This is a genomic window from Agromyces sp. GXS1127, from assembly GCF_050565425.1.
Classification (GTDB): Bacteria; Actinomycetota; Actinomycetes; order Actinomycetales; family Microbacteriaceae; genus Agromyces.
Genome location: NZ_JBOCIG010000005.1, coordinates 167,761 through 281,259, shown reverse-complemented (window position 1 = coordinate 281,259; position 113,499 = coordinate 167,761). Strand labels below are relative to the sequence as shown.

The 113,499-nt window shown below is 72.7% G+C and carries 103 protein-coding genes and 1 pseudogene (2 of these 104 cut by a window edge); 40 read left to right on the top strand and 64 right to left on the bottom strand.

What is annotated here, in order from left to right:
- The 5 genes and pseudogenes from ACQ393_RS11575 to ACQ393_RS11555 form a co-directional block, all read right to left on the bottom strand.
- Positions 1 to 1,048, bottom strand: partial view of an LssY C-terminal domain-containing protein gene (locus ACQ393_RS11575; protein ID WP_430647028.1) — the 5' portion only. 53 nt of this gene lie to the left of the window's left edge; the window shows 1,048 of its 1,101 coding nt (coding positions 1-1,048); its start codon is at positions 1,046 to 1,048; its stop codon lies beyond the left edge, outside the window.
- 115 nt (positions 1,049 to 1,163) lie between these two features.
- Positions 1,164 to 1,454 (bottom strand): annotated as a pseudogene (locus ACQ393_RS11570) (LssY C-terminal domain-containing protein); the annotation flags it as partial.
- Between the two features lie 96 nt (positions 1,455 to 1,550).
- Positions 1,551 to 3,008 carry an aminobutyraldehyde dehydrogenase gene (locus ACQ393_RS11565; protein WP_430646975.1) on the bottom strand — a complete coding sequence of 486 codons (1,458 nt, stop codon included), beginning with the start codon at positions 3,006 to 3,008 and terminating at the stop codon, positions 1,551 to 1,553.
- Positions 3,009 to 3,069: 61 nt separating this feature from the next.
- Positions 3,070 to 4,482, bottom strand: coding sequence for an NAD(P)/FAD-dependent oxidoreductase (locus ACQ393_RS11560; protein WP_430646974.1), 1,413 nt, complete (start codon positions 4,480 to 4,482; stop codon positions 3,070 to 3,072).
- The gene (locus ACQ393_RS11555; RefSeq protein WP_430646973.1) at positions 4,479 to 5,831 is read right to left on the bottom strand and encodes a glycosyltransferase; all 1,353 of its coding nucleotides are present in this window, start codon (positions 5,829 to 5,831) and stop codon (positions 4,479 to 4,481) included. The genes ACQ393_RS11560 and ACQ393_RS11555 overlap by 4 nt, the downstream gene beginning before the upstream one ends.
- A gap of 133 nt (positions 5,832 to 5,964) precedes the next feature.
- Here ACQ393_RS11555 and ACQ393_RS11550 point away from each other — a divergent pair, with 133 nt between their 5' ends.
- Entirely contained in the window at positions 5,965 to 6,573 is a 609-nt protein-coding gene (locus tag ACQ393_RS11550) for a TetR/AcrR family transcriptional regulator (RefSeq protein WP_430646972.1), read from the top strand.
- On the opposite strand, the gene ACQ393_RS11545 is transcribed toward ACQ393_RS11550, so the two are convergent.
- Genes ACQ393_RS11545 through ACQ393_RS11530 form a run of 4 tightly spaced genes read right to left on the bottom strand, consistent with a single transcriptional unit; the run spans position 6,555 to position 10,663 of the window.
- Entirely contained in the window at positions 6,555 to 7,787 is a 1,233-nt protein-coding gene (locus ACQ393_RS11545; RefSeq protein WP_430646971.1) for an ABC transporter ATP-binding protein, read from the bottom strand. The two genes, ACQ393_RS11550 and ACQ393_RS11545, sit on opposite strands and share 19 nt — an antisense overlap.
- Entirely contained in the window at positions 7,784 to 8,653 is an 870-nt protein-coding gene (locus tag ACQ393_RS11540; RefSeq protein ID WP_430646970.1) for an ABC transporter permease, read from the bottom strand. The genes ACQ393_RS11545 and ACQ393_RS11540 overlap by 4 nt, the downstream gene beginning before the upstream one ends.
- Entirely contained in the window at positions 8,646 to 9,548 is a 903-nt protein-coding gene (locus ACQ393_RS11535; protein ID WP_430646969.1) for an ABC transporter permease, read from the bottom strand. The genes ACQ393_RS11540 and ACQ393_RS11535 overlap by 8 nt, the downstream gene beginning before the upstream one ends.
- Before the next feature lie 11 nt (positions 9,549 to 9,559).
- Positions 9,560 to 10,663 carry a polyamine ABC transporter substrate-binding protein gene (locus tag ACQ393_RS11530; protein WP_430646968.1) on the bottom strand — a complete coding sequence of 368 codons (1,104 nt, stop codon included), beginning with the start codon at positions 10,661 to 10,663 and terminating at the stop codon, positions 9,560 to 9,562.
- A 120-nt stretch (positions 10,664 to 10,783) separates the two neighbouring features.
- On the opposite strand from ACQ393_RS11530, the gene ACQ393_RS11525 reads away from it, so the two are divergent.
- Positions 10,784 to 11,962, top strand: coding sequence for a hypothetical protein (locus ACQ393_RS11525; RefSeq protein ID WP_430646967.1), 1,179 nt, complete (start codon positions 10,784 to 10,786; stop codon positions 11,960 to 11,962).
- Positions 11,926 to 12,921, top strand: coding sequence for an SIS domain-containing protein (locus ACQ393_RS11520; RefSeq protein WP_430646966.1), 996 nt, complete (start codon positions 11,926 to 11,928; stop codon positions 12,919 to 12,921). The genes ACQ393_RS11525 and ACQ393_RS11520 overlap by 37 nt, the downstream gene beginning before the upstream one ends.
- A 71-nt stretch (positions 12,922 to 12,992) precedes the next feature.
- Here ACQ393_RS11520 and ACQ393_RS11515 read toward each other — a convergent pair whose 3' ends face one another.
- Positions 12,993 to 14,075 carry a serine hydrolase domain-containing protein gene (locus tag ACQ393_RS11515; protein ID WP_430646965.1) on the bottom strand — a complete coding sequence of 361 codons (1,083 nt, stop codon included), beginning with the start codon at positions 14,073 to 14,075 and terminating at the stop codon, positions 12,993 to 12,995.
- 178 nt (positions 14,076 to 14,253) lie between these two features.
- Here ACQ393_RS11515 and ACQ393_RS11510 point away from each other — a divergent pair, with 178 nt between their 5' ends.
- The 5 genes from ACQ393_RS11510 (at position 14,254) to ACQ393_RS11490 (ending at position 18,531) form a co-directional block, all read left to right on the top strand.
- On the top strand, positions 14,254 to 15,471 hold the full coding sequence (locus ACQ393_RS11510; RefSeq protein ID WP_430646964.1) for a cysteine desulfurase-like protein: 1,218 nt from the start codon (positions 14,254 to 14,256) through the stop codon (positions 15,469 to 15,471).
- Between the two features lie 78 nt (positions 15,472 to 15,549).
- Positions 15,550 to 16,323, top strand: coding sequence for an isocitrate lyase/PEP mutase family protein (locus ACQ393_RS11505; RefSeq protein WP_430646963.1), 774 nt, complete (start codon positions 15,550 to 15,552; stop codon positions 16,321 to 16,323).
- A gap of 51 nt (positions 16,324 to 16,374) precedes the next feature.
- The gene (locus ACQ393_RS11500; protein ID WP_430646962.1) at positions 16,375 to 17,283 is read left to right on the top strand and encodes an ATP-binding cassette domain-containing protein; all 909 of its coding nucleotides are present in this window, start codon (positions 16,375 to 16,377) and stop codon (positions 17,281 to 17,283) included.
- Entirely contained in the window at positions 17,283 to 18,113 is an 831-nt protein-coding gene (locus ACQ393_RS11495) for an ABC transporter permease (protein WP_430646961.1), read from the top strand. The genes ACQ393_RS11500 and ACQ393_RS11495 overlap by 1 nt, the downstream gene beginning before the upstream one ends.
- Positions 18,114 to 18,141: 28 nt before the next feature.
- Positions 18,142 to 18,531 carry a DUF1304 domain-containing protein gene (locus ACQ393_RS11490; RefSeq protein ID WP_430646960.1) on the top strand — a complete coding sequence of 130 codons (390 nt, stop codon included), beginning with the start codon at positions 18,142 to 18,144 and terminating at the stop codon, positions 18,529 to 18,531.
- Between the two features lie 42 nt (positions 18,532 to 18,573).
- On the opposite strand, the gene ACQ393_RS11485 is transcribed toward ACQ393_RS11490, so the two are convergent.
- The 14 genes from ACQ393_RS11485 to hemE form a co-directional block, all read right to left on the bottom strand.
- On the bottom strand, positions 18,574 to 19,029 hold the full coding sequence (locus tag ACQ393_RS11485) for a hypothetical protein (RefSeq protein ID WP_430646959.1): 456 nt from the start codon (positions 19,027 to 19,029) through the stop codon (positions 18,574 to 18,576).
- Between the two features lie 237 nt (positions 19,030 to 19,266).
- Entirely contained in the window at positions 19,267 to 20,598 is a 1,332-nt protein-coding gene (hemL, locus tag ACQ393_RS11480; RefSeq protein WP_430646958.1) for a glutamate-1-semialdehyde 2,1-aminomutase, read from the bottom strand.
- Positions 20,595 to 21,590, bottom strand: a complete 996-nt coding sequence (gene hemB, locus ACQ393_RS11475; protein WP_430646957.1) for a porphobilinogen synthase — start codon at positions 21,588 to 21,590, stop codon at positions 20,595 to 20,597. Before hemB ends, hemL begins: the two co-directional genes overlap by 4 nt.
- A gap of 49 nt (positions 21,591 to 21,639) precedes the next feature.
- On the bottom strand, positions 21,640 to 22,437 hold the full coding sequence (locus tag ACQ393_RS11470; protein ID WP_430647027.1) for a uroporphyrinogen-III synthase: 798 nt from the start codon (positions 22,435 to 22,437) through the stop codon (positions 21,640 to 21,642).
- Positions 22,438 to 22,451: 14 nt separating this feature from the next.
- The gene (hemC, locus tag ACQ393_RS11465; RefSeq protein ID WP_430646956.1) at positions 22,452 to 23,423 is read right to left on the bottom strand and encodes a hydroxymethylbilane synthase; all 972 of its coding nucleotides are present in this window, start codon (positions 23,421 to 23,423) and stop codon (positions 22,452 to 22,454) included.
- Positions 23,420 to 24,706 carry a ferrochelatase gene (locus ACQ393_RS11460; RefSeq protein ID WP_430646955.1) on the bottom strand — a complete coding sequence of 429 codons (1,287 nt, stop codon included), beginning with the start codon at positions 24,704 to 24,706 and terminating at the stop codon, positions 23,420 to 23,422. Before ACQ393_RS11460 ends, hemC begins: the two co-directional genes overlap by 4 nt.
- Positions 24,706 to 25,440, bottom strand: a complete 735-nt coding sequence (gene hemQ, locus ACQ393_RS11455) for a hydrogen peroxide-dependent heme synthase (protein WP_430646954.1) — start codon at positions 25,438 to 25,440, stop codon at positions 24,706 to 24,708. The genes ACQ393_RS11460 and hemQ overlap by 1 nt, the downstream gene beginning before the upstream one ends.
- Before the next feature lie 59 nt (positions 25,441 to 25,499).
- Positions 25,500 to 26,009, bottom strand: a complete 510-nt coding sequence (locus ACQ393_RS11450) for an OsmC family protein (protein WP_430646953.1) — start codon at positions 26,007 to 26,009, stop codon at positions 25,500 to 25,502.
- 164 nt (positions 26,010 to 26,173) lie between these two features.
- Positions 26,174 to 26,860, bottom strand: a complete 687-nt coding sequence (locus ACQ393_RS11445) for a GntR family transcriptional regulator (RefSeq protein ID WP_430646952.1) — start codon at positions 26,858 to 26,860, stop codon at positions 26,174 to 26,176.
- Positions 26,841 to 27,134, bottom strand: coding sequence for a DUF3618 domain-containing protein (locus ACQ393_RS11440; RefSeq protein WP_430646951.1), 294 nt, complete (start codon positions 27,132 to 27,134; stop codon positions 26,841 to 26,843). Before ACQ393_RS11440 ends, ACQ393_RS11445 begins: the two co-directional genes overlap by 20 nt.
- Positions 27,121 to 27,525, bottom strand: a complete 405-nt coding sequence (locus ACQ393_RS11435) for a phage holin family protein (RefSeq protein ID WP_430646950.1) — start codon at positions 27,523 to 27,525, stop codon at positions 27,121 to 27,123. Before ACQ393_RS11435 ends, ACQ393_RS11440 begins: the two co-directional genes overlap by 14 nt.
- Before the next feature lie 22 nt (positions 27,526 to 27,547).
- Positions 27,548 to 27,985, bottom strand: a complete 438-nt coding sequence (locus ACQ393_RS11430; protein ID WP_430646949.1) for a YtxH domain-containing protein — start codon at positions 27,983 to 27,985, stop codon at positions 27,548 to 27,550.
- A 113-nt stretch (positions 27,986 to 28,098) separates the two neighbouring features.
- On the bottom strand, positions 28,099 to 29,649 hold the full coding sequence (locus tag ACQ393_RS11425; RefSeq protein WP_430646948.1) for a protoporphyrinogen/coproporphyrinogen oxidase: 1,551 nt from the start codon (positions 29,647 to 29,649) through the stop codon (positions 28,099 to 28,101).
- Entirely contained in the window at positions 29,646 to 30,806 is a 1,161-nt protein-coding gene (gene hemE, locus ACQ393_RS11420; RefSeq protein ID WP_430646947.1) for a uroporphyrinogen decarboxylase, read from the bottom strand. The genes ACQ393_RS11425 and hemE overlap by 4 nt, the downstream gene beginning before the upstream one ends.
- Positions 30,807 to 31,003: 197 nt before the next feature.
- Here hemE and ACQ393_RS11415 point away from each other — a divergent pair, with 197 nt between their 5' ends.
- Both ACQ393_RS11415 and ACQ393_RS11410 read left to right on the top strand, forming a co-directional pair.
- Entirely contained in the window at positions 31,004 to 31,720 is a 717-nt protein-coding gene (locus ACQ393_RS11415; RefSeq protein ID WP_430646946.1) for a hypothetical protein, read from the top strand.
- A gap of 93 nt (positions 31,721 to 31,813) precedes the next feature.
- Positions 31,814 to 33,232, top strand: coding sequence for a glutamyl-tRNA reductase (locus ACQ393_RS11410; RefSeq protein ID WP_430646945.1), 1,419 nt, complete (start codon positions 31,814 to 31,816; stop codon positions 33,230 to 33,232).
- Positions 33,233 to 33,306: 74 nt separating this feature from the next.
- Here ACQ393_RS11410 and ACQ393_RS11405 read toward each other — a convergent pair whose 3' ends face one another.
- Together ACQ393_RS11405 and ACQ393_RS11400 are read right to left on the bottom strand one after the other, a co-directional pair.
- Positions 33,307 to 33,669 (bottom strand): hypothetical protein, encoded by a 363-nt coding sequence (locus ACQ393_RS11405; protein ID WP_430646944.1) that lies wholly within the window; start codon positions 33,667 to 33,669, stop codon positions 33,307 to 33,309.
- Positions 33,670 to 33,747: 78 nt separating this feature from the next.
- Positions 33,748 to 34,329: a TetR/AcrR family transcriptional regulator gene (locus tag ACQ393_RS11400; protein ID WP_430646942.1), complete on the bottom strand. Its 582-nt coding sequence runs from the start codon at positions 34,327 to 34,329 to the stop codon at positions 33,748 to 33,750.
- Between the two features lie 43 nt (positions 34,330 to 34,372).
- Between ACQ393_RS11400 and ACQ393_RS11395 the strand changes: the two genes are divergently transcribed.
- A complete protein-coding gene (locus tag ACQ393_RS11395) occupies positions 34,373 to 35,032 on the top strand; it encodes a GNAT family N-acetyltransferase (RefSeq protein WP_430646941.1) in 660 nt (219 codons plus the stop codon).
- On the opposite strand, the gene ACQ393_RS11390 is transcribed toward ACQ393_RS11395, so the two are convergent.
- The 7 genes from ACQ393_RS11390 to ACQ393_RS11360 all read right to left on the bottom strand — a co-directional run bounded on the left by ACQ393_RS11390 (position 35,029) and on the right by ACQ393_RS11360 (position 41,618).
- Positions 35,029 to 36,051, bottom strand: a complete 1,023-nt coding sequence (locus tag ACQ393_RS11390; RefSeq protein WP_430646940.1) for a DUF4190 domain-containing protein — start codon at positions 36,049 to 36,051, stop codon at positions 35,029 to 35,031. The two genes, ACQ393_RS11395 and ACQ393_RS11390, sit on opposite strands and share 4 nt — an antisense overlap.
- Before the next feature lie 83 nt (positions 36,052 to 36,134).
- Positions 36,135 to 37,271, bottom strand: a complete 1,137-nt coding sequence (locus ACQ393_RS11385; protein ID WP_430646939.1) for a sensor histidine kinase — start codon at positions 37,269 to 37,271, stop codon at positions 36,135 to 36,137.
- The gene (locus ACQ393_RS11380) at positions 37,268 to 38,053 is read right to left on the bottom strand and encodes a response regulator transcription factor (protein WP_430646938.1); all 786 of its coding nucleotides are present in this window, start codon (positions 38,051 to 38,053) and stop codon (positions 37,268 to 37,270) included. Before ACQ393_RS11380 ends, ACQ393_RS11385 begins: the two co-directional genes overlap by 4 nt.
- Complete coding sequence (locus tag ACQ393_RS11375; RefSeq protein ID WP_430646937.1) at positions 38,043 to 38,783, bottom strand: cytochrome c biogenesis CcdA family protein; 741 nt, start codon at positions 38,781 to 38,783, stop codon at positions 38,043 to 38,045. The genes ACQ393_RS11380 and ACQ393_RS11375 overlap by 11 nt, the downstream gene beginning before the upstream one ends.
- A 16-nt stretch (positions 38,784 to 38,799) precedes the next feature.
- Positions 38,800 to 39,330 (bottom strand): thioredoxin family protein, encoded by a 531-nt coding sequence (locus ACQ393_RS11370; RefSeq protein ID WP_430646936.1) that lies wholly within the window; start codon positions 39,328 to 39,330, stop codon positions 38,800 to 38,802.
- A gap of 87 nt (positions 39,331 to 39,417) precedes the next feature.
- On the bottom strand, positions 39,418 to 40,065 hold the full coding sequence (locus ACQ393_RS11365; protein WP_430646935.1) for a hypothetical protein: 648 nt from the start codon (positions 40,063 to 40,065) through the stop codon (positions 39,418 to 39,420).
- A gap of 167 nt (positions 40,066 to 40,232) precedes the next feature.
- Positions 40,233 to 41,618 (bottom strand): glycine--tRNA ligase, encoded by a 1,386-nt coding sequence (locus tag ACQ393_RS11360; RefSeq protein ID WP_430646934.1) that lies wholly within the window; start codon positions 41,616 to 41,618, stop codon positions 40,233 to 40,235.
- A gap of 166 nt (positions 41,619 to 41,784) precedes the next feature.
- Here ACQ393_RS11360 and ACQ393_RS11355 point away from each other — a divergent pair, with 166 nt between their 5' ends.
- The 3 genes from ACQ393_RS11355 (at position 41,785) to ACQ393_RS11345 (ending at position 44,645) form a co-directional block, all read left to right on the top strand.
- On the top strand, positions 41,785 to 42,561 hold the full coding sequence (locus ACQ393_RS11355; protein WP_430646933.1) for a polysaccharide deacetylase family protein: 777 nt from the start codon (positions 41,785 to 41,787) through the stop codon (positions 42,559 to 42,561).
- 22 nt (positions 42,562 to 42,583) lie between these two features.
- The gene (locus ACQ393_RS11350) at positions 42,584 to 42,988 is read left to right on the top strand and encodes an NUDIX hydrolase (protein WP_430646932.1); all 405 of its coding nucleotides are present in this window, start codon (positions 42,584 to 42,586) and stop codon (positions 42,986 to 42,988) included.
- Between the two features lie 109 nt (positions 42,989 to 43,097).
- A complete protein-coding gene (locus ACQ393_RS11345) occupies positions 43,098 to 44,645 on the top strand; it encodes an alpha/beta fold hydrolase (RefSeq protein ID WP_430646931.1) in 1,548 nt (515 codons plus the stop codon).
- Between the two features lie 56 nt (positions 44,646 to 44,701).
- Here ACQ393_RS11345 and ACQ393_RS11340 read toward each other — a convergent pair whose 3' ends face one another.
- From ACQ393_RS11340 to ACQ393_RS11310, 7 genes are all read right to left on the bottom strand, one after another.
- Positions 44,702 to 46,831 (bottom strand): multicopper oxidase family protein, encoded by a 2,130-nt coding sequence (locus tag ACQ393_RS11340; protein ID WP_430646930.1) that lies wholly within the window; start codon positions 46,829 to 46,831, stop codon positions 44,702 to 44,704.
- A gap of 77 nt (positions 46,832 to 46,908) precedes the next feature.
- Positions 46,909 to 47,967, bottom strand: a complete 1,059-nt coding sequence (locus ACQ393_RS11335; protein WP_430646929.1) for a TerC family protein — start codon at positions 47,965 to 47,967, stop codon at positions 46,909 to 46,911.
- Positions 47,968 to 48,274: 307 nt separating this feature from the next.
- Entirely contained in the window at positions 48,275 to 49,147 is an 873-nt protein-coding gene (locus ACQ393_RS11330) for a MurR/RpiR family transcriptional regulator (RefSeq protein WP_430646928.1), read from the bottom strand.
- A gap of 20 nt (positions 49,148 to 49,167) precedes the next feature.
- Complete coding sequence (locus ACQ393_RS11325; RefSeq protein ID WP_430646927.1) at positions 49,168 to 50,394, bottom strand: M20 family metallopeptidase; 1,227 nt, start codon at positions 50,392 to 50,394, stop codon at positions 49,168 to 49,170.
- Positions 50,394 to 51,200, bottom strand: a complete 807-nt coding sequence (locus ACQ393_RS11320; RefSeq protein WP_430646926.1) for an amino acid ABC transporter ATP-binding protein — start codon at positions 51,198 to 51,200, stop codon at positions 50,394 to 50,396. The genes ACQ393_RS11325 and ACQ393_RS11320 overlap by 1 nt, the downstream gene beginning before the upstream one ends.
- The gene (locus ACQ393_RS11315) at positions 51,197 to 52,198 is read right to left on the bottom strand and encodes an amino acid ABC transporter permease (protein WP_430646925.1); all 1,002 of its coding nucleotides are present in this window, start codon (positions 52,196 to 52,198) and stop codon (positions 51,197 to 51,199) included. Before ACQ393_RS11315 ends, ACQ393_RS11320 begins: the two co-directional genes overlap by 4 nt.
- 36 nt (positions 52,199 to 52,234) lie before the next feature.
- The gene (locus tag ACQ393_RS11310) at positions 52,235 to 53,203 is read right to left on the bottom strand and encodes an ABC transporter substrate-binding protein (protein WP_430646924.1); all 969 of its coding nucleotides are present in this window, start codon (positions 53,201 to 53,203) and stop codon (positions 52,235 to 52,237) included.
- 230 nt (positions 53,204 to 53,433) lie between these two features.
- Here ACQ393_RS11310 and ACQ393_RS11305 point away from each other — a divergent pair, with 230 nt between their 5' ends.
- The 4 genes from ACQ393_RS11305 to ACQ393_RS11290 all read left to right on the top strand — a co-directional run bounded on the left by ACQ393_RS11305 (position 53,434) and on the right by ACQ393_RS11290 (position 57,547).
- Positions 53,434 to 54,747, top strand: a complete 1,314-nt coding sequence (locus ACQ393_RS11305; RefSeq protein ID WP_430646923.1) for a cyanophycinase — start codon at positions 53,434 to 53,436, stop codon at positions 54,745 to 54,747.
- Positions 54,748 to 54,884: 137 nt separating this feature from the next.
- Positions 54,885 to 55,595 carry an ABC transporter ATP-binding protein gene (locus tag ACQ393_RS11300; RefSeq protein WP_430646922.1) on the top strand — a complete coding sequence of 237 codons (711 nt, stop codon included), beginning with the start codon at positions 54,885 to 54,887 and terminating at the stop codon, positions 55,593 to 55,595.
- Positions 55,592 to 56,893: an ABC transporter permease gene (locus ACQ393_RS11295; protein ID WP_430646921.1), complete on the top strand. Its 1,302-nt coding sequence runs from the start codon at positions 55,592 to 55,594 to the stop codon at positions 56,891 to 56,893. The genes ACQ393_RS11300 and ACQ393_RS11295 overlap by 4 nt, the downstream gene beginning before the upstream one ends.
- A gap of 18 nt (positions 56,894 to 56,911) precedes the next feature.
- Entirely contained in the window at positions 56,912 to 57,547 is a 636-nt protein-coding gene (locus tag ACQ393_RS11290) for a TetR/AcrR family transcriptional regulator (RefSeq protein ID WP_430646920.1), read from the top strand.
- A gap of 109 nt (positions 57,548 to 57,656) precedes the next feature.
- Here the strand turns inward: ACQ393_RS11290 and ACQ393_RS11285 are convergent, their stop codons facing one another.
- Positions 57,657 to 59,669 (bottom strand): MGH1-like glycoside hydrolase domain-containing protein, encoded by a 2,013-nt coding sequence (locus tag ACQ393_RS11285; protein WP_430646919.1) that lies wholly within the window; start codon positions 59,667 to 59,669, stop codon positions 57,657 to 57,659.
- Positions 59,670 to 59,836: 167 nt separating this feature from the next.
- On the opposite strand from ACQ393_RS11285, the gene ACQ393_RS11280 reads away from it, so the two are divergent.
- The 4 genes from ACQ393_RS11280 to ACQ393_RS11265 are packed head-to-tail and all read left to right on the top strand — an operon-like array spanning position 59,837 to position 64,287.
- Positions 59,837 to 60,883 carry a LacI family DNA-binding transcriptional regulator gene (locus ACQ393_RS11280; protein ID WP_430647026.1) on the top strand — a complete coding sequence of 349 codons (1,047 nt, stop codon included), beginning with the start codon at positions 59,837 to 59,839 and terminating at the stop codon, positions 60,881 to 60,883.
- Between the two features lie 28 nt (positions 60,884 to 60,911).
- The gene (locus ACQ393_RS11275; RefSeq protein ID WP_430646918.1) at positions 60,912 to 62,141 is read left to right on the top strand and encodes a sugar ABC transporter substrate-binding protein; all 1,230 of its coding nucleotides are present in this window, start codon (positions 60,912 to 60,914) and stop codon (positions 62,139 to 62,141) included.
- A 2-nt stretch (positions 62,142 to 62,143) separates the two neighbouring features.
- Positions 62,144 to 63,364: a carbohydrate ABC transporter permease gene (locus tag ACQ393_RS11270; RefSeq protein ID WP_430646917.1), complete on the top strand. Its 1,221-nt coding sequence runs from the start codon at positions 62,144 to 62,146 to the stop codon at positions 63,362 to 63,364.
- A gap of 2 nt (positions 63,365 to 63,366) precedes the next feature.
- A complete protein-coding gene (locus tag ACQ393_RS11265; protein WP_430646916.1) occupies positions 63,367 to 64,287 on the top strand; it encodes a carbohydrate ABC transporter permease in 921 nt (306 codons plus the stop codon).
- A gap of 32 nt (positions 64,288 to 64,319) precedes the next feature.
- On the opposite strand, the gene ACQ393_RS11260 is transcribed toward ACQ393_RS11265, so the two are convergent.
- The 4 genes from ACQ393_RS11260 to ACQ393_RS11245 form a co-directional block, all read right to left on the bottom strand.
- Positions 64,320 to 65,228, bottom strand: a complete 909-nt coding sequence (locus ACQ393_RS11260) for a serine hydrolase (RefSeq protein ID WP_430646915.1) — start codon at positions 65,226 to 65,228, stop codon at positions 64,320 to 64,322.
- Positions 65,229 to 65,322: 94 nt separating this feature from the next.
- A complete protein-coding gene (locus tag ACQ393_RS11255) occupies positions 65,323 to 67,356 on the bottom strand; it encodes a M13 family metallopeptidase (RefSeq protein WP_430646914.1) in 2,034 nt (677 codons plus the stop codon).
- A 67-nt stretch (positions 67,357 to 67,423) separates the two neighbouring features.
- Positions 67,424 to 68,128, bottom strand: a complete 705-nt coding sequence (locus ACQ393_RS11250) for a potassium channel family protein (RefSeq protein WP_430646913.1) — start codon at positions 68,126 to 68,128, stop codon at positions 67,424 to 67,426.
- The gene (locus tag ACQ393_RS11245; RefSeq protein WP_430646912.1) at positions 68,121 to 69,497 is read right to left on the bottom strand and encodes a TrkH family potassium uptake protein; all 1,377 of its coding nucleotides are present in this window, start codon (positions 69,495 to 69,497) and stop codon (positions 68,121 to 68,123) included. Before ACQ393_RS11245 ends, ACQ393_RS11250 begins: the two co-directional genes overlap by 8 nt.
- Positions 69,498 to 69,599: 102 nt before the next feature.
- Between ACQ393_RS11245 and ACQ393_RS11240 the strand changes: the two genes are divergently transcribed.
- From ACQ393_RS11240 to ACQ393_RS11230, 3 genes are all read left to right on the top strand, one after another.
- Entirely contained in the window at positions 69,600 to 69,971 is a 372-nt protein-coding gene (locus ACQ393_RS11240) for a YccF domain-containing protein (RefSeq protein WP_430647025.1), read from the top strand.
- On the top strand, positions 69,971 to 71,332 hold the full coding sequence (locus ACQ393_RS11235) for an MATE family efflux transporter (RefSeq protein WP_430646911.1): 1,362 nt from the start codon (positions 69,971 to 69,973) through the stop codon (positions 71,330 to 71,332). Before ACQ393_RS11240 ends, ACQ393_RS11235 begins: the two co-directional genes overlap by 1 nt.
- Positions 71,333 to 71,437: 105 nt before the next feature.
- The gene (locus tag ACQ393_RS11230) at positions 71,438 to 72,199 is read left to right on the top strand and encodes a head GIN domain-containing protein (protein WP_430646910.1); all 762 of its coding nucleotides are present in this window, start codon (positions 71,438 to 71,440) and stop codon (positions 72,197 to 72,199) included.
- 94 nt (positions 72,200 to 72,293) lie between these two features.
- On the opposite strand, the gene ACQ393_RS11225 is transcribed toward ACQ393_RS11230, so the two are convergent.
- The 4 genes from ACQ393_RS11225 to tdh all read right to left on the bottom strand — a co-directional run bounded on the left by ACQ393_RS11225 (position 72,294) and on the right by tdh (position 76,189).
- A complete protein-coding gene (locus ACQ393_RS11225; RefSeq protein ID WP_430646909.1) occupies positions 72,294 to 73,370 on the bottom strand; it encodes a LacI family DNA-binding transcriptional regulator in 1,077 nt (358 codons plus the stop codon).
- A gap of 55 nt (positions 73,371 to 73,425) precedes the next feature.
- Positions 73,426 to 73,860 (bottom strand): SRPBCC domain-containing protein, encoded by a 435-nt coding sequence (locus ACQ393_RS11220; protein WP_430646908.1) that lies wholly within the window; start codon positions 73,858 to 73,860, stop codon positions 73,426 to 73,428.
- Between the two features lie 83 nt (positions 73,861 to 73,943).
- On the bottom strand, positions 73,944 to 75,143 hold the full coding sequence (locus ACQ393_RS11215) for a glycine C-acetyltransferase (RefSeq protein ID WP_430646907.1): 1,200 nt from the start codon (positions 75,141 to 75,143) through the stop codon (positions 73,944 to 73,946).
- A 2-nt stretch (positions 75,144 to 75,145) separates the two neighbouring features.
- Positions 75,146 to 76,189, bottom strand: a complete 1,044-nt coding sequence (gene tdh, locus ACQ393_RS11210) for an L-threonine 3-dehydrogenase (protein WP_430646906.1) — start codon at positions 76,187 to 76,189, stop codon at positions 75,146 to 75,148.
- A gap of 460 nt (positions 76,190 to 76,649) precedes the next feature.
- Here tdh and ACQ393_RS11205 point away from each other — a divergent pair, with 460 nt between their 5' ends.
- The 5 genes from ACQ393_RS11205 (at position 76,650) to ACQ393_RS11185 (ending at position 83,149) form a co-directional block, all read left to right on the top strand.
- Positions 76,650 to 77,960 (top strand): MFS transporter, encoded by a 1,311-nt coding sequence (locus ACQ393_RS11205; RefSeq protein WP_430646905.1) that lies wholly within the window; start codon positions 76,650 to 76,652, stop codon positions 77,958 to 77,960.
- Between the two features lie 85 nt (positions 77,961 to 78,045).
- Positions 78,046 to 78,555, top strand: coding sequence for a hypothetical protein (locus tag ACQ393_RS11200; protein ID WP_430646904.1), 510 nt, complete (start codon positions 78,046 to 78,048; stop codon positions 78,553 to 78,555).
- A 42-nt stretch (positions 78,556 to 78,597) separates the two neighbouring features.
- On the top strand, positions 78,598 to 79,293 hold the full coding sequence (gene nucS / locus ACQ393_RS11195) for an endonuclease NucS (protein WP_430646903.1): 696 nt from the start codon (positions 78,598 to 78,600) through the stop codon (positions 79,291 to 79,293).
- A 112-nt stretch (positions 79,294 to 79,405) separates the two neighbouring features.
- Positions 79,406 to 80,092 carry an HAD hydrolase-like protein gene (locus tag ACQ393_RS11190; RefSeq protein ID WP_430646902.1) on the top strand — a complete coding sequence of 229 codons (687 nt, stop codon included), beginning with the start codon at positions 79,406 to 79,408 and terminating at the stop codon, positions 80,090 to 80,092.
- Positions 80,093 to 80,320: 228 nt separating this feature from the next.
- Entirely contained in the window at positions 80,321 to 83,149 is a 2,829-nt protein-coding gene (locus ACQ393_RS11185) for an immune inhibitor A domain-containing protein (RefSeq protein WP_430646901.1), read from the top strand.
- Between the two features lie 139 nt (positions 83,150 to 83,288).
- Here the strand turns inward: ACQ393_RS11185 and ACQ393_RS11180 are convergent, their stop codons facing one another.
- Positions 83,289 to 83,987 carry a TetR/AcrR family transcriptional regulator gene (locus ACQ393_RS11180; protein WP_430646900.1) on the bottom strand — a complete coding sequence of 233 codons (699 nt, stop codon included), beginning with the start codon at positions 83,985 to 83,987 and terminating at the stop codon, positions 83,289 to 83,291.
- Positions 83,988 to 84,138: 151 nt separating this feature from the next.
- Here ACQ393_RS11180 and ACQ393_RS11175 point away from each other — a divergent pair, with 151 nt between their 5' ends.
- From ACQ393_RS11175 to ACQ393_RS11160, 4 genes are all read left to right on the top strand, one after another.
- Positions 84,139 to 85,062 carry a carbohydrate kinase family protein gene (locus ACQ393_RS11175; protein WP_430646899.1) on the top strand — a complete coding sequence of 308 codons (924 nt, stop codon included), beginning with the start codon at positions 84,139 to 84,141 and terminating at the stop codon, positions 85,060 to 85,062.
- 233 nt (positions 85,063 to 85,295) lie between these two features.
- Positions 85,296 to 87,077, top strand: coding sequence for a hypothetical protein (locus tag ACQ393_RS11170; RefSeq protein ID WP_430646898.1), 1,782 nt, complete (start codon positions 85,296 to 85,298; stop codon positions 87,075 to 87,077).
- Between the two features lie 169 nt (positions 87,078 to 87,246).
- Positions 87,247 to 87,765 carry a hypothetical protein gene (locus ACQ393_RS11165; RefSeq protein WP_430646897.1) on the top strand — a complete coding sequence of 173 codons (519 nt, stop codon included), beginning with the start codon at positions 87,247 to 87,249 and terminating at the stop codon, positions 87,763 to 87,765.
- Positions 87,766 to 87,898: 133 nt separating this feature from the next.
- The gene (locus ACQ393_RS11160) at positions 87,899 to 89,038 is read left to right on the top strand and encodes a DUF998 domain-containing protein (RefSeq protein ID WP_430646896.1); all 1,140 of its coding nucleotides are present in this window, start codon (positions 87,899 to 87,901) and stop codon (positions 89,036 to 89,038) included.
- Here ACQ393_RS11160 and ACQ393_RS11155 read toward each other — a convergent pair.
- Positions 89,026 to 89,634: a DedA family protein gene (locus ACQ393_RS11155; protein WP_430647024.1), complete on the bottom strand. Its 609-nt coding sequence runs from the start codon at positions 89,632 to 89,634 to the stop codon at positions 89,026 to 89,028. The two genes, ACQ393_RS11160 and ACQ393_RS11155, sit on opposite strands and share 13 nt — an antisense overlap.
- Positions 89,635 to 89,702: 68 nt before the next feature.
- Here ACQ393_RS11155 and ACQ393_RS11150 point away from each other — a divergent pair, with 68 nt between their 5' ends.
- The gene (locus ACQ393_RS11150; RefSeq protein ID WP_430646895.1) at positions 89,703 to 91,238 is read left to right on the top strand and encodes a leucyl aminopeptidase; all 1,536 of its coding nucleotides are present in this window, start codon (positions 89,703 to 89,705) and stop codon (positions 91,236 to 91,238) included.
- Between the two features lie 81 nt (positions 91,239 to 91,319).
- On the opposite strand, the gene ACQ393_RS11145 is transcribed toward ACQ393_RS11150, so the two are convergent.
- From ACQ393_RS11145 to ACQ393_RS11130, 4 genes are all read right to left on the bottom strand, one after another.
- Positions 91,320 to 91,871, bottom strand: coding sequence for a glutathione peroxidase (locus ACQ393_RS11145; RefSeq protein WP_430646894.1), 552 nt, complete (start codon positions 91,869 to 91,871; stop codon positions 91,320 to 91,322).
- A gap of 136 nt (positions 91,872 to 92,007) precedes the next feature.
- Positions 92,008 to 94,974: a helix-turn-helix transcriptional regulator gene (locus tag ACQ393_RS11140; protein ID WP_430646893.1), complete on the bottom strand. Its 2,967-nt coding sequence runs from the start codon at positions 94,972 to 94,974 to the stop codon at positions 92,008 to 92,010.
- 122 nt (positions 94,975 to 95,096) lie between these two features.
- A complete protein-coding gene (locus ACQ393_RS11135) occupies positions 95,097 to 95,282 on the bottom strand; it encodes a hypothetical protein (protein WP_430646892.1) in 186 nt (61 codons plus the stop codon).
- A gap of 411 nt (positions 95,283 to 95,693) precedes the next feature.
- Positions 95,694 to 96,419, bottom strand: coding sequence for a pyridoxamine 5'-phosphate oxidase family protein (locus ACQ393_RS11130; protein WP_430646891.1), 726 nt, complete (start codon positions 96,417 to 96,419; stop codon positions 95,694 to 95,696).
- Between the two features lie 76 nt (positions 96,420 to 96,495).
- Here ACQ393_RS11130 and ACQ393_RS11125 point away from each other — a divergent pair, with 76 nt between their 5' ends.
- The 4 genes from ACQ393_RS11125 to ACQ393_RS11110 all read left to right on the top strand — a co-directional run bounded on the left by ACQ393_RS11125 (position 96,496) and on the right by ACQ393_RS11110 (position 102,196).
- A complete protein-coding gene (locus ACQ393_RS11125; RefSeq protein ID WP_430646890.1) occupies positions 96,496 to 98,010 on the top strand; it encodes a PLP-dependent aminotransferase family protein in 1,515 nt (504 codons plus the stop codon).
- Positions 98,011 to 98,057: 47 nt separating this feature from the next.
- Entirely contained in the window at positions 98,058 to 98,552 is a 495-nt protein-coding gene (locus tag ACQ393_RS11120) for a LysM peptidoglycan-binding domain-containing protein (protein ID WP_430646889.1), read from the top strand.
- A 54-nt stretch (positions 98,553 to 98,606) separates the two neighbouring features.
- The gene (locus ACQ393_RS11115; RefSeq protein WP_430646888.1) at positions 98,607 to 100,781 is read left to right on the top strand and encodes a S9 family peptidase; all 2,175 of its coding nucleotides are present in this window, start codon (positions 98,607 to 98,609) and stop codon (positions 100,779 to 100,781) included.
- Positions 100,782 to 100,882: 101 nt separating this feature from the next.
- Entirely contained in the window at positions 100,883 to 102,196 is a 1,314-nt protein-coding gene (locus ACQ393_RS11110; protein ID WP_430646887.1) for an FAD-binding oxidoreductase, read from the top strand.
- Here the strand turns inward: ACQ393_RS11110 and ACQ393_RS11105 are convergent.
- The 3 genes from ACQ393_RS11105 to ACQ393_RS11095 all read right to left on the bottom strand — a co-directional run bounded on the left by ACQ393_RS11105 (position 102,186) and on the right by ACQ393_RS11095 (position 106,442).
- On the bottom strand, positions 102,186 to 104,849 hold the full coding sequence (locus tag ACQ393_RS11105) for a cation-translocating P-type ATPase (protein ID WP_430646886.1): 2,664 nt from the start codon (positions 104,847 to 104,849) through the stop codon (positions 102,186 to 102,188). The genes ACQ393_RS11110 and ACQ393_RS11105 overlap by 11 nt on opposite strands.
- 70 nt (positions 104,850 to 104,919) lie before the next feature.
- Entirely contained in the window at positions 104,920 to 105,582 is a 663-nt protein-coding gene (locus ACQ393_RS11100) for a DUF1349 domain-containing protein (protein WP_430646885.1), read from the bottom strand.
- Positions 105,583 to 105,626: 44 nt separating this feature from the next.
- Positions 105,627 to 106,442: an oxidoreductase gene (locus tag ACQ393_RS11095; RefSeq protein WP_430646884.1), complete on the bottom strand. Its 816-nt coding sequence runs from the start codon at positions 106,440 to 106,442 to the stop codon at positions 105,627 to 105,629.
- Between the two features lie 149 nt (positions 106,443 to 106,591).
- On the opposite strand from ACQ393_RS11095, the gene ACQ393_RS11090 reads away from it, so the two are divergent.
- Positions 106,592 to 107,164: a TetR family transcriptional regulator gene (locus ACQ393_RS11090; protein WP_430646883.1), complete on the top strand. Its 573-nt coding sequence runs from the start codon at positions 106,592 to 106,594 to the stop codon at positions 107,162 to 107,164.
- A 230-nt stretch (positions 107,165 to 107,394) separates the two neighbouring features.
- On the opposite strand, the gene ACQ393_RS11085 is transcribed toward ACQ393_RS11090, so the two are convergent.
- From ACQ393_RS11085 to ACQ393_RS11060, 6 genes are all read right to left on the bottom strand, one after another.
- Positions 107,395 to 107,748: a DUF2834 domain-containing protein gene (locus ACQ393_RS11085; protein ID WP_430646882.1), complete on the bottom strand. Its 354-nt coding sequence runs from the start codon at positions 107,746 to 107,748 to the stop codon at positions 107,395 to 107,397.
- Positions 107,749 to 107,815: 67 nt separating this feature from the next.
- A complete protein-coding gene (locus ACQ393_RS11080) occupies positions 107,816 to 108,463 on the bottom strand; it encodes a hypothetical protein (protein WP_430646881.1) in 648 nt (215 codons plus the stop codon).
- An 82-nt stretch (positions 108,464 to 108,545) separates the two neighbouring features.
- The gene (locus tag ACQ393_RS11075; RefSeq protein WP_430646880.1) at positions 108,546 to 109,436 is read right to left on the bottom strand and encodes a carbohydrate ABC transporter permease; all 891 of its coding nucleotides are present in this window, start codon (positions 109,434 to 109,436) and stop codon (positions 108,546 to 108,548) included.
- Positions 109,433 to 110,413, bottom strand: a complete 981-nt coding sequence (locus tag ACQ393_RS11070; RefSeq protein WP_430646879.1) for a carbohydrate ABC transporter permease — start codon at positions 110,411 to 110,413, stop codon at positions 109,433 to 109,435. Before ACQ393_RS11070 ends, ACQ393_RS11075 begins: the two co-directional genes overlap by 4 nt.
- A gap of 105 nt (positions 110,414 to 110,518) precedes the next feature.
- Positions 110,519 to 111,880, bottom strand: a complete 1,362-nt coding sequence (locus ACQ393_RS11065; protein WP_430646878.1) for an extracellular solute-binding protein — start codon at positions 111,878 to 111,880, stop codon at positions 110,519 to 110,521.
- Positions 111,881 to 111,905: 25 nt separating this feature from the next.
- On the bottom strand, positions 111,906 to 113,499 hold the 3' portion of the coding sequence (locus ACQ393_RS11060) for a glycoside hydrolase family 13 protein (RefSeq protein ID WP_430646877.1). Its footprint extends 182 nt past the window's final position; the window shows 1,594 of its 1,776 coding nt (coding positions 183-1,776); its start codon lies beyond the right edge, outside the window — the gene reads right to left on this strand; the stop codon is at positions 111,906 to 111,908.

Here is a 113,499-nt window from a genome sequence, read left to right as displayed (position 1 = left end):
GGACGCCGGCCCGTCGGGAGGCGCGGGGTCGGCGCTGCCGCGCGAACGCGCGAGCGTCCCGGCTCGAGAGCGCGAGCAGCACGAGGATGTCGAGCGACACGGTGACGAGCGTCGTGCGGACCGTGACCTCCGCGTCGCCGTTGAACGAGGCGATGGCCGCGCCGGTGATGCCGAAGGTCGCGAAGAGCATGACCGCGATGCGGGAGAGGTTCCCCCCGGCCCAGATCCGGACCGCGAACAGGAGCTCCACGAGGAGCACCGCGCTCGAGACGACGATCACGATGGCGAGGGCCAGCCGGGAGGCCTCGGCCGAGTCGGGGTCGTTCGCGATGTCGACGCCGACTTCGTTCAGCAGGAGCTGGTCCCACAGGGCGGCGACCCCGACGATCCACGCGACGCCCGCGAGGACGCGGAGCACCACGAGCCCGGCTCCGAACGCGGTCGCGCTCGGCCGTGGCATCCGCCGGGTGGGTTCGCGCTCGGCCAGCCGCAGGGGCGACTCGAACGACGCGCGCTTCGCGACCGGCTCGGGTCGGGCGGTCGCGGGCGACGGCGCGGCGGACGTCACCGGCTCGCCCGTCGCGGTGTCCCGGGCGTCGACCACGCCGACAGCCCTGGTCGTCGGGCCGATCCGCACCACCGGGAGGTCTCCGTCGGTGCGTATGGTGTCGCCGCCGCCGTTGCGCGAGTGGTAGCCCGTCGAGAAGTCGCGGAGCACCTCGACGCGCACGCCCGGACCCGCCGCCACGAGCGTCGCGACGATGTGGTCGCGCTCGACGTCGATGTCGGCGTCGATCTTGTGCGTCACCTGCAGCGTGAACAGCGAGAAGCCGACCGACCGGTCGAACGTGCCGGCGGCCAGCCAGTCGACGCGCCGACCGCCGGGCAGGAGCCATCCGTCGGGAGTGCGCCAGAACCGCACGTGGTGACGCTTCGCCGGGTTGCCGGCGACCTCCTGCTGGTAGGCGAAGTCCTGCTTCTGCCCGAAGAGGAACAGCGGGCTCACCGGGGCCTCGTCGTAGCTGCGACGGGTGAGGGTGGACGTGATGATCCGCCGGCCGGAGGAGAGCGTGACGTCGTCGGCCCGGGTCCACCCGGGCCGCGCGCATCGCCGCGTGCAGCGCCTCCTCCTCGCCGTCGAACGCGAGGTTCACCGGGTCGCCGAGCAGGCCGTCGCTCGTGCGGGTGCGGCCGATGAAGTAGTCGGGCACGTAGATCGTGGTGAGGATGCGGTGGAGGCGCGGCAGCACGAGGTAGGCGAGGACGAGCCAGAACGCGAGGAAGAACGCGATCCCCGCCCAGCCGAACGCGAACGTCTGGTTGAAGATCAGCCAGGCGAGCCAGGCGGCCGCGAGCCCCGCGAAGACGAAGAAGAACCCGTCGAGGAGGCTCGTGAACGACGTGCGCGGGGGCAGCGGCGGCGGCGGCCTCTCATCGACGCCCTCGACCCGCATGCTCGCATGGTCGCATGACGGGCGCACCCGGTCCGAGACCGCCCACGGCACGGCGCGGCGGCACCGCCTCCCGGCGGCCGCTCGCCGGACGCGCGATCAGGCCGGCCGGAAGCCGGTCGTCTCGGGCGGGGGCGCGTGCCGGATCATGAGGTGGCGCGTGACCGAGTAGTCGAGCAGCGGCTCGATCGACATGTCCTTGCCGAACCCGGATCCCTTGACCCCGCCGTGCGGGGCCTCCGACGCGATCGGCAGGTGGTCGTTCACCCAGGTCACGCCGACGTCGAGCGACTGGCTGACGCGCATCGCGCGGGCGACGTCGGAGGTCCAGACCGACGACGCCAGGCCGTACGCGCTGTCGTTGGCGAGCCGGATGCCCTCGCCCTCGCCGTCGAAGGGCAGCGCGACGAGCACGGGTCCGAAGACCTCGCCCTGCACGATCTCCGACGACTGCGCGGCGCCCACGAGGAGGGTCGGCGCGTAGTACGAGCCGGTGCGGTCGATCGCGTGGCCGCCGACGAGCGCCTCGGCGCCCTCGGCGACGGCCCGCCGCACGAACCCGTCGACGCGATCGCGGTGGCCGCGCGAGATGAGCGGGCCGATGTGGGTGTCGGCGTCCATGGGGTCGCCCGCGACGATGCCGGTGAGCGCCTGACGCAGCGCCGCGACGCCGTCCTCGTACACGGCGCGCTCGAGGTAGACCCGGGTCGCGGCCGTGCAGTCCTGGCCCGTGTTGTACGTCGCGCCGAGCGCGACCGCCTGCGCCATGGCGTCGAGGTCGGCATCCGCGAAGACGATCACCGGCGCCTTGCCGCCGAGCTCGAGGTGCACGCGCTTGACGCCCTCGACGGCGCCGCGCATGACGGCCTTGCCGGTCTGCGTCGACCCCGTGACGCTCACCATGTCGACCTCGCGGTGCGCGACGAGGGCCTGGCCGACCTCGGCGTCGCCGGTGACGACGTTGAAGAGGCCCGACGGCAGCCCCGACTGCACGGCGAGCTCGGCCAGGCGGAGCGTCGTGCGCGGCGTCGCCGGCGCGGGCTTCACGATGACGGCGTTGCCCGCAGCGAGTGCCGGACCGGCCTTCCAGAGGGCCATGATGAGCGGGAAGTTCCACGGCGTGATGCCCGCGACGACGCCCACGGGGCGCCTCGTGAGCACCGACGTGTAGCCGTTCGAGAACGAACCCGCGCCGGTGCCGTCGAGCGAGCGCGCGGCACCCGCGAAGAATCGGAGGTTGTCGATCGCGAAGGGCAGCTCGCCGTCGAACGCGGTGGTCCAGGGCTTGCCGGAGTCCTCGACCTCGAGCGTCGCCAGGTGCTCGGCGTCGGCCTCGATCGCGTCGGCGAGGCGCAGCAGTGCGAGCGACCGCTCCCCCGGCGTCTTCGCGGCCCAGTCGGGCTGGGCCGCGCGGGCCGCGGCGGCGGCCTCGTCGACGTCGGCGAGGCCCGACTCGCGGTAGGCGGCGACCTCCTCCTCGCTCGCGGGGTTCACGATGACGGCGTCGCCGCCCGTTCCGGCGCGGTACTCGCCGATGAACGTGCCGGTGGTGGTCATGGGGTGCCTTTCGGAGGGTCGGGGTCGGAACGCGAGGCCGGTGCGGCCCGCGCTCGAGGGGTCAGGAGTTGAAGCCGAGGCCGAAGCGGTCGAGCGTACGCAGCCACAGGTTGCGGCGCCCCTCGTGGGCGTCGGCGGCGAGGATGCTGCGGCGCGTGTACTGGATGATCGGGTTCCGGAACGGCTCCGGGGGGACGGGGAACGGCCGCCGGCGCACGATGTCGTAGCGGAGGCGCGAGGTCGGCTCGCCCGCGAGGAGGTCGAGGGCGACATCCGCACTGAACCGGGAGGCGCCGACCCCGAGGCCGGTGTGCCCGATCGCGTAGGCGACCCGGCCGCCGCGGGCCGTGCCGTAGGCGGCGGTGAACCGGGTCGTCGAGTCGATCGGCCCGGCCCACCGGTGCGTGAATCGCACCCCTTCGAGCTGCGGGAACGTCTCGGCGAAGTGCCGCGCGAGCAGCGCGTGCGATCCGCCCTGCTGCTCGTACGCCGCGTCGACGCGCCCGCCGCGGTGGTAGACGGCGTCCCAGCCGCCGAACAGGATCCGCCCGTCGGAAGTGGGCCGGTAGTAGTGGAACTGGTTGCCCGCGTCGGTGAGCCCCTGCCCCTCCGCCCAGCCGATCGACTCGCGCTGCGCGCCGGTGAGCGGCTCGGTCATGAGCACGTGGTCGTAGAGCGGCATGATGTACGACCGGAGTCGGCGGAGCGGACCCGGGTATGCGGCCGTCGCGACGATCGCACCGCGCGCATGCACCTCGCCGCCGTCGGTGCGCACCACGACCCCCGCACCGGAGCGGTCGATCCCGGTCACGCGCGACCCGTCGTGGATCCGCACGCCGCGGTGCTCGAGCTCGGCCGCCATGCCCCACGCGAGCCGCGCCGGGTCGACGAGCACCGTGCCCGTGCGGTCGCGCAGCCCGGCGAGGTAGGTCGGCGAGTGCACGTCGGCCTGCACCTCCTCGCGCGACTGCAGCTCGAGCGCGACGCCGTGGCGCGCGCCGAGCTCGGCCGCCTCGCGGAGCCCCGCGACCTGCCACTCCTCGACGGCCAGCGTCGTCTTGCCGACCCGTCGCAGGTCGCAGTCGATGCCCGCTGCCTCGATCGTCCCGACGAGGTCGGCGAGGTTCCGCTCGCCCTCCTCGTGCAGCGCGCCGACCTGGTCGGGCCAGACCATGGTGCCGTGCGCGAGCCCGTGCGTGAGCGACGACGCCACGAATCCGCCGTTGCGGCCGCTGGCCCCGTAGCCGACCCGCTCGGCCTCGAGCACGACGACGGATGCCGCGTCGCCGCGCTCGAGCGCCCGCCACGCCGCCCACAGGCCCGTGAACCCGGCACCCATGACGACGAGGTCTGCCTCCTGCCGTTCGGCGAGCGCCGCGCGCGGCGCCGGCGCCTCGGGACGGTCGGTCCAGTACGGCCGGGGGGCGGCGTCCGAGATCGCCGCGGCCGCGGCATCCGTGGTCGAAGCGCTCACTCGGCCCCCGACGCGCCAGAGGCGGCGGCGACGCCGGCGCCGACCGGGAGCCCGACGCCCGCGATGATCTCGGCCGCCTTCGCGACGCCGTGACGCGAGCGGATGGCGGCGCCCGCCGCCTCGGAGCGGGCACGGAGCGCGTCGTCGGCGAGGATCTCCGTGACCGCAGCGCGCAGCTCGTCGGCCGTGAAGCCGTACGTGTCGAGACGGCGGCCGTAGCCCCGCTCGTCGACGCGCTGGGCGTTGTCGTACTGGTCCCAGAAGAGCGGCAGCAGGATCATCGGCTTGCCGAAGTGCATGGCCTCGGTCGTCGTGTTGTTGCCGCCGTGCGTGATGACGAGGTCGGCGAGCGGCAGGAGCTTGGTCTGCGGCAGGAACTCGGCGCCCCACATGTTGCCGGCGAGCTCGAACTCGTCGTGCAGCGGGCCCTTCGAGACGATGACGTTCACGGGCAGCTCGGCGAGCGCGGCGATCACGCGCTGCATGAGCTCGACGTCGGCCGAGCCGAGCGAGCCGAGGCTGAAGTAGACGAGCGGCCGACTGCCGTCGGTGAACGAGGCGGGCAGGTCGGCGGGCGCCTGCTCGGTCTCGCGCACCGACGAGTCGAGGCGGTGCCAGGTCTCGTCGAGCGGGCGCACGTCGGTGTAGTCGAGCTCCTCGGGGTAGACGTAGAGGTTCGCGTCACCGGTGTGGATGAACTCGAGGTCGGGCAGCGGCGGCGCGCCCTGCTCCTGCACCCAGGCGTCGAAGGACTCCCAGAGGGGACGGTGCGTGCGCTCGTACTCGGCGCGGAACGCGGCCCAGCCCTCGCGATCGTCCTCGCCGAGGCCCGAGAAGACGGGGGCGATGTCGTCGCCGGGCACCTCGAGCGGGTTGCAGCTGACGATGCGCACGAAGGGCACGCCCGCGGTGACGAGCGCGGGGAACGCGAGCACGTTGTCCTCGATGATGACGTCGGGCCGCACGCGCGCGATGATCGCCTTCAGCTGCGGCTCGCAGTACTTCGCCCCGTTCACGAGCTCCTCCCAGATGGGGAGCGTCACGGTCTCGAGCTGCTCGGCGGTCGTCTTCCGGAACTCCGGGGCGACCTCCTTGATGTAGTCCTTCCAGAACTGGCCGGCGTCCTGCTCGGCCTCCTCCTCGCCCTCGACCGGCTCGGGGGCCGGCGCCAGGTCGACGAGGTCCTCCTCGAAGCCGAGCGCGGTGAGCTTGCCCTGCCACGACCGCTCCGCGGCGAAGACCACGCGGTGACCCTGCTTGACCAGCTCGTTGGCGATGCCGATGCAGTTGTTGGTCGGCCCGTAGGCGCTCTCGGGCATGAAGAGGAAGGTGCGGCGAGCGTCGGTCATGGCGACTCCGTTCATCGATTCTTTGCAGCAGGTTATAGAGAATCCAGCACGCCCGAAACCCTGTATTCCAGAGACACTTCGGGCTAACATTGCGGGGCAGTGCAGACAATCTGTCCGCTCGGGAGGGAGCACCATGGCGAGGCCCAAGCGGCAGGAGGAGCGTCGCAGCCAGCTGGTGGCGGCGGCGCAGCGGGCGATCGCGGCGCACGGCCCCGACGGGGCGCGCCTGAACCGCGTCGCGGAGGAGGCGGGGCTCACCTCCGGCGCCGTGCTGTACTACTACCCCGACATCGACGAGCTCATGTTCGAGGCGAACCGGGCCGGCATGGAGCGCTTCTACGAGGGCCGCGTCCGCATGCTCGAGGGCCTGCCCGACGACCCGGTCGTGCGCCTCGTCGCCCTCATCGACTCGGGCCTGCCGAGCGGCTCCGACGACACCGAGGTGCGCCTGCTCTGCGAGCTCGGCGGGTCGGCCGGCCGCAACCCGCTCATGGCGTCGCTGCTCACGACGCTCTACGACCGCCAGGTCGGCATGTACCAGGTCGTGCTCGAGCAGGGCGCCGCACGCGGGCTCTTCACGCTCGCGCAGCCGACGCTCGTGATCGCGCGCAACCTCGTCGCGCTCGAGGACGCGTACGGCTACCGCATCGTCGCCAAGCACCCGACGCTCGACCGCGCCGCGGCGGCCGAGCTCCTGCGCGAGTACGCGCGCCTGGCGACGGGTCACGCGCTGACGTCCTGAGATCGGGGCGGGGCGGATGCCTCGGACTGGCCGGTCACGGCGGGCGACGCGTCTCCGGTCGCGGCGGTGCCAGCGGTGCCCGCTGCCTCGTCCGTGTCCGCCGCGGCCGCGGCATCCGTCACCGGGATCGCCGTCGTCGGGATCGTCGTGCCGTACGACGGCGGTTGCGACGGGTCGCGCGGCACGGCCGTCGCGCGCCCGAACGTGACGCCCACCTCGGCTCCGCGCGCCAGGCGCGTCGCGCCGTGCACGCTCGCGAGGAGCGGCGCCGGGAGCCCGGGGACCTCGACCGAGATCGTCGACGCGCCGCCGAGGAAGTACGTGTCGACGACCGTGCCGCGCAGCCCGCCAGAGACCTCGGTGCCGACGGTCACGTCCTCCGGACGCACGACGGCGGTCGCGGGCGAACCCGCGGCGAGCGCGTGCGATGCGGGCACCGGCCCGATGCCGGGCACGGCCACGCCGTCGGCCGTCGCATCGCCGTCGAGCAGGTTGGCGGTGCCGATGAACGCGGCGACGAACCGCGAGGCGGGCTCGGCGTAGAGCTCCTGCGGGGTCGCGAGCTGCTCGAGGCGACCCTCGTTGAGCACCGCGATGCGGTCGGCCATCGACATGGCCTCCTCCTGGTCGTGCGTGACGACGACGAAGGTGAGGCCGACCTCGTGCTGGAGGCGCTTGAGCTCGAGCTGCATCGACGCGCGCACCTGCCGGTCGAGCGCCGAGAGCGGCTCGTCGAGCAGCAGCAGCTTGGGCCGCTTGATGATCGCGCGCGCGAGCGCGACGCGCTGGCGCTGCCCGCCCGAGAGCTGCGACGGCCGGCGCTTGGCCAGGTGCCCGAGCCGGACGACCTCCATGACCTCGCCGACGCGCGAGCGGATCTCGGCCCGACCGACGCCCTCGGCCTCGAGCCCGTACGCGATGTTCTTCTCGACCGACAGGTGCGGGAACAGCGCGTAGCTCTGGAACATCATGTTCACGGGCCGCTTGTGCGCCGGCAGCGGCAGCAGGTCGAGCCCGTCGACCGTGATGCGGCCGGCGGCCGGCGTCTCGAAGCCGGCGATCGAGCGCAGCAGCGTGGTCTTGCCGCAGCCCGACGGCCCGAGCAGCGCGAAGAACTCGTTGTGCGCGATGTCGAGCGAGATGTCGTGCAGGGCGACGGTGTCGCCGTACACGGCGCGGACGCCGTCGACGCGGAGCAGGGGTTCGGCGGTCATCGTGAGCTTCCTGTCAGTCGGGTGAGGCGCTGCGCCGAGATCACCGCGACGATGCTCACGAGCAGCAGGAGGGTGGCGAGGGCGTTCACCTCGGGCGTGACGCCGAAGCGCACCATGGAGTAGATGACGATCGGCAGCGTCGGCTGCGTCGGCGCGGTCGTGAAGAACGCGATGACGAACTCGTCGAGCGAGAGCGTGAAGGCGAGCAGCGCTCCCGCGACGATGCCGGGTGCGAGCTGGGGCAGGGTGATGCGCAGGAACGTCTTCGCGGGCCCCATCCCGAGGTCGCGCGAGGCCTCCTCGAGGCTCGGGTCGAGGTTCGCCATGCGCGCGAGCACGATCGCGGTCACGAACGCCGTCGCGAAGACGCCGTGCGCGAGGATCACCGAGTGCAGCCCGAGCGTGACGCTCAGCAGCGAGAAGAACGTGAGCAGGCCGATGCCGAGCAGCAGGTCGGGCAGGATCGCCGGCGCGATCGCGAACGCCCGGATGAGCCCGCCGCGCGTGTAGTGGTGGATGCCGTAGGCGAGCAGCGTGCCGAGCACGGTCGCGATGAGCGTCGCCCCCGTCGCCACGATGAGCGTGTTCACGAGCCCCTGCATCATGGCCTCGTCGGCGAAGAGCTCGGGGTACCAGCGCAGCGAGAACCCGGTCCAGACGAACAGGTTGCGCGACTCGTTGAAGCTCATCACGACGACCACGAGGATCGGCAGGTACAGGAACACGTACCCGAGCCACAGGGGCACGAGGATGCCGCGGGGCTTCCGCCGACGCGCCGCCGGCGTGGTCGGCGCGGGCGCGCCATCCGTCATCGGCGTCGCACCCTCGCCGGTGCGATCGGTCGCGGGAGCGGTCGTCTCAGCCACGGCGCGGCCCTTCCGTGATGCGGCGCGAGACCGCCGCCTGGATCACGATGACCACGACGAGCAGCATCGTGAGCACGAGCGCGAGCGTCGCACCGAACGGCCAGTCGCGGGCCTCGTAGAACTGGTCGCGCACGAGGTTGCCGACCATGACGGTCTTGCCGCCGCCGATGAGCTCGGGGATCACGAAGTTCGACATCGCCGGGACGAAGACGAAGATGCATCCGGTCAGCGCGCCCGGCAGCGACAGCGGCAGCGTGACCGTGCGGAATGCGCGCCACGGCGAGGCGCCGAGGTTCGTCGCGGCCTCGCGGAGCGAGGGGTCGAGCTGCTGCAGCGACGCGTAGAGCGGCAGCACCATGAGGGGCAGGTACATGTAGAGGAGCCCGACGACGATCGCCTGCGGCGTGTAGAGCATCGAGATCGGCTCGTCGGTGATCCCGATCGCCTGCAGCCACTGGTTCACGAACCCGGCGTTGTTGAGCAGCAGGATCCACGCGTAGGTGCGGATCAGGAAGTTGGTCCAGAACGGCAGCACGACCGCGATGAGCGCGACCGTCCGCCACTTCGGCGACAGCCCGGCGATGGCGTACGCCATCGGGTAGCCGAGGAGCAGCGCGAGCACGGTGACGATGAACGCGAGCCCGATCGACTGCAGGATGACGCCGACGTACAGCGGTTCGGCGAGCTTCGTCCAGTTGTCGAGCGTGAACTCGAACACGAGGCCGCCGAAGCGGCCGCGCTTGAAGAACGTGTAGAACGCCAGCAGCCCGACCGGGATCGCCATGAAGACGATGAGGAAGATCATGCCGGGCGCGAGGAACGGCGCGGCGGCGAGCCCCCGCCGGGCGCGCTGGGCGCGCACGGCGGGGGTCGCCTGCGGGGTCGTGGTGGTCACGGCGCTCCGGGTCAGTTGGTCGCGAGGACTTCCGCGTTGAGGTCGACGTACTTCAGCGAGTCCTCGCCGAGGTCGACGATCACCTCCTGCTCGAAGAGCTCGTCGACCGTGATGCCGAGGGTCGGGTAGGCCTCGATGAGCGTCGGGTCGAGCGCCTCCATGGCGACCTGGTTCGGCACCTTGTAGAGGATGTTCTCGGCGACCCAGGTCTGCACCTCGGGGTCGAGGATGTAGTCGATGAAGGCCATCGCGGCCTCCTTGTTCTCCGAGCTCTTGAGCACCGTCATCGTGTCGACCCAGAGGTCGGCACCCTCGTCGGGGACCACGAACTGGATGTCGGGGTTCTCGGCGATGCCGTAGTTGCACCAGCCGTCCCACGCCTCGACCATCGCGGCCTCACCGGAGACGAGCTTGGAGTAGAAGGTCGTGTCGTCGTAGGCGAGGAGGGTCGGCTTGGTCTCGAGCAGCTGGGCCTTCGCCTCCTCGAGCTCGGCGTCGTCGGTGGTGTTCACCGAGTAGCCGGCGGCCTTCAGCGCGGGCAGCGCGAGCCAGCGGTCGGTCGAGAGCATCGTCGTCTTGCCCTCGAGCTCGGGCGTCGGGTTCAACAGGTCGTTCCACGACGTCGGGTCGAAGCCCGTGAGGTCGGGACGGTAGCAGAGGCCCGTGGTGCCCCAGGCGTAGGGCTCGGAGTAGACGTTGCCCGGGTCGTAGTCGAGTTCCATCGCCTCGGGGTAGAGGTTCTCCTCGTTCGGGATGAGCTCCTTGTCGAGCTCCTGGAGCAGGCCCTGCTCGGCGAGCGCCTGTGCGTACTGGCCCGACACGAACGCGACGTCGATGCCGGGGTCGGAGCTCGCGGTGAGCTTGGCCACCACGTCCTCGTTGGTGGCGTGGTTCACGATCGTGGTCTTCACGCCCGTGGCCTCCTCGAACTGCTCGGCGAGGTCCTCGGGGTAGTAGTCGGCCCAGATCGAGACCGTGAGCGTCTGCTCGGTGATGTCGGCGCTGGGGTCGATGTCGGAGCCGTCGCCGCCGTCGCTGCCGGCGCAGGACGAGAGGACGAGTGCGAGTGCAGCGGTGCCGGCCGCGGCGATGGAGATGCGACGCATGGTGGGCATGAGGTACCTCCTGGGGACGTCGGAAAGGTTGAGGAATTGTTGCACCGGGCATCAAGAAACCGCAATGGTTTTCCGGACGCTCTAGAGCCGGTTTTGCACAGTTGTTACAATCCGGATTCAATGAACTCCATGCTCGCGGGCGAGCGGCCCGAGATCGCCGGCCGCACGCTCTCCGTCGCGCCCTCCCGCGAGGTCCGGGTCGAGGGCGCCCGACCCGCGGCGGGCGACGGCGTCGCGCGCGAGCTCGCGCGGCTCGTCGATCCGACCGTGCCGACGGATGCCGCGGAGCGGGCGATCGCGGTCGACCAGACGAACACGTCGGTCATCGTCGACGAGCGCCTCGTGGTGAAGGTCGTGGGCCGGTGGGCGGCGGCCGACCGGGCCGCGCACCTCCTCGAGCGACTGGCCGAGGCGAGGTCGACGGATGTCGCCGGCTACGCCGGCCGCGTCGACTGGCAGCATCCGATGCTCGGCACCTCGACGCTCGCGATCGTCACCGAGTACCTGCCCGGCGCACAGGACGGCTGGGACTGGGCGGTCGACGACGTGGTCGCGATGCTCGGCGGTTCCGGGCCGGAGCCCGCCTTCCCAGCGGTGCTCGGCGCCACCGTGGCGCGGCTGCACGACGTGCTCGGCGCCGACGCGACCGCCTCGCCCGACTCGGTTCCGTCCGAGCGCGCGGCGCGCGCCCTCGCGGCGCTCGACGCCGCACTCGAGGCGACCGCCCGCTCCGGCGGCCCGACGGCGGCGCGCCTGGCGAACCGGGCCGAGGCGCTGCGGCGCGACATCCGCTCGCTCGGTGCCGCCGCGCCCGGGCTCGCATTCGACCTGCACGGCGACCTGCACGTCGGGCAGGTGCTGCGCTCCCCCGGCACGCCGCCGCGCTACACGGTGATCGACTTCGACGGCGACCCGCAGCTCGATCCCTCCGAGCGTGGGCGAGCGGATGCCGCCGCGCGCGACGTCGCGCACCTGCTCGTGTCGCTCGACCTCGTCGCGGCCGTCGCGCAGAAGCGCCTCGGGCGCGCCGAGCCGGCCGCGTTCGCGTGGGCCGACCGCGCGCGCAGCGCGCTGCTCGAGGCGTACCGTGCGACCCTCGTGCGGGGCGGACTGTTCGACCCCGCGCTCGTGCCCGGGCTCGAGGCCGAGCAGCTGGCCGCCGAGCTCACGTACGCCGACCGGTTCCTGCCGCGCTGGCGCTACGCGCCCGATGCGGCGATCACGCACCGCTACCCCTCGACCGACGAGCTTCCGGAGGACCCGTGGACACCGCCGCCTTTCGAGCCGACCTCGACCTGATCCCCGAGTCGCTCGGCCGCCTCGCCGACGCGCTCGACGCGGGGCTCGCGGGCCTCGACCGACTCGCACTGCTCGGCGCCTCACGCGTGCTCGTCGTCGGGATGGGCTCGAGCCGCTACGCGGCCGACGTCGTCGCGCGGCGCTTCCGAGCAGTCGGCGCGAACGTGCTCGTCGAGCTCGCGAGCATCGAGCTGCTGCCGCCCGCCGCGCCCGACCTCGTCGTCGTCGCGGTCTCCGCCACGGGCGGGAGCGTCGAGGTGCTGCGCGCGATCGAGCGCTACCGCGGCACCGGCCGCCTCGTCGCGATCACGAACCGGGTCGAGTCGCCCCTCGCCGAGGCGGCCGACGTCGTCGTACCGCTCCACGCCGGCGTCGAGGCGTCGGGCGTCGCGTGCCGCACGTTCCGGGCGACGTTCGCCGTGCTCGACGAGGTGCTCGCGGAGCTCCTCGGCACGGCGCCCGCCGCGCGATTCGACGCGGCGGCCCTGCGACGCGGCGCCGACGCGAACGCGGCGCTGCTCGAGTCATCCGTCGACTGGCTCGATCCCCTCGCCGACCTGCTGACCGGCCCCGACGGCACCTGGACCATCGCCCCCGCCGAGCGCCTCTCGAGCGCGCAGCAGTCGGCGCTCATGCTGCGCGAGGTGCCGCGCCTGGGCGCCTTCGCCTCGGAGACCGGCGACTGGTCGCACGTCGACGTCTACCTCACCAAGACGCAGGACTACCGCGCGCTCGTCTTCGCCGGCTCGGCGTGGGACGCGCAGGCCCTCGACTGGATGCACCAGCGCGGTTCGCGCTTCGCCGCCGTCGGCGGCGCCCTGAACGGCGCCGAGCTCACCGTCCGGTACCCGGGCGACGACGACCCCACTGTCGCGGCCCTCGCCGACACGCTCCTCGGCGAGCTCGTCGCCGATCGCCGGCTCACGGTGCCCGCACCGCACGCCCGCCCGGTCGGCTGAGGTCTTGCCGACGCGCTCGACGAGCTCGCGGCATCCGATCGCCCCGCCGGCGCACTGACCGCCTCGGCGCTTCACTCGCCGAGCAGTTGCAGGAGCGGCCTCAGGCGCGACCACGGCCAGGCCTCCTCGCCGTTGGACAGCAGCACCGCCGCGCGCCCCGCGCGCTGGTCGGCGAGCACCGCGCCGGTGAACCCCTCGGCGGATCCCACGACGTAGACCACGTCGCCGCCGTCCGACGTGAGCTGCTCCCAGAAGTAGCCGATCTCGACCTGCGGCCAGCGCGTCCGGGCGATCGGCTCGAGCGCCGCGCTGTGCGCGAAGGGCCCCTCGAGCACGGCCCGGGCGAGGGCCACGCCGTCGTCGATCGTGACCGTCACCCCGACGGCAGGAGCGTACGCGCCGGTTCCGCGTGCGGCCGCGCGTTCCCCGCGCCGGTCGTGCCCCTGCGCGAGCCCGTCCGGGACCAGGTCCCCGGATTCCACCACGACCGCGTGCTCCATCCCCGCAGGGGCGAGGACCCGCTCGGCCAGCAGGTCGGCGAACCGCACGCCCGTCGCCGCCGCGAGCGACTGGCCGATGAGCGCCGCGTCGAAGTCGCTCGGGTTGTACTCGAGCTCGGGGACCAGGTCGAGCACGGCGACGCGCGCGAGCAGCGCGTCGATGCCGCCCCGGTCGACGGGCCCGGCGTCGGCGGCGACATCCGGTTCGTACGCCCCCGGGCCGAGCGGACTCTGCGGCAGCCCCGAGTGATGGGTCGCGAGATCCCCCAGGCTCAGCGCGCCGGCCGGCGCGTCGCCGAGGTCGAGGTACGCGCCGACCGGGTCCTCGAGCGAGACCTCGCCGCGCTCGACGGCGTCGGCGAGCAGCAACCCGGTGAGCGCCCGGGTCGCCGAGCCGAGGCCGAACCCCGTCGAGGCGTCGGCCGACACGAACGCGGTGCGCTCGCCGGCTCCGTCGATGACCGCGAGGGCGACCCGGTCGCGCGCCTGCGGGTACTGCTCGCGCAGGACGGCGAGCAGTTCCTCATCGCCGGTGAGGAGCTGGTCGACCGGCTGGCCGGAGTAGCACCCCGTCATCGTCGCGACGGCGGCAACGATGCCGACGAGCGCGATACGCGGGTGCGGATGCCGGCGCGCCACGCGGTGCGCGGCCATACGCCGCATGCTACGCCTCGCCGCTGGATGCGCCACCGTCGATTCCGCCCGCAGGGTCCACCGCATGGGAATCCTGCGCACGGCGCCCGGCGCGGCAGCATCCACCGGATCTTCATGCACCAGCGGGACGGGCGGTCGCGGCGCACGTGCCGCGCCGACCGCGGTTAGGCTCGCGACCATGGCCTACGACGTCGCCCGCATCCGCTCCTGGTTCCCGTCGCTCGAGCAGGGCTGGGCGCTCTTCGACGGCCCCGGCGGCACGCAGGCGCCCCGGCAGGTCGGCGAGGCGATCGCGACCACGCTGACCGGCCCGCTCTCGAACCGCGGGCCGCTCGGCGAGTCGGCGCAGCGGGCGGATGCCGCGGTCGCGGCGTTCCGCGACGCGGTCGCCGACTTCACGGGCGCCGACCCCCGCGGCGTCGTGCACGGCCGGAGCGCGACGCAGCTCGTCTACGACTTCTCGCGCCACCTGTCGCGGAGCTGGAGCCCCGGCGACGAGGTCGTCGTCACGCGGCTCGACCACGACTCCAACGTGCGCCCGTGGGTGCAGGCCGCGGAGCGGGCCGGCGCGACCGTCCGCTGGGTGGCGTTCGACCCGGCGACGGGCGAGCTCCCGGTCGACACCGTGGCATCCGCGCTCACCGAGCGCACCCGGCTCGTCGCCGTCACGGCCGCATCCAACCTCATCGGCACGAAGCCCGACGTCGCGGCCATCGCCGACGCGGTGCACGCGGCGGGCGCGCTCCTCTGCGTCGACGGCGTCCACCACGCGGCCCACGAGCTGCCCGACCTCGCCGCGCTCGGCGCCGACTTCCTCACCTGCTCGCCGTACAAGTTCCTCGGCCCGCACTGCGGCGTGCTCGTCGCCGACCCCGCGCTGCTCGAGACGATCGCGCCCGACAAGCTCCTCCCCTCGACCGACGTCGTGCCCGAGCGCTTCGAGTTCGGGACGCTGCCGTACGAGATGCTCGCCGGCGTGACGGCCGCGATCGACGTGCTCGCCTCGCTCGACGCCGACGCCGACGCCGATGCCGCGACCCCGCGCCGCGCGCGCCTCGCCGCGTCGTACGCCGCCCTGCACGAGCACGAGTCCCGCCTGCTCGCCCGCCTCGAGTCGGCGCTCGCCGACCTGCCGGGCACGACCGTGCACTCGCGCGCCGCGCGGCGCACCCCGACGCTGCTCGCGACCTTCGCCGGCCACGAGGCATCCGTGGTCTCGGAGGCGCTCGCGGCCGACCGGGTGCTCGCCCCGAGCGGGAACTTCTACGCGCTCGAGGCGTCGCGGCACCTCGGGCTCGGCGACGCCGGCGGCCTGCGCATCGGGCTCGCCCCGTACACCGACGACGACGACGTCGACCGGCTGATCGACGGGCTCCGCCGCGCGACGGCTGCCTGACCCGCGCCGCGACCGCCGGACCCGCGGAACCGGGGCGTTTCCTCCGCCCGATGCGCCCGCGGGCAATAGTCTGGGCGCATGACCCCCGCCGAAGCCGGCGCCGAACTGCGCCGACTGCACGTCGATGACGAACTGCTCCAGGTCGTCAACGTCTGGGACGTGGTGAGCGCGACCGCCGTCGCCGCGCTGCCGGAGACCCGCGCCCTCGCGACCGCGAGCCATTCGATCGCCGCCGTCTTCGGGTACCCCGACGGCGAGCACATCTCCGTCGACCTCATGCTCGACCTCGCCGGCCGCATCGCGCGGGCCGTCGACGTGCCCGTCAGCGCCGACCTCGAGGCAGGCTACGGCGACCCCGGCGAGACGATCCGGCGCGCGATCGGCGAGGGGATCGTCGGCGCCAACCTCGAGGACCAGCTGAAGCCGTTGGACGACGCGGTCGCGGCGGTGGCCGCGGCCGTGGCGGCGGCCGGCGCGGAGGGCGTGCCGTTCGCGCTCAACGCCCGCACCGACGCCTTCCTCCGCGGCGGCGACCGGCCGCTCGCGGCCCGGACCGCCGACGCCATCGAGCGCGGCCGCGCCTACCTCGACGCCGGCGCAACCTGCGTGTTCGTCCCCGGGAACTTCGGCGAGGAGGTCATCGCCGGCCTGGTCGAGGGCATCGGATGGCGGCGGGTCAGCGTCATCGGGCTGCCCGACGTCCCTCCGCCCGACCGGCTCGCCGAACTCGGCGTCGCGCGCGTCTCCTACGGCCCGATCACGCAGCGGGTGGCGCTCGGAGCGCTGCAGGACCTCGCGGCGATGCTCTACTCCGGCGGCGTCCCGCCACGCGGCATCCGCCCACTCAACTGACAACGCCGCCACGGTCGTCACCGGCCGACCGGCACATCGAGAGGATCGCGCATGGGCGATGGCACCACCATCGAGATCACCGGACTCACCAAGCGCTTCGGCGCCGTGACCGCGGTCGACGACCTGACCTTCACGGTCGAACCCGGTCGCGTGACCGGCTTCCTCGGCCCGAACGGCGCGGGCAAGACCACCACGCTGCGGACGCTCCTCGGCCTCATCCGCCCGACGGCCGGGTCGGCGACGTTCGGCGGCACCGCGTACCGCGACCTGAGGAAGCCGCTCGAGACCGTCGGCGCGGCGCTCGACGCGGCCTTCCATCCGGGACGGACGGCCCGCAACCACCTGCGCGTGACGGCGACCGCCGCCGGCATCCGCTCGTCACGCGTCGACGAGGTGCTCGAGCAGGTCGGCATGTCGGAGTTCGCGAACCGTCGCGTCGGGGGCTTCTCGCTCGGCATGCGACAACGGCTCGCGCTCGCGACCACCTTGCTCGGCGATCCGCGCGTGCTCGTCCTCGACGAGCCCATCAACGGCCTCGACCCCGAGGGCATCAAGTGGATCCGCGGGTTCCTCCAGTCGCTCGCACGCGACGGCCGCACGGTGCTCGTGAGCTCGCACCTCCTGAGCGAGGTGCAGCAGTCCGTCGACGAGGTCGTCATCATCTCCCGCGGGCGGCTCGTGCGCACCGGCACGCTGTCGAGCCTGGAACTCGACGCGTCGCCGCGGACCGTGGTCGACTCGCCCGACCGGCCGCGGCTCGTCGCGGCGCTCGACCAGGCCGGACTCGAGCACACCGAGGGGCGCGGCGGACTCATCGTCGCCGAACCCGATCCCGCCGTCGTCGGGCACGCCGCGTTCGTGGGCGGCGTCGAGGTGAGCTCGCTGCACCGGCTGAAGTCCGGTCTCGAGGAGTCGTTCCTCGCCCTCGTGGGCGATGGTGAGGGTGAGGGTGAGGCGTGATGTCGGTCGTTCGGTCCGTCGGGGCGGAGTTCCAGAAGGTCCTCACCACGCGCATGTGGTGGCTGCTCGCGATCGTCCTCGTCGGGTACGTCGGGCTCATGTCCGGCGGGTTCGGCGCGTTCCTCGGCTGGGCGACGCAGAACCCGGATGCCGCGGCCTCGGCCGGCAACGCCACGACACTGCCGCCCGGGCTCGAACTGGCCCCGCTGCTCTACAGCTTCGCCTCCTCCATCGGGTACGTCTTCCCGGTCCTCCTCGGCGCCCTCGCGGTGACGACCGAGTTCCGCCACCGCACGCTGACGACGACGTTCCTCGCCGAGCCGCACCGCACGACGGTCCTCTCGGGCAAGTTCGTCTCCGAGCTCATCGTCGGCGCCGTGTTCGGCGTCATCGGGTTCGCCACCTCGGTCGCCTCGGGCGCGGCCGCGCTCGCGGCGTTCGATCTCGACACCGGGCTCGACTCGAGCGACACGTGGGCGCTCGTCGGACGCGGCATCCTCGCCCTGGCCCTCTGGGGCGCGATCGGCGTCGGGCTCGGGGCGCTGGTGCCGAACCAGGTCGCCGCGATCGTCATCGTCATCGCGTTCACCCAGTTCGTCGAGCCGGTGCTGCGGCTCGCGGCATCCCTCAACGACGTGACCGCGAGCATCGGCCGGTACCTGCCGGGGGCCGCCAGCGACGCACTCGTCGGCGCCTCGTTCTACAACGTGGCCTCGCTGGGCTCGAGCGACGCGCTCGAGTGGTGGCAGGGCGGGCTGGTGCTGTTCGGCATCGCCGTGGTGACCACGGTCATCGGCGGGGCGACGACCTGGCGGCGCGACGTATCCTGAGCGGCGCGCTCGGGCGTAGCATCCGTCCATGGACGTCCTCGCGATCGTCGGCTCCGTCGTCGTGGTGCTCGCCGCGCTGCTGCACGTGTTCATCTTCGTGCTCGAGAGCGTGCGGTGGATGCAGCCGTCCACCTGGCGCGTGTTCGGCGTGCGCGATCGGGAGCAGGCCGAGGTGCTGCGACCGATGGCGTACAACCAGGGGTTCTACAACCTGTTCCTCGCGATCGGCGCGCTCGCGGGCGTCTGGCTCTACTGGACGGACCTGCCCCGCGCCGGGCTCGCGCTGACGCTGTTCACGACGGCGTGCATGGCCGCGGCCGCGGTCGTGCTGACGACGACCGGACCCGGGTACCTGCGGCCGGCGCTCGTGCAGGGCACGCTGCCGCTCATCGGGTTCGTGCTGCTGCTGCTCGCCTGAGCGCGGCGGGGCGTCGCCGACGGGGCGCCCACCGCCGCGAGGTCAGTCGCCGCTCGTCTCCTCCTGCGCGAACGTCTCCGCATCGGGTGCGGACCCGCGCTGGGCGGTGTCGGGGCCGCTCGCGACGCCCGGCGGGTCGTCGTCGTTCGGCGCGCCGACCTTGAGCTTGTCGATCAGCTCGGCCGCGCGGTTCGTGCTCAGCACGAGGCGCCCGAACTCGCCGCCGGACAGTTCGAGGACGACCGCCTGCCGCTTGCCCTTGACGAGCACGAAGTCGCCGCCGTTGTGCGTCTTCCAGACGCCGACGGCGATGACGAGCGGCACCTCGGTGCCGCGGCGGCGGATGCCGCGGATCCAGATCCACGGGTCGTCGGTGATGGTGGCCGAGCGGATGTCGTCGCGCTGGACGATCACGTCGGCACTGCGCAGCGCGAGCGACTTCTCGGCCGGGGTGAGGTGGACCTCGAGCCGGTCGTTGTGCACGCGCAGGTTGGCCATGTGAACCATCCTGCCCGAGGCCGCCGTCGCGGGCGTCGTCGACGCTCCACAAACGCGGCATCCGATCCGTGCACGATTCCGACCAGCCGCGCCCGCGCCCGGCGCCTGCCCCCCACGCGACTCAGCCGAGCTGCACCGTTCTCAGGAGCCCCCCGGCCGGAACCATCCGTTTCTCAGGACGACACGCCGCCCGAAACGGCGACACGCCGAAGAACTCCTGAGAACGGTATGGGTTGGCTAGGCCGGGGGGTGGGCGGATGCCGCGGCGCGCGCCGCGGCCGGAAGCGCGTCGAGGATGCGCGAGACGGCGGCGTCGTCGTGCGCGGCCGTGACGAACCAGGCCTCGAAGACGCTCGGCGGGAGCGAGACGCCGGCGTCGAGCATGGCGTGGAAGAACGGGGCGTAGCGCCAGGACTCCTGCGAGAGCACGGTCGCGTAGTCCCGGGCGCCGCCCGCGACGGACTCGCCGAAGAGGAAGCTGAAGAGGTTGCCCGCGACCTGCACGCCGTGCGCGACGCCCTCGGCCGAGAGGGCCGCCGAGACCTCGCGCTGCAGCAGCGCGCTCACCTCGTCGAGCTTCGCGTAGACCGCGTCGTCGGCCAGGCGCAGCGTCGTCACGCCCGCGGCGACCGCGACCGGGTTCCCCGAGAGCGTGCCCGCCTGGTACACGGGCCCGAGCGGAGCGAGCCGCTCCATGATCTCGGCGCGACCGCCGAGCGCGGCGACGGGCATGCCGCCGCCCACGACCTTGCCGAAGGTGACGAGGTCGGGCGTGCACGCGGCATCCGTCTCGGCCTCGAGGCCCCACCAGCCGCCCTTCGAGACGCGGAAGCCCGTGAGCACCTCATCGCTGATGACGAGCGCGCCGTGCGCGTGGGCGAGGTCGACGAGCGCGCGGTTGAAGCCGGGCAGCGGCGGCACGACGCCCATGTTCGCGGCGGCGGCCTCGGTGATGACGGCCGCGATGCGGTCGCCGTGCTCGGCGAACACGGCACGGAGGGCGTCGAGATCGTTGTACGGCACGACGAGCGTGAGCGCGGCGACGTCGGCCGGCACGCCAGCAGAGCCCGGAAGTGCGAAGGTCGCGAGGCCCGAGCCCGCCTCGGCGAGGAGGCCGTCGGAGTGGCCGTGGTAGTGCCCGGCGAACTTCACGAGCAGGTCACGTCCGGTGAAGCCGCGGGCGAGCCGGATGGCGCTCATGGTCGCCTCGGTGCCGGTCGACACGAGGCGCAGCTTCTCGACCGGCGCCACGCGGGCTTCGATGAGTTCGGCGAGCTCGGTCTCGACGGGCGTCGACGCGCCGAACGAGAGGCCGCGCGCCGCGGCATCCTGCACCGCGGCGATCACCTCGGGGTGCGAGTGGCCCAGGATCGCAGGACCCCAGCCCGCGACGAGGTCGACGTACTCGCGGCCCTCGGCGTCGGTCACGTACGGGCCGCGCGCGGACACCAGGAACCGGGGCGTACCGCCCACCGAGCGGAACGCCCGGACGGGCGAGTTCACCCCGCCCGGGATCGCGGCCTGCGCGCGGGCGAAGAGGTCGGCGTTCGTGGTGGTCGCGGTCGTCATTCGGTCCCCTCCCGGAGCCATCCGGCGAGCTCGGTCGCCCAGTAGGTCAGCACGGCGTCGGCGCCGGCCCGGCGGATGCCGCGGACCGACTCGATCACGGCGCGGCGGCGGTCGATCCAGCCGTGCATGGCGGCGGCCTCGATCATCGAGTACTCGCCCGAGACCTGGTACGCCCAGACCGGCACCTCGCTCACGGCGGCGACGTCGGCGAGTACGTCGAGGTACGAGCCCGCGGGCTTCACCATCACGACGTCGGCGCCCTCGTCGATGTCGATCATGGCCTCGCGGAGGCCCTCGCGGCGATTGCCGGGGTCGAGCTGGTAGGTGCGGCGGTCGCCCTCGAGGGTCGACTCGACCGCGTCGCGGAACGGACCGTAGAACGCCGAGGCGTACTTCGCCGAATAGGCGAGGATCGCGGTGTGCGCGAACCCGGCGCCGTCGAGCGCCTCGCGCACGGCGGCGACCTGGCCGTCCATCATGCCGGAGAGCCCGAGCAGCTGCGATCCGGATGCCGCCTGCACGAGGGCCATCTGCTGGTACCGCTCGAGCGTGGCGTCGTTGTCGACCCGCCCGAGCGCGTCGAGCACGCCGCAGTGGCCGTGGTCGGTGAACTCGTCGAGGCACAGGTCGGTCTGCACGACGAGCGCGTCGCCGACCTCGTCGGCCACGACGCGCGTCGCGACGTTGAGGATGCCGTTCGGGTCGACACCGCACGAGCCGGTGGCGTCGCGGGTCTCGGGCACGCCGAACAGCATCACGCCGCCGACGCCGGCGGCCGCGGCATCCGCCACCGCCTGCTTCACGGAGTCCAGCGAATGCTGCACGACGCCCGGCATCGAGGCGATCGGCATCGGCTCGGTCACGCCCTCGCGGACGAAGACCGGCAGGACGAGCTCGGCGGGGTCGAGGCGGGTCTCGGACACGAGGCGGCGCAGGGCCGGCGTCTCACGGAGCCGCCGGGGCCGCACGCGGGGGGCGGGTGCGGAAGTCACCCGCCAAGCCTACGCGCGCCCGGCTGTGCGCCCGGTGGGCGCGGGCGGCTCAGGCGCTCGCGAGCGCCGAGTTCACCACGGCGTCGATCAGCGACTCGGCCGACCGCTCGGCGGCGATCACGTCGACGCGGAGGCCGAAGGCCGCGGCATCCTTCTGCGTCTGCGGGCCGATCGCGGCGACCAGCGTCCGCTCGGGGACCGGACCGAGCTGCGCCTGCACCTGCTCGGCGACGCTGCCCGAGGTCACGAGGATCGCGTCGACCTTGCCCGCGCGCACGTCGTCGACGACCTTCTGCGCGACCGGCACGCCGACGGTGCGGTACGCGACGACGGCCTCGACGTGGTGCCCGATGCGCTCGAGACCGACCGAGAGCACCTGCTTGGCGATCGCCGAGCGGAGCGCGAGGACGCGCAGCGGCACGACGCCCTCGGTCGCGGCCTCCCACTCCTCGAGGAGGCCACGTGCGGAGTTCTCCTCGCTGGGGACGATGTCGGCGCGGTACCCGGCGGCGACGAGGGCGGCCGCGGTGGTCTCTCCCACCGCGGCGACCTTCGTCGACTCCGGGATCACCGCGCCGTACGAGGACAGCACGTCGACCGTGGTCGCGCTCGTCACGGTGACCCAGTCGAAGCCGCCGGCGGCGAGCTTCGCGAGGGCGGCCTCGAGCGCCGGCTGGTCGTCGGTCGGCGCGAAGTTGATCATCGGCGCGATGACCGGCGAGGCGCCGCGAGCGCGGAGGGATGCGGCGACCGAATCCCCCCAGGGCCCGCCGCGGGGCACGAGCACGCGCCATCCTGCCAGCGGCTTGGAGCCGTCGGCTCCGGGCAGGTTGATCGCGCCGGTCATCGGTTCGAATTCGGTCACGGCGACTCCAGGGCAGGGGCGAGGTCGGCGGCGCCGTTGCCGAGGAGGTCCGCGACGACGCGGGATGCGACGTCGCGTGCCGCATCCGCCAGGTCGGCGGCCGAGCGGCTCTCGGGGGTGGCGGCGTGCGAACTGGTCAACTGCCGCGTCCCGTCGGCACTGTACACCGTCGCCGTGAGGAACAGAAGTTCGTCCTCCACGAACGCCGTGGCCCCGACGGGGGCCGCGCAGCCGGCCTCGAGGCCCGCGAGCACGAGCCGCTCCGCGAGCACCGTGGCCCGGGTCGTGACGTGGTCGACCGCCTGGAGCCCGCGCTCGAGTGCGCGCGAACCGCGCTCGTTCCGGACCTCGAGGGCGAGGGCGCCCTGCCCTGGCGCCGTCGGCCAGTCGCTCAGCGAGAAGCGCTCCGTCGCGGCATCCGCTCGCCCCAGTCGGCCGAGTCCGGCGGCCGCGAGGAGGACCGCGTCGAGCTCGCCCTGCTCGACGAAGCCGAGCCGCGTGTCGATGTTGCCGCGCACGTCCACCGCGACCACGTCGGGACGCGCCGCGGCGAGCTGCGCGATGCGGCGGGGCGAGCCCGTGCCGATGCGAGCGCCCTCGGGAAGGTCGGCGAGCGCGAGTCCGTCGCGCGCGCACAGCGCGTCGCGCGCGTCGGCCCGCTTGGGCACGGCGCCGAGCCGGAGCTGCGGGTGGTCGGCCGTCGGCAGGTCCTTCAGCGAGTGCACGACCACGTCGCACTCCCCCGCGATGAGGGCCTCGCGCAGGGCGGCGGCGAACACGCCGGTGCCGCCGATCGACTGCAGCGACGCGCGCGACGTGTCACCCTGCGTCGTGACGGTGACGATCTCGATGTCGGCGTCGGCCGCCTTGCCGAGGCGCTCCGCGATCTGCTTCGTCTGGGCGAGCGCAAGGGCGCTCCCCCGCGTCCCGACGCGGATCACCTCGCGCTGCGCCGCTGCCGCGGTCACGGTGCGATCCCCGCGAGGGCCGGCTTGAAGCCGAGGCGCACGTTCTCGCAGCAGCCGGGTCGGCACACGTCGTACCAGGGACCGAGGTCGGTCGCGTGCGGCCGCTCGGCGGCGGGGGTGCCGTTCACGCGCTCGAGCACGAGGTCGACGAGGCCGCTCACGTAGGCCGGGTGCACGCCGGGCGTGGGCACGCGGACGGCCGCGAGGCCGTGCTCCTCGGCCGTCTCCATGGCCTCCTCGTCGAGGTCCCACATGACCTCCATGTGGTCGCTCACGAAGCCGAGCGGCACGATCACGACGGCCTTGCGGCCCGCGCCCGGCAGCTCCGCGATGGCGTCGTTGACGTCGGGCTCGAGCCACGGCTGCGTCGGGGGGCCCGAGCGCGACTGGTACACGAGCTGCCACGGCACGTCGCCCGCGCCGGCCTCGCGCATGACGACCTCGGCGACGGCCAGGTGCTGGGCCGCGTACGCGCCGCCCTCGCCGAAGCCCCGCTCCGCGGGGCCCGACTTCGCGGCATCCGTCGTCGGGATCGAGTGCGTCGCGAACAGCACCTCGACGTCGGTGGTGGGGTCGAACGACTCGTGGTCGGCCTCGAGCTTCGCGATGGCCTCGCGCACGCCCTCGACGAAGGGCGCGACGAAGCCGGGGTGGTCGAAGAACTGGCGCACCTTGTCGATCTGCACGACACCGCCGAGACCGGTGTCCTCGAGCGCGTCGGCGAAGTCCTCGCGGTACTGGCGGCAGCTCGAGTACGACGAGTAGGCGCTCGTCGCGATCGCGATGAGCTTCGTGAAGCCGCGATCGCCCGCCTCGCGGACCGCGTCGTTCAGGTACGGGTCCCAGTTGCGATTGCCCCAGAGCACCGGCAGGTCGATGCCGCGGGCCGCGAGCTCGGCCTCCAGCGCGGCCTTCAACTCGCGGTTGTGCTCGTTGATCGGGCTCACGCCGCCGAAGTGGCGATAGTGGTGCGCGACCTCCTCGAGGCGCTCGTCGGGGATGCCGCGGCCGCGGGTGACGTTCCGGAGGAACGGGATCACGTCGTCCTGGCCCTCGGGCCCGCCGAAGCCGGCGAGCAGGATGGCGTCGTACGCGACGGGCGCCTCGACGTGCTCCGGACCGGGCTGCGCGGGCTCGGTCGCGCCCGGCACGATCGCGCCGGGGGCGAAGGGGGCGGATGTCGCGGCCGCCGGCTTCACGCCGCGAAGCGGGCGACCGGCCGCCGCGGCGGCGGCGCGCTCGGGCGATTCGGCGCCGGCACCGCCGAGGTTCGTCGCGGCCATTACTGGAGCACCTCCACGAGTTCGGCGGTCGTGATGCGGCGGCCGGTGTAGAACGGCAGCTCGTCGCGGACGTGGCGGCGCGCGTCGGTCGCCCGCAGGTCGCGCATCATGTCGACGAGGTCGGTGAGCTCGTCGGACTCCATCGGGAGCAGCCACTCGTAGTCGCCGAGCGAGAACGCCGACACGGTGTTGGCGACCACGCCGCGGAACGCGGCGCCCTTGCGCCCGTGCTCGGCCAACATGCGGCCGCGCTCCTCGGGCGGCAGCAGGTACCACTCGTAGCTCCGGACGAACGGGTAGATCGTGAGCCACGCCTTCGGCTCGATGCCGCGGAGGAACCCGGGCACGTGCGCCTTGTTGAACTCGGCGTCGCGGTGCACGCCCATCGCGTTCCAGGTCGGCAGGAGCGCACGCAGCAGGCGCGCACGGCGCACCTCCCGGAGCGCCCACTGCAGCCCCTCGGCGGTCGCGCCGTGCAGCCACAGCATGACGTCGGCGTCGGCACGCAGGCCCGACACGTCGTAGATGCCGCGGACGACGACGCCCTCGTCCTCGACGAGGCGGATCACGCCGTCGAGCTCGTCGACGAACCGGGGCACGTCGCGCCCGTCGAGGTCGTCGGGACGAGCCGGGTCCTTGCGGAGCACGGCGAAGAGCGTGTAGCCCTCGGGCGAGGGGGTCGGGTCGGACTCGGGTGCGCTCGCGGCTGCCCCTTCGGCAGCGGGGGAAGACATGGCACTATCCTCCCCCCGCAACCTGAAAGGTCAAAAAAGGGCGGCGACGGATGGCGCGTTCAGCGCGCCGCACGCTCGATCACGAACTCCGGCGTCTCGGCCAGCGAGCGCGCGACGACGCAGAATCGTTCGGTGCCCGTGCGCAGGCGCTCGAGGGTCGCGTCGTCGGCGTCGGTGTCGACGACCGCCGTGACCACGACGTCGAGCAGCCCGACGGGGACGTCGCGACTCATGCCGAGCGTGCCGCGCGCGTCGAACACGCCCTCGGCGCGGACCTCGGCGGAACGGATCTCGAGCCCCATCGCGGTCGCGACCGACCGGAGCGTGACGCCCGCGCACCCCACGAGCGCCTGGAGCAGCAGGTCGCCCGAGCACGCGTCGGATCCGTCGCCGCCCGTCGTCGGGTGCAGGCCCGTGCGGACCGGGCCGGCCCAGCCCTCGACGGTCGCCGTGATGCCGGGTTCGGCGAAGGTCGCGCGGGCGGCGACGGGCGCGATCGCGGTGTCGGGGTCGGTTCGGTACTGGTCCTTGAGCGGCGCCTGCAGCGCCCGGAGTGCGGCCTGGTCCATGGCGCCATCCTCGCCTCGCCGCGCCGGCGGCACAAACGCATGACGCCGCACCTCGGCCGACCCCCGCGCTCGCCGCATGAGGATCCGGCCGATGGCGCCGAGGGCGGCGGCATCGGCCTCATTCCCATGCACGGACGGTGGGATGCGCGCCCCGTGCGACCCGATCAGTCGGTGAGCAGCCGGGTGGAGTGCTCGAGATGCGCGCGCATGGCCTCCGGCCCGCGCTCGGGGAGCTCGACGAGCAGTCGCCGGTGCTCCTCGACGAGGTCGGCGACGTTGTAGTGCCGCCGGACGTGGGCGACGAAGAGCAGCAGCTCGCTGCCGATCGCGGTGTGGGCCTCGATGATGCGGGGGCTGTCGGATGCCGCGACCAACGCCGCGTGGTAGTCGGCGTGGTACCGCTCGATCCGCCGCCACGCGGCATCCGTCGCCCCGCCGGGTCCGCCGTCCGCGGCGGCCTCCATGGCGTCGCACGCCGCGGCGGCCGGGGCCAGGACCTCCTCGGGGAGGGTGCCGCCGAACCGCGCGAAGGCGATGCGCAGCGCCTCGACCTCGAGCGCCGCGCGCAGCTGCTGCAGCGCGATGATCTCGCGGTCGTCGAAGCTCGTCACGCGCACGCCGCGGTACGGTTCCGCGACGGCGAGCCGCTCGGCCACGAGGCGGTGGAATGCGGCGCGCACGGTGTGCCGGGAGACGCCGTGGCGCGCGGCCGCCGACTCCTCGCGGAGCGGCGTGCCCGGCGCCAGCGCACCGCTCAGGATCTCGTCGCGCAGCATCGCAGTGACGCGCTCGACGGCGGTCGACGCCGGGGCGGCGTCGACGCGATCCGGGTCAGTCGTCGAGGTTGGCACGCACCACGAGCCAGACGCCGACGCCGACGGCGACCACGACCCCGACGGCCACGGCGAGCGCCGCACCTGGCTGCTCGTCGGCGAAGCGCTGGATGCGGCGCTTCGCCCGCGCGGTCGCACGCGCCGCTCGCTTGGGCACGTTGAGCTTCTCCTCCAGCGCGCCGAGCGTGCCGGCGAGCTGGTCGCGGGCGGCGCGGGCGTTGTCGTGGGCCTGGAGGCGCGTCAGGTTGCGCTGCTGCTTCTTGTCGAGCCGGACGACGTCAGTGCTGGTCATAGTCGCCCCTTCCGGTGATCGCGTCGATGTCCTTGCGCACGCTCTCGATGGTCTCCAGCGGCTCGCTGCCGCGGCGGAAGTTCGCGAGCGCGATGCCGACGAGGATCGCGATGATGAGCAGCAGGACGCCGGACACCGTCAACGCGGCCGCCCAGCCCGGCATCACGAGCGAGAGCGCGAGGATGCCGGTCGCGATGAGCGTGCCGAGCAGGAAGATGCCGACGAACGCCGCCGCGATCACCAGCCCCGCGCCGATGCCGAAGTGCTTGGCCTTGTAGCTCAGCTCGGCCTTGATCTGGTCGATCTCGGCCTTGACGAGCGCCTGGATCTGGTCGGGCAGTTCACCGACCAGCGTGAACAGGGACCGGTCGTCGTTCAATGGTGCGGCCATCGGATGTCACCTCCGCGGGTCGTCAGGACGAGGACGAGGACGAGCCCGAGGAGCCCGAGGACTTCGACGCCGAGGAACCGGACTTCGCGCCGCCCGATCGGGACGATGCGCCCGATGAGCCCGTTCCGCCCGACTTCGTCGACGTCGATCCGGACGTGCCGCTCGACTTCGAGCCCGATGACGAGCTCGACGACCTCGAGCCGGAGCCGGTCGATCCGGACCCGTCGCCCCCGCTCACCTGACGCACCAGCTTCTTGGCGTTGTCGAGCACGGTGTCGCCCACGTCGCCGACGCGGGCCATCGTGAAGTCCTTCACGGTCTGCACACCGTCCTGGACGGCCGGCTTGTTCCAGACGTCCTCGGCGGCACGGCGGATCTGTTCGTAGCGTTCCCGTCCCGCTCTCGCGCCGAGCACGTAGCCCACGCCGAGACCGACGACGAAGAGGATCTTGCCCTTCATGTGCACCCCATCCCCCGCTGCGGTTCTTCTGACAGCGTCACTCCAGCGTAGACCCCGGGTGAAGCGGCGCAAGGGGGTTGCCGGGCGATCCGCCGGATCGTATGCCGATCCGGCTATGCATCCTCCGCGATGCGGAGCGCCCGGCGCCGGATGCGCTCGGCGGCCTCGATCGCGTGCGGCACGACCGAGGCGAGTCCGGTTCCGGCGACCCACGACCCGGCCAGCGCGAGCCCCTCCTCGTGGTCGAGCGCCGCCTCGAGCGCACGGACGCGGTCGCGCTGGCCGACGGCGGCCTGCGAGAGCGCATCGCGCCAGGCGGACCGTCCGTGGGCGCGCAGCTGCGAGGCGTCGAGGTCGACCCCGAGCAGCACGGATGCGTCGCGCAGCGCCAGTTCGGCGACCGCCGCGTCGTCGAGGCCTTCGAGCGGGCTCGCGGCCCCGGCACGGCCGTACGAGAGCCGGACCACGTGGCGGCCGCCCGCGGCATCCGCCAGCCACGGCCACTTGGCGCTCGAGTGCGTGAGCGCCTTGGCGGCGACGCCGGGCGTACCTGCGGCCACGAGCACGCCCGTGCCGCGGGGGGCCGCGTCGAGCTCGGGCGCGTCGAGCACCAGCGTCACGAGTTCGACGGATGCCGCGGCCGGCCAGTCCTCGTCGAGGGCGCGCTCGGCGGCGATGCCCGCGAGCAGCCCGCGCGAGACGTGCGCCGGCGTAGCGACGATGGCGAATCGCGCGTCGATGGTGACGGACGCCACGGGGCCGGCGTCCCGCGTTTCCCCCTGTGCGCCGGCGATGGGCGCGACGACCGTCTCGCCGAGGGCCCGCCAGCCGGATCCGGAGCCTGACGCCCCCGTTGCGCCCGCGTCGGCCTCGGCCGGCCGGCGTTCGAGCGCGGTCGCGCGCACGCCGGTCCGCACTTCCGCGCCGAAGCGCGCGAGTTCGGTCGTGAGCGCGTCGACGAGCGTGTGCATGCCGCCCTGCAGCCCGAGCACCGCGCCGCCGGCGCGACGCGCCTCGACGAGCTGTGCGACCCCGCCCGAGAGCGACCCGGCACGGGTCATGGCCTCGTTGAGGCCGGGCGCGACGACGTCGACGTCGAGGTCGTCGGGGTCGGTCGAGTAGACGCCGGCGGAGATCGGCGTCACGAGCCGGTCGAGCACGACGTCGCCCATCCGCTGCCGGACGAGCGGGCCGAGCCGCTCGACGCGTCCGATCTTCAGGATCGGCGTGATGCGATCGCGCCAGGCGCGCCAGGCGCCGCGCCAGCCGATGATCGCGCGCACGTCCTCCCCGAGCGGGTTGGCGGGGATGCCGAGCACGCCGGTCCGGGGCAACCGTGCGGCGCGCGTCGCGCCGCGGTCGCCCCACACCAGCCACGCCCCGGCCGGGTTCGGCGACTCCACGGCGTCGCCGAGGCCCAGGCGCTCGACGAGCTTCGAGACGGCGTCGTTGCGGGTCGCGAACGATTCGGCGCCCGAGTCGAGCGCGAGGCCGTCGACCTCGATGCGACCGACGCACCCGCCCGGGCGCTCGGCCTGCTCGAGCACGACCACCCCGAGGCCGAGCCGTGCGCACTCGAGCGCGGCGACGAGGCCGGCCACGCCGCCGCCGAGCACGACCACGTCGGCGGTGCGGTGGTCGGGTCGCGCGTCGGGCTCGGTCATCGTCCGGCCTCGTGCACGAGCTCGACGACGCGCGTGAGCACGGTCGGGTCGGTCTCCGGGGGCACCCCGTGGCCGAGGTTGAACACGTGCGACGGCGCCGTGCGGCCGCGCGCGATCACGTCGCGCACGGCGCCCTCGAGCACCGGCCACGGGGCGGCCAGCAGGGCCGGGTCGAGGTTGCCCTGCAGGGGCACGCCTTCGCCGACGCGGAGCGCGGCGACGTCGAGCGGCACGCGGTAGTCGACCCCGACGACGTCGACGCCGACCGACTTCATCGCGCCGAGCAGCTCGCCCGTGCCGACGCCGAAGTGCACGACCGGGACCGCGTGGGTGCCGGCGGAGCCGGAGGCATCCGTCGTCTCGTAGGTGAGGTCGTGCACGTGCGTCAGCGCTGCCGCCGAGGCCGGGGCGACGTGCGCCTCGTAGTCGGCGAGCGAGAGCGCGCCCGCCCACGAGTCGAAGAGCTGTGCGGCGGATGCTCCCGCGAGCACCTGGGTGCGGAGGAACCGGCCGGTGAGCTCGGCGGTCCAGTCCATGAGGGCGCGCCACGCGCCCGGGTCGGCGTGCATGAGCGTGCGCGCGGCGAGGTGGTCCTTCGACGGCCCGCCCTCGGCGAGGTAGGCCGCGAGCGTGAACGGCGCGCCCGCGAACCCGATGAGCGGGGTCGAGGTCGGGGCGCCGGGCGCGGTGAGCGTCGCGAGCTCGGCGACGGTGCGCCGCACGGCCTCGTCGATCGGGCCGGCGGCCTCGTCGAGCCGCGCGGGGTCGATCGCGGTGAGTTCGGCGACGGCCGCGGCATCGCCGTAGGCACGGCCGAAGACGGGCCCGCGACCGGGCTGGATCTCGACGTCGACGCCGACCAGCTTGAGGGGCACGACGATGTCGCTGAAGAAGATGCCCGCGTCGACGCCGTGCCTGCGCACCGGCTGCAGCGTGATCTCGGCGGCCATGGCCGGGTCGAGGCACGCGTCGAGCATGCGCGTGCCGACGCGGAGCTCCCGGTACTCGGGCAGCGATCGTCCGGCCTGCCGCATGAACCAGACCGGCAGCGTATCGCTGCGGAGGCCCCGGTAGGCGCGGACCAGGCGCGAGTCGTGCGTGAGGCCGGCGGCGAGCGGATGCTGCGGGGAGAGGTTCACCGTGACATCCTCTCCCATCGGGGCTGGACGGGCACTGTGGCCGCGGCCCCGTCGGAGCGGCCGGACGGACCCTCGATCGTCGGCCGATCGGAGAACCGGGTCTGGTGGTCGCGCTCCCACACCGCTAGGGTCGGTCGCGTCGTGCGTCCCCGGCACGACGACGCGCCCGCACCACCCCCGCGTCGCGCGCCTCCGCCACCCACGGAGAAGACCCAGTGTCCAGCATCGCAACGCGGCATCGCACCGGACTCATCGTGCTCGTCGCAGCCTTCGCGGCCCTCGTCGTCGTCGGACTCGTGCTCGGCGGCCGACAGGTCGACCGCGTCGTCCCGACCCTCCCCGACGTGCCCGGCACACCGGTCGCGCTCGGGCTCGCCGCCGTCGCCGGCATCATCGTCCTCGTCTCGGCGATCGTCCGCGGCGCGGCATCCGCTCGCGCACGCGCCCGGCACCGCGCGCTCGACGCCGTCCACGCGGGCGTCGTGAGCCGCGGCATCCGGAACCGCGACCTCGTCGCCCGCCTCGAGGAGCTGGCCCGCCCGGGCAGTCGCGCCCCCCGACTGCCCGGGCGTTTCTCGGTGGTCGCCGACGACCACGGCATCTCGTTCTGGGGCGGGGGCCGCCGGCCGAGGCGTGTCGCCGCGTTCCCGTGGCGCGAGGTGCGCAACATCCGCGCCGACTCGACGGTCGCCGGCAGCACGAGCGTGCCGGTCGCGGTCGTTCGGATCCGCCGCGACGGCTCGAGCATCGAGCTGCCGATGATGCTGAGCGATCCGCGTCCGGGTCGGTACGCGCTGACCGACGGGCCGTTCTACGCGACGGTGCGGGCGTGGAAGGCGCGCCACCGCGCGGCGCTCGCCGCCGAGGGCCTCGAGCTCCCGCCGCTCACCGGGGCGATCCCGATCATCCGGCAGGATCGCCCGGCCGCCTGAGCCGGGCGGGCACCGAACGGCGACGCTCGTCCCCGTCGGCGGATCGTGACGTGGCCGGTCCGGACCGGTTTCGACGGCGGGTAGAATCGTGCGGTGCTCATCTGTCTCTCCGCGAGCCACAAGAACGCCGGCTTCGACATGCTCGAACGTCTCTCGGCGTCCTCCGAGCACGCCGGACCCAGGCTGACCGACGGGCACGACGCCGTCCAGGGCGCCGTCGTCGTGTCGACGTGCAACCGCTTCGAGGCGTACCTCGATCTCGACATCCCGCACGGGGACTCGCCCGTCGAGGCGGTGCACGACGCGATCTTCGCCGTCGGCGACGTGGCCGGCCTGTCGACCGACGAGCTGCGCAGCACCTTCGACTTCGTGCACGGCAACGCCGTCGCCGGTCACCTCTTCTCCGTCGCCGCGGGCCTCGAGTCGGTCGTCGTCGGCGAGGGCGAGATCGCCGGCCAGGTGCGGCGGTCGCTCGAGCGCGCCCGCGCCGAGGGCACGACGACCGCCGAGCTCGAGCGGCTCTTCCAGCGCGCCTCGCAGACCTCGCGAAAGGTGAAGAACCGCACGGGCATCGGCCACGAGGGCCGCTCCCTGGTCCGCCTCGCGCTCGACCTCGCCGAGAGCCGCGTGACGGACTGGTCGGCCGTGCGGGTGCTCCTCGTCGGCACCGGGCGGTACGCGGGTGCGTCGCTGGCCGCGCTCCGCGACCGCGGCGTGGTCGACGTCGCCGTGCACTCCGTCTCGGGTCGCGCGAGCCGCTTCGCCGCGAACCACGGCATCGAGGCCGTCTCGAACGGCGACTACGCGATGGCCGCCGCGGGCGCCGACCTCATCGTGACGTGCACGACGGTCGAGCACCACGTGGTCGACCGCTCGCTGCTCGAGCTCGGCCGGGCCGAGCTGGCCGTGGCCGACGGCCGCGCACCGGTCGCGCTGCTTCCCGGTCGCGAGTCGCCGACGGATGCCGCAAGCTCGACGGATGCCGCAGCCGACGATGCTCCCGGCCAGCTCGTCATCGACCTCGGGCTCCCGCGCAACGTCTCTCCCGACGTCGTCGACGTCGCGGGCGTCGAGCTGCTCGACCTGGAGACCATCAAGATCCACGCGCCGCTCGAGGAGTTCGGGTCGACCGACGCGGCCCGGGAGATCGTCGACCGCGCCGCCCGGAACTTCGGCCGCGTCGCCGAGGAGCTCGACCTCGCCCCCGCCGTCGTGGCCCTCCGCCGCCACGTGTTCGACGTGCTCGACGCCGAGATCGAGCGGGCCCGCTCGCGCGGCGACGACGACGCCCGCACCGAGGCCGCGCTGCGGCACATGGCGGGCGTCCTGCTGCACACCCCGATGGTGCGCTCCCGCGAGTACGCGCGCGCGGGCGAGCAGCAGGCGTGGCTCGACGGGCTCGAGGCGATCTTCGGCATCCGGCCCGAGGCGCAGCCCTCGGCGTCCGATGCGGGCGTCGGCCCGACGGCCGACGGCATCGCCGACGATCGCCCGGCATCCTCCGCGGGCTGAGCCCGCTCGCGGCCCGATGGAACGCGACGGGCCCGGCCGTGAACGGCCGAGCCCGTCGTCACTTCGTCGCGTCGCTACGCGTACTGGCGCCAGACCGTCGCGATGACCACGTTCGCGATCGACAGCACGGCGAGCGTGGGGAGGACCCACCGGGCGAGCGTCTCGCGCTTGCGGTTCACCAGCACGATCACGAGGATCGCGATCAGGATCAGCAGCTTCACCGTGATCTTGACGTTGTCGGGCTCGCGGCCGAGCGGGTACTGCAGTCCGACGAGGATGATGCCGGTCACGAGCATCGTCCACGCTCCGTGGACGATCGCGGGGATGATGCGCGCCGTGCGGGAGCGCTGGGCGGCGAGCTCGACGAGCACCCCTCCGAGCAGGCTGGCGACGCCGATGATGTGCACGGCGAGGATGACGTTCTTGAGGATTTCCATCGGGCTCCGATCGGGTGATGCCGACAGGTCGTCGGCAACATACCGACAGTATGTCAGGAAACGATGGGAGCTCCGAATTCAGCCGTCTCGCCGGATGCCGTGCTCGAGCATCCCGATCAACGAACTGGAGGCCGCGTCGACCGGAACGCCGTGCGCGACGAGCTGCATCGCCGACGCGAGGGCTCCCTGCACGAAGGCGCCGACGATCCGCGCGTCCGCGACGCCGAGCTCATCGAGCACGCCGACGAGGGGCGAGGTCAGGCGGTCGTGCACGGCCATCATGTCGTCGCGGCTCGTCGGCGACAGGTCCGCCTCGCGGAGCACGGTCGCGATGCGATGGTGTCCGTCGGCCGTCATCGCCAGGGCCGTGACCACGTAGGCGCGCAACCGTCCCATCCCGGGCTCCGCGGCGTCGAGCGCGTCCGCGATCTCCGCGTTCCACTCGTCGAAGACCTGCAGGGCGACGGCGACGAGCAGGTCGTCACGTGACGCGAAGTACTCGTAGAACGAGGACCGGGAGAGGCTCGCGCGGCGGGTCACCGCAGCGGGCGTCGCGGCCGCCACCCCGTCGGCCTCGAGCACTTCGCGCGTCGCGAGCAGCAGCGCCGTCCGCTGCGCGGCGCGGTGCTCCGCGACGGTCGGTGCGCTGATCTTCGGCATCCCTCGATTATCCGCCCATGCGGGCGCGGTACGCTGCCGTTCGATGTCCGCCATCCTCCACGCGCTGCCCGACGAGGCGGCCGACGCCGGCCCGCCGTCCCTCCGCCTGCCGTTCCACGTCGCCGAGGTCGAGCACCGGCCGTTCACGACCGCGCGGATGACGCTGCGGCCGCTCGCGGCGTACGACGCCGACGACGTCTGGGAGTACCAGCGCCTCCCCGAGGTGCTCCGCTACATCCCCTGGCCCGAGCGCGAACGCGACGAGGCCCGCGAGCACACCGAGGCGCGCGCCGGCATGCGCCGGCTCGTCGCCGGCGGCGACGCGATCTTCCTCGCGATGGTGCTCGACGGGCGCGTCATCGGCGACCTGATGGTCCGGCTCTCGAGCGTGGAGCACGCGTGCATCGAGATCGGCTGGGTCATGCATCCCGACTTCCACGGGCGCGGCCTCGCGACCGAGGGCGCCGACGTGCTGCTCGACCTCGCCTTCGGACGGCTCGCCGCGCATCGCGTGGTCGCGCACCTGGACGCCCGCAACGCGGCATCCGCCGGCCTGTGCGAGCGGCTCGGCATGCGGCGCGAGGCGACCATCGTCGAAGAGGAGTACAACGACGGCGAGTGGCAGGACACGGCCTCGTACGGCATGCTGCGACGCGAGTGGCGCGCGCTGCGCGCCGGCGCCGTCACCGGGAATCCGGCCTAGCCGACCGAGAGCGTCCAGTCCTCGGTCGACCGGACGACCACGACCGAGGGCCCGGCCGCGAGCGGCACGCTACCGTCGTACGCACCCGTCACGTCGATGAGCGCCGCGCCTCCGAACGCCTGCTGCGACTGCTGGGCGACGACGAACGGGTCCTCGGCGTCGTCACCGGTATGGGTCGCGGCGAGCGTCGCCGCGCCGCGGCCGTAGAGGTAGACCGTGTCGTCCTCGCCGTTCGCGGCGTTCGGCAGCTCGGACGCCGCGGACATCTGCTCGATCGAGAGCGTCCACGAGCCGCTCGCCGTCACCTGCACGCTGCGCGCCGACGAGGCATCCGCCACGCCCCAGGCGGTCGTGCCCTCGTAGTCGTCGGTCGCGTCGACGAGCGGGTCGCCCGAGGGCTGGTTCGACGCGTCGAGCAGGGTCAGCGTGAACGCGGCTCCGCCGTCGCCGTCGAACGTGGCCGTCACGATCCCGCCCGCGACCCCGTCCGGGATCGCCACGACGTCGTCGCCCGTGCCGCTCGCGTCGACCTTCGTGAACGTGCCCCAGGTCTGGTCGGCCCACTCCTGCACCGTCGCGGTCGGCGTCTCGGTCGGGCCGGCCGTCGGCGTCTCGGTCGGCGTGGTCGAGGGCGACGCCGACGGCGTCGGCGAGGCGGTCGGCTGCACGGTCGTGCCCAGCGCGCCGGTGCCGTACAGCACGCCGAGGATGATCGCCAGCACCAGGGCCGCACCCGAGACGACCGTGCCGGCGGTCGCGACGCCCTTCGAGCGGTCCGCCTTCGTCAGGCCCACGATGCCGAGCACGAGGCCGATCGCGGCGAGCACGACGGCCGCGATCCAGGCCCACTCCCACGCGAGCGCCAGCACGGCGACGACGGCCGCGACGATGCCGACGACGAGCGCCCCGACGCCGAGGCCGTTGCGCTGCTCGGGCCGCCCCTCCGGCTCGGGACCCGGCGCGTCGAGCACCTCGGTTCGGCCGTCGTCGGGCGGGTTCGGTCCGGATGCGTTCGTCATCATTCCCCCGTGGATGCTCGGACGTGCGCTCCCGCGCCATGATGGCAGGCGGAGTGGGGAGCGGCAACGACTCCGCAGGCGCGTCAGCCGGCTCGCGGGAGCGTGACGGCGAGCACCGCGCCGCCCTCCGGCGCGTTCGACGCCGACGCGTCGCCGCCGTGCGCGCGGGCGATGCCGCGCACGATCGCGAGCCCGAGCCCCGCGCCCCCCGTCACGTCGAGCCGATGCGGGGAGCGCGCGGACGACCCGCGCCATCCGGCTTCGAACGCGTGCGCGAGGTCGTCCTCCGCGAAGCCCGGGCCGCTGTCGGCGACCGCGAGGCGCACCACGTCGCCCTCCCCGTCGACCGTGACCGCGATGCTCCCACCCGACGGGGTGTGCTGGAGCGCGTTCGCGAGCAGGTTCGCGACCGCGCGTCCGAGCTGCAGCGCGTCGCCCTCGACCGTGGTCGACGCGTCCGGCGAGACGACGAGGACGAGCCGCACGCCCGCACCGTCGGCGAGGCCGCGCAGCTCCGCGACGGCGTCGCTCGCGACATCCGCCAGCGACAGCCGCTCGGTGCGCAGGTGCAGCGTGCCCGCGTCGATCTGCGAGACCGCGAACAGGTCGGCGACGAGCGCGTCGAGCCGGTCGACCTGCGACGCGATCCGGGCGAGGTAGCGGTCCGGGTCGGGCGCGAGCCCGTCCTGCAGTGCCTCGGCCTGCGCGCGGATGCCGGCGAGCGGCACGCGCAGGTCGTGCGCGACGCGCGTCACGAGCTCGCGGCGCGCCTGCTCCTGGCGTTCGACCTCCTCGCGCGCGGCGCGGATGCGGGCGTCGGATGCCGCGAGCTCGTCGAGCACGGCCCGGAACTCGCCGATCGGCAGCGGGCGCGATTCGACCGGGATCCCGCGGCCGAGGTCTTCGGCGGCGGACCGCAGGACACGGGCAGCGCGCGCGATCTCCGCGCCGAGGATCGACGCGGTGAGGATCGCGACCACCCCGCTCGTGACGGCGATCGCGAGTGCGATCTGCGCGTCGTGGTCGGAGAGGTACATCGCCTGCGTCGCGACGAGCACCCCCCCGACGACGGACGCCACGGCGGCGACGACGACCGTGACGAGGTGCACCACGATGGGCGCCCACGCGAACCGGCGCAGCAGCAGCCACGCCGCGAAGCCCACCGCGGCGGCGATCGCCGCCGAGACGGCGACGACGAGGAGGAGGTCGGTGCCGCTCACGGAGTCGCCTCCGTGCCCGGCGTGCCGGAGGTATCCGGCCCGCCCGCGGCGCCCGGGGCGTCGAAGCGGTAGCCGTAGCCCCAGACCGTGACGAGCAGGCGCGGGCTCGCGGCATCCGCCTCGATCTTCTCACGCAGCCGGCGCACGTGCACGGTGACCGTCGAGAGGTCGCCGTGGCTCCAGCCCCACACGCCCTGCAGCAGGTCCTCGCGTGAGAATACGGTGCCCGGCCGGCGGGCGAGGAAGGCGAGCAGCTCGAACTCGCGCTGCGTGAGCGACAGGCTCCGGCCGTCGAGCGAGACGGTGTGCGCGGCGGTGTCGATACGGAGCGGCCCGCGCGAGATCACCGCGGTCTCGGAGCCCGCGACCGCCGCGCCCGCCGCCTCGACGGCGAGGGCCCGGCGCAGCACCGACTGCACGCGGAGCGTCAGCTCGCGCGGCGAGAACGGCTTCGCGAGGTAGTCGTCGACGCCGGCCTCGAGGCCCGCGATGCGGTCGTCCTCGCCGCCGAGCGCCGTGAGCATGATGACCGGGACCTGCGAGTGCGCGCGGATGCGGCGGCACACCTCGATGCCGTCGACGCCGGGCAGCATCCGGTCGAGCACGACGAGGTCGGGGCGCTCGGCCGCGATCCGGTCGAGGGCGACGAACGCGTCGGCCGCCTCCTGCACGCGGAAGCCCGCCGACTCGAGGTACGCGCGGCACACCTCGAGCACGGTCGGGTCGTCGTCGACGAGCAGCACGAGACGCCCGTCGAGCAGCAGGTCCGCGTCAGCCGGCACCGATCACCTCCTCGAGGCGTGCGATCGGATCGTACAACCCCGCGTCGAGGATCCACGTCTGCAGCGTCTTGTCGAACCCGGTCACGACCACGACGCCGACGATGATGAAGACCACGCCGATCGTGCGCCGGAACCATCCGTCGGGGTTCGCGAGCCACCCGAGCCGGCGCACGAGCGTCCGGCCGAGGAGCGCGATGAGCAGCAGCATGCCGGCGAGCCCGACCGCGTAGGCCACGACGTAGAGCACGCCCTCGCCGAACGAGACCGGCAGCACCGCGGCGACGATGAGCGCGTACGTCGGGCTGCAGCTCGAGAACACCGGCCCGAGCGCCGCGCCCGTGAGGATGTCGCCGCCGACGCTCTGCCGCCGCACCGACCGGTCGAGCAGCTCGCCGCTGCGCGCCTGCAGCCCGAGCGCCGTCGACAGGCGGTCCCACAGCTGCGGGAACAGCAGGTCGACGCCGAGCAGGATCACGATGCCGCCCGCGATCACCTGCCACACCTGCGGCGGGATGCCGAGCAGCGCGGTGGTCGCCTTCAGCAGCAGCGTGAAGACGACGACGGATGCCGCGAGCGACGCCGCGATCAGGTACGGGCGCCAGCGCGCGCGGCGCTCGTCGCCGCCGCGGACGATCGACCCGCCCACGACGACGGGGAGGAGCGGCAGCACGCAGGGCGCGGCGACGGTGAGGACGCCCGCGGCGAGGGCGAGGGTGAGCGAGGCGGTCATGCGGCGGCTCCGCGGGTCACGGCATCGCGGCGACGAGCGACTCGACCGACGGGTCCTCGTAGAGCACGACGCTCGAGATCTTCTCGCCCGCGTCGTCGACGAACACGATCGTCGTCTGGATCGTCACGCCGTACTGCTGGCGCAGGTCGGTGCGCGAGTCGTAGTCGACCTTGAAGACGGTGAGCCCGTCGGGCGCGCCCTCGGACCTCAGGTCCTCGTCGAGCGCGCGGCACTTCGGGCACCAGCTCGCGTGGAAGAACAGCGCCTTCGCTCCGGCCGTCGCCTCGATCGCGCCGTCGGTGTAGTCGAGGTAGGCGCCCTCGGCCGGGGCCTCCTCCGCGAGGTCGGTGCCCGTCTCGTCGGCGGCGGTTGCCTCGGGCGTCGCGCCGGCGTCGGGGGTCGACTCCGGCGTACTCGCCGCCGATCCGGGCGCGGGCGCGTCGCTCTCGCCGGCCGTGCCGGTCGCGGCGCATCCCGTCAGCGCGATGGCCGCGACGAGCAGGGCGGCTGCGGCGGCGCCGGAGGTTCGTGCGGATCGTGCAGGCATCGGGCGTCCTCGTCTCGTGCGCGGGCGACATCCGCCCGCTGCATTCCACGGTAGGCGCGGCGAGGCGCTGCAGGTGGGCCCATGGGATTACGGAACGCTGACGGCGCCCCGACCAGGAGGGCCGTCATCCCAGAGCGGTCGGGCGGCGGGCAGTGCGGCGAGGTCGGCGGATGGCACGTGGTGGCCCAGTTCGGCGACGCCGTGTTCGGGCCACGAGAGCACGAGGTCGAAGCCGTCGCGCATCGGCGCTCCGGTCCACAGCCAGAGCTCGACGTTCACGTCGTATCGGTCGTGTCCACCGCCGCCACCGCCGCCGAGCACCTGCAGCGTGGGCGGCGCGAGGTCGCCGTCGACGTGCGCGACCTGCTGGTGGTCGATCGGCAGCAGGCGCGTGCCGTCGGCGAGCCGCACGCCGACGTGCATGCCGTCGGGCTCGGGGAACCGCGCGGGGAACCACGCGTGGCGCTCCATCATGCGTCGCTCCCACTCGCGCGGGCTCTCGACGGTGCGCCGGTGCACCCACCGCATCGTCAGCCGCAGCCCGGACGAATATGCGGCGAGCTCACCGAGGATCAGCACCGTGGCGTCGTCGCGATGGGGCACCTCGTCGCGCGCCGCCCGACCGGGCAGCTCGTGCTGCGGCGGCTGCAGCCATTCCGGCATGGGCGGCACCTCGGGCTCGGGGCCGGGCTCCGGCGGATCCACGTCGAAGAACCCACCGAAGCTCGCGCGCATGCGGCTCACCCTATCGACGTGGCCCGCCCCGCGGCATCCGCTCGCCCGAACGGTCGCAGATGCACGGTCGGACCCGCCATCCGCGACTTCTCGACGAACGCGCGGCGGCGCGCTGCGCCGCGGCGCGGCGGCGCGGCGGCGCGCTGCGTGCGAGCGCGCGGCGCGGCTCAGGCGCCGATGAGGCGCGCGGCGAGGTACCCCTCGAGCTCGGCGAGCGGCACGCGCTCCTGGCCCATCGTGTCGCGGTCGCGCACGGTCACGGCCTGGTCGTCGAGCGAGTCGAAGTCGACCGTGATCGCGAACGGCGTGCCGATCTCGTCCTGTCGGCGGTAGCGGCGGCCGATCGCGCCGGCGTCGTCGAAGTCGACGTTCCAGTGCTTGCGGAGGGTCGCGGCGACCTCACGGGCGAGCGGCGAGAGCTTCTCGTTGCGCGAGAGCGGCAGCACCGCGGCCTTGACCGGCGCGAGGCGCGGGTCGAGCTTCAGCACCGTGCGGGTGTCGACGCCGCCCTTCGCATTCGGCACCTCCTCCACGTGGTACGCGTCGACGAGGAACGCCATGAGCGAGCGGGTCAGGCCCGCCGCGGGCTCGATGACGTACGGGGTCCACCGCTCGTTCTTCTGCTGGTCGAAGAACGACAGGTCCTTGCCGGAGTGCTTCGCGTGCGTCGACAGGTCGAAGTCGGTGCGGTTGGCGACGCCCTCGAGCTCGCCCCACTCGCCGCCCGTGAAGCCGAAGCGGTACTCGATGTCGACCGTGCGCTTGGAGTAGTGGCTGAGCTTGTCCTTCGGGTGCTCGAACAGGCGCAGGTTCTCGGGGTCGATACCCAGGTCGACGTACCACTGGAAGCGCGTGTCGATCCAGTACTGGTGCCATTCCTCGTCGCTGCCGGGCTCGACGAAGAACTCCATCTCCATCTGCTCGAACTCGCGCGTGCGGAAGATGAAGTTGCCGGGCGTGATCTCGTTGCGGAACGACTTGCCGATCTGGCCGATGCCGAACGGCGGCTTCATGCGGGCCGCCTGCAGCACGTTGCCGAAGTTCACGAAGATGCCCTGCGCGGTCTCGGGCCGGAGGTAGTGCAGGCCCGACTCGTCGTCGACGACGCCGAGGAACGTCTTGAGCAGGCCCGAGAACGCACGGGGCTCGGTCCACTGGCCGCGCGTGCCGCAGTTCGGGCAGACGATGTCGAGCAGGCCGTTCTCGGGCTCACGGCCCTTCTTCGCCTCGTAGGCCTCGACGAGGTGGTCCTCCCGGAAGCGCTTGTGGCAGTGCAGGCACTCGATGAGCGGGTCGCTGAAGACCTCGACGTGGCCGGACGCCTCCCAGACCTGCTTGGGCAGGATGACGCTGGAGTCGAGGCCGACGACGTCGTCGCGGCCCTGCACCATCGACCGCCACCACTGCCGCTTGATGTTCTCCTTCAGCTCGACGCCGAGGGGGCCGTAGTCCCACGCGGATCGGGATCCGCCGTAGATCTCACCCGCCTGGAAGACGAAGCCCCGGTGCTGGGCGAGCGTGATGACGGAATCGAGACGGGTGGGTGCGGCCACGGTGGCTCCAATGGTCCAGGAAGGGAATCGGGCGAGTCGCCCGCGAAGTCGCTGTCCATCCTACGAAATGTGCAGGGCGACGGATGCCGCGGCTTCGCGCCGCACTGGCGCCGCGCACGGCCGCGGGGCGCCCGCCGGTGTACAACGGCCGGGGAGGGAGGGTCGCATGGGCTTCACCCGACGCGTGTTCCTCACCGGCGTGGCCGTGGTCGGCGTGCTCGCCGTCGGCCGCGTCGTCGGCGACCGGCAGGCGGCCGAGGATGAGCGGGCGGCGGTCGAGGAGTTCCCGGCGCCGGAGCTCGCACGGGTCGAGGTCCCGGCCGGCGCGCTGACCGCACTCCCCGCCGATTCGGGGCCGGTCATGGCCTGGACGGTCGACGACGGGACCGACTCGGCCGTGGTCGGCGCCTACACCGCGTTCGCCGCGGCGAACGGCATCCGCCTGACCTACTTCGTGAACGGCACCTACCCGTCGTGGGACGACAACGCCGAGGCGCTCCGTCCACTCGTCGAGCGCGGCCAGATCCAGCTCGCGAACCACACGTGGTCGCATCCCGACCTGACCACCCTGAGCGGCGCCGAGATCCAGTGGCAGCTGCAGCACAACCACGACTACCTGCAGTCGGTGTACGGCGTCGACGCCCGTCCGTACTTCCGGCCGCCGTACGGCCTGCACGACGCCAGGGTCGATGCCGCGGCCGCCGCGATCGGCTACACCGTGCCGACCCTCTGGTACGGCTCGCTCGGCGACTCCGGCGAGCTCGGCCAGCAGCAGATCATCGACCTCGCCGACGAGTGGTTCGGCGCGGGGCGCATCGTCATCGGGCACCTCAACCACGACCCGGTGGTCCACGTGCTGCCGCGCCTGAAGGAGATCCTGGACGAGCGCGGACTCGCCACGGTCACGCTGAACGACGTGTTCACGTCGGAGCAGCATCCCTAGTCGCGGTCCGTAGGCTTGACGGATGCCGCTCCCCGACCTGCACGTCGCCGCCGTCGCGCTCGTGCGCGACCGGCGCGTCCTCATGGTCACGGCCCGCGGTCGCGAGGTGCACTACATGCCCGGCGGCAAGCTCGACCCGGGCGAGACGCCCGCCGAGGCCGCGGCGCGCGAGGCGCTCGAGGAGGTCGGGCTCGTGCTCGACCCGGCGCAGCTCGTCGAGGCGTTCACCGTCCGCGCGCTCGCGCACGGGCAGGAGGAGGGCCGATTCGTCCGCATGCACGTCTTCCTCGCCGAGACGGATGGCGCGCCCGTGCCCTCGAACGAGGTCGGCGCGATCCACTGGGTGGGTACCGCCGACGCCGACCGATGCCCGCCGGCGGGTCGCGACGTGCTGCGGCGGCTCGCGGCATCCGACCTCATCGACTGATGCCCCGCTCCCGCGGGGCGCACGGGGGCGGCGCAACGCCCGCGCAACCCCTCGGGCGACCCCGAGGCGCATCCGGCATGATCGAGTGATCGGCCGGGAGGGGGTGCGGATGTCGCGGACACGCGAGTTCCGACGCGGGGACGAGGTCACGGTGATCACCGAGTCGGGCGCAGGCCGCCCGACGTACGTGCTCGTGCACGGCATCGGCATGGGTCACCGCTACTGGTCCGACCTCGCGGACGAGCTCGCGCGGGACGGCCGGGTGCTCGCCCTCGACCTGCCGGGCTTCGGCGATGCACCGGAACCGCCGGAGACGCCGACGATCGCGGCGTCGGGGGCCCAGCTCGCCGAGTTGGTCGAGGCCGAGTGCGGCGGCGAACCGGTCGTGCTCGTCGGGCACTCGATGGGAACGCAGATCGTGGCGGAGGCGGCGGCGCAGCGGCCCGAGCTGGTGGCATCCGTCGTGCTCATCGCGCCGACCGTGAATCCGCGCGAGCGCTCCGCCGTCATGCAGGGCCTGCGGCTGCTCGAGGACCCGTCGCTCACGCGCCCGAAGGTGGTCGCCCTCGGCATCCGGTCGTACCTTCAGGCCGGGCCGCGCTGGTACTTCCGCAAGCTGCGACGCATGCTCGACCACCGCATCGAGCTCGTGCTCCCGGACGTCGCGATGCCCGCGCTCGTGGTCCGGGGCGAGCACGACCGGCTCGCGCCGCGCGCGTGGGCCGAGCAGGTCGCACGGATGCTGCCCCGCGGCCGCTACGTCGAGATCCCCGATCGCGGCCACGAGACCATGGTCACGGCAGGCGAGCGGGTCGCCGACCTGATCGTCCGGCATGCGCGCGGGGAGCACGTCGGGCACGACGTGCAGCGGGTCTCGGAGCCGCAGGAGCTCTCGGCGATCGCGCGCGGATGGTGGTGGGCGCGCGACTACGTGTACGCCGGCATCCGGCAGCTCGCGATCGTCGTCGAGGGCTGGAACCCGCCGGCACGCTGGCGCCGCGGCCGCGACGACCTGCCGGAGGTGCTGCTCCTGCCCGGCATCTACGAGCACTGGTCGTTCCTGCGGCCGCTCGGCGACGCGCTGAACGGCTCGGGCCACCGGGTGCGCGTCGTGCACGGCATGGGCACGAACCGGCGCGGGATCGCCGACACGGCGCGGAGGCTCGGCCGGGCGATCGAGCGCCGCCCGGCGACGGCCGCCGGCCGGGTGATCGTCGCGCACAGCAAGGGCGGCCTGGTCGCCAAGCAGCTGCTGGTCTCGGGGGCGGATGCCGCAGCGGCCGGCGCCGGCGCGCACGCCTCGGACGGCGCGTCGGGCGTCCTCGGCCTCGTCGCCGTCGCGACCCCGTTCGCGGGCTCGCGCATGGCGCGGCTCATCCTCGACCCGAGCGTTCGCGCGCTGCTGCCGAGCGACGAGACCATCGTGCTGCTGGCGCGCGCGGCATCCGTCAACGCCCGCATCGTCTCGGTGTTCGGACCGTACGATCCGCACATCCCCGACGGGAGCATGCTCGAGGGCGCGACGAACATCCGCGTGCCCGTCTCCGGGCACTTCCGGGTGCTCGGCGCCACCGAGACGCACCGTGCGGTGATCGAAGGCGTGCGGCTGCTCGTCGGCGACGTCCGCGGCCGGGCGACCGACGCCGCCCGAGGCTGACCCGGAGCAGCGCAGGCCACTCCCTCACCCTCCGGCGGCTCGCGGCGCCGGGCCCCTCATCCGTGCGCGCCGTGGCCCTCGGGCATCGGCTGGCCGGGCTGGACGGGCCCGATCCGGAACGGGCGCATCATCTCATTGTCCTCGTGCTCGACGATGTGGCAGTGCCAGACGTACTGGCCGGGGTTCGCGAACGTCGCCCTGACGCGGGTGACCTCGCCGGGGTAGGCGATGACCGTGTCCTTGACGCCCGTCTCCCAGGGTTCGGGCGGCCGCGGGTCGCCGAGCGGCCGGACCGGCACCGCGACCTCGCCGTCGCCGTCGAGCGCGAGACCCTGTCGGTCGACCACCTCGAACACGACCTCGTGGACGTGCATCGGGTGCGCGTCGCCGGTGGTGTTGACGAACTCCCAGACTTCGGTCGCGCCGACGGACGGGTTCTCGGTCACCTCATCGGCCCAGAGCCGCTCGACCCAGACCCCGTCGCGAACCTCGCCGAGCAGCGCCTCGACGGGCCCCTCGACCGGCTCGCCGGCGGCGTCGACGCCTTCGCCCATCCTCTCGATGAGGGCGAGGGGCCGCACCACGGACTCCGCGGGCAGCGGCGCGATCGGCGGCAGCACGAGGTGCCGCGGCGGGGTCGTCGGGTCCGGGGCCCGGGCGGGCCCGACCACGAACGCCATGACCTTCCCGGTCGAGTCGGGATCGGCCGCGTCGAAGTCCTGGTCGGGCTCGCCGCCGCCGAACGGCTCGTCGGGGCCGACGTTCATGAGCACGTAGGTGCCCACGGGAACGTCCGTGAAGTCGACGATGACGTCGGCACGCTCGGCGGGGGCCAGCAGCATCCGATCGCCGTGGTCGGCGGTCAGGTTCACGGGCGCGGCGAGGAACCCGCCCTCGTTGCCGATCTGCCAGACCTCCACGCCGGGGATCGCGCTGAAGTCGAGGATCAGGAACCGCGACTGGCAGCCGTTCAGGAATCGCAGGCGGTAACGGCGCTGCTGCACGTCGTGGAACGGCCAGGTGCTGCCGTTCACCATGATCATGTTCCCGAAGAACTCGGGTTGCCAGATCGGCGAGAAGTCCCCGGCGGGGATGAAGGGGCCGGCGATGCCGTCGAAGAACTCGCGGGTGTCGGGGTAGAAGAGCGAGCCGTCGAGTTCGAACGAGCGGTCCTGCACCGCGATCGGGATCTCGAAGTAGGTCTTGTTCGAGGGGAACCGGTCGCCCTCCATCGGCGCGGGCGACGGAAGCACGGCGGGTGCCCCGGTGCGGGCGTCGCGCACCGCCTTCTCGCCGTCCGGACCGCCGCGGACGATGAAGAACCCGGCCGGGCCCGCGTACACGTTGAGCCGGGTCATCCCGAGCGCGTGGTCGTGGTACCAGAGCGTCGACTCGCGCTGGTCGTTCGGGTACTCGGAGACGGCATAGCCGGGGCCCCAGCTCGCGCCGAACGCGGCGGACGCCTTGGCCGCGAAGAACTCGTACCAGGTGCCGTGCGTGGCGTACTCCTCCGGGATGTCGACGGCGTCCGGCAGGAACCAGGCCTCGGCGTAGCCGTCGCTCTCGTCGCCGACGCCGACCGCGCCGTGCAGGTGCGTGACGAGCGGGACGGGCCCGGTGTAGGCGCCCGGCGCGCCGTCCGTGAAGGTCGGGCGGCTGTCGCGGCCGGCCTCGCCGCCCGGAGGGTTCGCCCAGTGCAGCGTCGGGTCGACGGGCAGGAGGTGGGGCAGGGCGGAGCCGTCGGCGGCGACGAGGTCGTTGATCCACTTCACCCGGACCGGTCGCCCCCACTTCGTCTCGATGGTGAGGGACGGCGCGTTGTGGAGGAGCAGGCCCCTCCGGCCCGCCGAGGCGACCGGGCCGTAGCCCCAGACGGTCGTCGACGGGAGGCCGGCGGGCAGGATCTGCTGGGAGAACTGCCGCACCGAGATCTCGTAGTAGTCCGCGGGCTTGCCGCCCTTGCGGGTGATCGTGCCGGCCCTGGGCATGACGGGCGGGACGAGCAGGGGCGTGACGAACTTCGGCACGTCGCCGGGCGGGAGCGTGCCGCCCGGGACCTCGGCGAGCGCGACGTGTTCGCCGCCCGGCAGCATCGCGTACAGCATGAAGCCGGCGCCGGCCGCTCCTGCGGCGGCGATGAACGTGCGTCGGCTGATGGGTCGCCCGGCGGGCGTCTCGTCCGGCATCGTGCTCCCCCTCGGGTTCGAGCCGGGGCGGGGGCGGCAGGGCGGCGACGGCGTCGTGAGTCGAGTCGTCCTCAGTTCTACCGGCGCGATCCGGTTCCCCGAAGGGACTCAGGTCCCTCCGACCGGGATGTCTGGCGCCGCCGGACGAGCGGACGCGCTTCGGCCAGCTCCTCCGGCGTCGCCATGCGGAACGCCCCCGCCGGTGCCGCCTCCACCTCGTGCCGTCCCTGCCCGCGCGTCGCGACCAGGGAGGCGATCACGGAGGCTGCGATGATCGCAGCGACGACCGCGAGCGAGACCGGCGTCGGGATGTAAAGCACGTCGAGGAGCGCCATCTTGGCGCCGACCCAGACCAGCACGAGCGCCAGTCCCAGCTTGAGGTACCGGAAGCGGTGCATGAGGTCGGCGAGCAGGAAGTACATCGCACGGAGTCCCAGGATCGCGAACGCGTTCGCGGTGAAGACGAGGAACGGTTCGCTCGTGACCGCGAAGATCGCGGGGATCGAGTCGACGGCGAAGATGACGTCGGTGACCTCGACGAGCACGAGCACGGCGAGCAGCGGCGTCGCGACGACGACTCCCGCCCGGCGGATGAGGAATCGCTGGCCGTGGAACGCGTCGGTCATCGGGACGAACCGGCGGAACAGGCGCAGCGTGCGGGACCGCTCCGGGTGGACGTGCTCGTCACGCGTCAGCAGCATCCGGATGCCCGTGATGATCAGGAACGCGGCGAACACGTAGAGGATCCACGAGAAGTTCTGGATGAGGGTCGCGCCCGCGGCGATGAACAGGCCGCGGAACACCAGCGCGCCGAGCACGCCGAGGAACAGCACGCGGTGCTGGAACTCGCGCGGCACCGCGAACGAGGCGAAGATGATGGCCCACACGAACACGTTGTCGACCGCGAGCGACTTCTCGATCAGGTAGCCGGCGAAGTACTGCTGCCCGGACTCGGCGCCCCAGGCGTTCCACACGACGATGCCGAACGTGATGCCCGAGAGCACCCAGACGATCGACCAGCCGAGCGCCTCGCGCACGCCGATGACGTGCGCACGGCGATGGGCGAACAGGTCGATCGCGAGCATGGCGATGATTGCGGCGAGCACGGCGAACCAGGCGTACAGGGGTACGTCCAACGTCTCCTCCAGTCGTCATTCGATGGCAACCGGAGGTCTCGTCCGAGCGTCGCCCGACCCGACCCGTCCGGGTCCGGCCGTGCGGCCCGGGTGCGCCGGGGCCCGATGGCGGACCCGGAATGACGACGCACCCTTCCGGGGACTACTCCCCTCCTGGAATTCAGGACAGCAGACGGATGGCGCGTCCCGCGACGGACCGCGGCATCCTCACGCCGTTCTCGGGGCGATCTCCCAGCCGGTGCAGCGAGCGCGCGCGACGCCCGGACCGGAAGGGAGCCGACGGGAGGTGACGCCTGCCTCGCCGTCCTCAGTAGAGGCCGAGCTCCCGGCCCGCCTCCTCGACATCCCGCATCCTGCTGGAGGCCGCTCCCCCGAGCCGCTCGGCGCACTCTGCAATGACGGCCTCGACGATGGCGAGCACCGGCGTCATCGCGTCGAACGCGGCCGAGGGCGAGTCGGTCTCGCTCGGCAGGACCACGTCGGCCTCGCTCGCGATCGGCGAGAGCCAGGCATCCGTGAACAGGATGACCGAGGCCCTGCGGTCGCGCGCCGCAGCGGCGAGCCGACGGGTCGGTTCCTCGTAGCGCCGGTAGTCGAAGAGCACGGCCACGTCGCCGCGACGCAGCCCCGCGACCGCCTCGATCCGCCCGGCGTCGTGTTCGGGGAGCGCCGTGACGCCCGTTCGGAGCAGCTGCAGGTGCTGGGCGAGCAGGCGCGCGAGCAGCCCGCTGAACCGCCCGCCCGCGACGAGCACGCGCGTGCGGGGCGTGCACAGGAGGTCGACGGCGCGATCGAACTCGTCGGCGACGAGCGCGTCGAACGTGCGGTCGAGCGTGCCACGGGTGATCGAGGCCGCCCGCCCGAGGCCGGATTCCGACCCGACGCCCGCGCCGGACCGATGCCGGTCGTAGAGGTCGATCGGCGACGCCGACCGCTCGTCGAGGTCGTCGCGGAGCGCCTGCTGGAAGTCGGGGAATCCGCGGTAGCCGAGGCGATTCGCGAACCTCAGGACCGTGGGCCCGCTCACGCCGGCGCGCGCGGCGAGCTTCGCGACCGTCTCGAAGCCCGCGGACGGGTACGACGACAGCAGCACGCGCGCGACCTTCCGCTCGGCGGGGCTGCAGTCGGCCATGCCGCGACGGATGGCCTCGGCCATCGGAACCGATGCGTCGGCTGCCACGTCCACCTCCCTCATCGTGCTCACCGTATCGGCCCGCCCTCGGACACCGCGACGACGAGTCCGGCGAGGAGGGCGATCCGCTCGGGCGCGCTCTCGAGGTCGAGCCACTCGTCGACCCCGTGGTCGCCGCCGCCGACCGGGCCGAGGCCGTCGAGCGTCGGCACGCCGAGGGCGGCCACGAAGTTCGCGTCGGAGGCGCCGCCGGTCGCCGCGACGTCGAAGTCCAGGCCGAGCCGGTCGCCCACGGCCCGAGCGAGCGCGGCGAGCGCGTCCGTCGCCCCGCGCTCGAGCGGCGGGCACACGTCGAGCCGTCTCACGTCGATGCGCGCGCCCTCGACGAACGGCCGGGCGGCGCGCGCCTCGATCGCGTCCAGCGTCGCGACGAGCTCGGCGAGGCCCACCGAGCGGACCTCGAGGTGCAGCTCGGCGGCGTCGGGGACGATGTTCGCCCGCGTGCCCGATGCGACCCGCCCGACGTTCACCGTGAGCCCGGGGACGGATCCGGAGAGCGCCTGCAGGTCGAGCACGAGCCGCGCGGCCTCGACGGCGGCGTTCACGCCGCGCTCGGGCTCGACGCCGGAGTGCGCTGCGCGGCCGTGGACCGTCACGAGCACGTCGGCGACGCCCTTGCGCGCACCGACGAGGTCGCCGTTCTCGCGTGCGCACTCGAGGCAGAGCGCGGCATCCGCCCCGCGCACCAGCTCGGCGAGGATCTCACGGCTCGCGGGCGAGCCGACCTCCTCGTCGGGCGTGAACACGATGGCGAGCTCGCCGAATCCGGCGTACCCGACTGCGTCGAGCACGCGCGCGGCGGCGAGTGCCGCGGCGACGCCGGCGCCGTCGTCGCAGACGCCGGGACCGCGGGCGCGGCCGCCGTCGATGCGGAACGGCCTTTCGGCCGCGGTGCCCGCGGGGAAGACCGTGTCGAGGTGCGCGAAGAGGACCACGCGCGCCGTCCCCGTGCCGCCTCGGCGCCCGACGACGACCGGACCGTATCGGCGACCGTCGCGCTCGGGCGTCGGGAGGGCCTCGACACCGAACCCCTCGCGCCGGAGCTCCCCGGCCGCCCAGTCGGCGACCCGCGCCACGCCCTCGGCGTCGTGCGAGCCCGAATCGATCGCGACGATCCTCGCGAGGTCCGAACGGAAGCGCCCATCGAGCACGACCGCGCCGTCGATCAGCTCCGTCGCCGTGGGCGGGGAATGGACAGGTGGGCGGGCAGCGGTCTCGGCAGTGCCGCGGGCCACTAGAGCACCTTCGAGAGGAAGGCGCGGGTGCGCTCCTCGCGTGGGTCGACCAGCACCTGCGACGGGTCGCCCGACTCGACGACCACCCCGCCGTCCATGAAGACGGCCACGTCGCCGACCTCGCGCGCGAAGCCGATCTCGTGCGTGACGACGATCATGGTCATGCCGCTCCCGGCGAGACCGCGCATCACGTCGAGCACGTCGCCGACGAGCTCGGGGTCGAGCGCCGAGGTGGGCTCGTCGAACAGCATGACCTCGGGCTCCATCGCGAGGGCTCGCGCGATCGCGACGCGCTGCTGCTGACCGCCGGAGAGCTGCGCCGGGTAGGTGCCGGCCTTGTCGGCGAGTCCGACCTGGTCGAGCAGGCGCATGGCGTGCGCCCTGGCATCCGCCTTCGAACGCCCGGCGACCTGCACGGGTGCCTCGATCACGTTCTCGAGCGCCGTCATGTGCGGGAAGAGGTTGAACCGCTGGAAGACCATGCCCACCCTGCGGCGTTGCGCGGCGACCTCCTTCTCGCGGAGCTCGTGGAGCTTGCCGTTCTTCTCGCGGTAGCCGACCGTCTCGCCGGCGACCCGGATCATGCCGGCGTCGATCTGCTCGAGGTGGTTGATGCAGCGGAGGAAGGTGGACTTGCCCGAGCCCGAGGGGCCGAGCAGGCACACGACCTGGCCGCGCTCGACCGACATCGTGATGCCCTTCAGCACCTCGAGGTTGCCGAATCGCTTGTGCACCTCGACGGCCTCGACCATGGGGCGTTCGGTGACGGATGCCGCGGGCACGGCCTGCGGGATGGTGGCGGTCATGACGCCGCTCCCTTCTTCGACGCGCGAGCCGAGCGCGCCTCGCGCGTCGGCAGCGCGATGCTCTGCGTGATCGTGGCGACCCGCGAGCCGAGCGTCGGACGCGCGCCGGTGAACCCGCGGCCGTATCGGCGCTCGAGCCACATCTGCGGGATCAAGAGGATGGAGGTGAGCACGAGGTACCAGATCGCCGCGACGATGAGCAGCGGGATGATCTTGTAGTTCTGCGTGTAGGCCTCTCGGATGTTCGACATGAGGTCGTCGCCGGCGACGATCGCCACGAGCGAGGTGCTCTTCAGCATGGTGATCGTCTCGTTTCCCATCGGCGGGATGATGACCCGCATCGCCTGGGGCAGCACGATGCGGCGGAGGGTCTTCGTCGGCGACATGCCGAGCGAGTGCGCGGCCTCGGTCTGGCCGTGGTCGACCGACTGGATGCCGGCCCGCACGATCTCGGCGGCGTACGCCATCTCGTTGAGGCCGAGGGCGAGCAGTGCCGCGACGGTCGCGGGGATGAGGTCGCTCGTCGTGAACGACCAGAACTCGATGGACGTGAACGGAACGCCGATGACGATCTTCGGGATGAAGGCTCCGATGAAGCCCCAGAAGATGAGCTGCAGCAGCAGCGGCGTGCCGCGGAAGACCCAGATGAAGAGCCACGCGGCGACCGAGAGGACCGGGTTCGCCGAGAGGCGCATCACGGCGATCACGATGCCGCCGAGCACGCCCATGACCATCGAGGCGACCGTGAGCCAGATGGTGATCAGCACGCCGTTGATGGTGAGCGGCTTGAAGAGGTACTCCCCGACCGTGGGGAGGTCGAGGTTCGGGTTCTGCAGGATCGAGGCGGTGGCGCCGATGCCGAGCACGAGGACGAGGACGGCGGCGATCCAGCGGCCCGGGTGGCGGACGGGGACGGCCTCGATCGGGCCCGGGCGGGCGCCCGAGGGGCCGGTCGGCCTCTCGGGCGCCGCCGTGGATGACGGCTGCGTTGCGGTCATGGGGTTGGTGCTTCCTGTTCGGTGCGAGCCCGCGGGCTACTCGGCGTCGGCGGCGCCGTTGATCGTGGCCTCGTCGATGCCGATGCCGGTGACGCCGTACTGGTCGAGGATCGCCTCGTACGTGCCGTCGTCGATCAGCGACTGCAGTGCCGCCTGGATCGCCTCGGCGAGCTCCTGGTTCTCCTTCAGCACGCCGATGCCGTTGAGCGTCGCGTCGTAGCCGTTGGGGGCCTCGGGGTCCTCGACGACCTCGAACGTGCCGCCGTCGTTCGTCGTCTTCGCGACGTAGCCGGCGCTCGGCTTCGTGAGGAGCGACGCGACGGCCTTGCCGCTCGTGATGGCGAGCTGCGCGTCGGCGTCGGAGGGGAACTCGCTCAGCTTGATCGGGTCGAGGCCTTCGGCCTCGCACTCGCCCTGCCAGACGTCGTTCACGAGGTCGACCTGGCTGGTCGCGCCCTGCACCGCGACGTTCTCGCCGCAGAGGTCGAGGTACCCCTCGATGCCCTCCGGGTTGCCCGCGGTGGTGAGGATTCCGGTGCCGGACGCCGAGTAGTCGACGAACGTGAGCACCTCCATGCGCTCGACGCTCGAGGTCATCGCCGTAATCGTGACGTCGAAGTTGCCGGCCTGGAGGGCGGGGATGATGCCGTCGAACGCCTGCTGCTCGAACTCGAAGTCGATGCCGAGCTTTGCGCCGATGGCGTGTCCGAGGTCGACATCGACGCCGGTGAGCTCGTCGGAACCCTCCTCGATGAACATCTCGAACGGCGCGTAGGGCGCGTCGGTGGCGACCTTGACGGAGCCGGCTTCCGCGATATCGGCGGGGAGCAGGTCGGCGGCGGCCTGGTCGACGGTGATCTCGACGCCGGCGACCTCGACGCCGTCGGCGGCCGGATCCGCCTCGGAGGCGGTGCCGGCGGAACTGCAGCCGGCGAGGAGGGTGAGTGCGCCGGCCAGGCCGACGGCGGCGAACACGGTGCGGGTGATGGGAGCTGACTGGGTCATGTGGGGTCCTTCGTCGGATCGCTGCGGTGGGATCGGTGCAGGACCGAGTATGTAACAGGTGTTCCGGATTTGCCAGAACTTTTTCAATCTGTAATGAACGAGCCGCGACCCGCCCGGTCGCCGCGTCATCTTCGCACGATTCGCCGCGAACCCTTCCATCGGACCGTATCGTCCATTAGCCTCTCGCACACACCTGACCATTCTGTAACGCACATTCCAAGGAGGCAATCGTGCGGACACTCCCCGCTGCACTCTCGACCTGCACCGCAGCCGCGCTCATCCTCGCCGCCGTCCCCGCGACGGCGGCGGGCGCCGCGCCATCCGCCGCGGCATCGCGTGCACCGCATGCCGTGCTGATCGGCGGCAACCTCGACGAGAATGCGGAGATCCTGCGGGCCATCGTCGACCTCGCCGACCCGGACGGCGCGGGCCCGGCGAAGGCCCGGATCGCGATCGTGACCGCGGCCGCGCGCTCGGCGCGCACGCCCGAGCAGGCCGCTGATCCGACGCTCAACAACGCCGCGGCGAACGGCCTGTACTACTCCGACCTGTTCCAGCAGTACGGCGCCGAGACGTACGCGGTGCCGGTCGACACCGCGGTCGACTACCCGGGCGACGCGTACCGCCCGGACCGCGCCGACGACCCCGCGGTCGTCGCGGAGATCGCGAAGGCCACGGGCGTCTTCTTCGGCGGCGGCGACCAGATGCGCTACGTCCGGACCCTCCAGGACTGCGAGCCGGCGCCGCTCGAGGCGTTCACCTCGTGCACCGACTCCCCGGTGCTGACCGCCCTCCGCGCCGCCGCCGATCGCGGCGTGGTCGCGGGCGTGAGTGCCGGCCTCGCCATTCAGCAGGGCGCCGACATGGTCACCGGCGGTGAGTCGTACGAGGCGTGGCGGGACGGCGCGACGGCCGGGTACCTCGACGACCCGACCGAACTCGGCTACCTGCCCTCGGGCGGCTTCGGCTTCGTCGAGGGCGTCCAGATCGACAGCCACTTCACCACGTGGGGCCGCCAGGGCCGCGCCGTGAAGCTCGGCCTCGAGACCGGCCACGACCTCGTGCTCGGCGTCGACGAGACGACGGCCGTCGTCCTCGACCGGACCACGAACGTCGGACGGGTGATCGGCGAGCACGGCGCATCGCTGCTCGACCTGAGCGCGGCCCGCGAGGCGGACGGCGGCGTGACCGGGGTTCGGTGGAGCTACGCCACGGCCGGAGACAAGGTGAACCTCGATCGCGGACTCGCCCTCGCAGCCGACGGATCCACCGCCGTGAAGTCGACCGGCGGTCCGGTGGCCGACCGCTCCGACATCTGGGACTCGCTCGAGGGCGACGGCGGCGTCTACTCGCTGCGCGACCTCGCCCGCGAGACGGTCGCCTCGGCGGCGCGCACGGGCAGCGGGACGAGCTTCGAGGCGTCCCCGCAGTTCCGCACGACGCTCACACGCGAGCCGGTCACGCGTGCGTGGTCGACCCCGAGCGGCACGGTCTCGTTCGCGGGCCTCGACCTGCGGATCGAGGTGGTCGCACCCGCGAGCTGAACGCGACCGACCCCTCGGGCGGCGGACGGCGCACGATGCCAGCCGCCGCCCGTCGGCGTTCGGGGCGGTTTCCCAGCTACATCAGTCACTGTTGCAGTCACTGCATATGCAACTGCAATCAATGAAGGGAATCCGCGATGACCACCTCCCCCGCACCGGTCGCGCCGCCGGTGCTCAGCGCACGCGCGCTGACCAAGACCTACGGCAGCGGGCAGTCCAGGTTCGAGGCCCTGAAGGGCGTCTCGCTCGGCGTCCACCGCGGCGAGTCGCTCGCGATCGTCGGCAAGTCGGGCTCGGGCAAGTCGACCCTGATGCACCTGCTCGCCCTGCTCGACCGGCCGACCGATGGAACGGTCGAGATCGATGGGGAGGACGCGGCATCCGCACCGGCGAAGCGGATCAACCGCCTGCGCAACGAGCGGTTCGGCTTCGTCTTCCAGCAGTTCTTCCTCACGGCGCAGCACTCCGTGCTCGAGAACGTCACCCTCCCGCTGCTCGTCGCGGGCGTCGCCCCGCGCGATCGGACGCGCCGCGGCATGGCCGTGCTCGAGTCGCTGGGCCTCGCCGACAAGGCGAAGAACCGGGCCAACGACCTCTCCGGCGGCCAGAAGCAGCGCGTCGTGATCGCCCGCGCGCTCATCAACGAGCCCGACGTCATCTTCGCCGACGAGCCCACCGGAAACCTCGACACCGCCACGGGCGCCCAGGTCGAGGACCTGCTCTTCGGGCTGCAGCGCGAACGCGGCATCACCCTCGTCGTCGTGACGCACGACGACGACCTCGCGGCCCGGTGCGACCGCCGCGTCACCATCGCCGACGGCCTGATCGTGGAAGGGGCGGGACGATGAGGACCGCGGATGTCATCACCAACGCGACGCGGAACGCGTTCCGCAGCAAGCTCCGCACCACCCTCACCGTGCTGAGCCTGTTCGTCGGCGCGTTCACGCTCACGCTCACGACCGCACTCGGGGCGGGCGTGAACGACTACGTCACCAAGCAGGTCGCCACGATCAGCACCGGGGACGTCCTCGTCGTGACGCCGGCTGCGTCGACCGACACGACCGACGGACCGAACGCCTACGACCCCGACGGTCGCCAGCAGTCCGCGCAGGCCAACCCCCTCGGCGCCGGCACGCTGCTGAACGATGACGACCTCGACGCGATGCGCGAGATGGACGGCGTCGACCGCGTCGAGCCCGTCCGGCAGATCGCCGTCGACTGGGTCGCCCCATCGGGCGGCGCGGACGACGAGCGGTACGAGCTCGATGTGAATCCCACCTCCTCGATCGGGCGCAGCGACCTCGTCGCGGGTGATCAGCTCGACCAGGAGGACGACGGGGCGCAGATCGTGCTGCCCGAGGACTACCTCGGGCCGCTCGGTTTCGCCGACGCCGACGCCGCCATCGGCGAGACCGTGGAGCTCGGCTACACCGACGCCGCGCAGGCCGACCAGACCATCGAGGCCCAGGTCGTCGGCGTCGCCCGCACGAGCCTCCTCGCCGCGGGCGCCGGGGTGAACCAGGCCCTCACCGACACCATCGCCGACGCGCAGGCGATCCCCGGACAGCCCGACGCCTACGTCGTCGCCGTCGCCACCCTCGCCGGCACGGGCGACGACGGCGCGGTCACCGCGTCCGACGTCGACCGCGTGAAGGCGCAGCTGACCGACGCCGACCTCGCCGGGCAGACCGTCGAGGACCAGCTCGGCGTCATCCAGACCGTGATCAACGGAATCATCGGCGTACTCAGCGCGTTCTCGGTGATCGCGCTGCTCGCGGCATCCTTCGGCATCGTCAACACGCTGCTGATGAGCGTGCAGGAGCGAACGCGCGAGATCGGGCTCATGAAGGCCATGGGCATGTCGAACGGGCGCGTGTTCGGGCTGTTCAGCCTCGAGGCGGTCGTGATCGGCTTCCTCGGGTCGGCGGTCGGCGCCGTCGCGGCCATCGGCCTCGGCTCGGCGATCTCGACGGCGCTCTCGGCCGGCCCGCTCGCCGACCTGCCGGGGCTCACGATCCTGCTGTTCGACCCGGTCAACGTGCTCGTCGTGATCCTCGTGATCATGCTCGTCGCGTTCCTGTCCGGCGTGCTCCCCGCCCGCAGGGCGGCCCGACAGGACCCGATCGACTCGCTACGGTACGAGTAATCGACCAGGAGGCGGATCATGTCGACCGAGCCCGGACCCCGACGCCGAGGCGTCGCCGAGACGACCGCGGCGATCGAGCGCGCGTCGATCGACCTCGTCACGGAACACGGCTACGACCAGGTCACGGTCGACATGATCTGCCAGGCCGCCGGCATCAGCCAGCGGACCTTCTTCAATCACTTCAAGACGAAGGATGCCGCACTGCTCGGCACCGACGAGCCCGCGATCGACCAACGGGCCGCTCGCGAGTTCATCGTGTCCGACGGGCCGCTGCTCGCCGAGGCGGCGGGGCTCGTCCGCATCGAGCCCGACCGGCTGCCGACGGACCCGTCGCTCATCATGCGACGCATCACCGCGATCTCGCAGAACCCCGTGCTGCTCGCGCGCCAGATGGAGCGGCTCACCGCCATCGAGGACGAACTGCGTCAGATCATCGAGCTCCGGCTCCGTCAGGACGCCCTCCGCGACGGTGCCGACGCGGCCGAGCTCGCCGACCTCTCCGAGCAGGCCGAGATCATCACGCACCTGCTCGCCGGGCTCATGCGCTACGTCGGCCTGAGCTGGGCACGGGCCGCCGCCGCCGGAACGCCGCCGCCGATCGGCACGGAGCACCTCACCGGGCGGCTGGAGCGCGTCATCCGCAAGCTGGGCTGAGGCGCGAACCCCGGACCGCGCGGCCATACCGCTCGGCGACGGATGCCCGGGTCCGGAGGCGCTCGTCGGTCCAGGCGAACGGCGCATCGGGCCCGGCGGCGCATCTCCGTCACGCCGGAGGAGGAGTCGAGTGGACGTCCACGCTGATCGACCGACCACCGATCCGCACGCCGTCGACGCGCACGCGTCCGAACGACGAGATCGGCCGGACGCTCACCCCGTCGCCGTCCGGCTCGAGCCCGAGCACGGCGGTGAGCACGGCGACGGATGCCGCGGCCGACCAGGCCTGCGGTCGGCACGCGGCGGGATACGGCACCGGCACCGACACCTCCGACGCCGGGTCGCCTGAGTGCAGCTCGGGCATCCGGTAGCCGAATCCGGCGGCGGCGCGGAGCAGTCCGTCGACCAGGCTCGCCGCGTCGTCGCCCCGACCCTCGCGGGCGAGGCCGAGCACGGCGATCGCGGTGTCGTGCGCCCACACCGATCCGCCGTGGTAGCTCATCGGCCAGTAGCCCGCCGAGTCCGTCGACATCGTGCGCAGCCCGTAGCCCGAGTCGAGTGACGGATCGACGAGCCGGCGCACGACGAGGTCGACCTGGGTCGCGTCGAGCAGGCCGGTCCCGAGCAGGTGCGCCATGTTCGAGGTGACCGTGTCGACCGGTCGCTTGGCGACGTCCAGGGCGATCGCCGGGTAGGCACCGGCGGGGTCCTCGATCCAGAACGCGGCGTGGAAGCGTTCGCGCAGGCGATCGGCCCATGCGCGCCACTCCTCGGCACCGGATTCGCCCAGCGCCTGGAGCAGGTCGGCGCCGCGCCTCGCGGCCTCGTAGGCGTACCCCTGCACCTCGGCGAGCGCGATCGGGCCCTCCGCGAGGGTGCCGTCGCGCCACTGCACCGAGTCGCCCGAATCCTTCCACCCCTGGTTCGCGAGGCCGCGCCCGGATCGGTCGACGTACTCGAGCAGCCCGTCGCCGTCGGCGTCGCCGTGGTCGCGCATCCAGCCGAGCGCCGCCCGGAGGTTCGGGAGGAGCGCGCGCACCTCCTCCTCCGGCAGACCCCATCGCCAGGCGTCGTGGAGGAGCAGGATCCACAGCGGGGTCGCGTCGACCGTGCCGTAGTAGTGGGGCGGCAGTTCCCCGTCCGCGCCGTCGAGCGCGAGCGACGCCCGCCGGAGCTCGTGCATGATCTTGCCCGGCTCCTCGGCGGTCGCGTCGTTCGTCTTCACGCCCTGCAGTCGTGCGAGGACTCGCAGCGTGCTTCCGGCGAGCCCGGTGCCGAGGGGGAGGAGCATGCGCGCGGTCCAGATCGAGTCGCGGCCGAAGAGGGTGAAGAACCACGGCGCCCCGGCCGCGATGAACTCGTCGGCGGGGTGCGACGACGTCGTCATCCTGAGCGCATCGAGGTCGGCCAGACCGCGCGCGATCCATCGGCCGAGACGATCGTCGGCGGAGGCCACGGTCGGCGAGCTCCACGACGGCGACGTGTCGACCCCCTCGACGACCGCCCCGGCGTCCACGGTCTCGATCGCCCACCCGACCGTGGCCTCGCCCGTCGCGGGCACCTCGATCGCACCCGACAGCAGGACGAGGCCCGCATCGATCCGCACGTCGAGCCCGTCGGCATGCAGTCGCGCCCGGATCTGCTCGCCCGTCCACTCGATGCCGCCGCCGATGCGTTCGAGCTCGGGAGCCGCGGCGGTCGTCTCGGCCAGGCCGAGCTTGACGCGGTCCACGGGAGCGGCGTCGGGCCGGATCTCGATCTCGACGCGGGCGACCACCGGCTCCGACAATCGGCTGCGAAGCGTGATGCGGTCGGTCGACCCCCTCGAGGTGGCCTCGCGATCGAGGATGAGCCGCATGCCGGGGTCGGGCGTGGGGTCGTCGAGCGTCCGCACGAGCGCATCGATGCGCACGCGATCGGCGCGCTCGCCGCCGGTGGCGAGATGCTCCGGTCGATGCCCATCGACCGCGATCCGGACGGCTCGGACGAGTCGGACGTCGCCCACGTACACCCCGTGGATCGGGGCGCCGCCGAGTTCGCCGTCGGGCGCGGACCAGACCTGGGCGGGTGCGCGCAGGACTGCCAGCGCGTCGTTCAGGAGTGGCTGGAGTGGTGCGGTCACGAGGAGCTCGATTCCGTTTCGTGATGGAACGGTGACGACCGTGCGGGTTGACACCGGTGTCGGTTGCGGGCAACATTAGCAAAGATTTGATCGATCAAATTAGCGGATTCCGAAGATCGTCGCCGATGACGACCCGCGCATGAGCCGAAGGGGGCGACGTGTCAGGGATGCCCACGGTCGACGACGTCGCCAAGGCCGCCGGGGTCTCGCGGCAGACGGTCTCCAACGTCCTGAACAGCCCCGGGATCGTCCGCGAGACCACGCGCGAACGGGTGCTCGACGCCATCGATCGACTCGGGTACCGCCCGCATGCCTCGGCGCGTCGACTTCGCACTCGGAAGTCGGCGACGATCGCCGTGCGCATCGACCCATGGCGCGACGGCATCTCGGGCATCGTGCTCGACCGGTTCCTGCACCAGCTGACCGAACAGGCCGATCGCCGAGGACTCCGCGTCATGGTGTTCTCGGCCGACGACCACACCGACGAGCTCGCGCGCATCCGCCGCCTTCGCGAGGGCTCCGACATCGACGCCTTCGTGCTCACGGCGACGACGCACGACGACGAGCGCATCCGCGCACTCACCGACCAGGGTGTGCCGTTCGTGGCCTTCGGCCGCCCGTGGGACCCGGAGACCCGGGCGGTCCCGCACCGCTGGGTCGACGTCGACGGTCGCGTCGGGGTCGCTGCGGCCGTCCGGCACCTCCGTGCCCACGGCGCGCGCCGCGTCGCGTGGATCGGCTGGCCGCACGGTTCCGGCACCGGCGACGAGCGGCGCGCGGGCTGGGAGGCGGCGAGCGGCCTCGGCGAGCGTGAGCAGGCCGGCCTGTCCCGCCACACCGAGGACGGCGTGACCGAGGGCACCCGGTGCGCGAGCGAACTGCTCGCACTCTCCGAGCCGCCCGACGCGATCGTGTGCGCGAGCGACTCGCTCGCGCTCGGCGCGATGATCGCCGCCCGCAGCGCCGGCCTCCCCGCGCTCCCCGTCGTCGGGTTCGACGACACCCCCATCGCCGCAGCGGTCGGGCTCTCGAGCATCGAGCAGCCCCTCGACGACGTCGTCGCCGCGGCACTCGAACTGCTGTTCGGACCCTCGGGCGACGACGTCCGACCGAATCCGAGCAGCGTCGAGGAGCCGGCGAACCGGCTCCTCGCGCCCCGACTCGTCGAGCGACGGCCTGGACACCTGGCGCTCGACGCGATCCCCGGCACCTGAGGCCGGCAATCACCAGAAGGGATACATCGTGAGGACATCACAATGGAGCGCCGTCGCTCTCGCGACGGGACTCGTCATCACCCTAGCCGCCTGCTCCCCCGGCGGGAACGGCGACGGCGGGGCGACGAGCGGTCAGGAGCTCAGCATCCTGATCGGCTCGTCGGGCGACGCCGAGACGACCGCGGTCACCGAGGCCGCCGAGGCGTGGGCCGCCGACACCGGCAACACCGTCGAGGTCATCGCCGCGAACGACCTCGTGCAGCAGCTCGGCCAGGGCTTCTCGGGCAACAACCCGCCCGACCTGTTCTACATGCCGTGGGACCAGTTCCAGACCTACGCCGACCAGGGCTTCATCGAGCCGTACGCCGAAGACCTGGCGAACGCCGACCAGTTCCTGCCCGCGCTCCGCGAGCAGTTCACCTACGACGATCAGTTCTACTGCGCGCCCAAGGACTTCTCGACCCTGGCCCTGCAGATCAACAGCGCGGCGTGGGAGGCCGCGGGCCTCACCGACGCCGACGTCCCGACGGACTGGGACGGATTGCAGGCGGTCGCGCAGCAGCTGACGACCGGTGACCAGGTCGGGCTCAGTATGGGCCGCGAGTACCAGCGCATCGGCACGTTCATGGGACAGGCCGGCGGCGGCGTCTACGAGGACGGCGAGGTCACCGCCGACTCGCCCGAGAACGCCGAGGCGCTGACGTACCTGCAGGGCCTCATCGATGCGGGCGTGCTCGCGTACCCGCAGGACCTCGAGGCCGGCTGGGCCGGCGAGGCCTTCGGCCTCGGCAGCGCAGCGATGGTGATCGAGGGACCGTGGATCAACGGCGCGATGGTCAACGACTTCCCCGACCGGGAATTCATCAGCGTCGAGCTTCCCGAGGGCCCCGCCGGCCCGGCGACGTTCGCCTTCAGCAACTGCTGGGGCATCCCGATCGAGTCGGACACGCGTGACGCCGCCGTCGACCTCGTCGAGTACCTCACGGCCGACGAGCAGCAGCTCGCGTTCGCCGAGGCCTTCGGCGTGATCCCGTCGACGGAATCCGGATCGGCGGCCTACGCCGAGCAGTTCCCCGAGAACGCGGCGTTCGTCGCGGGCGTCGAGTACGCGCAGAGCCCGGTGGCCTTCGCCGGGTCCGCACCGGCCGTCGCGGACTTCAACACGTCGCTCGAGACGCAGGGCCTCTCCGACCCCGCCGCCGTGCTCGGGCCGTTCCAGGAGAACCTCGAGGCGGCCGCCGCCGAGGCGAACGGCTGATCATGACCGGCACCGTTTCCGGGTCTCGTCGCGGCGGTGGCATCCGCCGCGGCGAGGCCCGGGCGGGCTGGCTCTTCGTCACGCCCGCCGTCGTCATCGTGGTGGTGTTCCTCGCCATCCCGATCCTGCTCGCGCTCTGGGTGAGCTTCAGCGACTGGAACGGCTTCCGGTCGCCGCTGAACCCGAACGTGGACTTCGTCGGGCTCGAGAACTACGCCGCGATCACCACCGAGCCCGGCCTCGACCAGGAGAACTTCGGCCGGGCCGTGCGGAACAACCTCTGGTACGTCGTCTTCGTGGTGCCCCTGCAGACCATCGTCGCGCTGCTGCTCGCCGTGCAGGTCAACCGCGCGGCGATCCGCGGGCGCGGCTTCTTCCGCACTGCCTTCTACTTCCCGTCGGTCACCTCGACCGTCGCGATCGTCATCGTCTTCCAGTTCCTGTTCACCGCCTCCGGTGCCGTCAACGCCGTGCTGGGCTTCTTCGGCATCGACGGCCCGAACTGGCTCAACGACGCGAGCGGGGTGTTCCACAACCTGTTCGCGGTGTTCGGCGTCACGACGCCGCCGGAGGCGTTGGCCCAGGAGGGTCCGCTCGGCATCACCTGGTGGGAGTGGCTGGCCGGGCCGTCGGTCGCGATGATGACGCTGATCATGCTCGCGATCTTCACGACCTCCGGCACCTTCATGCTGCTCTTCCTCGCCGGGCTGCAGGCCATCGGCGGCGAGATCGACGAGGCCGCGCGCATGGACGGCGCGGGACCGTTCCGCACCTTCTTCTCCGTCACGGTTCCCATGCTGAGGCCGACGCTCTTCACGGTGCTGACACTCGGGCTCATCGGCTCGTGGCAGGTGTTCGACCAGATCTACGTGCTCGGCGGCAGCACCGCGGGCGGCACCATCAAGACGCCCGCCTTCCTGGCCTACGAGACCTCGTTCGAGGAGTTGAAGTGGGGGCAGGGTGCCGCGATCGCGTTCATCCTGTTCGTCTTCATCATCCTCCTCACGCTCCTGCAGCGATGGTGGCTGCGCGAGCGCGCCCCGAAGGGCACGGGCACGCCGGCACGGCGACGGCGCCGCGGATCGGCGGGCGCGGACAACGTGCGGCGCCACGAGCCCGACACCGTGTCGGCGGTCGTCGGCGCCGACGCCACCGACCGGGCGCTCCTCACGGGCGCCGACGCAACCGAGCACGGCGAGCCCGACCGGCGGGAGAGGAGCTGACGATGACCGATCTCAGCACGCGAGCGGTGGTCACCGCCGACGGCGACGCGGGCGCGGCATCCGCTCGACCCGCACCGCGGCGCCGACGCACGCCGGCGAAGGTGCGCGCAGGGCTGTGGACGAGCTACCTCATCCTCATCGGCCTCGCGCTCATCTACATCTACCCGTTCATCCTCTCGGTCGCGGGCAGCTTCAAGACCGACGCGGATGCCACGCAGAACGGCCTCTCGCTCCTCCCCGAGACGGTCACGTTCGCAGCGTACGAGCGGCTGTTCACCGACGTACCGTTCCCGCTGTGGTTCGGGAACACGGTGTTCATCACGGTGATCGTGACACTGGGGCGCGTGTTCTTCGACTCGCTCGCGGGGTACGCGCTGTCGCGCCTGAAGTTCCGGGGGCGCACGTTCGTGTTCCTGTTCTTCATCGGCGTGCTCGCCGTGCCGGGCGTGGTGCTGCTCATCCCGCGATTCCTCATCCTGCAGCAGCTCGGCATCTACGACACGTACGCGGGCATGATCATCCCGCTGCTGTCGACGGCGGCCGGGGTGTTCATCATGAAGCAGTTCTTCGACTCGATCCCCGTGTCGATCGAGGAGGCGGCGCGCATCGACGGCGCCGGCCAGTTCCGCACGTTCTGGTCGGTGGTGCTGCCGATGGCGCGGCCGGCGCTCATCACCCTCATCATCCTGAGCTTCCAGGGCTCGTGGAACGAACTGCAGCACTTCATCGTGTCGCGCCAGAGCCCCGAGCTGAACACGCTCACGACCGGCGTCGCATCGCTCGTGTCGGGTCAGCTCGGCTCGGGCAACCAGTTCCCACTGCAGCTCGCGGCGGCCGTGCTCATGACCATCCCGGTCGCGGTGCTGTTCTTCGTCTTCCAGCGCCGCATCATGAACACGACCGCGGGGGCCGAGAAAGGCTGAGCGGCTGGCGCCCCGGCGGGTGGCCGGCGGGATCAGTGCACGTACTCCAGCAGGTCGGCGCCGACGCGCCGCATGCCGTCGAGCACCGCGAGCCGTGACGCGAGCTGCGTGTCGGCGAAGTACATCGAGACCGCGTAGGCGACGCCCGCGCGCGGGCCGCGCAGCACGCCCACCTCGCTGCGGACGCCGCCGTCGGTGCCGGTCTTGTTCATGAGCAGCAGGCCGTGGTCGGGCGTGCGGTGCGCGAGCGGGTCGAGCCCGAAGGCCGAGGCGACCATCGACAGGTCGGAGTTGAGCGAGAGCCAGCCGACGACGCGCTGCGACACCTCGGGGCTCACGATCTCGCCGCGGGCGAGCGAGGCGAAGAGCCAGGTCAGCTCCTTCGCGGAGCCGATCGAGAGCTGCGGGGCGTCGTCGGGCCCGCGGTGGTCGCGCACCAGGTCGAGGAGCGCCGTGCGCGTGAGCCCGAGCGTCTCGGTGCGCGAGCGCACCGACTCGAGCCCGACCTGGCGGATGAGGACGTTCGTGGCGAGGTTGTCGCTCGTGGCGCCGACGAGCGCGGCGAGGTCGGACATCGGCAGCGACGGCGTCTGCAGGTGCTGCCAGATGCCCGAGTCGCCGACGGCGTCGCGCGGAGCGCGGTCGAGCACCGTGAACGCCTCGGGGCTCGCGTGGCCGAGGCGCGAGGCGACCTCGACGAGCAGCAGCACCTTGCCGATCGACGCGGTCGGCATCACCACGTGGTCGTCGACCGAGAAGAGCACGCGCCCGGTGGCGAGGTCGGTCGCGCGCGCCGAGACCTGCACGCCGCCGAGGGCGAGCTCGCCGAGCGCGTCGAAGCCGCGCGAGAAGTCCTCGGCGTGCTCGTCACCGCGATGGCGGCCTCGTCGGAATGATGCGTGCCGAGCACGGCGCTCGGAACCCTGGGACGAGGCGACCACGACTGGGACAGCGGCTTTCGTTCGGGTCTCGCGCTCCCCCACCGCGGCATCGCGGTGCGCTCGACGGGATCGGACGGGGGTCTGGGGTGAGGTGCTACCAGATCCGGACGCGGTCGGCCGGGTCGAGCCAGAGCTCGTCATCGGGCGTGACCTCGAAGCCAGTGTAGAACTCGTCGATGTTGCGGACGATCTGGTTGCACCGGAATTCGTTCGGCGAGTGCGGATCGATCGCCAGCAGGCGCTCGACCTCGGCGTCGCGACCCTTCATCTGCCACGCCTGCGCCCACGACAGGAAGAAGCGCTGCGCACCGGTCAGGCCGTCGATCACCGGCGCCTGCGCGCCGTCGAGCGAGAGCAGGTACGCCTTCCACGCGATCGCGAGGCCACCGAGGTCGCCGATGTTCTCGCCGATCGTCAGCGCGCCGTTGACGTGCGCGGGCTCGCCCGAGGCATCCGCCCCGCCCTGGCCGTCTGCGACGTCGCCGGACCCGGATGCCTCGCCGTCGTCGCCCTGCAGCTGCGCCGGCACGAGCACGTCGTACTGCTCGATGAGCGCCTTCGTGCGCTCCTCGAACGCGGCGCGGTCGGCCTCGGTCCACCAGTCGACGAGTCGCCCGTCGCCGTCGAACCGCGAGCCCTGGTCGTCGAAGCCGTGGCCGATCTCGTGCCCGATGACCGCGCCGATCGCGCCGTAGTTCGCCGCGGCGTCGCGCGCCGCGTCGAAGAACGGGAACTGCAGGATGGCGGCCGGGAACACGATCTCGTTGAAGCCCGGGTTGTAGTAGGCGTTGATGGTCTGCGGCGTCATGAACCACTCGTCGCGGTCGAGGGGCCTGCCGATCTTGCCGAGCTGCCGCTGGAACTCGAACTCGGCCGCGGCACGCACGTTCGCGACGAGGTCGGATGCGGAGACGTCGAGGGTCGAGTAGTCGCGCCACTTCACCGGATAGCCGATCTTCGGGGTGAACTTCTCGAGCTTCTCGAGCGCCTTCGCGCGGGTCTCCGCGCCCATCCAGTCGAGCTCCTCGATGGAATCGCGGTAGGCCTCGACGAGGTTCGCGACGAGTTCGTCCATCGCCTCCTTGGCGGCGGGCGGGAAGTGGCGCTCGACGTAGATGCGGCCGACCGCCTCGCCCATCGCGCCCTCGACGAACGACACGGCGCGCTTCCACCGCTCGCGCAGTTGCGGCGTGCCGGTGAGCGTGCGGCCGTAGAAGTCGAAGTTCTCCTCGACGAACGCGCTGCCGAGGTACGGCGCCGCGCCGTGGACGACCTGCCAGGCGAGCCAGTCGCGCCAGGCGGGCAGGCGATCGGCCGTCATGAGCGCGCCCACGCCCTCGACGAAGCTCGGCTGCCGGACGACGAGCTCGTCGAACGCACCCTCGGGCACGCCCATCGCGTCGCGCCAGAGGTCGAGGTCGACGGATGCCGCGTCCGCGACCTCGGACCAGGGCATCAGGTTGTAGGTCTTCTGGCTGTCGCGCGAGTCGACGTTCGTCCAGTGCGTCTTCGCGATCTCGGTCTCGAGCTCGAACACGCGCTCGGCACGCGCGGCGGCGTCGTCGAGGGCGGCGAGGGCGAACATGCGCTCGAGGTGGCCGAGGTACTGCTCGCGGATCGGGGTGAAGCGCTCCTCGCGGTAGTAGCTCTCGTCGGGCAGGCCGATGCCGCCCTGCTCGACGAAGACGAGGTACCGCTCGGGGTTGCCCGGGTCGTTGTCGACGAAGAGCTGGGCGAAGCCGCCGACGCCCTGCCGTTCGAGTCGGCCGATCGCCTCGAGCAGCTGCGCGACCGTGCCGGGGAGCGAGGCCTCGACGAGCTGGCTCGCGATCGGCGTCGCGCCGAGCATCTCGGCCCGCTCCTCGTTCATGAAGGACGCGTAGAGGTCGCCGACCTTGCGCTCCTCGGTGCCGGGCTCAGCGCCCTGCGCCTCCTCGATGATCTCGCGCACGGCGCGTTCGGCCTCCTCGTAGAGCACGATGAAGCTGCCGTAGCGCGCCTTGTCGTCGGGGATCTCGGTGCGGTCGATCCACTTGCCGTTGACGTGGCGGAAGAGGTCGTCCTGCGGGCGGACGTCGGCGTCGAGTTCGTCGAGGATGATGCCGCTGGGCTTCGTCGCGTCGCTCATCCCCACAGCCTAAGCGGCGCCGGCCGCGCGAATGCAGCGAGCGGATGCCGCGGCTCGCCGACGCACGTCACCGCAGTTGCGCGAAGCCCTCGGCCTTCCGCGTCGGGCCGACCACGAGCACGGTGTCGTCCGGCCCGAGCACGGTCTCGGCGTCGGCGTTGCGCCACTCCTCGCCGGGTCGCTTGAACGCGGCGACCGTGACGCCGAGCTCCTTGCGGAGCGCGGTCTGCCCGAGCGGCACGCCGTGCAGCCGCGACGGGGGCGCGGTCTTCACGATGGCGTAGCCCTGCTCGATCTCGATGTAGTCGAGCGCGGCCCCGCGCACGAGGTGCGCGACACGGCGGCCCATCTCGGCCTCGGGGCGGATGACGTGGTGCACGCCGAGCTGCTCGAGGATCACCGCATGCTGCTCGGTGACCGCCTTCGCCCAGATCACGGGGATCTTCATGCCGAGGAGCACCGAGCACGTCAGGATCGACGCGGTGATGTCGGTGCCGATGGCGACCACGACCCGGTCGAACTCGTCGACGGCCAGCTGCTTCAACACCTCGGCCTTCGTCGAGTCGGCGCGGACCACCTGGGTGAGCTCGCCGTTCAGCGCCTGGACGATCTCCTCGTCGGCGTCGATGCCGAGCACCTCGGTGCCGCCGGCCATGAGCTCGAGCGCGAGCGAGCTGCCGAAGCGGCCGAGCCCGATGACGGCGACCGAGTCGGCCTCGGCGATGCGGCGCGACGTGTCGCTCGCGCCGCCGAACAGGGTGAACCTAGCCAATGGCGGGCCTCTCCTTCGGGAGTTCGTAGAGGATGCGGCGGTCGCGGAGCGCGATCGCCGACCCCAGCGTCAGCGGGCCGATGCGGCCCAGGAACATGAGCAGCACGAGGATGATCTCGGCGCTCGGCGGCAGGTCGCCCGTGATGCCCGTCGAGAGCCCCACGGTCGCGAACGCCGACACCGCCTCGAAGGCGACGAGGTCGAGGTCGAGCTTCGTGAGGTGCATGAGGAGGATGATCGCCGTCATCACGGCGCCGACCGCGACGAGGGCGACCGTGATCGCCTGGCGGTGCACCGCCCGGCTCAGGCGCTTGCCGAAGATGTTGACCGCGCCCTCGCCGCGGAACTCGGTGAGCAGGATGAAGAACAGCACCGCGAACGTCGTGACCTTGATGCCGCCCGCGGTTCCCGCCGGGCCGCCGCCGATGAACATGAGCACGTCCATGACGACCCAGCTCTCGTCGTGCATCTGCCCGACGTCGATCGAGTTGAACCCCGCGGTGCGGGTCTGCGTCGACATGAAGAACGCGGCGAGGAGCTTCGCACCGGGCGGCAGCGGCCCGAACGTGCCGGGGTTCCCCCACTCGGCGATCGCGAGGTACGCGGTGCCCGCGGCGAGCAGCACGAGCGTGCCCCACAGCACGAGCTTGGTGTTCATCGCCCAGTGCAGCGGCCGCGAGAACTCCTTGCGGAGCTGCATGATGACGGGGAACCCGAGCCCGCCGAGGATGATGGCGACGGACATCGGCAGGCAGATGAACGGGTCGTCGACGAAGTCCATCATGTTGTTCGAGTAGAGCGCGAAGCCCGCGTTGTTGAACGACGAGACCGAGTGGAAGAGCGCGTGCCACGCGGCATCCGCCGGGCTGTAGTCGTAGCCGAAGAGGAACCGCGGGAACAGGAACATCCAGGTCAGTCCCTCGATCGCGAACGAGATCAGCACGATCCCGCGGACCAGTCCACGCACGTCGTCGTAGCCGACCGCCTTCGCCTCGGCCGCCGTGTTGAGGCGCGAGCGCACGCTCATCTTGCGCGCGAGCACGAGCCCGATGAGCGACGCGAAGATCATGATGCCGAGGCCGCCGAGCTGGATGAGGAGCATGATCACGACGTGCCCCAGCGGGCTCCAGTGCAACTGCGTGTCGACGACGGTGAGTCCGGTGACGCAGACCGCGCTCACCGACGTGAAGAGCGCGTCGACGAAGTCGGTCCCGCCCGGCTCGACGGTCATCGGGGGCAGCCACAGCAGGAGGGTGCCGACGGTCACGGCGGCGGCGAAGCCGACGACCACGGCCTGGGCCGGGTGGAGTCGGATGCCCCGTCGGAAGCGGTGCGGCCGCGCGTCGCGGACCGTGCCTCGGAAGGTCACCGCGGAATACTACGCCTCTTCGCGACCTCTGCGACCCGCATTCGGCCCGTGGGGGTCAACCCGATTCCGCACACCCGTGCCCGGTGGGAGGATCGAGCCATGCTGAACACGATCCTGAACGTCATCTGGCTGATCCTCGCGGGCATCTGGCTGTGGATCGGGTACATGCTCGCAGGGCTCCTCATGTGCATCCTCATCGTCACCATCCCCTGGGGCATCGCGTCGTTCCGCATCGCGAACTACTCGCTCTGGCCGTTCGGCCGCGAGGTGGTCTCGAAGCCGACGTCGGGCGCCTGGTCGTTCATCGGCAACGTGATCTGGGTGCTCCTCGCCGGCTGGTGGCTCGCGCTCGAGCACCTCGTGACGGGCGTGATCATGTGCCTCACGATCGTCGGCATCCCGCTCGGCATCGCGAACTTCAAGCTCATCCCGGTCTCGCTCGCCCCGCTCGGCAAGGAGATCGTGGACGCGTAGTGGCCGGCCCGACCACCGCACGCCGGGCCGTCGACCGCGACATCCTGCGCCTCGCCGTGCCCGCGCTCGGCGCGCTCATCGCCGAGCCGCTCTTCCTGCTCGCCGACACGGCGATGGTCGGCCACCTCGGCGCGGCGCCGCTCGCCGGCCTCGGGCTCGCGAGCGCGGTGCTGCAGACGATCGTCGGGCTCATGGTGTTCCTCGCGTACGCGACGACGCCGTCGGTCGCGCGTCGACTCGGGGCCGGCGACGAGCGCGGCGCCGTCGCCGCCGGCGTCGACGGGCTCTGGCTCGCGCTCGGGCTCGGCGCCGTGCTCGCCCTCGCCGGATGGGTCGCGGCGCCGTGGCTCGTGGGCGCCTTCGGCGCCTCCGCCGAGGTCGCGGCCGAGGCATCCGTGTACCTCTCGATCTCGATGGCCGGCCTGCCCGCGATGCTCATCGTGTTCGCCGCGACGGGGCTGCTGCGGGGCCTGCAGGACACGCGCACGCCCCTGTGGGTCGCCGGCATCGGCTTCACGGCGAACATCGCCCTCAACGCGCTGTTCATCTACGGCCTCGGCTGGGGCATCGCCGGCTCGGCGATCGGCACGGTCGTCGCGCAGTGGGGCATGGTGCTCGTCTACCTCGTCGTCGTCGCCCGGCACGTCTCGCGAGTCGGCGCGTCCCCGTGGCCGCATCACGCCGGCGTGCTGCGCGGCGCCCGCGACGGCGGTTGGCTGTTCCTCCGCACGGCGAGCCTGCGCGTCGCGCTGCTGCTCGCGACGTGGGCCGCGACGTCGCTCGGGAGCGATGAGCTCGCCGCGTACCAGGTGGCGATCACGATCTACTTCACGCTCGGGTTCGCGCTCGACGCGCTCGCGATCGCCGCGCAGGCGCTCATCGGCAAGGGGCTCGGCGCTGGCGACGTCGACGTGGTGCGCGCGGTGCTCCGCCGCTGCATCGAATGGGGCGTCGGCGCGGGCGCCGTGATCGGCGCACTCGTCATCGCGACCGCGTGGGTGCTGCCCGCGGTCTTCACGTCGTCGGCCGAGGTCGCGGCGCTCCTGCCGCCGTCGCTCGTCGTGCTCGGCCTGTCGGCCCCGCTCGGGGGGCTCGTGTTCGTGCTCGACGGCGTGCTGATCGGCGCGGGCGACGCCCGCTACCTCGCGTGGACCGGACTCGTGAACCTCGCCGCGTTCGTCCCGATGGCGCTCGGCGTGGTCCGGTGGGCGGATGCCTCCGGCGCAGCCGGCGCAGCCGGCGCGGTCGCGCTCGCGCTGCTCACGGCCGCGTTCTCCCTCGGGTACCTCGCCGCGCGCGCCGTCACGCTCTCGCTGCGGGCGCGCGGGCGGGCGTGGATGGTCACGGGCGCGGCCGCGTGACGGGCGCAGCCGCGTGACGGGCAGGACCGCGTGACCAATGGCCCGACGGCATCAGGGCGCACCGCCTAGGTTCGAGCCACCGCTCGCCGTTCGAAGGAGGCCGTCATGTCCGCTCGACGCGCCCGCTCCCGGTCCGCCGCACGCCGGCCCCAGCGTGGTGTCGCACGCCTCGCCGCCGGCGTCCTCGCCGCGGGACTGCTCGTCGCGCTCACCGGGTGCTTCCCGTTCGCCACCGCCGGCGAGACCCGGACCGAGACACGTGAGATCGAGGACGCCTCGAGCGTCAGCCTCCGCGGCTCGGGCGACATGACGATCCGGCTCGGCGACGCGCCGTCCCTCACGGTCACCGGCGGTGAGAACGTGCTCGAGCGCCTCACGACCGAGGTCGAGGGCGACGAGCTCGTGATCGACCTCCAGCGCGGACCGATCATCGTCGGAGCGCGCGACCTCGTGTTCGACATCACGCTGACCTCGCTCGAGGGGGTCCTCATCTCGGGTTCGGGCGACGTCACCGCCGAGTTCGGCGACGCCGACGACGTGACGCTCGAGATCCGCGGCTCCGGCGAGATCGAGACCGACGAGCTCGACGCGGCGACGGTGCGCGCCTCGATCAGCGGCTCGGGATCGATCGTGCCGTCGGGCTCGACCGATGAGCTCCTGGTCCAGGTCGACGGGTCGGGCGACGTCGACGCCGCCGACCTCAGCGCCGACTCGGCGCGTGTCGTGCTCTCGGGTTCGGGCGAGATCTCGGTCGACGTGTCGGATTCGCTCGAGGTGGTCCTGTCGGGCAGCGGCACGGTCCGGTACTCGGGGCGGCCCGAGATCCGCAGCACGGTGTCGGGGTCGGGCGAGATCACGCCGAGCTGAGCGCCCGGTTCGTCGGGCCCTCGGGCACTCGGCGAGCGTGGACTCTCATGCGCGAGCGGGCACGGTGCCACGGACTCGAGCGCGCGGCGGCCGCTCAGCCGCGCGGCGGCGCGGTGGTGTCGCCGACGTGCAGCGTGCTCGTGAAGTCGGTGCCGGATGCCGCTTCGCCCGACAGCATGCGCACGACCGCCTCGCCCGCCGCGCGCCCCTTCGCGACCGACGGCTGCACGAGCGTCGTCAGGTCGTGCTGCAGGCCGTCGACGCGGATGCCGTCGAACCCGATCACGCTGAGGTCGCGCGGCACGTCGAGGCCGAGCTCCTCGGCCGCCTGGATGACGCCCGCCGCGAGCAGGTCGGACTGGGCGATGATCGCGGTCGGCCGCATCGCGGCATCCGCCAGCAGGGGCCGGGCGGCCTCGAGCCCCTCCTCGATCGAACTCGCACCGGCCACGCTGACGCGGATCTCGGGGAACACGTCGCGCGCCCCGCGCAGGCGCTCGACGGCGGTGTCGACCGTCGCGCCGGTCTCCATCTCGGCCGTGAGCTCGCCGCGGCGACGCGTCGGCTCGAACGGGAGCGTGACGGTCGCGACATCCGTGTGCCCGAGCGAACGCACGTGCTCGGCGCCGAGACGCGTGGCCTCGCGGTTGTCGATCGTGATCTCGGGGATGTCGCCGCCCGGCGCGCCCTCGATGGCGACGAGCGGGATGCCTCGGCGCTGGAGCGCCTCGACCTGCGAGAAGAACTTCGGGCTGCAGCCGATCAGCACGACCGCGTCGACGGGCGCCGTGTCGAGGCTGACCGGCGCGGCGGGGTCGCCGGAGTCGGTGAAGAGCAGCAGTCCTGCGCCGAGCGGGGCGATGCCCTCGGTCAGCCCGTCGAGCGTCTGGATCTTGACGGGATCGAGGAAGGCCGCGCGCACGCGCTCCTCGAGGACGACGCCGACGATGCCCGAGCGGCCGCGACGGAGCGAGCGGGCGCGCGGGTCGGGGCCCGCGTAGCCGAGTTCGGATGCCGCGGCCAGCACGCGCTCCTTGGTGGCGTCCGACACCGGGCCGGAGCCGCTGAACGCGAGCGACGCGGTCGACGCGGAGACGCCCGCGAGCGCCGCGACGTCGGCGAGCGTCACGCGCGGGATGGCGCCGGTCGTGGCGGCGGGTTCGGGGCTCACCCTTCGATTGTACGGTCGAATCGATTCGATGCGTCAGCCGGGCCGCAGGGCGGGGTCAGCCGCGCTCGGCGATCTCCTTGACCTTCGCCACGAGCGAGTCCCACACGCCCTTCGCGTGCGCCGCCGACTCGGGCGTCGCGTTGTTGTCCTGCGACAGCGAGAGCACCGTGGGGGCGTCGCCGCCGCCGTCGATCGTCCAGGTGAGCGTGTGGTGGTCGTCGGGCTCGAGGCCGCTGGTGCGTCGCGGGCTGAAGTGCGTGTGCACCAGCCGGTGCGGCGGATCGATCTCGAGGACGGTCCCGTGGTCCTCGTAGGGGCGGCCGTTCCAGTCACCGCTCCAGCGCAGTGCGCCGCCGACCATCCAGTCGGCCTCGAGCTCGGTGCCGGGCAGGTACTCGCGCGCCGCCGCGGGGTCGGTGATGACCGCCCACACGCGCTCCGGCGAGGCGTCGATCTCGATGGCCGAGGTGACGACGAGGTCCTTCAGCATCTCGTGCCTCCTTGTCTCCGTGCTCCGACGGTACGTCGCGAGGACGGCATCCGCAGCCCCCTTGCATCCGCGGCGCCGATGGGTCAGCCGAGCTGCGGCGATGCGGCGTGCACCGCGTCACGCGCCTCCGCGAACGCCGCGACGCACCGCCGGATCTCGTCCTCCGAGTGGGCCGCAGAGAGCTGCACGCGGATGCGCGCCTTCCCCTTCGGCACGACCGGGTACGAGAACGCGGTGACGTACACGCCGCGCTCCTGCAGCGCGTCGGCGATGCGAGCCGTGAGCGCGGCATCGCCGAACATGACCGGCACGATCGGGTGCTCGCCGGGCAGCAGGTCGAAGCCGGCATCCGTCATCAGCGACCGGAACAGCGCCGCGTTCGCGGTCAGCCGCTGCCGCAACTCGCCCGACTCGCTGACGAGGCGGAGCGCCTCGATGGTGCCCGCGACGATCGCCGGCGCGAGCGTGTTCGAGAAGAGGTACGGCCGCGCGCGCTGGCGCAGCAGGTCGACGATCTCCTGCCGGGCGGCGACGTACCCGCCGGATGCCCCGCCGAGCGCCTTGCCGAAGGTGCCGGTCGTGATGTCGACGCGCCCCTCGACGCCGCAGTACTCGGGCGTGCCGCGCCCGTCCGAACCCACGAAGCCGACCGCGTGCGAGTCGTCGACGAAGACGAGCGCGTCGTGCTGCTCGGCCAGGTCGCAGATCTCGGCGAGCGGCGCGATGTAGCCGTCCATCGAGAAGACGCCGTCGGTCACGATCACGCGGCGGCGCGCGCCCGACGCCGCGACGAGCTGCGCCTCGAGGTCGGCGAGGTCGCGGTTCCTGTAGCGGAACCGCTGCGCCTTCGACAGCCGGATGCCGTCGATGATCGACGCGTGGTTGAGCTCGTCGGAGATGATCGCGTCCTCCGGCCCGAAGAGCACCTCGAAGACGCCGCCGTTCGCGTCGAAGCACGACGAGAAGAGGATCGTGTCGTCGTAGCCGAGGAAGTCGGACACCGCGCGCTCGAGCTCGAGGTGCAGCTCCTGCGTGCCGCAGATGAAGCGCACGCTCGCCAGCCCGTAGCCCCACTCGTCGAGGCCGCGGTGCGCGGCGGCGACGATGCGGGGATCGTCGGCGAGGCCGAGGTAGTTGTTCGCGCAGAAGTTCAGCACCGTGCGCCCGGCGACCTCGATCTCGGAGGACTGGGGCCCGTGGATGCCGCGCTCGCGCTTGGTCAGCCCCGCCGCCTCGATCTCGTCGAGCTCGGCGCGCAGCTGCGCCTTCACGTCTCCGTACATGTTCAGACCTCCGTCCAGTCGAGGATGACCTTGCCGACGCCGCCCGAGGCGGCGGCGTCGAAGGCGGTCCGCCAGTCTCGCGCCGGGTAACGGTCGCTGATGATGGATGCCACGCGCCCGCGCAGCTCGGCGCTGGTCTGCAGCATCGCGCTCATCGAGTTCCACGTCTCGAACATCTCGCGGCCGTAGATGCCCTTGAGCGTGAGCATGTGCGTGACGACCTTGCCCCAGTCGATCGCGAACGGCTCGCTCGGCAGGCCGAGGAGCGCGATGCGTCCGCCGTGGTTCATGTTGTCGATCATCTCGGGCAGCGCCTTCGCGGAGCCCGACATCTCGAACCCGATGTCGAAGCCCTCGCGCATGCCGAGGCGGGCCTGCACGTCGCGGATGCGCTCGCGCGACACGTCGACCGTGGCATCCGCCCCCATCGCCGTGGCGAGCTCGAGCCGCGCGGGCGAGACGTCGGACGCGACGATGTACCTGGCGCCGACGTGACGCGCCACCGCGATCGACATGAGGCCGATCGGGCCGCAGCCGGCGACGAGCACGTCCTCGCCGACGAGGGAGAACGCGAGCGCGGTGTGCACCGCGTTGCCGAACGGGTCGAAGATCGCGCCGACCTCGGGGTCGACGTCGCCGTGGTGCACCCACACGTTCTCGCCGGGCAGCACGATGAACTCGGCGAACGCGCCGTCGCGGTGGAGGCCCACGCCCTGGGTGCGGATGCACATCTGGCGACGGCCGGCGCGGCAGTTGCGGCACATGCCGCAGACGATGTGGCCCTCGCCGGACACGCGGTCGCCGACGACCACGTCGTGCACGAGTTCGCCCACCTCGACGACCTCGCCGTAGAACTCGTGGCCGGCGATCAGGGGCGTGCGGATCTCGGACGAGCACCAGTCGTCCCACTGGTCGATGTGGAGGTCGGTGCCGCAGATGCCGGTGCGGAGCACCCGGATCTTGACGTCCGCCGGGCCCGGTTCGGGCTCGGGGCGGTCGACGAACTCGAATCCCGCGCCGGGCGCGGACTTGTACAGGGCCTTCATCGGCGTCGATGTCCTGTCTTCGTACGGGCGCCCGCGGGGTGTGCGGGTGCCGGGCTCGCCCGCCGAGGGTCACGGCGCGCGTCGAGGTGACCCGATCATCGTAACGACCGAGGCGAGCGGATGACGCGGGGTCGACGGGCCGCCGATCGGACGGCGCCCGCGGCGGGGCCGAGCAGGCCGCCGGCGGGTCGGCCGGGCCGCCGACGCAGTCGGTGCGGCCCCGGACATGGACGAGGACGGCGCAGTGCAAGTTGCGTCGTCCTCGATTGCGCTGATCGTCGCACGCGCGAGCGCGCGCTCGCCACCCCCCGTTTCCTGCGAGAACGCCGTGAACGGCCGCCCCCGGCTGGTCGTTGCGACGCGGCCCCGCCGGCGCTACGCTCGAATCGATTCGACTCGAATCGATTCGAACCCGGCGGGAACCCACGACCGGCAGATCCACCCCGACGACGAGGCAGTAATGTCGCAGCACCGAGACGACACCATGAGCGAGCACGACGACCACGCGCACCGAACGGGCGACGCCGAGACGCGAGCCGCGGCATCCGCTCGCCCGCGCGGCGAGCTCATCGCCTGGCGCAACGCGATCTTCGCGATCTTCTTCCTCTCCGGCTTCGGCCTGGCCAGCTGGGTCGCCCGCATCCCCGCGATCCGCGATGCCGTCGGGCTCAGCACCCAGGGGGTCGGGCTCGTCATCCTCATGGGCTCGATCGCCTCGATCGTCGGGCTCATCGCGGCGCCGTGGCTCATGGCGCGCTTCGGCGCGCGCCTGGGCATGGTCGGCGTGCTCGCGACGGCGGCGGCCGGCGTGGTCGCGGTCGGCCTCGGCGGCTCCGTGCTGCCGAGCGTCGCGCTCATCGTCCTCGGCCTCGCGCTGTTCGGCTTCGGCAACGGCGCGGTCGACGTGATGATGAACGTCGAGGGCGCCGAGGCCGAGCGCGAGCTCGACAAGACCGTGATGCCGCTGATGCACGCGTTCTTCAGCTTCGGCACGGTCGCCGGCGCGGGGCTCGCCGCCGCGGCATCCGCCGTGGGCGTGACGATCGCGATCCACCTCGGGGTCGTCGCCGCGCTCATCGCCGCCGGCGTCGTCATCGCGGTGCGCTTCGTGCCCGTGCGCGAGGAGCTCGGCGACGACGCGCACACCGACGCCCCGCGGGAACCGCTGGGCGTGCGCATCCGCCGCAGCCTCTCGGTGTGGAGCGACGTGCGCCTGCTCCTCATCGGCGTCATCCTGCTCGGGATGGCCTTCGCCGAGGGCAGCGCGAACGACTGGATCGCCCTCGCGGTGGTCGACGGGCACGGTCTCGACGAGACGACCGGCGCGGCCGTCTTCACGGTGTTCACGATCGCGATCACCGCGGCCCGCGTGCTCGGCGGCCCGTTCATCGACCGCTTCGGCCGCGTGCTCATGCTCCAGGTGATGGCCGCCGTCGGCGTGGTCGGCCTCTCGCTCTTCATCTTCGGCACCGAGCCCTGGATGCTCGTCGTCGGCACGCTGCTCTGGGGCGTCGGCTGCTCGCTCGCGTTCCCCGTCGGCATGTCGGCCGCGGCCGACGTGCCCGATCGAGCGGATGCCGCAGCGCGCGTCTCCGCGGTCGCGATGATCGGCTACTGCGCCTTCCTCGTCGGACCGCCGCTCATCGGATTCCTCGGCGAGCACTTCGGGATCCTGAACGGGCTGCTCGTGCTGCTCGGCCTGATGGTCATGGCCGGGATCGCCGCGCCAGCGGCCCGCGAGCGGAACCGCGCGGCGCGGGCGCGCGGCTGACGCCCGGCCCGAGAGACCCCGTGCGGCCTCGACGTCCGCGACGCAAGGGGCTGCGGCATCCGGTGCGTCCCGACAGGATGCGGGGATGAGCGCGGACGACGAGACGACGACGGACCACCGGACCGGGGCGGGCGCCGAGCCCGTGCCGGACGACGAACCGAGCCCGGAGCACCGGCGACCCGACGGCGTGACCGACGCCACCGTCGAGGCGCTCGGCAAGCTCTCCGAGGCGCTCGAGGTGATCGAGGACGCGCGCGGGTCGCTCTACCGCTTCCACCGGCTGACGGGGAGGGCCGACCTCGCCCTCGGCGAGGCGGTCGAGCTGCTGCGGGCGGCCGGCCATGATCGGATCGCCGACCGCATCGACCGGGAGGTGGTCGGCCGCAACGTCATCGAGGGGCGGTGGACGTTCCAGCTCGTCGAGGAGTACGACGACGGCTACTACGCCGCGGTGCGCGACGCCGAGCGCGCCGCACGGGACCGGCTCGTCGGCGGGCGCCGGCATCTCCTGGAAGCCGAGATGAAGGAGCGCGAGCGCACGCACGGGCTCCGGCACCACGAGGCGCGGCCCCACGACGGCTCGCCGCATGGCTGACGCCCACCGGGCGACGTCCTCCGCCCGACGTAGACTCGTCGGGTGCGCCTCGTCATCGCCCGCTGCTCCGTCGACTATGCCGGCCGGCTCTCCGCGCACCTGCCGCTCGCGACGCGGCTGCTGATGGTCAAGGGCGACGGCAGCCTGCTCGTCCACTCCGACGGCGGCAGCTACAAGCCGCTGAACTGGATGAGCCCGCCGTGCACGCTCGCGGCGGCCGACCCCGACGACGACCAGCGCGCCGCCGGCGTCACCGAGGTCTGGAAGGTCACGCACGCGAAGACCGCCGACCAGCTCGTCGTGTCGATCCACGAGGTGCTGCACGACTCCGCGCACGAGCTCGGCGTCGACCCCGGGCTCGTGAAGGACGGCGTCGAGTCTCACCTCCAGAAGCTCCTCGCCGAGCAGATCGAGCTCCTCGGCGACGGCTACCGGCTGGTGCGTCGCGAGTACATGACGGCCATCGGGCCGGTCGACATCCTGGCCACGGATGCCGCGGGGCGCGCGGTCGCGGTCGAGCTGAAGCGCCGCGGCGACATCGACGGCGTCGAGCAGCTCACGCGGTACCTCGAGCTCATGAACCGCGACCCGCTCCTGGCGCCCGTCGCCGGGGTCTTCGCGGCGCAGGAGATCAAGCCGCAGGCGCGCACGCTCGCCGAGGACCGCGGCATCCGCTGCGTCGTGCTCGACTACGACGCCATGCGCGGCGTCGAGAGCGGGCACGCGCGGCTGTTCTGAACGGGCGCGCCGACGCGCCGGGGGGCGCCCGGCCGATCGCGTCGAGTCGGCGCTCAGCGGGCACACAGCATTCCCGAGTGTTCCTCGGATTTCGTCGTCCTAGGATGTCGCGGTGACTTCCCTGCTCCCCGCCCCGACGATCGCGCCCCCGCGCGAGTGGTCAGCCGTGCTCTTCGACCTCGACGGCACCATCGTCGACTCCGCCAGCGAGATCATGGACTCCCTCGCGCACATGTTCGCCGAGATGGGCGTGCCCGTGCCGGACCGCGAGACCCTGCGGTCCTACGTCGGCCCGCCGCTGCTCGACAGCCTCCGCATGACCGCGGGCTTCAGCGACGTCGACGCATGGGAGGCGCTCAACGTCTACCGCGACCACTACGACGACCACCTCCTGCACTCCCCCGTCTTCCCGGGCGTCGAGGGCGTGCTGCAGGCCGTCCAGGCCGCCGGACTGCCGATCGCGCTGGCGACGAGCAAGCCCGAGTCGATGGCGCGCGCGGTGCTCGAGCACACCGGCCTCGACCGCTACTTCACGGTCATCGCCGGGGCCAGTGACGACGAGGAGCGCAGCACGAAGGCCGACGTCGTCGCGGAGGCGCTGCGGCGACTGGTCGAGCTCGGCGCCGACACCTCCGAGGCGGTGATGGTCGGCGACCGCGGGTACGACGCCCTCGGCGCGGCCGCGCACGACGTCCCGACCATCATGGTCGAGTGGGGCTACGGCTCGCCCGCCGAGGCGAGCGACGCCCTCGCGGTCGTCCACTCGGCCGACCAGCTGCGCGGCATGCTCATCGGCTGACCCCCTTCCCGAAGACGGATGCTTCGACGCTCGATGATTCGATCCGAAGCTTCCTCGACGTACGGCGCCCTGAATGCGAGGAAATCTCGTTAGCAACGATTCGGGGCTACTCCGCTCCGGAGTCTTCCCTCCGCCCCCGACCGAGGGGCAGGATGCCGGATACGTCCGCCCACCGGCGGACGACGTCGTGCCCCGTGGTCACCGTCACGGGCACTCGGAGGGAGAAGCATGTCAGGGAAGACCAGCCGCGCGCGTCGTCGCGTGGTTGCGACGATCCCCGTGCTCGCACTCGCGGCCGCCGGCTTGGCGACCGTGGGAACGAGCACGGCGACCGCCGCACCGGCACCGGTCATCGGTGCCGATGAGTACTACATGAACTACGCCGCGCCGCGTGCGGAGGCCGCGTTCGAGACCGATGAGGCACTCGAGACGACCGTGGACGGGAAGGCCGTGAAGGCCGGCGCCGTCAGCGGCTCCGTCGCCGAGCTGTCGGCCGAACTCGACAAGAAGTACGCGCAGGGCAACCCGGCCGCTGCTCGCCAGCTGGCCAAGCTCGAGGCGAAGTCGATCGAGACCGGCAAGAGCCCGAAGGCGCTGAAGAAGGCGAAGTCGACCCAGGAGGCCAAGCTCCTGACCATCCTGATCGAGTTCAACGACCAGGCGAACGACGACTTCAGCGACACCTGGGTGCCCGAGTACTGGGGTGCCACGACGTGCAAGCCCGGTGACGCGGTCGTGAACGGCCCGCTGCACAACAACATCCCGAACCCGGCCGACTACGAACTCGAGGACAACAACTCGATGTGGGTCGAGGACTTCTCCCCCGAGCACTTCGACCAGCTGCTCTACACCGACGAGGGCATCACCGAGCGCGTGCGCCCCGACCTCACCGGTCCCGACGGCAAGCCCGGCATCGACATCTCCGGCTACACCATGAAGTCGATGTACGAGGAGATGTCGCGCGGCGCCTACACCGTGACCGGTGAGGCGACCCAGTGGGTCGAGCTGCCGCACTCCGAGGGCTGGTACGGCGCCACGCGCTGCTTCCTGAACGACGAGGGCGAGTACGAGGCCGGCGCCTACCAGGGCATGCAGGGCCACCCCGACAACCCGGCCGGCGCGAACCGCCTGCCGATCGACGCCGTGGCCGCACTCGCGGAGGCGCAGCCCGACTTCCCCTGGGCCGACTACGACATCGAGGACCAGGCCGACCGCGACGAGGACGGGAACTTCTACGAGCCCGACGGCGTGATCGACCACGTCGTGCTCGTGCACGCCGGTGAGGACAAGTCGGGCGGCGGCGGCGCCGAGGGCACGTACGCCATCTGGGCGCACTCCTCGGCCGTCGCAGGCGGCGCCGACATCCCCGGCACCGACCTCAAGCTGTCGAACTACATCGTGCAGCCCGAGGACTCGGGCGTCGGCGTGTTCGCGCACGAGTACGGCCACGACCTGGGCCTGCCCGACCTGTACGACGTCTCGGGCGCCGGCAGCTCCGACGTCGACTTCTGGGACCTCATGTCGTCGGGCTCGCACTCCGGCCCGATCTTCCAGTCGATGCCGACCCACATGGGCCTCTGGGACAAGTGGGTCCTCGGCTGGGCCGACCCGGAGGTCGTGAACCCGGGCGACGACACGCGGACCGTCAAGGTCGGCCAGACCTCGCGCCCCAAGAAGGGCACCGAGGACGGCATCAAGGTCAACCTGCCCGACAAGGTGATCACGCTCGCCGACGCGCACAGCGGCGAGAACATGTGGTACACCGGCGCCGACCAGGACTGGGCCGACATCCGCATCTCGCGCACCATCGACGACGTGCCCGCCGACGCCACCCTCTCGATGTGGAACAACTACGTCATCGAGGAGGACTGGGACTACGGCTTCGTCGAGGTCTCGACCGACGGCGGCTCCTCCTGGAGCGAGCTGAAGGTCTACGAGGCTGACGGCTCCGAGGCCTCCACGCCGGACGGCTACTCCGACCCGAACGGTCGCATGAACGACTACGGAGCCCCGAACGGCCCGAAGAAGTACGGCCTCACGGGTGACTCGCACGGCTGGGTCGAGCAGCACGTCGACCTGTCGGCGTACGCCGGCCAGTCGATCCAGGTGCGCCTGCGCCTCGCGACGGACGCGGCCTACCAGGATCGCGGCTGGTTCGTCGACGACTTCGCGCTGAAGAGCGGTGACACCACCGTCTGGAGCGACGACGTCGAGTCGGGCGAGAACGGCTGGACCGCCGAGGTGGAGAGCTTCGTCGACACGACCGGCCCCGGCTGGCGCATCGACACCGGCACTTCGGTCAAGGCGCAGTACTACCTCGTCGAGTGGCGCAACTTCGACGGCTTCGACGAGGGCCTGAAGTACGGCTACAACAGCGTCTACAGCGACGGTGCCTGGAAGGTGGAGAAGGTCGCCTACAACGCGCCCGGTGCCCTCGTCTGGTACCGCGACACGACGTACGGCAACTCGAACCAGATCATCTCGAACGAGGCGGCCCTGCCGAGCTACGGTGCGAAGGGCGGTCTGCTCATCGTGGACAGCCACTTCGACCCGCTGCAGCGCACCGGCGCGGCGGCCGAGGCCGACCCGACGACGCTCAACGTGATGCCCTCGCGTGCGCAGTCGTCGAACGCCGCGTTCGGCCTGACGAAGACGCACCCCTTCACGGAGTGCTTCATCGTGGACGACCCGACCGAGGAGTACTGCACCGACATCCCCGCCCTCGACGCGGTGAGCACGTTCACCGACGACCAGGGCTGGGTGCCGGGCTTCGCGATCCGGGAGAACGCAGACGACACGCTGTCGTTCTTCTACCGCGACCGCGACGCCTCGACCGTCGTTCCGTCGGTCGGCAACGCGCCGTACTCGGTGCCGCTGTACTACCTGGACGGCACACCGGCCACGGACTACTACGGCCTCAACATCGGGCTCGGACCGTTCGGTTCGGGCAATCCCGCCGATGACGGCGTGGGCTACGGCACCGTCATCTCGGTGAAGAAGGCGCTGACGGGCAACACCGCCGCGCTGATCGAGGTGACCCCGCCCTCGGCGGGCTGATCCCGAGCGACCCGAACCGGCGAGGCGCCGGCCCCCTCGGGGGTCGGCGCCTCGTCGCGTGCCGAGCCGGGTTCCGCGGTCGGACGGAGCGCCGACGCGCACAGGTCGGCCGCGCCGGCGTCAGTCGCACGCCGGGGCGTCAGTCGCCAGCCTGGGCGCCCGTCGGCCCGAGCAGGCCGTCGAGCAGCCGCTCGATGCCCCACGCGAACCGGGCCGCGGCGTCGTCGCCGAGTTCACGTGCACGATCGCCGAGCGGAAACGCCTCGGCGTCGTCCCAGAGCGTCGCGGATGGCGCCGCCGCGACCTCCTCGTCCGGCGCCGTCGTCGCAGCCTTGCGTCCCGTCTCGGCGGCGTCGAACGCGACGGCCCCGAGCACGTGCACGCGGACGGCGTGGGCCGCGCGGCCGGACTCCAGGTCGCCGAGGCCCGCGCCGGAGAAGGCCGCGAGCAGCGCCTCGTCGAAACGCCGGGCGTTGGGACCGTCGAGTGGCGCGGCCAGGAGCAGCCCCACGGCGCCAGGGCGTTCGACGAGGATCGCCCGGAGGCCCTCCGCGAGCTCGCCGATGCGGGGTCGGGCCGCCTCCCGTGCGGTCTCCGCCACCGGTGCGGCCGCGGCATCCGCCCGCCGCGTGTCGAGACGGCCGAGCACCTGCTCGACCATCCCCGCGAGCAGGGCGCCCTTGTTCGGGTAGTACGTGTACATGGCGGTCGGGGTCAGCCCGAGGGCTCCCGCGACCCCGCGGACGGACACGGCGTCGAACCCCTTGGATTCGAGCAGCTCGAATGCGGCGTCGAGGATCTCTGCGTGCGTGAGGCTGCGTCGGGGTCCGGGTCTCATGGGGCCTTCCGTAGGGGACTCGACACACCGTACAGTGTTCCGCCGCGCGGCAGCGGCGTGGACGGCGGCCGGCGCGCATGCCACGCTGGACTGGCGGGCGGGGCGCGCTGGATCCGCCGGCGGACCCCGACCGGACGAGGAGGTCGAACGGATGACGCAGCCGCACGCCGCACGCATCACGGTCGTGGGCGACGCCCTCATCGACGAGCTGCGCGACCCGACGGGATCGCGCGAGTTCGTGGGCGGCGCGGCGCTCAACGTCGCGGTGGGCCTCGCCCTCCTCGGAGAGGACGTCACGCTCGTCGCGATGCTCGGCGACGACGAACCGGCGACGCGCATCCGCGCCTTCCTCGCCGACTACGGCGTGCGGCTCGTGGAGAGCCCGTCGGAACTCGGCACCTCGCGCGCGGTCTCCGACCGCAGCGAGGCCGGCGAGCCGCGATACGTCTTCAACGAGGCCGCACGGCACCGGCGGCTCTCGTTCGACGACGCGACGCGCGCGGCGATCGACGAGGCCGAGCTCGTGGTCGTGAGCTGCTACCCGTTCGACGACGAGCAGCAGGTCGACGCGCTGCTCGACGCGATCGGGGACCCGGAGCGACGACTCGTCGTCGACGGCAACCCCCGAGCGGGCATGCTCCACGACCGGGAGGCGTTCCTCGACGCGTTCGAGCGCGTGGCCGCCCGATCCCTCCTCGTGAAGGCCGGCGACGAGGACGCCGACCTGCTCGCGCGGGAACCGCTCGACGCCTTCGTCCGCCGGCTGCGAGGCGACCGGGCCGGCGGGCCGGCGGTGCTCGCCACCGCCGGGCGCCGCGGTGCCGACCTCCACCACGGCGACCTCGACGTGCACGCCGACATCGTCGACCTGCCGGGCCGCGTCGTGGACACCATGGGCGCCGGCGATGCGACGCTCGCCGCGGTCGTCCACCATGTCGCCCGCGACGGCATGCCGGCCACCGCCGACGCCTGGCGCGAGACGCTCGACGAGGCGATGACGATCGCAGCAGCGACCGTCCGGCACGAGGGTGCGCTGCTCCGCACAGGGACGACGTCGACGCAGCTCGGAAGCTGACCCGCCGAACGGGGGTCTTGCGTTCGGCCCGGTGAGGAGTCGTAGACTCGCCCCAACCGCTGATGGCGACATCGGCGAGGTGCGCACCCCCGATCGGCGCCCCACCCCCGCGGAACCCGATCTCGGCACCACGCCGCGCCGGAGGCGAGCCCCAGTTCCCCGGCGCGCGCCACGAGACGCCCGTCGGACGCCACGCGCCGACCCGCGCGGACGGCGCGACGAGAGGAGTGGCAGTGCCCGATGCCGCCGGCGGCCATCCGGCCACGTCGCCGCTCGTGCTCCCCATCGTCGAGACCCCGACCGACGACCAGCTGATCGCCTCGGCACGCGCGGGCGACGGATTCGCCGCGACGAGGCTCTGGCATCGGCACGAGTCGGCCGCCGCCGCAGCCGCCGCCGCGACGCCCGGCTCGGCCGACGTCGAGTTCGTGGTCGAAGCCGCGGCGGCCCGGTTCTCCGCATCGATCCTCGCGCCCGAGGCGCCGGTCGGGGCCATTCGGCCGCACGTGCTCGCAGCCGTGCGCGAGGCCGCCGCCGCCGCGGACGGGCGCGGCGGGGCCGATCCCGACCGCGCATCGGCCCTGCTCGCACCCGAGGAGTGGTATCGCGCCGACCTGCCGACGGGCCTCGACGACGGCGAGGCGATCGCGGTCGCGTTCACCTCCCTCGGCACCGCCGCACAGGAGGCGCTCTGGCTCGCCGAGATCGACGGCCTCCCGCCGGTCGAGCTCGCCGCCGAGCTCGGACTCGCCCCCGCCGAGACCGAGGGTCTGGTCGCCACCGCTCACGAGGGCCTGCGCAGCGCGTGGGTCCGGCAGACCGTGGCGGCAACCCCCGCGGGCGCGGAGTGCGACGGCGTCCTCGCCGAGATCGGCGCGCCGGGCACGGGCGGGCGCCGGGTCCCGGGTCGAGTGCGCCCGCACGTCGACGACTGCGACGGATGCCGCGCCGCGGCGCTGCCCGCCGCGGACCTCGCACACCGGCTCGTCGGGACGATCCCGCTGCTCGTGCTGGGCGGGGCCTCCGGCATCGGGTTCCTCGAGGCGACGCGCACCGGGTCGTCGGCCGAGGTCGTCGCGCCGGTCCCGGCGCTCGGCAGCGGACGCGCGGGATTCGCGGTGCCGGGCGTCGGCGCCGCCGCCGCAGCGGCCATCGCGACCGCGCCCGCCGCGACATCGACCGTGGCCACCGCCCCGGCGAGCGGCGCCCCGACCGGCGTCGCGGCGACGATCTCGCGCCTCGGGGACGCGTTCGGGCGACTTCCGCGCGCCGTGCTCGTCACGGCGTCGGCGACGCTCGCCACCGCCGCAGCAGCCGTCGTGGTCGTCGCGGCGATCTCCGGCGGAACTCCCGGACTCGGCTCGCTCGGCTCATCCGTCACCGCAGGCGGCGGCGCCGACATCTCGGCGCCTCCCGAGGGCATGGCTCCTCCGGAGATCATCGCGACGGACGTACCCGACGGCGTGCCCGACGGCGGCGTACCCGACGGCGTGCCCCCACCCGACGGCGTCGTACCCGACGACGCCGATGCCGCTCCGCCGAGCCAGACGTCGCCCGACGCCGCGTCACCGTCCCCCGAAGCGGATGCGCCGGTCACCGGGGAGCCCGGAGCCGATCCCGACTCGTCGACGCCTCCGGCCCCCGAGCCGGGTACCCCGCCGGTCGCGACGCCCGGCGAGGGCGTCTCCACCCCCGTCGTGGATCCCGAACCAGGTCCGGGGCTCGGATTCACCGTGGGCGAGCCGGGCGACGCGGGTTGGCGCGCGCTCATCGTCACCGGCCCGCCCGGTGCGGAGTTCGCGATCTTCGACAACGGGAAGGTGCTCCTGGAGGGCAGGCTCGACGAGGCGGGCACGGCGAGCTTCGCCATCCGCGGTTCGGTCGCCGGACTCACCATCGGCTACAGCTCGACGTCCGTCACGGCAGGGGACGGCGGCGCGGTCGACAGCCTCACCGCCAGGTCGTCCGGAGCGCGGACGACCGGACCCGATCGACGCCTCGTCGCGACGGACTGACCGACCGACCCGGGTCGTCGGCGACACCACCGCGTCGATACCGAAGCGGCGCGACGGCAGGGGCCGGGACTCGGAGTGCTCGACGAGCTGACGGCGCACCCGTTCCCGATCCGCGTCCGCCCCCGTAGACTCGGGTCTCCATGCTTTCGCAGGCGATCGGGGGACGCTCGTGCAGGAGAAGGACATCGTCGCGACCGGGACCGGGCCGAGCCGGCGCGCGGTCGCCAGGGCAGCCGCATGGAGCGTGCCCGTGATCCTCATGGCAGCTCCTGCCCCGGCGTACGCGGCCAGCGGGGGCGGGGCCCCGGGCGGCGTGACGCTCGCCTCCGTCGTCGGCAGCTGTTCCGGAACCGGACCGAACGGCACGATCACCGTCACACTCCCGAACCTGCCCGTCGGATCGCAGGTACTGATCGCGCTCACCAACTCGGGCCAGGGCGGGTTCTCTGCGACACCGGACTTCACGCCGACCAGCCAGAGCGGCACGACCTATGTCATCACCGGAGCGGGCGCCGATTTCACGGGCTCGTTCGCCATCGCGTTCACGCTGAACCCCAACCAGCAGGGCACCGTCACAGCGACCGTGACCGCGATCTCGGGAGTCACCGTGCTGGGCGACACCACCGGCTTCGTGACCAAGCGCCGCGACGGACACAGCAACAGCTACAACCAGTGCTCGGCGGGGTGATCGGCTGACGCCCGACCGACGCCGTCGCGCGTCGGCGCCGAGGCGTTCGGAGCGCGGCCGCCACCGCGAGGCGGGCGCGACCCCGCCCACGTCGGTCCTTCCCACGCGTCCCCGCCGTCCCTACCATGACGACATGATCGCGTCATCGCAAGCCGTGCCGGCCGGGGATCCGTCGCCCGGCGGGGTCGCCGTCGCCGTCGAGGCGCCCGTCGGGCGTCGCGTCGCCGTCGAGACCGAGGCGGTCGTCGGCGGCCTCATCGCCGCAGGCGTCACCGGCCTGGTCTCGGCATTCGTCTTCGCGGGCGACGTCTGGCCGCTCTGGGGCGGGTGGTCGGTCGGCGCGGTCGCCGCGCTCGGCGTGCTCGCCGGCGGCATCCTGCTCGGCGCGGTCGGCTACTGGCGCTCGCGGAACCTGCCGGGGCAGGAGTGGCGGCATGCGCTGCGGCCCTGGAAGTTCTCGCTCGACGTGGCGACCGTCTCGACGGTCCACGGCATCATCGCCGCGATCCTCACGGTCGTCACGTTCACCATGCTGCAGCGCAGCTTCGAGGGCCTCGTGGTCGACGGCCTGACGGGCACCGGCGCGGTCGCGGCATCCGCCGGCCTCGCCGGGTACTGGATCTTCCTGTCCGTCTCGGCGATCACGACGAACCGGCTCGCCTCGCTGCTCGTGTTCTTCATGGCCTCGGCCACGCTCGCGAGCATGGCGACCGCCCAGGACCCGCAGTGGTGGGAGTACCACTTCAGCCAGCTCGGTACCGCGAACGACTTCTCGAGCGGGCTCTTCAACCTCGCCCTGATCGTGGCCGGCGCATTCGTGACGACCTTCGCGCTGTACGTCGACCGCGACCTGGCGATCCTCGTGCAGCAGGGCGTGCTGAGGCGGGCGTGGGCGCCGAGGTTCATCTCGATCGCGTTCATCGTCATGGGCGTCATGCTCGCAGGCGTCGGCGTGTTCCCGTTCGACGTGAACCTCGCGCTGCACAACACGTGCGCGATCGGGATGTCGCTGTCGTTCCTCACGCTGCTGCTGACGTCGCCCTACACGCTCGCCGGCATGCCCGGCCGGTTCTTCTGGTTCTGCGGCGGCGGCGCCGTGCTGCTGCTCGGCGGTGCGCTGCTCTTCGAGCCCGTCGGGTACTACAACCTCACCGCGTTCGAACTGCTCGCGTTCGCGACGATCTTCGGCTGGATCTCGGTGTTCATCCGGTTCGTGAACGCGCTCGCGCGCCACGACGTCGCCGTCTCGTACGACGGGGGCTACTCGGTCTGACCGGCCTCGTCGGGCAGGACCGGCTCGGTCGCGTCGGCGTGCCGTGCCGCGATGGCGCGCGCCCGACGCGTCGCGAACTCGATGAGCACGAGGAGGCCGACGACCGCGAGCACGCTGGCGACGGCGGCGACCGGATCCCGCTGCGCGGCCTGGATGATCGCGTTCACCGTCGCGAGCCCGAGGATGCCGTAGAGCGTCGCCCACATCGCCCCGCCGACGACGAGGGCAGGGAGGTACTTCACGAGCGGCATCCGCAGCACGCCGGCGGCCAGGTTCACCGCGGTCTGGAAGCCGACGGTGAGGAACGACAGCGCGACCACCGGTGCGCCGAACCGCTCGATCACGGCCTCCGCGCGCGCGAGCTGCGGCGCCATCCGCCCTCGCCGCTCGAGCAGGCGCTTGACCCCCTCGCGCGAGCCGCGCCCGAGCGCGTAGGTGCCGCCGGCACGGAGGAGCACGATGACGAACAGTGCGGCGATCGCCGCAGGAAGGGGCCAGCCCTCGAAGATCTCCACCACACCGCCCGTCGCCGTCGTCGACCGCGAGGGCGGCGACCGCCGCCCGGACGTCGCGGTCGTGGATGACCACGAGTCTATCGCCGTGGACCCTTCAGACCCCGGCCGGGCCCCGATACTGTCGGACCTGAACCTCTGGAGGCACCACCATGACGCGCAACCCGGTCAAGCTCATCGCCGAGGGCTTCTCGCCCATCCCCTCGCTCGAGGTCTACGACGCCGTCCGGGTGTCGGCCGTGGACGAGTTCGGCGGTGGATCGGGCGGCGCCGGGCTCGATGCGATCGGCGTGCTCGTCTTCGACGAGGGACCGCTGCCCGAGGGCATCGGGCTCGACCGCGACGCGCTCGCGCGGGCCGGCTTCGAGGCGAAGGCGGGGCAGGTGCTGATGCTGCCGCAGCCCGGGCACAGCCTCATCGTCGTCGTCGGCGGCGGTTCCGAGGCCGAGGCGACCGAGGCCACGCTGCGCGATGCGGGTGCCGCGTTCGTCCGGGCGGTCAAGAAGGCGACGACGGTCGGGCTGCGCGTGCCCTCGGTCGGGTCGACGGATGCCGCGGCCGCGGCGCGTGCGCTGACCGAGGGCGTGCTGCTCGGTCGGTACCGGTACGACGCGCTCAAGGCCGAGGCGCGCGAGCCCGCGCTCGAGCGGGTCGAGTTCCGTCTCGACGGCGTCGAGACCGGAGCGGCATCCGACGGGATCGCCGAAGGAGTCGCGACGGCCCGAGCCACCGCGATCGCGCGCGACCTGGCGAACACTCCGCCGAGCCACCTGACGGCCACCGACATGGCGGAGGTCGCCGAACTGCTGGGCGGCCGATTCGGGTTCGACGTCGAGGTCTTCGACCGCGCGCAGCTCATCCGGCTCGGGTGCGGCGGCATCCTCGGCGTCAACGCGGCGAGCGCCGAGGAGCCGCGCATGATCGTGCTGCACTACGACCCGGACGGCGACTCGACCGGTCATCTCGGGCTCGTCGGCAAGGGCATCATGTACGACTCGGGCGGCATCAGCCTGAAGCCGAGCGACCCGATGCACCTGCTCATGAAGATGGACATGGGGGGCGCGGCCGCCGTGCTGGGCGCGTTCACCGCGCTCCGCGACCTCGGGGCGACCGCGCGCGTGACGGGCTGGCTGATGTGCACCGACAACATGCCGTCGGGGTCGGCGTACAAGCTCGGCGACGTGCTCACGGCGCGCGGCGGCACGACGGTGGAGGTCAAGAACACCGACGCCGAGGGCAGGCTGGTGCTCATGGACGGACTCGCGCTCGCGCGCGAGGAGGGCGTCGACGCGATCGTCGACATCGCGACGCTCACGGGCAGCGCGCTGCGCGCGCTCGGGGAGACCCACTCCGTCGTGCTCGGCACCAGCCAGCCGCTGGTCGACCGACTCGTCGAGGCCGGCGACGCGACCGACGAGGCGACCTGGCAGTTCCCCCTCGTGCGCAAGTACCGCAAGCTCCTGGACTCGGACATCGCCGACATCGCGAACATCGGCGGCGTCAACGCGGGCGCCACGACGGCGGCGCTGTTCCTCGCCGAGTTCGTCGGCGACACCCCGTGGGCGCACCTCGACATCGCGGGCACCATGAGCGCCGACGGCGACGACGCGTGGCGGTCGAAGGGCGCGACGGGCTACGGCGCTCGCCTGCTCGTCGAGCTGGCGAAGGGGTTCACGCCGGTCGGGTGACGGATGCCGCGGACCCGGGCGCGGTTCCGGGCCGCCGGCTCGGCCCTCGGCGACGGAGGCCGGGCGGGCCGACCGTCGGCGTCAGTCCGCGGCGGACCCGCGCGCGCCGGACTCGCCCGCGCCGGATCCGGCGGCGCCTCGGCTCGCGGCATCCGGCAGCGCGGCCTCGATGGCCGCGATGATCTCGGGGTCGTCGGGCACGGTCGTCGGCCGGAAGCGGCGGACCTCGCCGTCGGGGAGCACGAGGAACTTCTCGAAGTTCCAGGACACTCGTCCGGCCCTGCCGGAGGCATCCGCCGCCTGCTTCAGCTCGGTGTAGAGCGGGGCCTCGCCGCGGCCGTTGACCTTCACGCGGTCGAGGATCGGGAACGTGATGCCCCAGGTGGTCGAGCAGTACTCGCTGACCGCCTCGTTCGAGGAGAGCTCCTGGAGGAACTGATTGCTCGGGAAGCCGAGGACCGTGAAGCCGCGGTCGCCGTAGGTGCGCTGCAGTTCCTCGAGCTGCTGGTACTGCGGCGAGAGCCCGCACCGCGAGGCTACGTTGACCACGAGCCTGACCTGGCCGGCCCAGTCGCCCAGCGTGCGGGTCTCGCCCGACATCGTCTGGAACGGGATGTTCTCGAGATCGCCCATGCGTCGCTGCTCCTCCTCGGCGTCGGTGCCTCCACGCTAACGCCGGGGGCTGGGAGGCGGCTCCCAGTTCCGGGGCGCCGTCTCCGGTTGCCGAACAGGTCTCCGGGGCCCCGCGCGGCGCGACCCGCCGGTCGCGTCAGTGCGTCGCACGCGCCAGGTAGACCGCCTCCGTGCGGCTCGAGGCCCCCAGCTTGCGCAGGATCGCCGAGACGTGCACGCTCGCCGTCTTGCCGGAGATGTAGAGCCGCTCGCCGATCTGGCGGTTGCTGAGGCCCTCGGCGATGAGGTCGAGCACCTGGCGCTCGCGCGCGGTGAGCTCGGCGACCGCGTCGGCCGCGTCGTCGGCGCCCGCCACGCCGGCGGAACCCTGCTCGGTGTCGCGGTGCGTCGCGCCGTCGAGGGCGAGGCCCGCCTGCATGGCGACGCGCGCGGTGCGCGTCTGCACGGCGGTCACGCCGCCCTCGACCGCGCCGTCGAACGCCTCCTGGAGCGCGTCGCGCGCCGCCTGGCGGTCGCCGGACTCGAGCAGCGCCTCGCCGATGCGGAGGAGCGCATACGGCCGCAGGAACCGGGGCGCGGTGTCGGCCGCGGCCTGCTCGGCGGCGGCCCGCCACGCGGCGCCCGTCGGGGTCAGCTCGGCGTCGACGAACGCCTTCCAGAGCGGATGGGTCGGCCAGAACGACAGCCGGTCGATGAGCGCGCGGATCTCGGGGTCGGCCCCCAGGATCTCGTCGGCCTCGGCCTCCGAGACGCGCGCCGGATCGGCGCGGACCGCGGCGACCACCCGGGCGAGCGCCCACAGCAGCGGCTCGGCGTAGCCGGCGAGCGGCAGCACCTCTTCACGGAGCACGCCCCGACCGTCTCGCCAGGCCTGCGACAGGTCGCCCACGGCGAGCGCGATCTCGACGGCGACGCGGCCGACGCCGAGCCGGGTCTGCATCTCGACCTGCATGACGGGCGCCATCGCCGGGCGCACCTGCCGGAACATCGCGGCCGCGTGCTCGGCGTCGCCGCGCCAGACGAGGGCCCAGAGCTTCGCCCGCTCGAGGTAGGTGCGGACCGGCCCCGGCGGGTCGAGCGCGAGTGCGCGCTCGATGAGCGCGTCGGCCCGCTCCCACTCGCCGAGTGCGAAGAGGGGATCCACCGCGTTGGAGGCGAGGATGACGCCGGAGCTGCGCTCGACGCCCTGGGCGCGTGCACGGGCGAGCCCCTCTTCGGCGAGCCGGACGGCCTCCGGGAAGTCGCCCACGAGGTAGCGCAGGTCGGAGGCGTTGACCCAGTAGCGCAGCAGCGCCGCCCCGTCGCCCTCGGCGAGCTCGCGCGAGCGCTCGATGTCGCTCAGCGCGCGATCGACCTCGCCGCGCGACGCGCGACTCACCGCGCTGATGTTCATGGCGACCGACGCATACCGCGCGAACCCGAGCGAGCGCGCGAGCTCGTACGCGGCGTCGGCCATCTCGACGGCCTCGTCGAGACGGGCCTCGATCATCAGCCGGCCGGCGAGCCCGGTCATGACGGTCGCGCGGAGCTCCTGCCCGGCCTCGTCGTCGTCATCGGGGATCGCGGCGAGCGACTCCTCGAGGATCTCGATGGAGCCGCCCCGGCCGACGTTCGCCAGGTACAGCGCCTTGTCGCGCAGGAGCCGGGCGTACTGCGGGTCGCTGCGCGGGCACTCGGCGAGCGCGAGCTTGATCATGGCGACGCTCCGCTCGCCCTCGCCGGCGTGGCGCAGCTGCGAGGCGGTGCGGCCCATGAGCTCGAGCTTGGTCATGCCCGCGATCCGTTCGGCGTCGGGCACCGTGTCCCACAGCTCGAGGGCGCGTTCGCCGAGCTGCGCCGACGTCGCGTAAGCCACGGCGGCGCGCGCCTCGCGCATCGCCTGGATGGTCGCCGGGAACGCCCGCACCGGGTCGCGCGCACCCAGCCAGTGGTAGGAGATCTCGGCCGCCAGGCGACGGCTGCCCGCCTCGGCCCGCGACTCGTAGGCCTCGGCGTAGCGCGCGTGGAACCGGGCCCGCTCGCCGGGCAGCAGGTCGGCGAGGATCGCCTCGCGCACGAGCGCGTGGCGGAACGCGTAGTCGTCGCCGTCGATCACCAGCACGCCGTAGGTCACGGCCTCGCGTGCCGCCGCCTCGAGCGCCTCGTCGCCGCCGCGGTGCACCGCCGCGAGCAGCGAGTGCGGCACGCGGACGCCCCCGGTCGAGAGCAGCCGCAGCAGCTCCTGCGCGTCGTCGGAGAGCCGTTCGTAGCGAGCGAGCAGCAGGTCGCGCAGCGTGCCGGGGACGAAGCCCTCGTCACGGCATCCGTCGATGCCCACGAGCTCCTCGACGAAGAACGGCACGCCGTCGCTCCGACGGAAGACGGCCTCGAGCACGCGGTCGCTCGGTGCCTCGTCGTCGATGAGGGTGCCGACGAGCGCACGCACCTCGGCCTCGGTCAGCCGCTCGAGTTCGCGGCGCTCGACCCAGCGGTCGCGCTCGGCCTCGGACAGGAAGAGGCGCAGCGGGTGGCCGCGCGTGACGTCGTCGGTGCGATAGGTCAGCAGCATGAGCAGCCGGCTCGAGCCGAGCGAGCGCAGCAGGAAGCGCAGCAGCGCGAGGGTCGCGGCATCCGCCCAGTGCAGGTCTTCGATCACGAGCACGATCGGCAGGTCGTGCGACAGGGTCTCGAGCAGCACCGCGACGGCCTCGTGCAGCTGGCCGCTGCCGGCGCCGCCGGGCGTGATCACGATCTCGCCGGCGGTCACGGCCTCGGATGCCGCGAGCTCGGGCAGCAGCGCGAGCAGCGCCGCACGGCCCGGGCCGACGGCCTCGAGCGCGCGCTCGGAGCCGACGTGGGCGACGAGCTGGCGCAGCGCGCCCTTGATCGGCGCGTACGGCGCCGCGACCTCGCCGAGGTCGACGCACTGGCCGACGATCAGCCGGACGTCGGGCCCGAGGCCGGCGATGAACTCGGACACGAGCCGGGACTTGCCGATGCCCGCCTCGCCGCCGATCACCGCGGTCGCGGGCGTGCCGGCGCGCACGGCGTCGAGCAGGCTGTTCAGCCACTCGAGCTCGGCGTCGCGGGCGATCATCGTGGGGCTCGACGAAGAGCTGGTCACGCTCATATCGTCCCACGCGCCGACGACAACGGCGTCGGCCCCCTGAGGCCGACGCCGTGACGTGGTGTCCGAGGATGCGGCGGCGCCGACGTCGTGCGCCGACGCACCGCCGCCGGTCGCGCTCACCGCGCGAACTGGGGCAGGTGGAAGCGGCGGTGCGTCGCACGTTCGCGACCCGAGCCGCGCACCTTCGCGGGCCGCTCGGCCTCGCGCTCGGCCGCGGCATGCGCGTACGCGATCCGCTGCTCGGAGCCGAGCAGGTTCACCTCGTGCACCTGCTGTGCGACGAACCCTGCTGCGTAGTCCATGGTGTCCTCCTGGTCTGTCCGATGATCCGAGGCTCCGCCCTGAGGTGGTGCCGGTTCATCGGGAGATCTCCCTATTTCCGTGCTGCGGGGCCCTGAGGCGGTCCTCGGGGCCCCGCTCGGTCGGATGCGGATGTCCGGGTCGCTCCGACCTCAGTGCGACAGGGTGGGCATGCGGTGGTAGCCGTCCCTGCGGAACTGGACCGCCGACGCGACCACGGCCCCCACCGTGATCAGCCCGAGCACGAGCATCGCTGCGAACATCACGCACCTCCTTCCGTTCCCCTCGTGGTTTCCCCTCGGTCCTCCTCGCCCGGGCTGAGACCCCGGCGATGAGACGATCGTGCGCCCTGAGGCATCCGTCGCCCATCGGGCGTTCTGCCTATTTCCGTCGGTCCCGGCGGTCTGAGGTCCTCAGGCCGCCGGCTCGGACGCCTCGTCGAGCGTGGCCGGAGGCGACGCGCGCGTCGCCAGCGCGAGCACCGATTCCGGCACGGGCGTGCCCTCAGGGGTGAGCCCTGAGGCGATCGGCGCCCCCCAGCGCCGTTCGAGCGGCAGGACGCCGGCCCAGCTCCCGTGGTCCTCGCCGTCGCCGGCCTCCTCCGACGGCCCGCCCGAGCGCTGCTTCATGACGACGTCGTCGAGCGCGAGCCGGAGCACGCGCGTCGCGGCGACCTCCTTGCGGCGCATGCCGCGCACCTCCGCGGAGCGGCCCGGCATGAGCCGGTCGGAGAGCGCCAGCAGCGCGGCATCCGCCTCATCCTCGGGCACCGCCTCGAGCACGCCCTGCACCGTCGCGCTGCGGTAGTTCATCGAGCTGTCGAACAGCGAGCGGGCGTAGACGAGGCCGTCGAGCGCCGTGACCGCGAATGCGACGGGCGTGCGGGCGGATGCCGCGCGGAGCGCGAACCCTCCCCCGGTCGAGCCGTGCAGCACGATGTGCTCGCCGACGCGCGCGTAGCCCATCGGGACGACCACCGGCACGCCGCCCGCGACGACCGCGAGGTGCCCGACGAGCTCGGTGTCGAGCAGCTCGTGCAGGGCGAAGCGGTCCACGGTCTCGCGATCGGGGAGGCGGCGGATGCGTCGGGGCGGGGCGGACGGTCTGGCGTCGTCGACGGCGGGGTCGCTGGTGATCATGCGACCAGTGTGCGCGTCCGGCTGGTATGGTGAGCAGACCAGTTCCCGTGCAATCGGACAGTCCAGTGAGGATGCGATGGACGGACCGCTGCTCACCATCGACCGAGCCGACGACCGACCCCTCGGCGTGCAGCTCGTCGAGGGGCTGCGACGCGGCATCCTCTCCGGCCTGCTGCGGACGGGCGACCCGCTGCCGTCGACGCGGTCGCTCGCGGCCGAGCTCGGCGTCGCCCGCAGCTCGGTCGTCGCCGCCTACGACCAGCTCGCCGGCGAGGGGTACCTCGAGGTGCGGCAAGGTGCGCCGACGCGCGTGGCGCCGCTCGCCGCGCCGCCCGGCGGTCGACCCGACCCTCCGGTGGCGGCGGTCACCGCGGGCGAGGCCTCCGCGGCGCCCTCGACCGCCGTCCGCGCGGACGGCGACGGGGTCCGCGAGGCGGCGCGCACCGGAACGGATGCCGCGGCCGTCGACCTGCGACCCGGGCGGCCGTCGACCGCACGGCTCGACGAGCGGTCCTGGCGCGCGGCCTGGCGGACTGCGGCGCGCGACGCCGTGCCCGACGACACCCCGCCCGACTTCGGCTCGCCGCGGCTCCGGGCCGAGATCGCCGAGCACCTCAGGCACGCGCGCGGCGTGACCTGCTCGCCCGACGACGTCATCGTCACGGCGGGCACGAGCGACGCGATCGCGCTGCTCGCGTCCGCGCTGCGGATCCTCGTCGGCGGCACGCCGCGCGTCGCCGTCGAACACCCCGGCTACCCGTCGGCGCGGCGCGTGCTCGAGCGCCGCGGCGCCCTCGAGACCGTGCCCGTGCCCGTGGACCGCGACGGCATCGAGGTCGCGGCGCTCCGCGGCATCCTCCCCGCCCCGCACGCCGTGCTCGTGACGCCGAGCCACCAGTACCCGCTCGGCGGACGGCTGCCCGTCGCGACCCGACTCGAGCTGCTCGAGTGGGCCGAGGCATCCGGTGCGCTCGTGTTGGAGGACGACTACGACAGCGAGTTCCGCCACGTCGGTCCGCCGCTGCCCGCGCTCGCCTCGCTCGACCGGTCGGGCCGTGCGGTGCTCGTCGGCAGCTTCTCGAAGGTGCTGACGCCCTGGCTGCGCCTCGGCTACCTCGTGCTCCCGGCGAACCCCGCGCTCCGCGCGGCGGTCGCCGCCGTCCGCGCCGACGAGACGTGCCCGGTGCCGGGCATCGCGCAGGCGGCCATGGCCGAACTGCTCGCGAACGGGGCCGTGCGGCGGCACATCGCCGCCGCACGGCGCGACTACGCGCATCGCCGCAGGCTCGTGATCGACGCGCTCGACGGCGTCGACCGGGCGCCGCTCTCGGGCCTCGACGGCGGCCTGCACGCGGTCGTCGGCCTGCCCTCGCACGCGGCGGCGGAGCGCGTGGTCGCCCGGCTCGCGATCGACGGCGTCCTGGTCGCGCCGCTGTCGGAGTACTCCGCGATGCCGGGCGAGGGCCCGTCGGGCATCGTGCTCGGGTACGCCTCGCCGCCCGACTCGCGCCTCGCGGGCGCGCTCGCACGTGTGCGGGAGGCCGTCGCCGAGGCCGTGCGAACCCTTCCCTCGGCGCGGCGCCTTCGCTAGCCTGACCTCGCCGGCGGTCCCGAACACCGCCGCGACTCGGGGGCGGAATGCGTCATCGGCGACCCGGAACACCTGCGGCCCTGCTCGCAGCCGGACTCCTCTCGACCTGCGGAGCGCTCACGCTGCTCGCGGGCTGCGCGCCGCCCGAGGTGATCGAGGCCGCGCCCGTCACCGTCACCGCGACCGTCACCACGACGGCGACCGCCACCGTGACCGTGACCGCCGAACCGCCGACGCCCGACCCGGGCGCCGCCCCAGCGCCAGACCCCGTGCCGAACGCCCCGGCGCCCGTCTACGAGTGGGGGCCTGCGGTCGACGATGGCCCGATCCCCGGCGCGACCGGGTCGCCCGAGCTCGACGGGAGCGGCGAGCCCGAGCGGTACGCCGTCGTCGCGGGCGACAGCTTCTTCGACATCGCGCAGCGGTTCAACCTGCCGCAGCAGCAGCTGCTGCGCATGAACCCGCAGATCTACGACTACGGCGAGACGGTCTACATCGGCCAGGTCATCAACCTCGACTGGGAGAAGGTCGGCATCGAGTGACCACGGTCACGGCGGCCACGAGGCATCCGCTCGGCCCCTGATCGTCGTGAACGGATGCCGCGGCCCGACCGGGCGCGTACCGTTGACGACGTGCTGACTCCTCCGGTGACCGAGAAGCGACCGACCGAACGCAGCCACCACGGCGACGTGGTGATCGACCACTACGAGTGGTTGCGCGACAAGGAGGACCCGGCGGTCATCGCCCACCTCGAGGAGGAGAACGCCTACACCAAGGCGAAGACGAAGCACCTCTCGCTGCTGCAGGAGCAGGTGTTCGAGGAGATCAAGGCCCGCACCAAGGAGACCGACCTCAGCGTGCCGACGCGCGAGGGCGACTGGTGGTACTACTCGCGCACGGTCGAGGGGCTGCAGTACGGCATCCACTGCCGCGTCGCGGCTCGCGCCGCCGATGACTGGGAACCGCCCGCCATCCCCGAGGACGGCTCGCCGCTCCCCGGCGAGCAGGTGTTGCTCGACGACAACGTCGAGGCCGAGGGCCACGAGTTCTTCTCGCTCGGCAGCTTCGACGTGACCGCCGACGGCACGACGCTGCTGTTCGGCGTCGACGTCGAGGGCGACGAGCGGTACACGATCCGGCTGCGTTCGCTCGACGGATCGGGGCGCGAGTTCGCCGACGAGATCCCGGGGACGGCCGCGGGCGCGCTGTTCGACCCGAGCGGGCGCTACGTCTTCTACACGACCGTCGACGACGCCTGGCGGCCGGACACCGTCTGGCGGCACGAGGTCGGCACGCCCGCCGCTGCCGACGTGCAGGTCTTCCACGAGCCCGACGAGCGCTTCTGGCTCGGCGTCGGCCTCACGCGCAGCCGCCGCTACCTCGTGCTCGAGGCCGGCTCGCACGTCACGAGCGAGTCGTGGCTGCTCGACGCAGCCGACCCGACGGGCGAGTTCCGCGTCGTGTGGCCGCGCCGCGACGGCGTGGAGTACGACGTCGAGCACGTGGTGGCCGGCGGTCGCGACCGCCTCCTCGTCGTCCACAACGAGGGCGACGCGGTGGACTTCGAGCTCGTGAGCGTCGCGGCCGACGATCCGCAGGGCGACCGGCGGATGCTGCTGCCACACGATCCGCGCATGCGCATCGAGGCCGCGCACGGCTTCCGCGACTTCGTCGCGCTGGAGTACCGCCGCGACGGGCTGCCTCGGGTCGCGATCGCGAGGGTGCCGCCGCAGGGCATCCCCGCCGACGCGACCCCCGACGACACGCTGCACGAGCTGACCTTCGACGAGGAGCTCTGCTCCGTGGGCGTCGGCGCCAACCCCGACTGGGAGCAGCCGTCGCTGCGGATCGGCTACGGCAGCTTCGTGACGCCGTCGATGGTGATCGACGTCGACGTGGCATCCGGCACGCGCACCGTGCGCAAGCAGCAGCCGGTGCTCGGCGACTACCACCCCGAGCGGTACGCGCAGAAGCGCGAGTGGGCGACGGCACCGGATGGCACGAAGGTGCCGATCTCGCTCGTCTACCGGCACGACCTCGTCACGCTCGGCGAGCCCGCGCCGACGCTGCTCTACGGCTACGGCTCCTACGAGCACGCGATCGACCCCGCGTTCGGCATCCCGCGGCTCTCGCTGCTCGACCGCGGCATGGTGTTCGCGATCGCGCACGTGCGGGGCGGCGGCGAGATGGGCCGGCTCTGGTACGAGCACGGCAAGAAGCTGCACAAGAAGCACACGTTCACCGACTTCATCGCGGCGGCCGAGCACCTCGTCGACCGCGACGTCACGACGCCCGACCGCCTCGTCGCGCAGGGCGGTTCGGCCGGCGGGCTGCTCATGGGCGCCGTCGCCAACCTCGCGCCGCGACTCTTCGCCGGCATCGTCGCCGAGGTGCCGTTCGTCGACCCGCTGACCTCGATCCTCGACCCGTCGCTGCCGCTCACCGTCATCGAGTGGGACGAGTGGGGCAACCCGCTCGACGACCCAGAGGTGTACGCCTACATGAAGTCGTACGCGCCGGTCGAGAACGTGCACGCCGTGGGCTACCCGCGGATCCTCGCGATCACGTCGCTGAACGACACGCGCGTGCTCTACGTCGAGCCCGCGAAGTGGGTGGCTCGCCTCCGGGAGGTCGGCGCCGACCCGCTGCTGAAGGTCGAGATGGCGGCCGGGCACGGCGGCGTCTCGGGCCGCTACGCGGCCTGGCGCGAGCGGGCGTTCGCGAACGCGTGGATCATCGACGCGGCGGGGGCGCACCCGAGCGGGGAGTAGGGGTCGCCGCTCGTTGGAGTGCGCGGAGTTCGGCAGGATGTCGACGCACGGCGCCTGAACTGGGGTCGCGGATGTCGGCGGGCGGGAACAGACTGTGCGGCATGTCGTTCGTCACCGAACTGAGTGAGCGGATGCCGCAGCGCGTACACGCGCCCGGCACCCCCGAGTACGAGGCCGGCGCCCACGTCTTCCACGGCCAGGGCACGCCCGATGCGGTCGTGCGCCCGACCTCGGCGACCGAGGTCGCCGAGGCCGTCCGCTCCGCCGTCGCTGCGGGCGTGCCCATCACGGTCCGCGCGGGCGGGCACGGATCGGATCCCGCGACGGGCGGTCTCGTGATCGACCTCTCCGGTCTCGCGGCGATCGACGTCGCCGACGGCGGGCTCGTCCACGTGGGCGCCGGCGCCCAGTGGGGCGACGTCGCGGCGACCCTCGCCCCGCACGGCCTCGGCATCACCTCGGGCGACACGCGCGACGTCGGCGTCGGCGGGCTCGCACTCGGCGGCGGCATCGGATGGCTCGTCCGCATGCACGGGCTGACCGCCGACATCGTGCGGGAGGTCGAGTTCGTCACCGCGGCTGGTGACGTGCTCACCCTCGATGCGGACCGCCACCCCGACCTGTTCTGGGCCGTGCGGGGCGGGGGCGGCAACTTCGGCGTCGCCACGCGCTTCACGTTCCAGGCGGCCGAGGTCGACGGCCTCGTCGGCGGGCACGTGATGTTCGACCAGTCCGACCCGCGCGCCGTGCTCGGCGCCTGGCGCGACGTCATGCGCGACGGGCCCGACGAGCTCAACTCGACGCTGCTCGTCATGCCGCAGCTCATGCCCGAGATGCCCGCAGGGCCTCAGCTCCTGGTCGCGCTGCAGGGCTCCGAGGAGGAGCTCCGGCGGCTCCTCGAGCCCCTGCTGTCGCTGCCCTCGGTCACGGACGTCGCGCTCGGGCCCGTCGAGTACCCCGACCTGCTCGAAGACGGCCCGCCCGGCAAGCCGCCGTTCGAGATGGTCGGCGGCAACGGCTTCGTGCCCGACCTCTCCGACGCGGCGCTCGACGCGTTCATGGCCACGCTCGACCACGCCCTGCCGACGATGCTGCTCCTGCGCGGGCTCGGCGGCGCGTTCTCGCGCGTCGCGACGGATGCCACCGCGATCGCGCAACGCGACGGGCAGGCGCTCTTCGCGGTGAACCGCCTGGTGCCTGACGGCGCCGGGCCCGACGCGTTCGCGTCGGCCCACGACGGGGTGCCGGCGGCGATGGCGTTCACGAACGGCCGCTACTCGAACTTCACGCCGGAGTTCGGCGACGACATCGTGACCGAGATCTACCCGCCGGACACCCTCGCGCGGCTGCGAGCGATCAAGCGCGAGGTCGACCCTGACGACGTCTTCCGGGCGAGCCACCACATCACGCCATAGCACTCGCGCCGCTGCCCGCAGCCGCGTGCGGGTGCACGTGGCGCATGCGCAGCCGCTTGTCCGCGGCGTCCACGGCGATGTGGACCGGCATCGAGGCGAGTGCGACCGCCCAGCCGGCGAGCGGCGGGTTCGCCTGGCCGAGGATCTCGGCCACCGTCGGCTGCAACAGCACCACGAGCGAGAACGCGAGCTCGACGAGCACGCCGACGACGAGCAGGCGGTTGGTGAACCATCCGAGCGCCCCCGGCCACTTCGTCGACGAACGGCAGGCGAACGCGTTCGCGCTCTGCGCGAGCACGACCGTCATGAACGCCGCGCCCGAGGCCGCCATCAGGTCGGGCCCGGTCGGGAAGGCCTCCCCGGGGCGCCAGCCGAGCGCGACCAGCGAGACGACGAAGGCGGTCATGGTGAGCAGCGCCTCGAGCGGTCCGAGCACGCCGAACGCTCGGCGCAGCACGGTGCCGTTCATGAGCCGCCCGCCCACGGGCGGGCCCTCGAGCAGGTGCTTCGCGGGCTTCTCCGCACCGAGTGCGACGGCCGAGAGCGTGTCGGTGCCGAGGTCGAGCGCGATGATCTGCAGCACGCCGAGCGCGAGCGGGAACTGGCCGCCCGAGAGTGCCCACACGACGAACGGCGTGAGCTCGGCGACGTTGTCGGTCAGGTGGTAGGTCAGGAACCGTCGGATGTTGACGTACGTCGCGCGGCCCTGCTCGATGCCCGCGACGATCCCGGCGAACGAGTCGTCGAGCAGCACGAGGTCGGCGGCCTCGCGCGCGACATCCGTCCCGCCCTTGCCCATCGCGACGCCGATGTCGGCCTCGTGCAGCGCCGGGGCGTCGTTGACGCCGTCGCCGGTCATCGCGACGACGTGCCCCCGCCCGCGGAGGGCACGCGCGATGCGCAGCTTGTCCTCGGGCGAGACGCGTGCGACGACGACGCCGTCGTGGTCGAGCACGGCGCCGAGGTGCTGGTCGTCGGCGGGGAGGTCCTCACCCGAGAGCACGGGGGCGTCGGGCGTGCGGAGGCCGACCTCGTCGGCGATCGCCTGAGCGGTGGCCGGGTGGTCGCCCGTGATCATGGCGACGCGCACGCCCGCACGGCGGCACGCCCGCAGCGACTCGGCGATGTCGTCGCGCGGCGGGTCCTGCAGGGCGAGCAGCCCGATCAGCCGCAACCCCTCCTCGGCCTCGAGCTGGGTCGACGGCGTGCGGCCCGAGCGCGGGGTCGCGGCGACGGCGATGACGCGCAGCCCGCGCCCGGTGAGGTCGTCGACGACGGATGCCGCGTCCGCGAGCGTCGCCCCCGCACCCGCCGCCCCGCCATCCGCCGCGTTCCGGACCTCCGTGCACCGGGGCAGCACCGTGTCGGGCGCGCCCTTGACCAGGATCTCATCGGCGAGCACGACCGCCATGCGACGCAGCTGCGAGTCGAACGGGAAGCGCAGCACCGGCGGCGTCGCGTGTCGGTCGGCGTCGGTGTCGATGCCGAGGCGGCGGCCGAGTGCATCGAACGCCGCCTCCATCGGGTCGCCGTGCGGGTGCCACGCTCCCGCGACCTCCTCGACGTAGCCGGTCGAGCATCGCACCGCGGCGAGCGCGAGCGAGCGCACCGAGGGTTCGGCCTCGGGCGAGGTCCAGGCCAGCGCGGCATCCGGGCCGTACCCGCCGCCGTCCACGGCGAGTTCCCCGGCCGGCGTCCACGCACGCACGACCGTCATCTCGTTGCGCGTGAGCGTGCCCGTCTTGTCGGTGCAGATGAAGGTCGTCGAGCCGAGCGTCTCGACGGCCTCGAGGTTCCGCACGAGGATCGAGCGCTTCGCCATCCGCTCGGAACCGAGGGCGAGCGACAGGGTGACCGTCGGCAGCAGCGCCTCGGGGACGAGGGCGACCGTCACGCCGATCGCGAAGATGAAGGCATCCTGAAGGGGGTTGCCGACGAGCGTCGAGATGATGAGGAACAGCAGGCCGGCCCCGATCGCGATCGAGGCCGTCAGGCGCACGACCCCGCGGAGTCCGCGCGTGAGGGGCGTGTCGGGCGCGGCGGTGGTCGTCATGCGCGCGATGCCCGCGAGCCGGGTGCGCGCACCGGTCGCCGTCACCACGGCCTGCGCGTCGCCCTCGACGATGAAGGTCCCGGCGAAGAGCGTGGCGCCCGGGTCGACGCTCGCGGCGACGCTCTCGCCGGTGAGCATCGAGGTGTCGACCAGCAGTCGGTTCGCCTGCGTCACCTCTGCGTCCGCGGGCACGCGGTCGCCGCTCTCGACGAGGAGCAGGTCGCCTTCGACGACGTCGACCGCGTCGATGCGTCGCCGCCGACCGTCGCGGCGGACGGTCACGCGCGCGGGCAGCATCTCCTGCAGTCGGTCGGCGGCGCGATCGGCCCGCGCCTGCTGCACGACCGCGAAGATCGCGTTCACGATGATCACCGCGATGATCGCGATCGCCAGCTCGGGCAGGCCCGCGAGGAAGGCCAGGACCGCGGCGGCCCACAGGAGCAGTGCGAAGAAGTGGGTGAGTTCGCCGACGAGACGGCGCAAGACCGACGGGCGCTTCGCCCCGGGCAGGGCGTTCGCGCCGTCGCGGCCGCGGCGGCGCTCGGCGTCCGCGCTGGTCAGGCCGACGGATGCCGCGGTCCCGATGCTCGGCTCCTCCATGCGCGGCCAGCGTAGGGTGCCATGGCCGATCGGGATGGGACCGTGGTCCCGTCCCGCTCCGGTCGCGCGATCAGCCCGTGGGCGGGTCCTCGTGGAGGTCGACGTCGGCCTCGCCGAACCGCCACCCCGTGAACCGCACCTCGAGGCCCCCGCGCGTGGGCGCGCAGACCATCGGGCCCGCGGTCGCGGCATCCGCATCGAAGGGGGCGACCCGGATGGTGCGCCAGGGGCCGTCACCCGCACGCGCCCGCAACGTGACCGCGTCGCCGTCGACGCCCGAGCGGCTCGCACGCACCGTGACCACCTCGCCCGCCCAGTCCGGCACCGGTGCGAGCGACCAGTCGGAGACGCGGTTCGTGACCACTGCACCGACGTGGAGCACGCCGTCGTTCACCTCGAGGCCGGCCTTGACCCACAGCTCGTCGCCGCCGTGGAGGAAGAGCCCCGCCTGGTCGTAGAGGCCCGTGAGCGTCGAGGTGTCCACGGCGACCTCGACCGCGGCATCCGCGGGCCAAGGAGCCAGCAGCGCATGGCCGTCGTCGTGCACGAAGCCGTAGTGCGTCTCGCGCCAGAAGTCGCTGCCCTCGGCGGCCTCGACGACGATGCCGTCGCCGTCGGCGCGCACGGCGACCGGGTCGCGGGTCCAGATGCCGGCATCCCACGGTGCGGCGGGCACGGCGGCGTCGGCTGCGGATGGTGCGGTGTCGGCCTGCTCGGCCGCGTCGTCGGTCATGCCGCCAACGCTAGACCCGGCCGGTGTCAGCGCGTGCCAGGGGGTCACCGGGCGGCGACGGCCAGCAGTCGGTCGAACCCGCGGTCGCCGAGCACGCGGCGCGCGGCGATGAGCGGCTTGGCCATGCGGCCGACGGCGTAGCGCGTGCGCGGTCGGCGTGCCGAGACCGCCTTCGCCACGGTGTCGGCGATGACCGTCGGCGACGTGCCGCGTCCGTCGTAGGTGCGTCGAGTCGAGTCCACCACCGTCCGCGCGAGCGCCGCGTACGCCCCGCTTCCGCTCCGCTCGAGGATCGGCTCGGCCATCACGCCGGCCCACTCGGTGTCGATCATGCCGGGGCGGATGATCACGACGTCGATGCCGAACGGCGCGACCTCGAAGCGCAGCGCGTCGGACCACGCCTCGAGCGCGTGCTTGGTCGCGTGGTAGTAGGCGCCGAGCGGGGTGTAGATCGCGCCGCCCATCGACGAGATGTTGACGATGCGGCCCGCCCCCCGGGCACGCAGGTGCGGGAGCACGAGCTGGGTCAGGCGGGCCACGCCGAAGAAGTTCACGTCGAACTGGTAGCGCGCGTCGGCCATCGAGGTGTCCTCGACGGCGCCGTAGAGGCCGAAGCCGGCATTGTTGACGAGCACGTCGATGCGACCCGTCTCGGCGATGATCCGCTCGACCGCGCCGACGACCTGGTCGTCGACCGTGACATCCATGGCGATGACGCGGATGCCGCGTTCCTCGAGGTCGCACATGCGGTCGATGCGGCGCGCTGCGCCGTAGACGAGGTAGCCGTCGGCGGCGAGCCGCAGCGCGATCTCGCGGCCCATGCCGGATGAGGCGCCGGTGACGAGAGCGGTCTTGGCCATGATGGTTCCTCCACGTAAGTAACTGGTTGCTTACTTCGTACCCTAGACAGGCGTCGGCTACTATGTCAACAACTGCTTACTTACTTCTCAGGCAGGCCGATCGCCGATGACCCGCCTCGCGCCGGATCGGCATCCGCGAAGGAGGACCCGTGGCCAGAGATGCCGCACAGACCCGCCGCCGCATCCTCGACGCGGCACTGCTCGAGTTCGCGGAGGGTGGCTTCGCGGGCGCGCGCATTGCCGGCATCGCGGATGCCGCCTCGGCGAACCAGCGGATGATCTACGCCTACTTCGACAGCAAGGAGGGCCTGTACGACGCGGTCGCCGACGAGGTCATCGAGCGCGCGCACGCCGAGGTCCCGTTCACGCCGGAGGACCTGCCGGGCTACGCCGTCGCGCTCTTCGACTACGCGCTCGCCCACCCCGAGGTCGTCCGCTTCCAGGCCCGTCGCACCCTCGAGGCGCACGAGCCCACGCCTCGCGAGCTCGAACTCTACGGCGAGAAGCTCGACGCGATCCGCGACGTCCAGGCGTCCGGGCGTCTCGCCGTCGAGGACCCGCCCGCCGAGCTCCTCGTCCGCGTGATGGGCGCCGTCGCGGCCTGGATCCAGGCACCCACCGGTCTCCGCCCCTCACTCGCCGCCACCGACCTGCGCGCCCGCGTCCGCACCGACGTCGAAGCCGTCGTCGCGCCGGTGTCCGTCACCGCAGGCCGCGCCTGATTCGCCGCCGGCGATCGACCGCGGCGCGGCGGCGCGACCTGCCGCCACCGCATCGAGGACGGGTCAGGCGAGGGTCGCCACGTCGCAGATGAGGCACCCTGCGGGCAGAGTCATCGGGCGGGGCCGGGTCGGCATGTCGTCACGATCTGCGGGTGCTGGCGGGCATGTACCCACCGATACTGACGACGACTTCGCTGAGCCGCGGGCCGTCGGCTCGACGCCGCGATCCTTCAACCGTCGACACCGTTCCCCGCGGCGCGCAGCGCCGCCAGCCGCCGCTCCCGCATCGCGAGCCACAGCGGGAACGTGAACGCGAACGCCGTCAGCGCCGAGCCCACGATGTACGCCCACGCGAAGCGCATGCCGAGCCGACGTGACTCCACGACGATCAGGATGCTTCCGGCCACGGCGACGACGAGCAGGTCGGTCGTGATCGACGACACCGCCGGCCCGCTCGAGACCAGGTCGCCGATGAAATCGCGGCCCTCGGCGATCGCGATCGCGTTGTACGTCCACGTGCCGACGAGGCCGGCGACCGCGACCACGAGGTAGACGACGGCGAGCGGGGTCCAGTGACGCGTCATGCGCCCAGTGTGCCGCTGCATCCGCGCCCGGCGACGGATGCCACGTCCGCGCGTCAGTACTCCGGGATCAGTACTCCGGAATCGCCTCGACCGCCCGCTGCGCTTCGAGCCGCGCGAGGTCGCGCATGAGGTCGTCACCCACGACCGACATCCGCTCGGCGCGGTGCTCGGCGTAGTCGGGCTCCTCGTCGTACCGCGGCCAGCGCCGGTCGAGCTCCTGCTCGATCGCGGTGCCGAGGTCCTGCCAGGCCGCGTCGCGCGCGCGTTCGACGAACTCCGCGACGTAGGCGTCATCCGACCGCTTGGTCCAGAGCTGCTTCGCGACCGACGCGTAGACCTTCTCGCGGCGGCGCAAGTTGAGCAGGTCGTCGCGGTGGTAGTCGTGCTGGTGCTGCGAGCGCCCCTCGCGCTTGCCGGCGGCCGCGCGCTCGTCGGCGACGTGCTCGGCCGCCTCGTCGGCCTCCTGCACGAGTTCGTACAGCACGGCTCGCGCCTCGGATGCGGCGTGCTCGTCGGAGAACGGTTCGTCGGTGCGGAGGGCGTGCACGATGAGGCGGTTCTTCAGCGCCATCCGACCGGCCGACTCGGCCATCATCAGGCCTTCCTCGAGCATCTCGTCGAACGACGCCGTGCGCGCCTCGGGCAGCCGCGACCGGTCGAACGGCGCCATCTTCACCCGGCCCCGCCGACGCCACGGCCACTGGAACGCACCCAATTCCGCACCTCCTCGCGTCGCCCCTTCGAGGGTACCGAGATCGAGGTGAACGGATGCCGCGAGCTCGCGTCGGCGCTCCGCGTCAGCCCTTGACCGCGCCCCCGAGCCCCGCACCGCGGAGGAACAGGCCCTGGAACAGCAGGAACAGCACGACCGGGATCAGCGTCGAGATCGCGAGCGCCGCGAGGAACACGTCGAGCTCGGTCTGCGACTGCACCGCGGGCAGGCGCACCGAGAGCGGCTGCACGGCGGGGTCGGGCAGCACGAGCAGCGGCCAGAGGAAGTCCTTCCACGCCGCGATCACCGCGAACACCGACACCACGCCGAGGATGGGCTTCGACATCGGGAGCACGATCGACCAGAACACCCGGAACGGCCCCGCGCCATCCGTCTTCGCCGCCTCGAACACCTCGCGCGGCAGGCCGTCGAAGAAGCGCTTCACGAGCAGGATGTTGAACGCGTTGGCCGCCGCGGGCAGCCACACCGCCCAGTACGTATTGAGGAGCGACGTGCCGATCACGGGCGGATGGAGGATCGTCAGGTACAGCGGAACGAGCAGCACCACTGCGGGGATGAAGAGCGTCGCGAGCACCAGCGCGTTGAGGATCGGCGCGTACGTCGGCCGCAGGACCGACAGCGCGTAGCCTGCGGTCGTCGCGATGAGCAGTTGGAAGAACCAGGAGCCCGCGGCGACCCAGATCGTGTTGAGGAAGTACTGGTCGATGTGGATGTCGTTCCACGCCGTGGCGAGGTTCTCCCAGTCGATGCCGTTCGGCCAGAGCGCGAAGGGCGTCGACAACGTGTCCTGCGTCGGGGTCACGGCCGACTTCGCGAGCCACAGCAGTGGCCCGAGGCCGGCCACCACGAGCCCGACGAAGAGGAATCCGTGGACGAAGGTCATCGAGGCGCGCACGCTGGTGCGGCGACGGTCGGCGGGCGAGAGCACGCCCCGGTCGGCGAGGTCGTCGGTCAATTCGTGCTCCAACGTTCGGTGAGCTTGAAGTACGCCCAACTGAGGAGGGCCAGGAAGATCGCGAGCATGAGGCTGAGGGCCGTCGCCTCGCCGTAGGCACCGCCGAGGCTGTTCTGGAACGCGTAGCGGTAGATGAGGAGCAGGATCGTGAGCGTCGCGTTGTTCGGCCCGCCGCCCGTGAAGAGGAACGGCTCCAGGAACACCTGGCTCGTCGCGATGACCTGCAGGATCAGCATGATGAACAGCACGCCGCGCAGCTGCGGCAGGGTGACGTGCCAGATCTTCCGCCAGATGCCGGCGCCGTCGACCTCGGCCGCGTCGTACAGCTCCGGCGGCACCGCGATGAGCGCGGCGAGGTAGATGATGATCGAGCCGCCCGCGGCGGCCCAGGTCGCCTCGAGCACGAGCGAGGGCATCACGGTCGCCGACGACTGCAGCCACGGCTGCGGCGGGATGCCGACCCAACCGAGGATCGTGTTGAACACGCCGTCGGGGCTCGCGTTGTAGAACACCTTCCACAGCAGCACCGCGACCACGGGCGGGATGACGACCGGCAGGTAGGCGAGCGCGCTGTACAGCCCCTTGCCCCGGCGCACCTCGCTCATCATCACCGCGAGCAGCAGCGGCAGCGGGAAGCCGAACAGCAGGGCGAGCAGCGCGAAGTACAGCGTGTTCACGACCGCCGTGCCGAGGTTCGGGTCGGAGAGCACCCGCACGAAGTTGTCGATGCCGACGAACACCGGCGGCGTCACGAGGTTCGTCTTCTGGAAGCTCATGATGACCGCCTGCACGATCGGCCCCCAGCTGAACACCGCGAAGACGACGAGCATCGGGGCGACGAAGGCGAGGTTCGACAGTCCGCCGCCGCGGAGCCAGGTCATCGGCGTCCGGCGCCGCGTCCGGTGCTCGGACACGGGCCGCGGTGCCGGCGTCCGGTCGGCCGCCTCGGCGACCTCCGGGTCGGTCGTCATGGTCATCGGTGCTCCTGGGTGGGCGCGAGGGTGGCGGATGCCGCGGGGCGGCGGGGTGGGGCGGATGCCGCGGCCGCGCGGGGAGGTCGCGGCCGCGGCATCCGTGCAGGCCTACTGGTCGAGCAGGGCCTGCGCGTCGGCGTCGACCTGCGCGAGGAGCGCGTCGATGTCGGCGTCCTCATCGGTGAGGACGGCCTGCACCAGGTTGTCCATGAGCGCGTAGATGGGCTGGGTCTGGCCCTTGAACTCGCCGATCGGCGTCTGGTCGAAGATGCCCTCGGTGAAGCCCGCCATCTGGTCGAGCGGCACGTTGACGTACGGCTCGATCCAGGTGAGCGACTCCTCGTAGGTCTCCTGGTCGAGCACCGGCAGCACCGGGGTGCCGACGGCCTGGCCCGCGTCGGAGAGCGCCTTCGCGTCGGTGACCGCGGCGTCCTCGTCGAGCAGCTTCTGCATGTAGTACCAGTCGATCCACTCGACCGCCGCGGCCTTCGTGTCGTCGTCGAGGTTCGGCGGCATCACGGCGATGTCGCCGCCGCCGAGCACGCCGCCGCCGTCCTCGGTCGGGATGACGGTCAGGCCGTAGTCGTCGGGCGCCATGCCGAAGTCGCGCACGAGCGCGGTGTAGACGTCCGAACCCGAGGTGTACATGCCGAGGTTGCCGGCCGCGAACTCCTGGTTGATCGTGCCCCAGTCGTAGTCGAACGTCGCACCCATCGAGTCGTCCTCCCAGCGGAGGTCGTGGAGGTACTGCAACGTCGCCCGGGTGGCGTCGTTGTCGATCGTCGACGTGTAGGTGCCGTCGCCGTTCGCGGTCTGCAGCGACGCGCCCCGCGAGTCGGCCTGCACCGACAGCTGCCAGCCGCCCGTGTTGCCGGTCGCCATGGTCGCGTACCCGGCCTTGCCGGTCGCCTCGGAGATCTGCTTCGCCGCCGCGCGGACCTCGTCCCACGTGGTCGGCGGGCTGTCGGGGTCGAGACCGGCCTGCTCGAACAGCGCGCGGTTGTAGTGCAGGCCGTTCGCGTAGGCCTGGCGGGGGAAGCCGAAGACGTGCCCGTCGGCGTCGGTGACCTCCTCGAGGATGATGGGGTTGAACTTGTCGGCGTAGCCGAGTTCCTCGATCTCGTCGGTGACGTCGGCGAGCTGGCCGTTCTCGAGCAGCGTCTTCGAATCGGTGAAGGGCACGGTGAACACGTCGGGCAGGCTGCCGCCGGCCAGCTGCGCCGCGAAGGTCGGCGCCGTCCACTCGTACTCCACGCCGACGATGTCGATGTCGGGGTTGGCCTCCTCGAACTGCGCCTCCTGCTCGGCGAAGGCGTCGTAGGCCGCCTGGTCCGCGCCGGGCGGGAAGGTGGCGACGCGGAGCTCGAGCTTTCCGTCCTCCGAGCCGCTGCCGGACGTGCATCCGGCCAGGGCGCCCGCGACCGCCAGCGCGGTGATGCCCGCGATCGCGATCCTGCGTGATGACTTCATTGTCGTGGTCCTTTCGGTGCTGTGTTCAGGTGGTGGTGCGGAGGTGGGTGCGTTCCGCGGCGCGCCGCGGGCTCTCCGTCCCGGTCCGAACGCGGAGCCAGGCCGTCGAGTCGGGTGCGAGCAGGCCGCCGGCGAGCGGGGCGCTCGCGAGCAGGATCCGCTCGTGATCGGGGAGCTCGACCGGCGTGCGGCCGAGGTTGGTGACCGAGGCGAGGTCGTCGCCCCGGGTGAAGGCGAGCACGTCGGGCCCGAGGTCGAGCCACGCCATCGGGCCGTCGCCGAACCCGGCCTCGCGTCGGCGGATGCGGAGCGCGTCGCGGTAGAGCCGGAGCATCGAGCCGGCGTCCGCCTCCTGCGCCTGCACGCTGAGCGCAGCCCACGCTGCCGGCTGCGGGAGCCAGGGTGCGGCGCTCGCGCCGTCGGGGCTGAAGCCGAAGGGCGACGCCGTGCCCCGCCAGGGCAGCGGCACGCGACATCCGTCACGCCCCGGGTCGACCCCACCCGAGCGGAAGTGCATGGGGTCCTCGAGCACCTCGCGCGGCAGGTCGACCTCGGGCAGGCCGAGCTCGTCGCCCTGGTAGAGGTAGAGCGAGCCGGGCAGGGCCGCGGTGAGGAGGGCCGCGGCCCGGGCACGACGGGTGCCGAGTGCGAGGTCGGTGGGGGTGCCGAAGCGCTTGCGGGCGAACGCGAAGCCCGAATCCTCGCGGCCGTAGCGCGTGACCGGACGGGTCACGTCGTGGTTCGAGAGCACCCACGTGCTCGGGGCGCCGACCGGGGCGTGGGCGTCGAGCATGAGGTCGATCGAGGCGCGGAGCTCCGCGGCATCCCACGGCCGGGCCATGAAGTCGAAGTTGAAGGCCGTGTGCATCTCGTCGGGACGAAGGTAGGCCGCGAAGCGGGCGGCATCCGGCACCCACACCTCGCCGACGAGCACGCGCGTGCCCTCGTACGAGTCGGCGATGCGCCGCCATGAGCGGTAGACGTCATGGACCTCGTCGCGGTCCTCGGTCGGGTGACCGCCGGGCGCGGGCGCCTCGGGCACCTCCGGCAGCTCGGGGTCCTTGATGAGCAGGCCGGCCGAGTCGATGCGCACGCCCGCGACGCCGCGGTCGAACCAGAAGCGCAGGATGTCCTCGTGCTCGGCGCGCACGTCGGGGTGGTTCCAGTTGAGGTCTGGCTGCTCGGGCGCGAAGAGGTGCAGGTACCACTCCCCCGGCGTGCCGTCGGGGTTCGTCGTACGCGTCCACGTGCCGCCCTGGAAGTTCGAGACCCAGTCGGTCGGCGGCTCGTCGCCGTTCGGCCCCTTGCCCGGGTGGAACCAGAAGCGCTCCCGCTCGGGGCTGCCCGGACCGGCGGCGAGCGCCGCGCGGAACCACTCGTGCTCGTGCGAGACGTGGTTCGGGACGATGTCGATGATGGTGCGGATGCCGCGCTCGAGCGCCGCACCGATGAGCTCCTCGGCGTCGGCGAGCGTGCCGAAGGCGGGGTGGATGTCGCGGTAGTCGGCGACGTCGTAGCCGCCGTCGGCGAGCGGGCTCGGGTACCAGGGGTTGAACCAGAGCGCGTCGACGCCGAGCTCCTGGAGGTGGTCGAGGTGGGCGAGCACGCCGCGCAGGTCG

Excerpts from the sequence above, each read along its gene's own strand:
- ACQ393_RS11565 (WP_430646975.1), bottom strand. The coding sequence starts at position 3,008 with ATGACCACCACCGGCACGTTCATCGGCGAGTACCGCGCCGGAACGGGC.
- ACQ393_RS11555 (WP_430646973.1), bottom strand. The coding sequence starts at position 5,831 with ATGACCGACGCTCGCCGCACCTTCCTCTTCATGCCCGAGAGCGCCTAC.
- ACQ393_RS11550 (WP_430646972.1), top strand. The coding sequence starts at position 5,965 with ATGGCGAGGCCCAAGCGGCAGGAGGAGCGTCGCAGCCAGCTGGTGGCG.
- ACQ393_RS11545 (WP_430646971.1), bottom strand. The coding sequence starts at position 7,787 with ATGACCGCCGAACCCCTGCTCCGCGTCGACGGCGTCCGCGCCGTGTAC.
- ACQ393_RS11530 (WP_430646968.1), bottom strand. The coding sequence starts at position 10,663 with ATGCCCACCATGCGTCGCATCTCCATCGCCGCGGCCGGCACCGCTGCA.
- ACQ393_RS11525 (WP_430646967.1), top strand. The coding sequence starts at position 10,784 with ATGAACTCCATGCTCGCGGGCGAGCGGCCCGAGATCGCCGGCCGCACG.
- ACQ393_RS11515 (WP_430646965.1), bottom strand. The coding sequence starts at position 14,075 with ATGGCCGCGCACCGCGTGGCGCGCCGGCATCCGCACCCGCGTATCGCG.
- ACQ393_RS11510 (WP_430646964.1), top strand. The coding sequence starts at position 14,254 with ATGGCCTACGACGTCGCCCGCATCCGCTCCTGGTTCCCGTCGCTCGAG.
- ACQ393_RS11505 (WP_430646963.1), top strand. The coding sequence starts at position 15,550 with ATGACCCCCGCCGAAGCCGGCGCCGAACTGCGCCGACTGCACGTCGAT.
- ACQ393_RS11500 (WP_430646962.1), top strand. The coding sequence starts at position 16,375 with ATGGGCGATGGCACCACCATCGAGATCACCGGACTCACCAAGCGCTTC.
- ACQ393_RS11495 (WP_430646961.1), top strand. The coding sequence starts at position 17,283 with ATGTCGGTCGTTCGGTCCGTCGGGGCGGAGTTCCAGAAGGTCCTCACC.
- ACQ393_RS11490 (WP_430646960.1), top strand. The coding sequence starts at position 18,142 with ATGGACGTCCTCGCGATCGTCGGCTCCGTCGTCGTGGTGCTCGCCGCG.
- ACQ393_RS11485 (WP_430646959.1), bottom strand. The coding sequence starts at position 19,029 with ATGGCCAACCTGCGCGTGCACAACGACCGGCTCGAGGTCCACCTCACC.
- hemL (WP_430646958.1), bottom strand. The coding sequence starts at position 20,598 with ATGACGACCGCGACCACCACGAACGCCGACCTCTTCGCCCGCGCGCAG.
- ACQ393_RS11470 (WP_430647027.1), bottom strand. The coding sequence starts at position 22,437 with ATGACCGGCGCGATCAACCTGCCCGGAGCCGACGGCTCCAAGCCGCTG.
- ACQ393_RS11460 (WP_430646955.1), bottom strand. The coding sequence starts at position 24,706 with ATGGCCGCGACGAACCTCGGCGGTGCCGGCGCCGAATCGCCCGAGCGC.
- hemQ (WP_430646954.1), bottom strand. The coding sequence starts at position 25,440 with ATGTCTTCCCCCGCTGCCGAAGGGGCAGCCGCGAGCGCACCCGAGTCC.
- ACQ393_RS11450 (WP_430646953.1), bottom strand. The coding sequence starts at position 26,009 with ATGGACCAGGCCGCACTCCGGGCGCTGCAGGCGCCGCTCAAGGACCAG.
- ACQ393_RS11440 (WP_430646951.1), bottom strand. The coding sequence starts at position 27,134 with ATGACCAGCACTGACGTCGTCCGGCTCGACAAGAAGCAGCAGCGCAAC.
- ACQ393_RS11435 (WP_430646950.1), bottom strand. The coding sequence starts at position 27,525 with ATGGCCGCACCATTGAACGACGACCGGTCCCTGTTCACGCTGGTCGGT.
- ACQ393_RS11430 (WP_430646949.1), bottom strand. The coding sequence starts at position 27,985 with ATGAAGGGCAAGATCCTCTTCGTCGTCGGTCTCGGCGTGGGCTACGTG.
- ACQ393_RS11425 (WP_430646948.1), bottom strand. The coding sequence starts at position 29,649 with ATGACCGAGCCCGACGCGCGACCCGACCACCGCACCGCCGACGTGGTC.
- hemE (WP_430646947.1), bottom strand. The coding sequence starts at position 30,806 with ATGGGAGAGGATGTCACGGTGAACCTCTCCCCGCAGCATCCGCTCGCC.
- ACQ393_RS11405 (WP_430646944.1), bottom strand. The coding sequence starts at position 33,669 with ATGGAAATCCTCAAGAACGTCATCCTCGCCGTGCACATCATCGGCGTC.
- ACQ393_RS11400 (WP_430646942.1), bottom strand. The coding sequence starts at position 34,329 with ATGCCGAAGATCAGCGCACCGACCGTCGCGGAGCACCGCGCCGCGCAG.
- ACQ393_RS11395 (WP_430646941.1), top strand. The coding sequence starts at position 34,373 with ATGTCCGCCATCCTCCACGCGCTGCCCGACGAGGCGGCCGACGCCGGC.
- ACQ393_RS11390 (WP_430646940.1), bottom strand. The coding sequence starts at position 36,051 with ATGACGAACGCATCCGGACCGAACCCGCCCGACGACGGCCGAACCGAG.
- ACQ393_RS11375 (WP_430646937.1), bottom strand. The coding sequence starts at position 38,783 with ATGACCGCCTCGCTCACCCTCGCCCTCGCCGCGGGCGTCCTCACCGTC.
- ACQ393_RS11370 (WP_430646936.1), bottom strand. The coding sequence starts at position 39,330 with ATGCCTGCACGATCCGCACGAACCTCCGGCGCCGCCGCAGCCGCCCTG.
- ACQ393_RS11365 (WP_430646935.1), bottom strand. The coding sequence starts at position 40,065 with ATGCGCGCGAGCTTCGGTGGGTTCTTCGACGTGGATCCGCCGGAGCCC.
- ACQ393_RS11355 (WP_430646933.1), top strand. The coding sequence starts at position 41,785 with ATGGGCTTCACCCGACGCGTGTTCCTCACCGGCGTGGCCGTGGTCGGC.
- ACQ393_RS11350 (WP_430646932.1), top strand. The coding sequence starts at position 42,584 with ATGCCGCTCCCCGACCTGCACGTCGCCGCCGTCGCGCTCGTGCGCGAC.
- ACQ393_RS11345 (WP_430646931.1), top strand. The coding sequence starts at position 43,098 with ATGTCGCGGACACGCGAGTTCCGACGCGGGGACGAGGTCACGGTGATC.
- ACQ393_RS11340 (WP_430646930.1), bottom strand. The coding sequence starts at position 46,831 with ATGCCGGACGAGACGCCCGCCGGGCGACCCATCAGCCGACGCACGTTC.
- ACQ393_RS11320 (WP_430646926.1), bottom strand. The coding sequence starts at position 51,200 with ATGACCGCCACCATCCCGCAGGCCGTGCCCGCGGCATCCGTCACCGAA.
- ACQ393_RS11315 (WP_430646925.1), bottom strand. The coding sequence starts at position 52,198 with ATGACCGCAACGCAGCCGTCATCCACGGCGGCGCCCGAGAGGCCGACC.
- ACQ393_RS11310 (WP_430646924.1), bottom strand. The coding sequence starts at position 53,203 with ATGACCCAGTCAGCTCCCATCACCCGCACCGTGTTCGCCGCCGTCGGC.
- ACQ393_RS11300 (WP_430646922.1), top strand. The coding sequence starts at position 54,885 with ATGACCACCTCCCCCGCACCGGTCGCGCCGCCGGTGCTCAGCGCACGC.
- ACQ393_RS11295 (WP_430646921.1), top strand. The coding sequence starts at position 55,592 with ATGAGGACCGCGGATGTCATCACCAACGCGACGCGGAACGCGTTCCGC.
- ACQ393_RS11290 (WP_430646920.1), top strand. The coding sequence starts at position 56,912 with ATGTCGACCGAGCCCGGACCCCGACGCCGAGGCGTCGCCGAGACGACC.
- ACQ393_RS11280 (WP_430647026.1), top strand. The coding sequence starts at position 59,837 with ATGCCCACGGTCGACGACGTCGCCAAGGCCGCCGGGGTCTCGCGGCAG.
- ACQ393_RS11270 (WP_430646917.1), top strand. The coding sequence starts at position 62,144 with ATGACCGGCACCGTTTCCGGGTCTCGTCGCGGCGGTGGCATCCGCCGC.
- ACQ393_RS11265 (WP_430646916.1), top strand. The coding sequence starts at position 63,367 with ATGACCGATCTCAGCACGCGAGCGGTGGTCACCGCCGACGGCGACGCG.
- ACQ393_RS11255 (WP_430646914.1), bottom strand. The coding sequence starts at position 67,356 with ATGAGCGACGCGACGAAGCCCAGCGGCATCATCCTCGACGAACTCGAC.
- ACQ393_RS11230 (WP_430646910.1), top strand. The coding sequence starts at position 71,438 with ATGTCCGCTCGACGCGCCCGCTCCCGGTCCGCCGCACGCCGGCCCCAG.
- ACQ393_RS11220 (WP_430646908.1), bottom strand. The coding sequence starts at position 73,860 with ATGCTGAAGGACCTCGTCGTCACCTCGGCCATCGAGATCGACGCCTCG.
- ACQ393_RS11215 (WP_430646907.1), bottom strand. The coding sequence starts at position 75,143 with ATGTACGGAGACGTGAAGGCGCAGCTGCGCGCCGAGCTCGACGAGATC.
- tdh (WP_430646906.1), bottom strand. The coding sequence starts at position 76,189 with ATGAAGGCCCTGTACAAGTCCGCGCCCGGCGCGGGATTCGAGTTCGTC.
- ACQ393_RS11205 (WP_430646905.1), top strand. The coding sequence starts at position 76,650 with ATGTCGCAGCACCGAGACGACACCATGAGCGAGCACGACGACCACGCG.
- ACQ393_RS11200 (WP_430646904.1), top strand. The coding sequence starts at position 78,046 with ATGAGCGCGGACGACGAGACGACGACGGACCACCGGACCGGGGCGGGC.
- ACQ393_RS11185 (WP_430646901.1), top strand. The coding sequence starts at position 80,321 with ATGTCAGGGAAGACCAGCCGCGCGCGTCGTCGCGTGGTTGCGACGATC.
- ACQ393_RS11180 (WP_430646900.1), bottom strand. The coding sequence starts at position 83,987 with ATGAGACCCGGACCCCGACGCAGCCTCACGCACGCAGAGATCCTCGAC.
- ACQ393_RS11175 (WP_430646899.1), top strand. The coding sequence starts at position 84,139 with ATGACGCAGCCGCACGCCGCACGCATCACGGTCGTGGGCGACGCCCTC.
- ACQ393_RS11160 (WP_430646896.1), top strand. The coding sequence starts at position 87,899 with ATGATCGCGTCATCGCAAGCCGTGCCGGCCGGGGATCCGTCGCCCGGC.
- ACQ393_RS11150 (WP_430646895.1), top strand. The coding sequence starts at position 89,703 with ATGACGCGCAACCCGGTCAAGCTCATCGCCGAGGGCTTCTCGCCCATC.
- ACQ393_RS11145 (WP_430646894.1), bottom strand. The coding sequence starts at position 91,871 with ATGGGCGATCTCGAGAACATCCCGTTCCAGACGATGTCGGGCGAGACC.
- ACQ393_RS11135 (WP_430646892.1), bottom strand. The coding sequence starts at position 95,282 with ATGGACTACGCAGCAGGGTTCGTCGCACAGCAGGTGCACGAGGTGAAC.
- ACQ393_RS11130 (WP_430646891.1), bottom strand. The coding sequence starts at position 96,419 with ATGATCACCAGCGACCCCGCCGTCGACGACGCCAGACCGTCCGCCCCG.
- ACQ393_RS11125 (WP_430646890.1), top strand. The coding sequence starts at position 96,496 with ATGGACGGACCGCTGCTCACCATCGACCGAGCCGACGACCGACCCCTC.
- ACQ393_RS11120 (WP_430646889.1), top strand. The coding sequence starts at position 98,058 with ATGCGTCATCGGCGACCCGGAACACCTGCGGCCCTGCTCGCAGCCGGA.
- ACQ393_RS11115 (WP_430646888.1), top strand. The coding sequence starts at position 98,607 with ATGCCGCGGCCCGACCGGGCGCGTACCGTTGACGACGTGCTGACTCCT.
- ACQ393_RS11110 (WP_430646887.1), top strand. The coding sequence starts at position 100,883 with ATGTCGTTCGTCACCGAACTGAGTGAGCGGATGCCGCAGCGCGTACAC.
- ACQ393_RS11105 (WP_430646886.1), bottom strand. The coding sequence starts at position 104,849 with ATGGAGGAGCCGAGCATCGGGACCGCGGCATCCGTCGGCCTGACCAGC.
- ACQ393_RS11100 (WP_430646885.1), bottom strand. The coding sequence starts at position 105,582 with ATGACCGACGACGCGGCCGAGCAGGCCGACACCGCACCATCCGCAGCC.
- ACQ393_RS11095 (WP_430646884.1), bottom strand. The coding sequence starts at position 106,442 with ATGGCCAAGACCGCTCTCGTCACCGGCGCCTCATCCGGCATGGGCCGC.
- ACQ393_RS11085 (WP_430646882.1), bottom strand. The coding sequence starts at position 107,748 with ATGACGCGTCACTGGACCCCGCTCGCCGTCGTCTACCTCGTGGTCGCG.
- ACQ393_RS11070 (WP_430646879.1), bottom strand. The coding sequence starts at position 110,413 with ATGACCATGACGACCGACCCGGAGGTCGCCGAGGCGGCCGACCGGACG.
- ACQ393_RS11065 (WP_430646878.1), bottom strand. The coding sequence starts at position 111,880 with ATGAAGTCATCACGCAGGATCGCGATCGCGGGCATCACCGCGCTGGCG.